83 protein-coding genes and 1 tRNA gene (1 of these 84 running past the window's edge) are annotated in these 115,343 nt (G+C 73.1%); 33 read left to right on the forward strand and 51 right to left on the reverse strand.

Annotated elements, in window-relative coordinates; all coding sequences use genetic code 11:
* Window positions 1-466: 466 nt before the first annotated feature.
* From ABZT47_RS00005 to ABZT47_RS00020, 4 genes are all read left to right on the forward strand, one after another.
* Complete coding sequence (locus ABZT47_RS00005; protein ID WP_354834058.1) at window positions 467-619, forward strand: hypothetical protein; 153 nt, start codon at window positions 467-469, stop codon at window positions 617-619.
* A 153-nt stretch (window positions 620-772) separates the two neighbouring features.
* Window positions 773-1,165, forward strand: a complete 393-nt coding sequence (locus ABZT47_RS00010; protein ID WP_354834060.1) for a GntR family transcriptional regulator — start codon at window positions 773-775, stop codon at window positions 1,163-1,165.
* Window positions 1,162-2,007: an ABC transporter ATP-binding protein gene (locus tag ABZT47_RS00015; RefSeq protein WP_354834063.1), complete on the forward strand. Its 846-nt coding sequence runs from the start codon at window positions 1,162-1,164 to the stop codon at window positions 2,005-2,007. Before ABZT47_RS00010 ends, ABZT47_RS00015 begins: the two co-directional genes overlap by 4 nt.
* Complete coding sequence (locus tag ABZT47_RS00020; protein ID WP_354834066.1) at window positions 2,004-2,963, forward strand: hypothetical protein; 960 nt, start codon at window positions 2,004-2,006, stop codon at window positions 2,961-2,963. The genes ABZT47_RS00015 and ABZT47_RS00020 overlap by 4 nt, the downstream gene beginning before the upstream one ends.
* Window positions 2,964-3,086: 123 nt before the next feature.
* Here the strand turns inward: ABZT47_RS00020 and ABZT47_RS00025 are convergent, their stop codons facing one another.
* The 3 genes from ABZT47_RS00025 to ABZT47_RS00035 form a co-directional block, all read right to left on the reverse strand.
* Window positions 3,087-4,340 (reverse strand): adenylate/guanylate cyclase domain-containing protein, encoded by a 1,254-nt coding sequence (locus tag ABZT47_RS00025; protein ID WP_354834069.1) that lies wholly within the window; start codon window positions 4,338-4,340, stop codon window positions 3,087-3,089.
* Window positions 4,341-4,508: 168 nt separating this feature from the next.
* A complete protein-coding gene (locus ABZT47_RS00030; RefSeq protein WP_354834071.1) occupies window positions 4,509-8,045 on the reverse strand; it encodes a S8 family serine peptidase in 3,537 nt (1,178 codons plus the stop codon).
* A gap of 7 nt (window positions 8,046-8,052) precedes the next feature.
* Window positions 8,053-10,695, reverse strand: a complete 2,643-nt coding sequence (locus ABZT47_RS00035; RefSeq protein ID WP_354834073.1) for a M4 family metallopeptidase — start codon at window positions 10,693-10,695, stop codon at window positions 8,053-8,055.
* A gap of 353 nt (window positions 10,696-11,048) precedes the next feature.
* Between ABZT47_RS00035 and ABZT47_RS00040 the strand changes: the two genes are divergently transcribed.
* Complete coding sequence (locus tag ABZT47_RS00040; RefSeq protein ID WP_354834075.1) at window positions 11,049-13,898, forward strand: choice-of-anchor L domain-containing protein; 2,850 nt, start codon at window positions 11,049-11,051, stop codon at window positions 13,896-13,898.
* A gap of 132 nt (window positions 13,899-14,030) precedes the next feature.
* Here ABZT47_RS00040 and ABZT47_RS00045 read toward each other — a convergent pair whose 3' ends face one another.
* Entirely contained in the window at window positions 14,031-15,038 is a 1,008-nt protein-coding gene (locus ABZT47_RS00045) for a polyprenyl synthetase family protein (protein WP_354834078.1), read from the reverse strand.
* Window positions 15,039-15,176: 138 nt separating this feature from the next.
* Here ABZT47_RS00045 and ABZT47_RS00050 point away from each other — a divergent pair, with 138 nt between their 5' ends.
* Window positions 15,177-16,511: a hypothetical protein gene (locus ABZT47_RS00050; protein ID WP_354834081.1), complete on the forward strand. Its 1,335-nt coding sequence runs from the start codon at window positions 15,177-15,179 to the stop codon at window positions 16,509-16,511.
* A gap of 114 nt (window positions 16,512-16,625) precedes the next feature.
* Here the strand turns inward: ABZT47_RS00050 and ABZT47_RS00055 are convergent, their stop codons facing one another.
* From ABZT47_RS00055 to ABZT47_RS00085, 7 genes are all read right to left on the reverse strand, one after another.
* Window positions 16,626-19,295 (reverse strand): fumarate reductase/succinate dehydrogenase flavoprotein subunit, encoded by a 2,670-nt coding sequence (locus ABZT47_RS00055; RefSeq protein ID WP_354834084.1) that lies wholly within the window; start codon window positions 19,293-19,295, stop codon window positions 16,626-16,628.
* Entirely contained in the window at window positions 19,296-20,051 is a 756-nt protein-coding gene (locus ABZT47_RS00060) for an ATP-binding cassette domain-containing protein (RefSeq protein WP_354834087.1), read from the reverse strand.
* Between the two features lie 40 nt (window positions 20,052-20,091).
* On the reverse strand, window positions 20,092-20,934 hold the full coding sequence (locus ABZT47_RS00065; RefSeq protein WP_354834090.1) for an ABC transporter permease: 843 nt from the start codon (window positions 20,932-20,934) through the stop codon (window positions 20,092-20,094).
* On the reverse strand, window positions 20,931-22,343 hold the full coding sequence (locus ABZT47_RS00070; RefSeq protein WP_354834093.1) for an ABC transporter substrate-binding protein: 1,413 nt from the start codon (window positions 22,341-22,343) through the stop codon (window positions 20,931-20,933). The genes ABZT47_RS00065 and ABZT47_RS00070 overlap by 4 nt, the downstream gene beginning before the upstream one ends.
* 11 nt (window positions 22,344-22,354) lie before the next feature.
* Window positions 22,355-22,582 (reverse strand): 4Fe-4S dicluster domain-containing protein, encoded by a 228-nt coding sequence (locus ABZT47_RS00075; RefSeq protein ID WP_148440852.1) that lies wholly within the window; start codon window positions 22,580-22,582, stop codon window positions 22,355-22,357.
* Entirely contained in the window at window positions 22,573-23,403 is an 831-nt protein-coding gene (locus tag ABZT47_RS00080; RefSeq protein WP_354834097.1) for a GntR family transcriptional regulator, read from the reverse strand. The genes ABZT47_RS00075 and ABZT47_RS00080 overlap by 10 nt, the downstream gene beginning before the upstream one ends.
* A gap of 196 nt (window positions 23,404-23,599) precedes the next feature.
* Entirely contained in the window at window positions 23,600-24,085 is a 486-nt protein-coding gene (locus ABZT47_RS00085) for a GNAT family N-acetyltransferase (protein WP_354834100.1), read from the reverse strand.
* A gap of 209 nt (window positions 24,086-24,294) precedes the next feature.
* Here ABZT47_RS00085 and ABZT47_RS00090 point away from each other — a divergent pair, with 209 nt between their 5' ends.
* Both ABZT47_RS00090 and ABZT47_RS00095 read left to right on the forward strand, forming a co-directional pair.
* Entirely contained in the window at window positions 24,295-25,068 is a 774-nt protein-coding gene (locus ABZT47_RS00090; protein WP_354834103.1) for an SDR family oxidoreductase, read from the forward strand.
* Window positions 25,069-25,162: 94 nt separating this feature from the next.
* A complete protein-coding gene (locus ABZT47_RS00095; RefSeq protein WP_354834106.1) occupies window positions 25,163-26,176 on the forward strand; it encodes a phosphotransferase in 1,014 nt (337 codons plus the stop codon).
* A gap of 95 nt (window positions 26,177-26,271) precedes the next feature.
* Here ABZT47_RS00095 and ABZT47_RS00100 read toward each other — a convergent pair whose 3' ends face one another.
* Window positions 26,272-29,421 (reverse strand): AAA family ATPase, encoded by a 3,150-nt coding sequence (locus ABZT47_RS00100; protein ID WP_354834109.1) that lies wholly within the window; start codon window positions 29,419-29,421, stop codon window positions 26,272-26,274.
* Between the two features lie 364 nt (window positions 29,422-29,785).
* Here ABZT47_RS00100 and ABZT47_RS00105 point away from each other — a divergent pair, with 364 nt between their 5' ends.
* Window positions 29,786-31,204: an amidase family protein gene (locus tag ABZT47_RS00105; RefSeq protein WP_354834112.1), complete on the forward strand. Its 1,419-nt coding sequence runs from the start codon at window positions 29,786-29,788 to the stop codon at window positions 31,202-31,204.
* Between the two features lie 88 nt (window positions 31,205-31,292).
* On the opposite strand, the gene ABZT47_RS00110 is transcribed toward ABZT47_RS00105, so the two are convergent.
* Entirely contained in the window at window positions 31,293-32,129 is an 837-nt protein-coding gene (locus tag ABZT47_RS00110) for an alpha/beta hydrolase (RefSeq protein ID WP_354835428.1), read from the reverse strand.
* Between the two features lie 354 nt (window positions 32,130-32,483).
* Window positions 32,484-35,540 (reverse strand): AAA family ATPase, encoded by a 3,057-nt coding sequence (locus ABZT47_RS00115; protein WP_354834115.1) that lies wholly within the window; start codon window positions 35,538-35,540, stop codon window positions 32,484-32,486.
* Window positions 35,541-36,024: 484 nt separating this feature from the next.
* Here ABZT47_RS00115 and ABZT47_RS00120 point away from each other — a divergent pair, with 484 nt between their 5' ends.
* Together ABZT47_RS00120 and ABZT47_RS00125 are read left to right on the forward strand one after the other, a co-directional pair.
* Window positions 36,025-39,612 carry a discoidin domain-containing protein gene (locus tag ABZT47_RS00120; protein ID WP_354834118.1) on the forward strand — a complete coding sequence of 1,196 codons (3,588 nt, stop codon included), beginning with the start codon at window positions 36,025-36,027 and terminating at the stop codon, window positions 39,610-39,612.
* Between the two features lie 186 nt (window positions 39,613-39,798).
* Window positions 39,799-40,950: an LLM class flavin-dependent oxidoreductase gene (locus tag ABZT47_RS00125; protein ID WP_354834121.1), complete on the forward strand. Its 1,152-nt coding sequence runs from the start codon at window positions 39,799-39,801 to the stop codon at window positions 40,948-40,950.
* A 96-nt stretch (window positions 40,951-41,046) separates the two neighbouring features.
* Here ABZT47_RS00125 and ABZT47_RS00130 read toward each other — a convergent pair whose 3' ends face one another.
* The 3 genes from ABZT47_RS00130 to ABZT47_RS00140 form a co-directional block, all read right to left on the reverse strand.
* Window positions 41,047-43,710 carry an exo 1,3/1,4-beta-D-glucan glucohydrolase gene (locus ABZT47_RS00130; RefSeq protein ID WP_354834124.1) on the reverse strand — a complete coding sequence of 888 codons (2,664 nt, stop codon included), beginning with the start codon at window positions 43,708-43,710 and terminating at the stop codon, window positions 41,047-41,049.
* A 452-nt stretch (window positions 43,711-44,162) separates the two neighbouring features.
* Entirely contained in the window at window positions 44,163-44,579 is a 417-nt protein-coding gene (locus ABZT47_RS00135; RefSeq protein ID WP_354834127.1) for a PH domain-containing protein, read from the reverse strand.
* A gap of 9 nt (window positions 44,580-44,588) precedes the next feature.
* A complete protein-coding gene (locus ABZT47_RS00140; protein ID WP_354834130.1) occupies window positions 44,589-45,758 on the reverse strand; it encodes a YhjD/YihY/BrkB family envelope integrity protein in 1,170 nt (389 codons plus the stop codon).
* Window positions 45,759-45,925: 167 nt separating this feature from the next.
* On the opposite strand from ABZT47_RS00140, the gene ABZT47_RS00145 reads away from it, so the two are divergent.
* Window positions 45,926-46,630, forward strand: coding sequence for a dienelactone hydrolase family protein (locus ABZT47_RS00145; protein ID WP_354834133.1), 705 nt, complete (start codon window positions 45,926-45,928; stop codon window positions 46,628-46,630).
* A gap of 19 nt (window positions 46,631-46,649) precedes the next feature.
* Here the strand turns inward: ABZT47_RS00145 and ABZT47_RS00150 are convergent, their stop codons facing one another.
* Both ABZT47_RS00150 and ABZT47_RS00155 read right to left on the reverse strand, forming a co-directional pair.
* A complete protein-coding gene (locus ABZT47_RS00150; protein ID WP_354834136.1) occupies window positions 46,650-48,302 on the reverse strand; it encodes a catalase in 1,653 nt (550 codons plus the stop codon).
* Between the two features lie 163 nt (window positions 48,303-48,465).
* Complete coding sequence (locus ABZT47_RS00155; protein WP_354834139.1) at window positions 48,466-49,008, reverse strand: isochorismatase family cysteine hydrolase; 543 nt, start codon at window positions 49,006-49,008, stop codon at window positions 48,466-48,468.
* Between the two features lie 217 nt (window positions 49,009-49,225).
* Here ABZT47_RS00155 and ABZT47_RS00160 point away from each other — a divergent pair, with 217 nt between their 5' ends.
* Together ABZT47_RS00160 and ABZT47_RS00165 are read left to right on the forward strand one after the other, a co-directional pair.
* On the forward strand, window positions 49,226-49,465 hold the full coding sequence (locus ABZT47_RS00160; RefSeq protein ID WP_354834142.1) for a helix-turn-helix transcriptional regulator: 240 nt from the start codon (window positions 49,226-49,228) through the stop codon (window positions 49,463-49,465).
* Complete coding sequence (locus ABZT47_RS00165) at window positions 49,465-50,010, forward strand: hypothetical protein (RefSeq protein WP_354834145.1); 546 nt, start codon at window positions 49,465-49,467, stop codon at window positions 50,008-50,010. The genes ABZT47_RS00160 and ABZT47_RS00165 overlap by 1 nt, the downstream gene beginning before the upstream one ends.
* A 9-nt stretch (window positions 50,011-50,019) precedes the next feature.
* Here the strand turns inward: ABZT47_RS00165 and ABZT47_RS00170 are convergent, their stop codons facing one another.
* The 3 genes from ABZT47_RS00170 to ABZT47_RS00180 all read right to left on the reverse strand — a co-directional run bounded on the left by ABZT47_RS00170 (window position 50,020) and on the right by ABZT47_RS00180 (window position 53,759).
* Window positions 50,020-50,820, reverse strand: coding sequence for a cytochrome c oxidase assembly protein (locus ABZT47_RS00170; protein WP_354834148.1), 801 nt, complete (start codon window positions 50,818-50,820; stop codon window positions 50,020-50,022).
* Between the two features lie 73 nt (window positions 50,821-50,893).
* Window positions 50,894-51,448: a DUF2243 domain-containing protein gene (locus ABZT47_RS00175; RefSeq protein WP_354834151.1), complete on the reverse strand. Its 555-nt coding sequence runs from the start codon at window positions 51,446-51,448 to the stop codon at window positions 50,894-50,896.
* Between the two features lie 136 nt (window positions 51,449-51,584).
* On the reverse strand, window positions 51,585-53,759 hold the full coding sequence (locus ABZT47_RS00180; RefSeq protein WP_354834154.1) for an AarF/UbiB family protein: 2,175 nt from the start codon (window positions 53,757-53,759) through the stop codon (window positions 51,585-51,587).
* A 234-nt stretch (window positions 53,760-53,993) separates the two neighbouring features.
* On the opposite strand from ABZT47_RS00180, the gene ABZT47_RS00185 reads away from it, so the two are divergent.
* Both ABZT47_RS00185 and ABZT47_RS00190 read left to right on the forward strand, forming a co-directional pair.
* Entirely contained in the window at window positions 53,994-55,052 is a 1,059-nt protein-coding gene (locus ABZT47_RS00185) for a zinc-dependent alcohol dehydrogenase family protein (protein WP_354834157.1), read from the forward strand.
* Between the two features lie 336 nt (window positions 55,053-55,388).
* A complete protein-coding gene (locus ABZT47_RS00190; protein ID WP_354834160.1) occupies window positions 55,389-55,997 on the forward strand; it encodes an STAS domain-containing protein in 609 nt (202 codons plus the stop codon).
* Between the two features lie 371 nt (window positions 55,998-56,368).
* Here the strand turns inward: ABZT47_RS00190 and ABZT47_RS00195 are convergent, their stop codons facing one another.
* Entirely contained in the window at window positions 56,369-56,779 is a 411-nt protein-coding gene (locus ABZT47_RS00195) for a hypothetical protein (RefSeq protein WP_354834162.1), read from the reverse strand.
* Between the two features lie 253 nt (window positions 56,780-57,032).
* Window positions 57,033-59,438, reverse strand: coding sequence for an NB-ARC domain-containing protein (locus ABZT47_RS00200; RefSeq protein ID WP_354834163.1), 2,406 nt, complete (start codon window positions 59,436-59,438; stop codon window positions 57,033-57,035).
* A 240-nt stretch (window positions 59,439-59,678) separates the two neighbouring features.
* On the opposite strand from ABZT47_RS00200, the gene ABZT47_RS00205 reads away from it, so the two are divergent.
* Entirely contained in the window at window positions 59,679-60,080 is a 402-nt protein-coding gene (locus tag ABZT47_RS00205) for a hypothetical protein (RefSeq protein WP_354834165.1), read from the forward strand.
* Window positions 60,081-60,245: 165 nt separating this feature from the next.
* Here ABZT47_RS00205 and ABZT47_RS00210 read toward each other — a convergent pair whose 3' ends face one another.
* A complete protein-coding gene (locus tag ABZT47_RS00210) occupies window positions 60,246-60,512 on the reverse strand; it encodes a hypothetical protein (protein ID WP_354835430.1) in 267 nt (88 codons plus the stop codon).
* A gap of 53 nt (window positions 60,513-60,565) precedes the next feature.
* Between ABZT47_RS00210 and ABZT47_RS00215 the strand changes: the two genes are divergently transcribed.
* The 3 genes from ABZT47_RS00215 (at window position 60,566) to ABZT47_RS00225 (ending at window position 69,127) form a co-directional block, all read left to right on the forward strand.
* The gene (locus tag ABZT47_RS00215; protein ID WP_354834167.1) at window positions 60,566-61,204 is read left to right on the forward strand and encodes a hypothetical protein; all 639 of its coding nucleotides are present in this window, start codon (window positions 60,566-60,568) and stop codon (window positions 61,202-61,204) included.
* A 342-nt stretch (window positions 61,205-61,546) separates the two neighbouring features.
* Entirely contained in the window at window positions 61,547-67,315 is a 5,769-nt protein-coding gene (gene pulA, locus ABZT47_RS00220) for a pullulanase-type alpha-1,6-glucosidase (protein WP_354834170.1), read from the forward strand.
* Between the two features lie 24 nt (window positions 67,316-67,339).
* On the forward strand, window positions 67,340-69,127 hold the full coding sequence (locus tag ABZT47_RS00225) for a carbohydrate-binding module family 20 domain-containing protein (protein WP_354834173.1): 1,788 nt from the start codon (window positions 67,340-67,342) through the stop codon (window positions 69,125-69,127).
* Between the two features lie 90 nt (window positions 69,128-69,217).
* On the opposite strand, the gene ABZT47_RS00230 is transcribed toward ABZT47_RS00225, so the two are convergent.
* Window positions 69,218-70,036, reverse strand: a complete 819-nt coding sequence (locus tag ABZT47_RS00230) for an alpha/beta hydrolase (protein WP_354834176.1) — start codon at window positions 70,034-70,036, stop codon at window positions 69,218-69,220.
* Between the two features lie 166 nt (window positions 70,037-70,202).
* Window positions 70,203-72,602, reverse strand: coding sequence for an ATP-binding protein (locus tag ABZT47_RS00235; RefSeq protein WP_354834179.1), 2,400 nt, complete (start codon window positions 72,600-72,602; stop codon window positions 70,203-70,205).
* A 208-nt stretch (window positions 72,603-72,810) separates the two neighbouring features.
* On the opposite strand from ABZT47_RS00235, the gene ABZT47_RS00240 reads away from it, so the two are divergent.
* Window positions 72,811-73,884, forward strand: a complete 1,074-nt coding sequence (locus ABZT47_RS00240; RefSeq protein ID WP_354834182.1) for a hypothetical protein — start codon at window positions 72,811-72,813, stop codon at window positions 73,882-73,884.
* 18 nt (window positions 73,885-73,902) lie between these two features.
* On the opposite strand, the gene ABZT47_RS00245 is transcribed toward ABZT47_RS00240, so the two are convergent.
* From ABZT47_RS00245 to ABZT47_RS00255, 3 genes are all read right to left on the reverse strand, one after another.
* On the reverse strand, window positions 73,903-74,784 hold the full coding sequence (locus tag ABZT47_RS00245) for a GNAT family N-acetyltransferase (RefSeq protein ID WP_354834185.1): 882 nt from the start codon (window positions 74,782-74,784) through the stop codon (window positions 73,903-73,905).
* Between the two features lie 107 nt (window positions 74,785-74,891).
* Window positions 74,892-75,662, reverse strand: coding sequence for a type 1 glutamine amidotransferase (locus ABZT47_RS00250; protein ID WP_354834188.1), 771 nt, complete (start codon window positions 75,660-75,662; stop codon window positions 74,892-74,894).
* Window positions 75,663-75,673: 11 nt separating this feature from the next.
* Window positions 75,674-76,261, reverse strand: coding sequence for a TetR/AcrR family transcriptional regulator (locus ABZT47_RS00255; RefSeq protein ID WP_354834191.1), 588 nt, complete (start codon window positions 76,259-76,261; stop codon window positions 75,674-75,676).
* 84 nt (window positions 76,262-76,345) lie between these two features.
* Here ABZT47_RS00255 and ABZT47_RS00260 point away from each other — a divergent pair, with 84 nt between their 5' ends.
* Window positions 76,346-77,215 (forward strand): aldo/keto reductase, encoded by an 870-nt coding sequence (locus ABZT47_RS00260; RefSeq protein WP_354834194.1) that lies wholly within the window; start codon window positions 76,346-76,348, stop codon window positions 77,213-77,215.
* 84 nt (window positions 77,216-77,299) lie between these two features.
* Here the strand turns inward: ABZT47_RS00260 and ABZT47_RS00265 are convergent, their stop codons facing one another.
* Both ABZT47_RS00265 and ABZT47_RS00270 read right to left on the reverse strand, forming a co-directional pair.
* Window positions 77,300-78,127, reverse strand: coding sequence for a M55 family metallopeptidase (locus tag ABZT47_RS00265; RefSeq protein ID WP_354834197.1), 828 nt, complete (start codon window positions 78,125-78,127; stop codon window positions 77,300-77,302).
* A 49-nt stretch (window positions 78,128-78,176) separates the two neighbouring features.
* Window positions 78,177-79,124: an endonuclease/exonuclease/phosphatase family protein gene (locus ABZT47_RS00270; RefSeq protein ID WP_354834201.1), complete on the reverse strand. Its 948-nt coding sequence runs from the start codon at window positions 79,122-79,124 to the stop codon at window positions 78,177-78,179.
* Window positions 79,125-79,385: 261 nt separating this feature from the next.
* On the opposite strand from ABZT47_RS00270, the gene ABZT47_RS00275 reads away from it, so the two are divergent.
* Window positions 79,386-79,673, forward strand: coding sequence for a Fe-S cluster assembly protein HesB (locus ABZT47_RS00275; RefSeq protein WP_354834204.1), 288 nt, complete (start codon window positions 79,386-79,388; stop codon window positions 79,671-79,673).
* 421 nt (window positions 79,674-80,094) lie between these two features.
* Here ABZT47_RS00275 and ABZT47_RS00280 read toward each other — a convergent pair whose 3' ends face one another.
* A complete protein-coding gene (locus ABZT47_RS00280; protein WP_354834207.1) occupies window positions 80,095-82,968 on the reverse strand; it encodes a discoidin domain-containing protein in 2,874 nt (957 codons plus the stop codon).
* 263 nt (window positions 82,969-83,231) lie between these two features.
* Between ABZT47_RS00280 and ABZT47_RS00285 the strand changes: the two genes are divergently transcribed.
* The 5 genes from ABZT47_RS00285 (at window position 83,232) to ABZT47_RS00305 (ending at window position 89,746) form a co-directional block, all read left to right on the forward strand.
* Window positions 83,232-84,419 carry a LacI family DNA-binding transcriptional regulator gene (locus ABZT47_RS00285; protein WP_354834210.1) on the forward strand — a complete coding sequence of 396 codons (1,188 nt, stop codon included), beginning with the start codon at window positions 83,232-83,234 and terminating at the stop codon, window positions 84,417-84,419.
* A gap of 236 nt (window positions 84,420-84,655) precedes the next feature.
* On the forward strand, window positions 84,656-86,029 hold the full coding sequence (locus ABZT47_RS00290) for an extracellular solute-binding protein (RefSeq protein ID WP_354834213.1): 1,374 nt from the start codon (window positions 84,656-84,658) through the stop codon (window positions 86,027-86,029).
* A gap of 70 nt (window positions 86,030-86,099) precedes the next feature.
* Entirely contained in the window at window positions 86,100-87,017 is a 918-nt protein-coding gene (locus tag ABZT47_RS00295; protein WP_354834216.1) for a sugar ABC transporter permease, read from the forward strand.
* A gap of 12 nt (window positions 87,018-87,029) precedes the next feature.
* Window positions 87,030-88,043, forward strand: coding sequence for a carbohydrate ABC transporter permease (locus ABZT47_RS00300; RefSeq protein ID WP_354834219.1), 1,014 nt, complete (start codon window positions 87,030-87,032; stop codon window positions 88,041-88,043).
* A gap of 140 nt (window positions 88,044-88,183) precedes the next feature.
* Window positions 88,184-89,746, forward strand: coding sequence for a glycoside hydrolase family 13 protein (locus ABZT47_RS00305; RefSeq protein ID WP_354834222.1), 1,563 nt, complete (start codon window positions 88,184-88,186; stop codon window positions 89,744-89,746).
* A gap of 66 nt (window positions 89,747-89,812) precedes the next feature.
* Here the strand turns inward: ABZT47_RS00305 and ABZT47_RS00310 are convergent, their stop codons facing one another.
* Window positions 89,813-90,970, reverse strand: a complete 1,158-nt coding sequence (locus ABZT47_RS00310) for a serine hydrolase domain-containing protein (RefSeq protein ID WP_354834225.1) — start codon at window positions 90,968-90,970, stop codon at window positions 89,813-89,815.
* 70 nt (window positions 90,971-91,040) lie between these two features.
* On the opposite strand from ABZT47_RS00310, the gene ABZT47_RS00315 reads away from it, so the two are divergent.
* Window positions 91,041-91,628 (forward strand): WHG domain-containing protein, encoded by a 588-nt coding sequence (locus tag ABZT47_RS00315; RefSeq protein WP_354834228.1) that lies wholly within the window; start codon window positions 91,041-91,043, stop codon window positions 91,626-91,628.
* Between the two features lie 184 nt (window positions 91,629-91,812).
* Here ABZT47_RS00315 and mshB read toward each other — a convergent pair whose 3' ends face one another.
* The 3 genes from mshB to ABZT47_RS00330 all read right to left on the reverse strand — a co-directional run bounded on the left by mshB (window position 91,813) and on the right by ABZT47_RS00330 (window position 94,868).
* Window positions 91,813-92,664 (reverse strand): N-acetyl-1-D-myo-inositol-2-amino-2-deoxy-alpha-D-glucopyranoside deacetylase, encoded by an 852-nt coding sequence (gene mshB / locus ABZT47_RS00320; RefSeq protein WP_354834231.1) that lies wholly within the window; start codon window positions 92,662-92,664, stop codon window positions 91,813-91,815.
* A 115-nt stretch (window positions 92,665-92,779) separates the two neighbouring features.
* Window positions 92,780-93,808 carry a LacI family DNA-binding transcriptional regulator gene (locus tag ABZT47_RS00325; RefSeq protein ID WP_354834234.1) on the reverse strand — a complete coding sequence of 343 codons (1,029 nt, stop codon included), beginning with the start codon at window positions 93,806-93,808 and terminating at the stop codon, window positions 92,780-92,782.
* Between the two features lie 142 nt (window positions 93,809-93,950).
* Complete coding sequence (locus ABZT47_RS00330) at window positions 93,951-94,868, reverse strand: pyridoxal-phosphate dependent enzyme (RefSeq protein ID WP_354834237.1); 918 nt, start codon at window positions 94,866-94,868, stop codon at window positions 93,951-93,953.
* 83 nt (window positions 94,869-94,951) lie between these two features.
* Here ABZT47_RS00330 and galK point away from each other — a divergent pair, with 83 nt between their 5' ends.
* Window positions 94,952-96,094: a galactokinase gene (galK, locus tag ABZT47_RS00335; protein ID WP_354834240.1), complete on the forward strand. Its 1,143-nt coding sequence runs from the start codon at window positions 94,952-94,954 to the stop codon at window positions 96,092-96,094.
* Between the two features lie 185 nt (window positions 96,095-96,279).
* Here galK and ABZT47_RS00340 read toward each other — a convergent pair whose 3' ends face one another.
* The 5 genes from ABZT47_RS00340 to ABZT47_RS00360 form a co-directional block, all read right to left on the reverse strand.
* Window positions 96,280-96,675: an STAS domain-containing protein gene (locus ABZT47_RS00340; protein ID WP_354834243.1), complete on the reverse strand. Its 396-nt coding sequence runs from the start codon at window positions 96,673-96,675 to the stop codon at window positions 96,280-96,282.
* A 113-nt stretch (window positions 96,676-96,788) separates the two neighbouring features.
* The gene (locus ABZT47_RS00345; RefSeq protein ID WP_354834246.1) at window positions 96,789-96,992 is read right to left on the reverse strand and encodes a cold-shock protein; all 204 of its coding nucleotides are present in this window, start codon (window positions 96,990-96,992) and stop codon (window positions 96,789-96,791) included.
* Between the two features lie 225 nt (window positions 96,993-97,217).
* The gene (locus ABZT47_RS00350; RefSeq protein WP_354834249.1) at window positions 97,218-97,997 is read right to left on the reverse strand and encodes an enoyl-CoA hydratase; all 780 of its coding nucleotides are present in this window, start codon (window positions 97,995-97,997) and stop codon (window positions 97,218-97,220) included.
* A 66-nt stretch (window positions 97,998-98,063) separates the two neighbouring features.
* Window positions 98,064-99,197 (reverse strand): nitric oxide synthase oxygenase, encoded by a 1,134-nt coding sequence (locus ABZT47_RS00355; protein WP_354834252.1) that lies wholly within the window; start codon window positions 99,195-99,197, stop codon window positions 98,064-98,066.
* Window positions 99,198-99,700: 503 nt separating this feature from the next.
* Window positions 99,701-99,776: transfer RNA gene (locus tag ABZT47_RS00360), tRNA-Asn, on the reverse strand.
* A 243-nt stretch (window positions 99,777-100,019) separates the two neighbouring features.
* On the opposite strand from ABZT47_RS00360, the gene ABZT47_RS00365 reads away from it, so the two are divergent.
* Window positions 100,020-100,322: a YtxH domain-containing protein gene (locus ABZT47_RS00365; RefSeq protein WP_354834255.1), complete on the forward strand. Its 303-nt coding sequence runs from the start codon at window positions 100,020-100,022 to the stop codon at window positions 100,320-100,322.
* Window positions 100,323-100,516: 194 nt separating this feature from the next.
* Here the strand turns inward: ABZT47_RS00365 and ABZT47_RS00370 are convergent, their stop codons facing one another.
* The 4 genes from ABZT47_RS00370 to dnaG form a co-directional block, all read right to left on the reverse strand.
* Entirely contained in the window at window positions 100,517-100,996 is a 480-nt protein-coding gene (locus tag ABZT47_RS00370) for a hypothetical protein (RefSeq protein WP_354834258.1), read from the reverse strand.
* A 54-nt stretch (window positions 100,997-101,050) separates the two neighbouring features.
* Window positions 101,051-102,325, reverse strand: coding sequence for a hypothetical protein (locus ABZT47_RS00375; protein WP_354834261.1), 1,275 nt, complete (start codon window positions 102,323-102,325; stop codon window positions 101,051-101,053).
* A gap of 126 nt (window positions 102,326-102,451) precedes the next feature.
* Complete coding sequence (rpoD, locus tag ABZT47_RS00380) at window positions 102,452-103,555, reverse strand: RNA polymerase sigma factor RpoD (RefSeq protein ID WP_354834264.1); 1,104 nt, start codon at window positions 103,553-103,555, stop codon at window positions 102,452-102,454.
* Between the two features lie 181 nt (window positions 103,556-103,736).
* Window positions 103,737-105,605 (reverse strand): DNA primase, encoded by a 1,869-nt coding sequence (gene dnaG, locus ABZT47_RS00385; protein WP_354834267.1) that lies wholly within the window; start codon window positions 105,603-105,605, stop codon window positions 103,737-103,739.
* Window positions 105,606-105,845: 240 nt separating this feature from the next.
* Here dnaG and ABZT47_RS00390 point away from each other — a divergent pair, with 240 nt between their 5' ends.
* On the forward strand, window positions 105,846-106,763 hold the full coding sequence (locus tag ABZT47_RS00390; protein ID WP_354835432.1) for a peptidoglycan DD-metalloendopeptidase family protein: 918 nt from the start codon (window positions 105,846-105,848) through the stop codon (window positions 106,761-106,763).
* Window positions 106,764-106,851: 88 nt separating this feature from the next.
* On the opposite strand, the gene ABZT47_RS00395 is transcribed toward ABZT47_RS00390, so the two are convergent.
* The 4 genes from ABZT47_RS00395 to ABZT47_RS00410 all read right to left on the reverse strand — a co-directional run bounded on the left by ABZT47_RS00395 (window position 106,852) and on the right by ABZT47_RS00410 (window position 113,935).
* Entirely contained in the window at window positions 106,852-107,877 is a 1,026-nt protein-coding gene (locus ABZT47_RS00395; protein ID WP_354834269.1) for a GDSL-type esterase/lipase family protein, read from the reverse strand.
* A 294-nt stretch (window positions 107,878-108,171) separates the two neighbouring features.
* Entirely contained in the window at window positions 108,172-109,407 is a 1,236-nt protein-coding gene (locus ABZT47_RS00400; protein WP_354834272.1) for a deoxyguanosinetriphosphate triphosphohydrolase, read from the reverse strand.
* Between the two features lie 264 nt (window positions 109,408-109,671).
* A complete protein-coding gene (gene ppdK / locus ABZT47_RS00405) occupies window positions 109,672-112,332 on the reverse strand; it encodes a pyruvate, phosphate dikinase (protein WP_354834275.1) in 2,661 nt (886 codons plus the stop codon).
* 316 nt (window positions 112,333-112,648) lie between these two features.
* Window positions 112,649-113,935 (reverse strand): MFS transporter, encoded by a 1,287-nt coding sequence (locus ABZT47_RS00410; protein WP_354834278.1) that lies wholly within the window; start codon window positions 113,933-113,935, stop codon window positions 112,649-112,651.
* Window positions 113,936-114,145: 210 nt separating this feature from the next.
* Here ABZT47_RS00410 and ABZT47_RS00415 point away from each other — a divergent pair, with 210 nt between their 5' ends.
* Window positions 114,146-114,934 (forward strand): aminotransferase class IV, encoded by a 789-nt coding sequence (locus ABZT47_RS00415; protein WP_354834281.1) that lies wholly within the window; start codon window positions 114,146-114,148, stop codon window positions 114,932-114,934.
* Window positions 114,935-114,955: 21 nt separating this feature from the next.
* Here ABZT47_RS00415 and ABZT47_RS00420 read toward each other — a convergent pair whose 3' ends face one another.
* Window positions 114,956-115,343, reverse strand: the end of a protein-coding gene (locus tag ABZT47_RS00420; RefSeq protein ID WP_354834284.1) for a PHP domain-containing protein. 467 nt of this gene lie beyond the right edge of the window; the window shows 388 of its 855 coding nt (coding positions 468-855); its start codon lies off the right edge, out of view — the gene reads right to left on this strand; its stop codon occupies window positions 114,956-114,958.

Genomic DNA, 115,343 nt, shown 5'->3' on the forward strand with positions numbered 1-115,343 from the left:
GCCTCCGTGGCCCCCACGACCGACGCCGCGGCCGCGATGACCGGCACGGCCCCGATCGTCGTCAGGACGCTCCTCCGGCTCAGCGCCTTCCGCTCGCCGCTCATGGGCTCGTTCTGATCCTGCGTCATGTCTTCTCCTTTGTGCTGTAGGCGCCGATCAGCACCTTCTCGGTCCCGTTGGCCCGGTCGGCGCCGGTCTCCGGCGTCGCCACCGGGCTGGACCTTGATCGTGTTATCGATCACTTTTTCGACCGTGATCTACTTCGGTTAAATTGTTAGCGTTAACATTTATTCGCGTGGACCGGCACGCGTGTGCGACGGGGATGCGGACCGCTCAACTGGTCGCGCGGGAGTGACACTCCAGCGGAGCGTGGTTCCGCCCTCGACGGAAGGTCAAGCAGAGGCGGGCCCGCGAGCATTCGAACTGTGTGTATGTCGCGCCGAGCCGTGAAAGTTACAGCTCAGGCGTGCCGGGTCCCGCGCCCGCCTTCCCTGGAGTACATGTCGAACCGTTCGGCCGGGTCACCTTCGGCTTCCTGGCCGTCGGCACCGACCACGGCCACGGCCGCGGCCACGGCGGCGGGCTGAGCGTCAACGGCGACCCCTTGCCGCCGTGCTGAACGTCGGAACGGCGTGACCGCGCCCTGCTGGACATGGCGTCGTGACCGAAGGCCGCCTCCGTCGAGCACGGCGTCGCCGGACAAGCATGGGTTGACGAGGAGCGGCCGGATCCACCACCCTTTCACTATTCGAATAGTGAAAGGGTGTTTCATGTGATCGAGTTCAACCTGGATCGCGGTTCGGGGGTCTCGACGTACCTGCAACTCGTTCACCAGGTCAAACAGGCGCTCCGGCTGGGTACGCTGCGGCCCGGCGACCAGTTGCCGACCGCCCGGGAGGTGGTCGAGAGCTTGGCCATCAATCCCAACACCGTGCTCAAGGCCTACCGGGAGCTGGAGCGCGAAGGGCTGGTCGAGGGGCGGCCAGGGATGGGGACGTTCGTCCGGCAGGGCATCGCGGGCGCGACCCTCGCCGAGCACACGCGGCTGCGGCGCGGTCTGCAGAAGTGGGTGCGCGACGCCCGCGCGGCCGGGCTCGACCAGGAGGACCTGCGGGCGCTGTTCGCCGTGGTCCTGGCCGACACCGCGAAGCAGGACGTGGCATGAGACCGGCGCTGGAGGTGACCGGGCTGGGGGTCCGCTACCGCCGTACGTGGGTGTTGCGCGACTGCTCGCTGTCCGTGCCCACCGGGCGCGTGGCGGCGCTGGTCGGGCCCAACGGCGCGGGCAAGACCACGCTCATGCACGCGGCCGTCGGCCTGCTGCGGCCCGCGCTGGGAAGCGTCCGCGTGGCGGGCGAGGCGGCGTTCGTGGCGCAGGACAAGCCGCTGTACGACGGCTTCACCGTCGCGGAGATGCTCGCCTTCGGCCGCCGGATGAACACCCGCTGGGACGCCGCCGCCGCTGCCGGCCGACTCGCCGGGCTGGGCATCCCGCTGGGCCGCAGGGTGAGCGGGCTGTCGGGCGGGCAGCAGGCGCAGGTGGCGGTCACCCTGGCGCTGGCCTGCCGGCCCGACCTGCTCGTGCTGGACGAACCGCTGGCCAACCTCGACCCCCTCGCCCGCCACGACGTGATGCGCTCGATCATGGCGGAAGTGTCCGGCCGGGAGCTGACCGTGCTGCTGTCCTCCCACGTCGTCTCCGACCTGGAGGACACGTGCGACTGGCTGGTCGTGCTGAACGAGGGTCGGCCGCAGGTCAGTGGCGACATCGACGAACTGCTCGACGGGCATCTCGTACTCACCGGGCCCGACGGGGCGTCGGCGGCGGGCACGCGCGTAGTGGGCGCGAGCCGTACCGGCAGGCAGGTCAGCATGCTGGTCAGGGGCGCGCCCCCGCTCGATCCTCGCTGGCAGGCACGGCGCCCGGGGCTGGAGGAACTCGTCATGGCCTACTTGCGCAGCCCCGAGTCGGCGGCGCTGCCGGGACTGACGGGGGTGGGCGTGTGATCTGGGTGACGTGGCGCCAGCACCGGGCACAGATCCTCGTGACGGCGGGCTTCCTGGCGCTGCTGGGGGCGCTGCTTCTGGGTTCGGCGGTGGAGGCGGGCCGGTACGTGGCCGAGCACGCCCCGCCCGGCTGCCCGGGGCCCGCCGTGGCGTGCGGAGACCTGGCGGTGGCGCTCGGGCGGCGCTACGACGCGGTCTACTCGGTGTTCGGCTGGATGCCACTGGTGCTGCCGGCGCTGATCGGGGCCTTCTGGGGCGCGCCGCTGCTCGGCCGCGAGTACGAGCGCGGCACCCACCGTCTGGCCTGGACCCAGTCCGTGCCCGTGTGGCGGTGGCTGGCGGTCAAGCTGTCGGTCCTGGGCGGGGCGGTCGTGGCGGGCGGGCTGCTGCTGTCGCTCATGGTGAGCCTGTGGCGGCCGGTGTTCAGGACGGGGGTCGACTCCACGTTCGGCAACATCGGTGTGTTCAACATGGTGGGCGTGGAGCCGGCGGCGTGGTGGCTGTACGCGTTCGCGCTCGGCACCGCGGCCGGCACCCTGTTCCGGCGTACGCTGCCCGCGATGGCGCTGGTCGTGGCCGGTGTGGCGGTGACGATGTTCACGCTGTTCCAACTGAGCGACCACTACGCCGAGCCGGCGCGTGCCGAGCTGTCCGGCACCGTGCTGGAGGATCCCGACGCCCGGCTGGTGAGCGCCGCCTGGGTGCGGCCGTCCGGGAGGGAGGTCGCCGAGCCGTCCGACAGCGGCTGCCCGCGCCGGGTGGACGCGGGGCACAGCAGCAAGAACGCCGAGGCGTGGCAGGCGTGTCTGTTCCGCAAGGGTTACCGGTATGCCGTGTACTACCATCCGGCGTCCAGGTTCTGGCGCTTCCAGTGGACCGAGGGCGGGATTCTGGCGCTCGCGTCGGCGGCCCTCGGCGGCCTGGCCGTGCGCCGAGCCCTCCGCCGCCCCGGCTGACGGGCCGGTTCGGTCGGAGCCGGCCAGAGACCCGGACCGGTGATCGCGGTCGCGGATCATTCGTCGCCGGCCGGGACCGGCCGGCGACCGGCCCGCGGGGGCGCCGGCGGCGAGCCTGTGCGGTCAGCCTTCGTAGCAGGTCATGCTCACCCCGGAGACGGTGTGCCGGACCGGGGTGTACGCCTTCCCCGAGGGGACGTGCTCGCCCATGGCCTCGCTCAGGTAGATGCGTCCCGGCGTGCCGAGGTCCTGGGCCATCTTGGAGGCCACGTTCACCGGGGCGCCGGCGACGTCCCAGCCGCCGGAGGGGGTCTCACCGGCCAGCACCGGCCCGGTGTCCACGCCGATGCGGCAGGAGATGCCGTGGTCGGCGAGGCCCGCGCGCATGCGCTCGGCGAAGCGGACCGCGGGCGCCGGATCGTCGAAGAGGTAGATGGCCAGCGGGCCGCTGACCTTGACCTCCATGGCGCCCGGGCGGGGGATGAGGCGCAGGCCCGTCCGGCTCATCACGCTGGAGAGCGCCAGCCCATTCAGCAGCGCCAGCTCGGGGGTCGCGGCGGGGACGGCGTCGCGCTCGACCAGCACCACCGTGCGCCGCCGCAGGTGCCGGGCGGCGAGCCGCGCGGCCAGGCCGGCGTCGTCGGGGCGGCCGTCCAGCCGCAGCAGGTCGGCGTAGAAGGCCGAGGAGTAGGGGATCGGGTAGGTGCCGGCCTCCGGGGGGCGCTCGGCGGGCGGCCGCGGGCCGTCCAGCAGGAGGTGCACGGCGCCGAGGCCGTCCGCCTCGCGGCCGCGGCGCAGGACGAAACCGTGGCCGTCCGGGAGCCGGTCGACCACCGCCTGCGTCACGGCGATCTCACCGCCCTCGACGTGGTTCTCGGCGAGGTCCTCGATGAGGTCGGCGTCGGGGCCGTACAGACCGCCGGCCAGGTCGTAGAAGTCGCCGAGGTGCACCCCGACGCCGACCCGGACCCGGCAGTGGCGCTCGATCTCGTCGCGCGCCCGCAGCAACGCCGACAGCAGGACCCGCGGATCGGTCGAGGCGGGGTGGAACATCTGAGCGTTGTCGGCGGCCCACACGCCCACCGCCCGGCCGCCGGCGGCGGCGCCGTGGCGGTGCAGGACGCGCTTGGGCCGGTCGATGAGCGCCAGCACCTCCAGCAGGCCGAGCCGCCCGCTGACCTTGGTCAGCCCGGAGGTGTCGGACACCACGCCATAGCCGCGGACCGTGTGGCCGCTCAGCAGGCGGCGCGCGTCCGCCGCGCCGCGGCCGGTGGCGAGCCACCGCTCGACCAGCGTCAGCGGCAGCCCGCCGGCCACATCACGCGCGAGATCGAAACCGCCCGGAGCGAGCCGGCCGGTGGGGGGTTCGGAGGTCACCCGGACATGGTAGACAACTCAAAGTAATTGCCCGAACCCGCTGAGCGACTGTGGTCGGCGAGGTCCAGGTCCAGGTCCGGTCCCGAGCCCGGGCCGGGGACCTCGGCCGTCCGGGGTGCCGGAGGCCCGAGGTCCCCCGGTCCGGCGGCGGCCGGGGGACCTCGGACGTCAGGGCTGCTGGGGCGCGGGGCGGATGGCGAAGGCGACGGCCGGGTCCAGCGGTCCCCTGATGAGGAGCAGGTCGGGGCCGTAGACGTTGCCGACCTGGGTGCGCCCGTCGCCGACGCGGACGCGCGGGTCGTCGGGCAGGTCGCCGTACTGGAACAGCATCCGTCCGTCGGGGTACAGCACCACCTCGAAGGTGACGCGCAGTCCGGTGCCCCTCAGCTCGACGTCGCGCCATTCGGTGACGAAGCGCTGGTCGGCGCCCTGCCCCAGCGTCGCCGTGCGCACCGAGGACCGCTCGTCGTAGTGCAGGTCATCGTTGAGCGGCGCGGCCCAGGACCACTTGGCGGACAGCGGATCGATGAACAGCAGCGTGCCGAGCGACGCGACGCCCACGGCCGCGTAGGTCTTGCCCGAAAGCGGGAAGGCGAACGGCAGCGGCACCATGACGCTGGTGTAGTCGTCCACGCCGATCGGGTCGACGCCGGGGAGGTAGGCCTTCGGGGTGCGCGCGCACGCGAAGCCGGAGTGCTCGATCGGCATGCCGACGGTCAGGTCGGCCTGGAGGTCACCGCCCACCGTGATGCGTTTCTGGATGACGATGTCGCAGGCCTGCCGGTACACCTGGATGAACTGCGGGCCGCCCATGACGCCGGTCAGCCGGTAGGCGCCCTGCGCGTCGGTCGTCGCCGGCGGCACCCGGTAGTCCTGCACGCCGACCAGGACGCCGGCCAGTGGCGCGCCCGTGCCGTCGCGCACGTGGCCGGTGACGGTGTTGTCCATCGGGTACACGGTGATGTCGAGGCCGATCACCTGTCCCTCGGTCGTGACGGTGATCTCGCTTCTGGAGTACTCCCAGTCCGGCGTGGAGATGACGACGATGTAGGAGCCCTGCGGCACGTACAGCCGGTAGAGGCCGGAGGCGTCCGAGACCGTGTCGGTGATGACGTCGCCGCCGACCGGGTCGACCAGCTCGACGGGGACGTCGGCGAGCCTGGCGCCCTGGTGGTCCTTGACGAAGCCCTGCACCACGCCGAGCCCGTAGAAGCGGATGCCCATGCCGGGGCGCAGGATGGGCTGGTCCACCGAGTAGTCGAAGCCGAGCAGGCCGGTGCCGTTCTCCAGTCCGACGCTGGCGGAGCCGCCCCGTGGCATCAACCCGGACGTCAGCGACTTGTACTGGAAGAGCACCTGGCCGTTCTCGTGCAGTTCGGCGGAGAAGGTGAGCCGCGCCGACGGCTGGGCCACCAGGGTGACGTTGCGCCATTCGACGAGGAACCGGCGGTTGGGCGCGGTGCCGAGTGTGGCGGTGAGCACGCTCGCGGAGGCGTCCACCATCAGGTCGTCCCAGAAGGCGTAGACGGCGGCGTTCGGCAGGCCCGGACTGGGGATGGGGCCGTTCTGCGCCAGGTTGGTGTTGCGCGCGAAGTTGATGAACCCGTTGGTCGAGACCCAGGCCTTGGTGTAGGGCTTGCCGTACAGCGGGAAGGTGAACGGCAGCGTGACGGCGGCTCCCGCGTCGTCGCCGGTGAGCGCGAGCGGCGTGGTTCCGTTCACCCAGGTGAGGGACGGCACCACGTCGCACTTGTTGCCGTAGGAGTCCTTGCGCAGCGGCGTGTCGATGGGCACGAACTCGTCGCCGTCGACCTGCACCGTGAGGGTGGTGGAGCCGCCGCAGCGGGCTCCCTTGACGTTGATCCGCCAGGTGCCGACCGGGACGCCGATCATGGCGAAGGTGCCGTCGGACTCGGTGGTCACCGGCGGGTAGGGGGTGTTCTCGATGGAGACCACGGCGCCGGGCAGCGGCTCCCCGCCGGTCTGGCGGACCTCGCCGTAGATGTCGTACCGGCGGACGGCGGACAGCGTGAGGTCGCGGACGGCGGTGCCGGTGGCCGGCACGGTCGCGGCGCCCGAGGCGGGGGCGAAGCCGAACGCCGTGGCGGTGACCGTGTAGGAGCCGGGCGGGAGCGACAGGGTGTAGACGCCGTCGGCGGCGCCGGTGAAGGTCCGCTTGGCGCCGGAGGCGGCGACGGTCACCGTGGGGTTCGGCACGGGGTCGCCGCCGGCGTCGCGCACGGTGCCCGTCAGGGTGCCCGCCTGGCCGCGCGGGGCGAAGACGGCCGCGGCGAAGACGTCCAGCCGGCCCTGCCCCCACACCCGGTTGTCGTCGCTCGCGCCGCCGCAGGAGTAGTCCACGACGTCCACGGCGGTCTCGTCCAGCAGCCGCCGGGTCGCGGCGACGTCGCCGCGCAGCGCGGGCGCGGCCGACCACAGCAGCGCGACGGCGCCCGCCACGTGCGGCGTGGCCATGGAGGTGCCGCTGAGGACCTCGTAGCCTCCGCCGGGGATCGAGGAGCGCACGGCGACCCCGGGGGCGCTGATGTTCGGCTTGATCCCCGGCGTCTCGGCGTCGCCCCGGCTGGAGAAGTCGGCGATCTTCAGGTCCGCGCCGTACGCGCCGACGGCGTAGGAGTTGTCGTACCCGCCGGGCGAGCCGACCGTGCCGCAGGCGGGGCCCTCGTTGCCCGCGGCGAACAGCGGGAAGATGCCCGAGTCGACCCAGGCGTCGACGATGCCCTGGTAGAACGGGTCGCCCGGGGAGCCGCCCCACGAGTTGCTCACGAGGTTCGGGGCCAGGTCGGGGCGCGGGTTGGCCCCGTTGAGGTCGGTCGGGGCGAGCATCCACTGGCCGGCGGCGAGCAGGTCGTCGTCGTAACAGGTGGAGGAGGCGCAGCCCTTGGCGCTGATCCAGGTGGCGCCGGGCGCCACGCCGATGCCGCCGTCGCCGACGATGGTGCCCATCGTGTGGGTGCCGTGGCCGTTGTTGTCGCACGGCTTCAGCGACGGGACGCCGCACACGAGCGTCGGGTCGTACCAGTTGTAGTTGTGGTCGTAGGTGCCGTCGGCCTTGCGCCCGCGGTAGCGGGCGGCCAGGGCGGGGTGGTCGAACTGGACGCCGGAGTCGATGGTCGCGACCACGACCCCCTGACCCCTCGCGCCCAGATCCGACCAGACGCGCGGGGCGCCGATCTGGTCGACGCCCCACTCGACGCCCGCCGCCGCCCGCTCCACGGCCTTGGCTGTGCGGTCGGGCTCGGGAATGGTGACCGAGCCGGCGGGGCGCACCCTTGCCACGTCGGACCGCGCGGCGAGCCGGTCGACCAGCTCGCGGCTCGCGCCGCGCACCAGCACGGCGTTGACCAGCCAGTACGGGGTGAACAGCGCCTTCTCGCCGTGCAGGAACGCGCGCAGGCCGCTCTGGCTTCGCTCGGCCGTCGCGGTGAGCGCCCGGTAGCCCTGCGCCGCCCTGGCCGCGTGGGTGCGCTGCGCGCGGGCGGCGGACAGGTCGGCCTTCTCCTTGAGCATGACGAAGACGTCGGCGCGCTTGTTCCGGGCGAGCTTCTCCACGACCGCGCGGTCGAGCCGGGCGGGCGAGGCCGCCGCCGCGGGCGAGGGCTCGGCGGCTGGGGCCGCCGCCGCGGCGGGCGCGGCGGCCAGCAGCAGGACCGGGACGAGTAAGGCCGTGAGCAGGCGGCGCATGGGCTTCCTATTCGAAGATCGTGTCGAGCTGGGCGAGCACCTGGTTGGCGGTCTTGCCGACCAGGGCCTGGCTGTCCACCAAGGAGCGGTCGGCGCGCAGGACCGCGGCCAGCTCGCCCCCGTTCCCCGAGGCGATGTCGGCCTGGATGTAGGCGTCGACGAGGGCGTTGATCTCGTTGATCAGCGTCTGGGTGATGATCACCCGGTCGCCGTCGCGGGTGCCGACGGTGCGGAAGGCGGGCTCCATGGACTGCATGAGGTGGGCGGTCCGCTGCCGCAGGCCGTCGTCGGCCGTCAGAAGTTCCATGGCCCGGCTGTTGGTGCGCGCGTACAGGTGGGCGTAGTGCAGGACCGAGCCCGACTCGGCGTTCTCGAACAGGTCGCGGGTGCGCAGCAGCGCGGCCACGGTGGCGTCGGTCGTCGAGCCGCCCGGGTCCATGCCCTTCAGACCGACGCCGGTCAGCGACTCGTCGGCGAAGCACATGCACACCTGGCGGGGCGACTCGTAGACGCCGTCGATGCCCACCGCGCCGAACGCCCGCCAGGTCTCCTGGCTCTCCGGCGAGTTCTTGCCGTACAGGTCGTAGGCCGCCTGGATGGCCCCGACGCGGGTGTCGGTGAACCGGGACCGCGGGCCGAGATAGACGGTCAGGTCGCGGTAGGCGATCTCCGCGGCCTTGGTGACGCCGATGCGGGTGGCCAGGATGTACCAGGCGTGGCTCGGGATCAGGCTGTTGAAGTGCACCCAGCCGCTGTCGGCGCAGCCCAGCCAGTACTCGCTGTAGTGCGCGGGGTGCGGTATGCCGTCATAGGTGATGCTGTGCGGGTTGGCCAGGTCGCGGATGACGCCGAGCGAGCTGCCCTCTCCGGCCTTCCACGAGGTGCTGCCCGTGACCTTGGCCTCGGTGAAGGCGGCGAACACGTCGGAGAAGCTCTCGTGCAGCGAGCCGCCCTGGAAGAGCTGGAACAGGTTGGCGGTGGAGAAGGTGACGCCGTGCTGCCACTCGTGGGAGACGATGGTCAGCGTCGCCGTGCCCTGCCCGAAGGCCGTCATGCCGCTTTCGGGCATGAAGAAGGCGTTCTTCTCGGGCGTGCCGTCGGCGCTGGAGGAGTACCGCGCGCCCGCGTCCATGCGGGCGCCCTCGCCGTCCCAGCTGTCGCGGCCGAAGGTGGACATCATGTAGTCGTAGAACTTGCCGCTGTGGTCGTAGATGGCGTTGACGTCGGGCTCGGAGACGGGGCTCTGGCCCTCGACCCTGGCCGGGTCATCGTCGGTCTCGTCGCTGTTGCGCAGGTCCCATACGCGGCGCTGCTTGAACTCAAGGCGGCCCGGCTCGAAGGTGACGACGCGGCCGGTGCTGAGCGCGTCCACGTAGTAGACCGTCGAGCGGCCGTCCGCCGCGGCGAGCCACACCCGCCAGACGAGCGTCACCGGCACCGGCCGCCCGGGGTCGGGGTCGCCGGGCAGCAGGTAGAGCACCGGCGGCTCGACGGTCCTGCCGTCCGGCATGGCGCGGGTGGCGGCGGCGACGGCGGCGTCCGCGCCGAGGGTGGGCCGGGTGGCGACCGGGGCGAGGTCGGGGATGAGGCCGTTGGTCAGCCCGCGCACCGTGGTGCCCTTGGCGTCGCGGTGCACGCCGACCCTGGCCCCGTACACCGGGACGCCGTCGATCTGCTGCTGGAACCAGTCGTGCCGCTGGCCGAGCGGGTCCTTGGCGCGGGCGGGCATCGGCCGTAGCTGCGCCACCGGGTCCTTGAGGGCGAACAGCGCGGCGTTGGACCGCAGCCAGCTCGTGACGTCCTTGCCGACCGGGCTGTCCAGGCTCGCCATCGTGGGGACGCCGAGCCACGGCTCCCTGGCCATGTTGACGCTGCCGGCGGTCATGTCGCGGGACGCCTTCTGGCGCGCGGTGTCCAGGCCCACCCGGGCCAGCGCCTGGGAGACGCCAGGGCGGTAGTAGCCGACGGGGGCGGGTTCGGGGGGCGCGGCGGCGATGCCGAGCGGCAGCGCGGCGGGCTGCTCGGCGGCGGGCGCGGCGGCGGCCGACCCGGACAGGGCGAGCTGGGCGGCCAGCAGGCCCGCGCCGGCCCCGGCCAGCAGCCTCACCCGGCGCGGAGCGACGAGCGCGCGCAGGGCCTGACCGGCCAGGCCGCCTGCGAGACACCAGGCGAGGCCCAGGCCGAAGGCGTACGGCGCGGGCGTGGACACCGAGGCGAGCTCGCCGGGCGCGAGGGCGGCGACGAGCGCGGCGACCGCGGTCAGGACCGCCGCGTACCCGGCGGAGGCGGCCAGCAGCCTGGCCCGGCCGCGGGTGAGCACGCCCGCCAGCACGCCGGCGGCCAGCGGCCCGAGCGCCACCAGCACCAGCGGGGAACCCTGCAGCAGGAACTGGACCGGCCAGATCCGGCCGCCGGTGGACAGCGTGGCCGACCACCAGTCGACCGGGCCGCCGGTCGCGGCCGCCGCGGTGGTGGTGACGCCGTTCGCGCTCCCGGACAGGAAGCCGCCGACCAGCCCTTCGGCGCCGGTGGTGAGCAGTGCGAGCACCGCCCAGGTGACCGCCGTACTGAGAGCCGCCGCGGCGGCGCCGATCCATGACGCCCGCGCCGCGGCGCGGACCGCGGGACGTGCCTTTCTCGCCGAACGCATGACAGGCCTCCACACGTGAGCCGTGCGCCATCGACAACGGGGGTCCGCCGGCATGCGGGCGCGCGTCGGCCACGGATGGCGTGCGCGGGATCCCTATGCGGAGGCGGGCGGAGATGCGGGGGGTCGATAAGGGGGAGATAAGGAAATACCTTGATCAACCGGAGTATCAGGCCACGGATACCGGTCCGTCAATCGCGACTTTTCGGTCTTGACCGGTGATCGGTCGATGTATATGTTGAGCCCAATTTTGATCATCGGCGTCGTTCCGAAATCTCGTCGTGGCCGGCCGGGCTCGCCGCGCCCACACCCCCTCACCAGCCCGTTCCCCCGGGCCTGACTCCGCCTGGAGGCACGTGGTGCGTCGCAGGTCGTTGTTCGTCATGCTCGCCGCCGTGGTGGCGTGCACCGGTCTGGCGATCCCCGCGTTCGCCGATCCCGCTCCACCGTCGCCGCCCGCACCGGAGCGGCACACGATCTCCGTCGGCGCGCCCGCCGACGCCAAGACCACCCGAGACCGGGCGGCCAAAGCCCGCAAGGCCGCCAAGCGGCGCACGGCGAAGCGGGACGGCGCCACCGCGCTGGACGTCGCGGCGGGCAGCGTCACGCCGGTCGGCACCGGCGCCGACGCCGCGGCCGCGCTGGCCGGCGCGCTCGTCGCCGACGGCAGCCTCGAAGGGGCCAGATACGTCACGACGCCGCCCACGTCCGGCACCAACGGCGTCGGCCACGGCATCGGCGGCGTGTCCGGCGAGGGCGCCCTGCTGACCACCGGCGACGCCACGCTGGCGCCCGAGCCGAACGACTTCCTGTCCTCCGGCCGCGACTCCGGCGGCGGCAAGGTGCGCGGCGAGAGCGCCTACGACGTCACCGTCCTGCAGGTCGACCTGGACGTCCCCGCGTGGGCGAGCTGCCTGACCTTCGAGATGAAGTTCTTCAGCGAGGAGTTCCCCGAGTTCGTGCGCAGCGCCTACAACGACGGGTTCGTGGCCGAGCTGGACAGGTCGACCTGGACGACCGACGACTCGACCATCCTGGCGCCGGACAACTTCGCCTTCGACCCCTCGGGCAACGTCATCTCCACCAACACGACGGGCCTGCTGGCGATGAGCGCCGCGGCGGCGTCCGGGACGACCTACGACGGCGCCACTCCCCTGATGAAGGCCGGCACCCCGGTCACCGGCGGCGCGCACAAGATCTACCTGTCGGTGTTCGACCAGCACGACGCGGTGTACGACTCGGCGGTGCTGCTGCGCGGCCTGAAGTACACCCAGGACACCGGCGCCGAGTGCGGGACGGGGGCCAAGCCGGTCACCAAGCCGGTCATCTTCGTGCCCGGCATCATGGGCACCAAGCTCGTGGACGAGTCGGGCACCGAGTGGTGGCCGGGCGGCACGAAGCTGCTGAACCCGACCGACTCCCACCTCGACAACATCATGCTGAACGACGACGGCCTGACCGACGCCAAGGGCAACGGCGTGTACGGCTCCGAGGTGATCATGAAGATCCTCGGGCTGAAGTCCATCTACCAGGACACCGTCACGCTGCTGAAGGACGCCGGGTACGTACTGGGCGACATCGAGGCGCCCCAGCCGGGCGAGAACCTGTTCCTGTCCCCCGTCGACTGGCGCAAGTCGGCCACCGTCAACAAGAACCAGCTCCTGGACCGCATCGAGCGCATCAGGGACGCCACCGGGTCGGACCGGGTGAACATCATCGCCCACTCGCAGGGCGGCCTGGTCGTCAACGCGGCGATGAGGGACGCCCGGTCGGCCGGCAAGGTCAACCGCATCTCCACCATCGCCACGCCCTACCTCGGCGCGGCCAAGGCCCTGGGCGTCCTGCACTACAAGACGCCCTGCGTCATCGACTTCGTCGGCGGCCGGTGCCTGCTGAACCGCAACGAGGCCGCGAAGATCACCCGTAACTTCCCCGGCTTCCTGGAACTGCTGCCCTCCGACAACTACCACCGGGTCGTCGAGCCGCCGGTCAACCGCGTCCCCGGCGGGCCGCTCACCCCCGACCAGGTGCGCAACCTGCTCAGCGACAAGAACCTGACGCTGATCGACCGCGCGCGGGCCTGGCACCAGCAGGCCGACGAATGGAAGCCCGCCGACGCGCGGGTCGGCCTGACCCGCCTGATCGGCGACGGGGTGACCACCGTCGTCAGCTTCGACGAGTTCGCCGAGGAGCACTGCGACGAGAAGTTCGGCTGGTGGCGCACGTGCGCCCCGGGCACCGGCGTGCTGGTCAACTGGAGCGACCACGGGGACGGCACCGTCCCGCTCGGGTCGGCGCGCCTGACCCCCGAACTGCGCGGCGACTCGGTTGTCCTGGAGCCGTACTCCGGCATCGGGCACGCCGACCTGCCCAACAAGTCGCAGGTCATCGCCAGCGCCGTCTATGCCATCCAGGGCGAGGGCCCGACGGCCGGGCGCCTGGCCGCGCTGCGCACCGCCGACGACGCCCAGCAGCTCGCCGGCGCGGGCGGGCTGACCGGCACGGAGGTGATGGTCAGAGGCCCGGTGAACCTGCTGCTCACCGACTCGGCGGGCCGCCGCACCGGCTTCGCCGACCCCTCGACCGAGATCGAGATGGAGGACATCCCGGGCAGCTCGTACGCCGCCGGCACCGGGCCGTACAAGCAGATCTCGGCGTTCCTCACCCAGGGCAAGGCCGCCGGCGAGATCACCACCACGGCCAACGGGTATGTGTACATCCGGCTGCGGACCTGGGTCAACGGCGTCGTCACCTCGACCATCGCCTACGAGCCCATCCTGACCGACCCCAACAACCGCATCACCTTCGCCGGCGCGGGCGTGACGGTGCCGGCCACCAGGGTCGCCGTCCTGCCCTGCGACATCTGCCCGGCGCAGAACCCGCTGCCCACCGTCACCGGCGGCGGCGCCGACGACGAGACCCCGCCCGACACCACCGTCAACCTCACCTACGACACCTTCGAGGGCAAGCGGCGGGTGCGCATCACCGCAGGCGGCACCGACGCGGGCGGGGCCGGGGTCGAGCGCATCGAGTGGGCCATCGAGTCGAGCGACCCCGGCGACCGGACCCAGTACGCCACCTACGCCCAGCCGTTCTACTGGATCAAACCGGCCGGCTCGACGGGCACCTGGACGCTGCACCTGCGCAGCATCGACGCCGCCGGCAACATCGACGGCTCCTACGTCAAGACCGCCCTCGACCTGTGACCGCGCACCTGGTGACCGTCCCGCCCAGGCGGGCGGCCGGTCACCAGGGCCGCGTGGCCGAGCCCCCCGCGCCGGGGCCGCCCTCAAGCCGGACCGCTCCGGCCGGACCGCTCAGGCAGAAAGGCGGTCTTCCTACGCCGAGCGGCCGGTCACCAGGTCGCAGAGGGATTCGAGGACGTCGCGGGCGGCGCGTTCCGGCAGCCGCCGCGCGGCCGTCCTGGCCTCGCCCGCGTACCGCGCCACCTCGGCGCGGGCCAGTTCCAGCGCGGGTGAGGCGCGCAGCAGGCGCAGCGCCTCGGCGTGCGGGCCGTCGTCCGGGACGGCGCCCGCGCCGAGGATCTCGCGCAGCCGCCCGGCCGCGCCGTCCCCGGCCTCGCGCAGGGCGAGCAGGACCGGGAGGGTGGGGACTCCGGCGCGCAGGTCGGCGCCCGGGGCCTTTCCCGCGCGGTCGGCCTCGGAGACGATGTCGATGATGTCGTCGGAGAGCTGGAAGGCGACGCCGAGCGCCTCGCCGTACTCCCCGAGAGCGCGCACCGCCGCCGCGTCCGCGCCCGCGCACATCCCGCCGAGCCGCACGGCCAGGGCGATCAGCGAGGCCGACTTGTCGCGGACCACCTCCAGGTGGTGATCGACGGGGTCCTCGCCGCGCCGGGGGCCCGCCACCTCCCTGACCTGCCCCCTGACCAGCCGTTCGAAGGCGTGGGCCTGCGCCCGCCTGGCGGCCTCGCCGAGCTCCAGGCTGACGGTCGCGCCGCGGGCGAACAAGTGGTCGCCGACCAGGATGGCGATCTTGTTGTTCCATCTGACCTGCGCGCTCGGCACGCCGTGGCGCAGCGGCGCGTCGTCCATCACGTCGTCGTGGTGGAGCGAGGCCGCGTGGATGAGCTCGACGGCCACCGCGGCGTCGGACACCTCGGCGGTCTCCGGGTCGCCGAACTCGGCGCCCAGCAGCACGAGCAGGGGACGCCAGCGCTTGCCGCCCGCGTCCAGCAGGTAACCGGCCGCCTGGACGATGAGCGGGTCGGGCGAGTCGGCGGCGGTGTCCCGCAGCCGGGCCTCCACCGCGGCCATGCTCTTGCGCAGCCGCCCGGCCAGTTCGCCGTCGGCCGGCGCGACCTGCTCCAGGGCCGATCCCGCCATTCCGCCCTCCAGCCGAAGAAGTCACATATTCACGACTTTGCGACTCTAGCGCTTCATGATCCCCGTGCCCCGGGTCACCATCGGAGAGTAAGACGTTCAGCGGATCGGACAGCGTGTGTCGTTCACCGGAGGGGACCGATGAACCGGTTGCTCGTCGTCATGGGCGCCGCCGCCGTGGTGGTGGCGGCGGGAGTGGTGGTCTTCCTCCTCCTCCAGCACGACCAGGGCGGCGGCGGGCCGGTCGCGGCGCGCTCGCCCGTGCCATCTCCCGCGGTGAGCTCCCCCGCGGCGGCGGCGAAGAGCGTGCTGACGGACGTCCATGGCGCGGTGATCGAGGAGCTCCCGGACGACTGCGCGGGCAGCAGGTACCCCTACGTCTGCCGGTACGTGCGCGACCAGCTCCTCGCCTACAACCAGGGACTGCTCTCGCGCGGCGGCCTGACCATCAGGACCACGATCGACCAGGGGATGCAGCAGGCCGCCCAGCGGGCGATCGACGCCCACGTCGGCCGGGACGACCCGCAGGTGGCCTCGCAGGCCCTCATCGTGCCCGGCGAGGGCGCCATCAGGGCGCTGGCCACCAGCAACGCTTCGGGACAAGTGCGGGGGCTCCAGCAGGGCACGACCGCGATGCCCTACACGCTGGCCGCCGCGCTGGCCAAGGGCATGCGCTACGACGACGGGATCCGCGCACGCGACACCTACCAGGCCACCGGGTACCCGGCGTTCAAGAACTGCAAGGGCGAGAACGTCGGCGACCCGATGCACGTCGCTCACAACCGCGAACCGGCCGGCGGGTTCACCACCCTGCGCTCGGGGACCCGAGGCCAGGTGAACACCTTCTTCCTCGGACTGCAGCAGATGGTGGGCCTGTGCGAGACGGTCCGGATGGCCGAGCGGCTCGGACTCCGGCGCGCCGACGGCAGGCCGCTGCTGGAGGTCGAGACGTTCACGCTGGGCGTCAACGAGGTGGACCCGGTCTCGCTCGCCGGCACCTACGCGACCCTCGCCGCCCGGGGCCTGCACTGCGAGCCGACGGCGATCGCGGAGATCCGCGAGCCCTCCGGGGCCGTTCGCGCGTTCCCGCCGCGCTGCGACCAGGCCCTGGAGCCGGCGGTCGCCGACGCGGTGACCGGCCTGCTGCGAGCCGACCACCGCACGCTGAACGGCGTCGGCCGAGACGCGGCGGGCATGCCCGGCACGGCCGACGGCTACATGACCGCCTGGTACGCCGGATACACGCCCGGCCTGGCCTCCGCCGTCAGCCTCGGCGTCCCTGAGCAGTCCTTCCTGCACCCGCTGAGAGACGTCACCATCCACGGCCGCCACTACGCGCGAGTGGACGGCACGATCATCGTCGCCCCCATCTGGAAAGCGACGATGACCGCGGCGGTGGACGGGACGGCGGACACGGCGTTCGCGGCGCCCGACACCGGGCGTTTCGGCGGGTGCCAGGACTTCTGCGGGCGCTGAGCGGGCCGGGCGGACGGCGCCTGGACGACGGAAGAGCCGTGGCGAGCCGGTCGCGCGGACGGCGCCTGGACGACGCAGGAGCCGTGGTGGGCCGCCCGCAGGACGGGCACCGGCTCAGGTGGGGGTCGCCTCCAGCGCGCGGCGGGCGTAGGCGCGGACGTCGGCGTCCGGGTCGCCCAGGGCGGCCGAGAGCGCCGCGGCGACCTCCGGGGCACCCGCCCAGCGGGTCAGCGCGAGCACGGCCGCCTTGCGCACGTCGAGATTGGCGTCCGAGAGCGCCCGGATCAGGGGCCCACGGGCGGCCTCACCGCCGGCGGCGCCCAGACAGCGGGCCGCCCCGACGCGCACCTGCCAGGCGGCGTCGGCCAGCCCGCGCAGCGCCTGGGCCTCCAGCGGGGCGCCGGTGGCGCCGGACGCCTCCAGCGCCGCCGCCCTGACCAGCGGGTCGGCGTCGGCCGCCAGCGCGCCGAGCGCGGCGGACGGCTTGCCGACCAGCCCGAGGCCCCTGGCCGCCCAGACCCTGACCTCCCTGGACGGGTCGTCCGCGGCCGCGGCCACCAGGTCGGCCTCGTCGAGGGAGACCAGCCCGCGGATCGCCTCGATGCGCACGCGTCGGTCCGGGTCGTCCATGCCGGCGCGGAACACCTCGCGGTCGCCGAGCCGCAACGCGCGCAGCATGTCCAGCGCCGTGGCCCTGACCACGGCGTCACCCCCGGTGAGCCGCCCGGCCAGGGCCGCGCCGAACTCGGGGGTCGCGGGGAGCACCTCGGCCAGCTCCCTGAGCCCGGTGGCGGCGGCGCGCCGCACCGCGCCGTGGTCGTCGCCGAGCGCGGCGACCAGCGCCGCGCCCGCACCGTCCGGGACGGTCTCGGTGAGCGTGGCGATGGCGGCCCGCCTGACCTTGGGGTCGGGGTCGGCGAGGTAGGGGGCGAGCCGGTCGGCGGTGGGCTGCTCCTCGGCCAGCCGGTGCAGTTCCAGGATGCGGGGCGATCGGCCGACGGCGGCCCGTCCGGCGCGCACGGACTCGACGCGCCGCACCGCCGTGGAGACGTGGGCGCCCAGCGGCACCGGCTCGCCCCCCGTGGGCGCGAACTCCGGCACCGGCACCAGGTAGGGCTCCACGGGACGCTTGAGGAACTCCATCGCCCCGTCCTGCCGCCTGCGGAGGTTGAGGTGGAACAGCCAGCGGCCGTCGTCACGCGCCGGCAGGTCGGCGCGCTCGTGGTACAGCCCCCAGCGGCTCTCGGTGCGGGTGAGCGAGGCGCGGGCGGCCATCTCGGCGCAGTCGCGGATGAAGTCCACCTCCGCGCAGCGCATCAGCTCGTGCGGGGTGCGCGCGCCCATCGAGGCGATCTCCTCGCGCATCCGCTCGAAGGACTCCAGCGCGATCTCCAGCTTGGCGGCGGTCTTGGGCGGGGCGACGTAGTCGTTGACGAAGCGGCGCAGCTTGTACTCCACCTGCTGCTGCGGCGGCCCGCCGGGGTGGCGCAGCGGACGGTAGACCAGCTCGTGCGCGGCGGCGACCTGGTCCTGCGGGAGCGCCGCCGGGGCGCCGCCGTGGTGCGCGGCGGCGTGCGCGCCGGCGAGGTCGCCGAAGACGAACGCGCCGATCATGTAGTTGTGCGGGACGCAGGCCAGGTCCCCGGCCGCGTACAGACCGGGCACCGTGGTGGCGCCGTTCTCGTCCACCCACACCCCCGACGCCGAGTGGCCGCCGCACAGGCCGATCTCGGAGATGTGCATCTCCACGTCGTGGGTGCGGTAGTCGTGGCCGCGCCCGGCGTGGAAGGTGCCGCGCGTGGGGCGCTCGGTGGAGTGCAGGATGGTCTCCAGCGCGCCGATGGTCTCGTCGGGCAGGTGGGTCAGTTTCAGGTAGATGGGCCCGCGCGCCGAGGAGATCTCGGCGGCGACCTCGGACATCATCTGGCCCGACCAGTAGTCGGAGTCGACGAACCGCTCGCCCCGGCTGTTGACCTGGTAGCCGCCGAAGGGGTTGGCCACGTACGCGCACGCGGGTCCGTTGTAGTCCTTGATCAGCGGGTTGATCTGGAAGCACTCGATGCCGCTGAGCTCCGCGCCCGCGTGGTAGGCCATGGCGTACCCGTCGCCGGCGTTGGTCGGGTTCTCGTAGGTGCCGTAGAGGTAGCCGCTCGCCGGCAGGCCGAGGCGGCCGCAGGCGCCGGTGGCCAGGATGACCGCCCCGGCCGCGACGGTGACGAAGCGGCCCGACCTGGTGTCGAACCCGGCGACGCCCACGGCCCTGCCGCCTTCGGTGAGCACCCTGACCGGCATGACGCGGTTCTCGATGCGCACCCTCTCGCGGATGTCGCGGCGGCGCAGCACCCGGTACAGCACCTTCTTGACGTCCTTGCCCTCGGGCATCGGCAGCACGTAGCTGCCCGAGCGGTGCACCCTGCGCACGGCGTAGTCGCCGTATTCGTCCTTCTCGAACTTCACGCCGTACCGCTCCAGCCGCCGGACCATCTCGTAGCCGCGGGTGGCGGTCTGGTAGATGGTCTTCTGCGCGACGACGCCGTCGTTGGCGCGGGTGATCTCGGCGACGTAGTCCTCGGGGGTGGCCTTGCCGGGGATGACGGCGTTGTTGACCCCGTCCATGCCCATGGCGAGCGCGCCGCTGTGCCGCACGTGCGCCTTCTCCAGCAGCAGCACGCGAGCTCCCTGCTCGGCCGCGGTGATCGCGGCCATCGTCCCGGCCGTGCCGCCGCCGACGACCAGCACGTCGCAGTCCAGGCTCAGGCGGTCCTCGATCGAGGGGATGTCCATCTACAGTTCCTCCAGGATCCTCGCGCGCGTCTCGCTCCGGTCGGCGGCGGGGTCGCGCGGTCCGTGCATCTCGATCACCGAGCGGACGCCGTGGCGGCCGAGCACCACCACCCGGTCGGCGAGCAGCAGCGCCTCGTCCACGTCGTGGGTGACGAACACCACCGTCGCCCGGGTGTCGGCCAGCACCTCCAGCAGCAGGCGCTGCATCTGGGCGCGGGTCTGGGCGTCCAGCGCGCCGAACGGCTCGTCCATGAGCACGGCGCGGGGCGCGCCGACCAGGGCGCGGGCGAGCTGCACCCGCTGCCGCATGCCGCCGGACAGCTCGCGCGGCAGCCGGTCCTCCGCGCCGGCCAGGCCCACCCGGGCGATCCACGCGCCGGCGGCCGCGGCGCGCTCGCGCCGGGGCGTCCCGCGGATGCGCAGCGGCAGCTCGACGTTCGCCCGGACGGTGCGCCACGGCAGCAGGCCGTCATCCTGGAAGACCATGGCCCGGTCGGCGGAGGTGGCCGCGACCTGCACCCCGTCGGCGAGGATCCGGCCGCCGTGCGGCACGTGCAGCCCGGCCATCGCGCGCAGCAGCGTGGACTTGCCCGAACCCGAGGCCCCGACGACGACCAGGACCTCGCCGGGGACGATGTCCAGGCCGACCTCGTGCAGCACCGGGCCGCGGCCGTAGCCGAGCGACAGCCCGTCCAGCGTGAACCCGAGCCCGGGCCGCGCCTCGCCGGTGCGCGCCGGTCGTGCGAGCGTCGTCACGTGGTGCTCCTCTCCGGGCGGGCCCGCCGTCGGCGCGCCGTCACGACTCCCGCCCCTCGGCGCGGGGCAGCCAGCGGGTCGCCCTGCGCCCGGCGAGCTCGACGGCGGCCGAGGTGGACCAGCCGAGCAGGCCGATGGTGGCCATCCCGACGATGACCGCCGGGTAGTCGACCAGCGTGTACGACTGCCAGGTGCGGTACCCGACGCCGAACTCGCCGGAGATCATCTCGGCGGAGATGACGCAGATCCACGCCACCCCCATGCCGACCGAAAGCCCGCCGAACACGCCGGGCAGGATGCCCGGCAGCACGACGTTCCACAGAACGTGCCGCCGCCCGCCGCCGAGGGTCCGGACGGCGTCCTCCCACAGGGTGGGCAGCGCCCGCACGGCGTGCCGGGTGCTCACCATGACCGGGAAGAAGGCGGCGACGAAGGTGATGAACACGATGCCCTGCTCGTCGGTGGGGAACAGCAGGATGGCGACCGGGACCAGCGCGATCGCCGGGATCGGGCGCACCGCCTCCAGCAGCGGCAGCAGCACGTGGCGAGTGCGTCGCGAGCGGGCGACGGCGACGCCGACGGCCACGCCCGCGACCGAGGCCAGCCCGAACCCGGTGAGGATGCGCAGCAGGCTCTGCAGCAGGTCCAGGTAGTAGACCGGGTCCGCCAGGCGGCGGGCGGCCTCGGCGGCGATGTCGCCGAGCGTCGGCAGCCGGTCGAACCGCAGCCACAGGCGCGCGTCGGTGACCGTGAGCGCCTGCCACACCCCGGCGGCGGCCGGCAGCGAGGCAGCCTTGGCGGCCCAGCCCCACCGGGCCCCGCGCGGCGCGGGCGTGGGAGCGGCGGCCGCCCGCGGTGGGGAGGTCCGGGCCGGCGCGGTCACCGCGCCTCGCCGCCCGCCTTGGCCGCCCGCAGCGCCTCCTCGTAGGAGAGCGGCCGCGTCTTCGGGTGCCGCTGACGGTAGGCGTCGGCGCCGTCCTGCGTGGTGAAGGGCAGGAACCTGTCGTCGGGCGCCGCCGCGGGGTCACGCAGCCAGACCGAGCCGTCGGCGAACCACCGGGTGCCGGTGACGGTGTCGGGGACGTAGGCGGCGCGCACGGGCGCGCCGGCGGCGGCGATCTGACGCAGCAGGCAGGTGGGCGTGGCGGCCGGCCGCGTCGTCGTCGCGCCGGCGAGCCACAGCTCCGAGGCGGTCACCGGGTCGCCGGCCGCCTTGCCGCACACCGGGTCGGGCCCGGTGATCCGCGCGGGGTTGGCCGTCGAGGCCAGGTCGGCGTCGTAGGTGGGGCCGTACGCCTTGCGCAGGTAGGAGTCGTCGACGAACGCGCGGACGTCGACTCCGGGGAAGCCGTCGCCGATGCGCTTGAGGAACGGCACGTCGTGCTCGTGGGCGGCCTGGAGCGGCGGCTTGAGCGTGGGGTCGAAGGTCGCGATGCCGCCGGGGCCGTTGTAGAGGTAGACGACCTCGGCGGGCAGCCCGGTGGCCGTGGCGACGGACTCGGCGGCCTCCAGCGGGTGCTCGTGCAGGTAGCGGGTGGCGTCGATCTGGGCCTTGAGGAAGGCGTCCACGACGTCGGGGTGCTCCTTGGCGTACGCCTGGCGCAGCACCACGCCGTGGAAGGTCGGCACGTCCAGCGCCGAGCCGTCGTACAGCAGCCGGGCCTTGTGCTGGAAGACCAGCAGGCCGGGCCAGGCGACGAACTGCGCGTACGCCTGCACTCCCCCGGACTCCAGCTGCGAGGCGCCCACCGCGGGCTGGTGGTTGACGACGCGCACGTCCCGGGCCGGGTCGAGGCCGGCCTTCTCCAGCGCCTGGACGAGCGTGCCGTGCCCGGCGGAGCCGGCGCTGGCGGAGATGGTGGCGCCCTTGAGGTCGGCGAGCGTCCTGGCCGTGGAGCCGGGCGGGACGACGACCATGTTGAGCCCACCGCGCAGGTTGTACCCGGTGATGGACACCAGCCGCGTGCGGGCCGCCGGGATGCCCTGGGTGCGGGCGGCGTTGATCAGCAGCGGGTAGTCGCCCATGGACCCGATGTCGATCTTCCCGGCGACCATCTTCGCCGTGATGGGCGCGCCGGTGTCGTAGTCCTGCCACTCGACCGTGTACCCCGGGCCGAGCCGCTTCTCCAGGTAGCCGAGGGACCGCAGCAGGGTTCCGGCGGTCACCGTGTTGATGGTCTTGGACTGGTAGCCGACGACCAGCGTCGTCTTCTCCCCGCCGCCCGCCGCGCCGGCGACCGAGCAGCCGGTCGCGGCGAGCATGACGGCGATCGACGCCAGGGCTGCGCGCATGGCGGCCTCCTTCATCGCAGCAGGTAGGGGATGTTGATGGTGACGGCGTCGACCGGGCACCTGGCGGCGCACGGGCCGCAGTACCAGCACTCGTCGACGTGCATGTACGCCTTGCCGGTCTCGTCGCTGATGGCGAGGGAGTCGAGCGGGCACGCCTCGACGCACAGCGTGCAGCCGTCGATGCACAGCGACTCGTCGATGGTCACGGGCACCTCGACCCGCTGTTCGATCAGGGCCATGGTCGTTCCTCCATGGTGGCGTCGTGGTCGCGGCGCGCGGGCGGCGCTGTGCCGGCCGGGCCGCCGCCGGGGGCGGGGGGTGTGCGGTCGAGATGGCCGCGCATGGTCAGCCGGTCGCCTCTGAAGCGGATGAACTCCAGGTCGACCGGCCGGCCGTCGGCCAGGTGGGTGAGCCGCTCGACCATGAGCAGCGCGGCGCCGCGCGGCGCGTCCAGGGCGGCGGCGGTGTGGGCGTCGGCGTTGACCGCCTCCAGGGTCAGCTCGGCCATGCCGAGAGGCTGGCCCGCGATGCGTTCGAGCAGCACGAAGATGTCGTTGTGCTCCAGGTCGGCGTCGAACAGCGGCTCGCCGACCTCGCGGACGAGGTAGGTCAGGTCGAGCGAGAGGGGCACGCCGTTGAGCCGGCGGAGCCGTTCGAGGTAGATGACCCGCTCGCCCGGCGGCACGCCGAGGCGGTGGCCGACCATGGCCGGCGGCTCGATCAGGGTCATGGTCCTGACCTGGTTGGTCACCTCGCCGTGCTCGTGCAGGGTCTCCGCCAGGCCGAGCAGCCGGTGCAGGCCGTGGGGGTACTTCTCCCCCGCCACCGTGGTGCCCACTCCCGGGCACCGCTCGACCAGCCCTTCCTCGCGCAGCAGGTGCAGCGCCTCGCGCACGGTGTTGCGCGAGGCGCCGAACTCGCGCGCCAGCGCGGCCTCCAGGGGGAGCTGCCCCGCCGGGAAGTGGCCGTGCACGATCTGCCTGCGCAGCAGGTCGGCGACCTGCCGGGCCCGATCGGCCCGGCGGCGCCGCGCGGTGGGCTCCGCCGTCACCCGTTCCACATCCGCCTCCCCGGCTGTTCGCCAGCTCCGACGGGATCAACCTAGCAATCCGGTAGGGAAATGGGGATAACGGGGAGATTGCGCCACTCAGCCGAGTCCGCGCACCACCGCCGAGCAGCCGACCGGCCGCCGGACCGGCGAGATCCGCCACCGGACGGCCGCGTCGTCAGGGGGCGGCCGTGTCGTCAGCGGGCGTTCAGGGCGCGAGCGCCTTCTCGAAGCAGAACGAGTAGTCGAGCGACTCGTAGGGCGGGAAGATCGGCACGCGGGTGTAGCCCTCGCGCTCGTACACCCGCACCGCGTCGGGCTGGCGGTCGCCGGTCTGCAGGATGATCCGCCGGGCCCCGAGGGCGCGGGCGGCCTCCTCCGCCGCCGCCAGCAGGGCCCGCGCCACCCCCGAGCCGCGATGGGACGGCGCGACGTACATGCGCTTGAGCTCGACCTCCTCGCCCAGGCGCCGAAGGGTGACATGGCCCACGGGCACACCCCCGTCGAAGGCGACCCCGGTGTACAGGACCGTCTCGGCCCGCACCTTCATGTCCGGGGGCAGGTGGCCCGGGTCGGCGAGCCGGTCGGCGTACCGCAGCCCCATCTCGGCCTCCATCGCCGTGCGCAGCTCCTCGGCGCCGGGATCGTCGTAAGGCACGGCCCGGACGGCGAACGTGGCCTGGTCGGTCGTCATCTGTCTCCTCACCGGGTTCACGGACGGGGCTGGCGCGCCCTGGGCTGCGGGCAGCCAACGGTACCCGCGACGGCGCGAGGCGCAGGCGGCCGGGATGCGAAGACCTACTGGTTCAGGTGGTTCTGCCGCCCCGTGCGACCGTCGCGCCCGGCGGGCCGCACGCGTGCGGTGCGCTTTTGGGTAGTTTGTGATCAGTCGAGGGGGTGGTCATGGGGCTTTCGTACGTGGTGACCGGCGGCGGTCAGGGCATCGGCCGGGCGATCGCCGAGCGGCTTCTCCAGCGGGACGGCCGGGTCGTCGTCATCGAGCGCGACCCCGCGGCGGTGGCGTGGACCCGCGGGCATCCCGCCGGGCCGCGGGTGGCCGCCGTGACCGGCGACGCCTCCGACGAGTCCGTCACCGAGCGGGCCGCCGACCTGGCGCAGGCCGCCGGTCCGCTGGCCGGCTGGGTCAACAACGCCGCGGTGTTCCGTGACGCCTCCCTGCACGAGGTCCCGGCGCGCGAGATCGTCGGCCTCGTCGACCTGAACCTCGGCCCCGCCGTCGCGGGCAGCGCCACGGCGGTCCGCCGCTTCCTGGCGGCCGGACGCGGCGGCGCGATCGTCAACGTGTCCTCGCACCAGGCGCAGCGGGCCGTCCGGGGCGCCCTGCCGTACGCCACCGCCAAGGCCGCCGTCGAAGGGCTCACCCGCGCGCTGGCCGTCGACTACGGCCCCTCGGGAGTGCGCGTGAACGCGGTCGCCCTCGGCTCGATCGCCACCGCCCGTTACCAGGAGTTCCTGCGCGGCCAGGAGCCGCGGGCCGCCGGACGCGTCGAGGACCAGATGCGCCGGCTCCACCCGCTGGGCCGGGTCGGACGACCCGAGGAGGTCGCCGCGGCGGTCGCCTACCTGCTGTCGGACGACGCGAGCTTCGTCAACGGCGCGATCGTCCCCATCGACGGCGGCCGCTCCGCCCTCGGCCTGGACCCCGAGGAGACCTGAGCGAACGCGCGCCTCGCCGTAGGCCGTGATCTCGCGCGCGCCGGGGCCGAAAACGGGTGGCCGGCGGCCCGGGGAGCGGATCTACGATGTGGCCGTGCTGACCCCTCCCCGCGACCTGCCGGACGGCGTTCTGGCATCGGCGCTGGCCCGCGAGTGGGGCCTTGCCGCCGTCTCGCTCACCTACCGGCCCGTCGGCTTCGGCAGCCACCACTGGGAGGCCCGCGACACCGGAGGCGCCCGGTGGTTCGTCACCGTCGACGAGCTCGACGGCAGGCGCCTGTCCGATGACGAACCGCTGGACGCCGCGTACGGCAGGGTGTGCGCCGGCCTCGCCACCGCTCGCGTCCTGCGCGACCACGGGCACGGGTACGCCGTGGCGCCCGTCCCCACGCGCGGCGGCGAGCCCGTGGCACGGTCGGGCGACCGCTTCTGCGTCGCGCTCTATCCGTTCGTCGAAGGGCGGAGCTTCTCCTGGGGCGACTACGCCCCCGGCCACCGGCGCGCCATCCTCGGCATGGTCATCGCCCTCCACACGGCGCCGCACGCGGCCCGCCGGCACGCCATGGCCGACGACTTCGCCATCCCCCACCGCGACGAACTCGAAGCGGCCCTGCGCGGCGCCCCCGGCCCGGGCGCCTCTCCCGGCGAGGATCTCGGGCCGTACGCGCGTCCGGCCGCGGCGCTGCTGGCCGAGCACGCGGCGCCGTTGCGGCGGCTGCTCGGGCGGTACGACGACCTGGTGGCCGCCGGTCGGAACGACCCGTCCCGCATGGTGCTCACCCACGGCGAGACGCACTCCGGCAACACCATGCTGGCCGCCTCCGGCGGCTGGATGCTCATCGACTGGGAGACCGCGCTCGTCGCGCCGCCCGAACGCGACCTGTGGAACCTCGACCCGGGCGACGGCTCCATCCTCGCCGCCTACACCGCCGCGACCGGCATCGCGCCGCTGCCGGCCATGCTGCGCCTCTACCGCATCCGCTGGGACCTCGCCGACATCGCCCTGGAGACCACCCGCTTCCGGCGGCCGCACCGAGGCGGCCCCGACGACGACAAAGGCTGGCGGATCCTGCACGACCAGGTCACCGGCGTCTCCGCCCTCGCCTGATCCCACCGGCCCGACGGCGCCCGCGACCCGGGACGATCGCGGCCCGCCGGAGGGCGCGCCCGCGTGGAGCACGGGCGAGACGGGCGAGGCCGCGTTCACGGGGCCGGGTGACGGCGGGGGGTGAGGAGGTGAGCGATCAGCTCGGTGCGGGTGGTCAGGCCGAGCTTGGCGAGGATGTTGCGCACGTGGCTCTCGACGGTGCGCTCGCTCACGGTCAGCCGTTCGGCGATCCGCCGGTTCGACAGCGCCTGCGCGACCAGGTCCGCCACCTCACGCTCCCGGGCGGTGAGCGGGTCGCCCGCACGGCGCCGGGCCGCCGCCTCGGCGAGCAGCCGGTCGGCGCGGGCGAGCGGACCGGGAAGGTCCAGCCGCCGCGCCTCGGCCGCGGCCCGCGCGGCCAGAGTCGCCGCCTCGTCGTGATCCCCGGGAGCCCCTCGGCGCAGCAGCACCTGCGCAAGGGCGAGCCAGGAATGGACGAGCCAGGGCCGGGCGCCCAGCCGCACGTTGACCTCGGCCGCCATGCGAAGGGCCCGCTCGGCGTCGTCCAGCCGGCCCATGACGGCCGCCATGCGCCCGGCGGCCCGCGCGGACGCCCCGCCGCAGAAGCTGTCGGCTCCCCCGGGCACGCCCGCGGCCCGCGACCACGGCAGCCAGTGCTCGTACGCCCACCGCGCCGCCTCGGCGTCGTCGAACACCTCGACCAGCTCGGTCACATGCTGGAGCACGCCCATCCCGTGAACCCCCGGCAGGGGGCCGCGCAGCAGCAGCCGCAGCCGCTCGTACCCGGCGAGCGCCTCCTCGCGCGCCCCGGTCAGGTGCAGACGCAGCGCGTGGGCGGCCTCGACCACCGGGATCGGCGCCGCGAACGCCTCGGGGTCGCCTTCCGGCACCTCGCTCGGGTCGCCCCGTACGAGCGCCACCAACGCGGCGAAGACGTCGGTCACCACGCACGCCAGCGAGTCACCCGTCCGGACCGCCACCGCCCCCGCCTCCGAGGACCGGGCGCGCGCCTCGTCCCAGCGCCCGGCCAGTGCGGCGCGGGCCGCCGCCACCCGCAGGTGGTACCAGCGGGCCACCGGCAGCCGCGTCGCCGCCGCCAGTTCGCCGAGCCGCGCGATGCCGTCGTCCACCGCGGCGAGGTCTCCGCTCTGGTAGTCGGCGTCCAGCCGCCAGATGTACCCGCGGACCGCCGGCATCGGCCGGCCCACGCGCAGGCCCACGCCGACGGACAGCTCACCGAGCCGCCGGCGTTCGGCGGCGTCGCCGGGCCGGTCGAGGATCCCGGCCCTGGCACGCGCGGCGTCGAGCAGGGCCGCGGGGTCGCCGCACCCCTCGGCGAGGCGCAACGCCTCGGCCGAGGTCCGCGCGGCCTCCTCCCACCGGTCGGCCTCCACCTCCCACGACGCCTTACGCGCCATCAGCCGCGACCGCGTGACGGCCTCACCCACCCCAGCCCCGACAAGGCCTTCGCTCCCTCGTTCCCCCGCGACGCCTCCGCCCTCCAGGTCCGCTGTGGCGGCTTCGCCCTGCCGCTCCCCCATGGCCGCCAGGGCGCGGTCGCAGAGGGCGGCCATGGCGACCACGACGCTCCGGTCCCCGGCCCCGCCGAGGACGAGGGCGGCGGACGCGAGCAGGTCCGGGCGTCCCGCGGCGCCGGCGGCCTCGGCGGCCTCGCGGCAGTGTTCCGCGCTCTGGCGGACGAACCCGGCGCAGCACTCGGCGGTGGCCGATTCGATGAGGATCTCCGCCCGCCGCGAGTGATCGACATCCAGGCGATCGAGCAGGCCGAGAGCCTGACGGCTGAGCCGGGCCGCGTCCTGCGGCGCGGAGGAGCGCAGCGCGTGCGCGGCGGCGGCGCGCGTCCACCGCAACGCCGCGCGCAGGGTCTCGGGGTCGTCGCCCGCGCGCTGCCAGTGGGCGGCGACGCGCGCGGCCTGCGCGGGATCGTCGCCTGCCCGGCGGGCCAGCGCGGCGGCCGCACGCCGGTGCAGCCCGGCCGCCTCCCGGGCCGCCGCGGCGGCCACGCCGTCCCGCACCAGGGCGTGGGCGAACCGGTACGCGGGCGGCCACGTGACGGACGTCGGCGTACCGCCGGTCGTGAGCACGCCGGCGGTAGCGAGCGCGTCGAGGTGGGCGGACACCACGGCGTGCGGCAGATCGCGGACCTCCGCCAGCAGACGCGCGTCGATGTCCTGCCCGAGGACCGCCGCGGCCCGCGCCGTCTCCCGCGCCTCCGGGCCGAGGCCGTCGAGCATTCCCAGAACGAGCTGCCGCAGATCCGCGGGCGGCACCAGCCCGTCAGCGCTCATATCGCCCTTGTGCGGGGCCCCGCCGGCGGGGTGAGGTGTGCGTCCGAGGGCCGCCGCCATCGCGGCGACCAATAAGGGGAGGCCCCCGGTGCGCTCGTGCACCGCCGGCGCGTGCGCGGCGCCCCCGGGGACGTCCGCGAGCACCCGCGCCACATCCCCCACGGTCAGCGGGGCCAGGGCCAGGGCGCGCACGGCCCGGCCGCGGGCGATGCCGGCAAGGGTGGCGGCCAGGGCGCCGTCGCGTCCGGGAGCCGGATCGCGGTGCGTCGCCAGGACGAGCAGCCGCGACCCCGGGGTCTCCGAAGCGACGTGGCGCAGCAGGGCCAGGGACGCCTCGTCGGCGTCGTGGACGTCCTCCAGGACGACGACGAGGCCCTTGGCGTCCTCGGCCGCCGCGAGCAGCGCGTCGGCGAGCGAGACGAGCCGCCGGAACCGCGCGGCGCCCGCCTCCGCGACATCCCCACCGGCCCAGATCGCATCAAGATCCACTCCGGCGGCGTTCCCACCGGCCTCCACCGCATCACCACCCGCCCCGACGGCGCCGGGGGCGCCTTTGGCGGTATCGAGGTCAGCCTCAGCGGCATCGGCACTCGACCCGACGGGATCGGCGCCCGCCTCGGCGGGGTCGGCGTCCGCTCGTGCCGCTGGTGAGCGGGTCGCGGGGCGGGGGGACGGATGAGGGGCGAGGCGGTGCAGCAGGCGCGTCCACGGCCACAGTGGGGGGACGCCCGGCTCGTCCGGACAGCGCGCCCAGACGACACCGGGTTCGCCGGCCAGGGCCTCCTCCACCAGGCGGGACTTGCCCATGCCTGGCGGACCCGAGACGAGGATCACCCCTCCACCGCCCTCCCGAGCGGCGGCGGCGGCCTCGCGCAGCACGGCGACCTCACGATCGCGCCCGGCGAAGGGACGCGAGGCGCTCGGTCCGGCATCCACCGGACCAGTCTGACAGCCACGGCCCCGATCCCATGGACGCCCGTCTCCGACGGCCTCCTGGACGGTCCACATTGACCTCGCGGGGGTCTGCGGGCCCGGGGTGGGTGGGGGTCGGCCGGCGTCCCGGCAGGACTCGGCGGTCGCAGCGTGTGGGCGCGGATGCGTGGGGGCTCGGGATGTGTGGGGGGCGGCCGGCGTCCCGGCAGGACTCGGCGGCCGCGGCGTGTGGGCCGGGTGCGTGGGGGCTCAGTGCCGTGGGTCAGTGGTAGCCCTCATGACCGGGGCGCAGCGACGGTTCACGCTGGTCACGACGCCGGAGCAGAGATGACCGGACGCAGCGGAACGGTGCGACGAGGGGGACGAAGTGGAGCTTCGTGAGTACGCGGGATACGACGCCGTCGGGTTGCGCGGGCTGATCGCGGCGGGTGAGATCTCCGCCGGCGAGGTGGAGGAGGTCGCGCGGCGGGCCCTGGAGGCGGCGGACGCCGAGTTGAACGGGCTGGCGCTGCCGCCGTTCACCCCGGCGCTGGACCACGACCCCGGCGGGGCGCTCGCCGGGGTGCCGTTCCTGATCAAGGACAACGGCCCGATGGCCGAGGGGACGCCGTTCTTCTGCGGCAGCCGGGCCGTCCGGGCCGTGGCCGGGCACGACACCGACCTGATGCGGCGCCTACGCTCGGCGGGCCTGGTCACGCTGGGCCTGACGACGGTGCCCGAGATGATGATCAGCTTCTCCACCGAGTCGGTGCTGTACGGGCCGACGCGCAACCCGTGGGACCTCGCCCGGGGCGTCGGCGGGTCCAGCGGGGGCTCGGCCGCCCTGGTGGCGGCCGGAGCCGTGCCCCTCGCCCATGGGAGCGACGGCGCCGGTTCCATCCGCATCCCCGCCTCCTGCTGCGGGCTGGTCGGGCTGAAGCCGAGCCGGGGACGGGTGCCGTGCGGGCCGGACGTGGGCGAGCCGCTGTTCGGCATCTCCATAGAGTCGGGGCTGAGCCGCACGGTGCGCGACACCGCCCACTACCTGGACGCGATCCAGGGCCCGGCGCCGGGCGACAAGTACACCGCCCCGCCGCCCGCGCGCCCCTACGCCGAGGAGGTCGGGGCGGATCCCGGCCGGTTGCGGGTGGCGGTGTCGACGCGGGGGTGGCCGGACGTGGCGGCGGACCCGGAGGTGGCGGCGGCGGCCGTCCAGACGGGTCTGGCGCTGGAGAAGCTCGGCCACGTGGTCGGCGAGGCCGGCCCGGAGGTCGGCGCGGAGACCATGATGAGCGCCATGGTGCCGTTCGCGATCGTCGCCGTCGCCGCGCCGCTGCTCACCGCCCTCAGGGCGCCGGACCCCGCCAAGGTGGAGGCGGTGACGCGGCGGGCGTTCGCCGAGGCGGGGGAACTGAGCGCCTACCGGCTGCTGGGCGCGTTCGACGCGCAGAACCGGGCGGGCAGGACGGTCGGGGCCTTCTTCGGCGAGTACGACCTGCTCGTCACGCCCACGCTGGCGCGCCCGCCCGCGCCGCACGGGACGCTGCGGTACGACGACCCCGGGCACACGGTGGCCACGTGGCTGGAGTCGCTGTTCGACTACGGCCCGTTCACGGCGCTGTTCAACCTCACCGGGGAGCCGGCGATCAGCCTGCCGCTGGGGTGGAGCGAGGACGGGCTGCCCATCGGGGTGCAGATCGTCGCCCCGTACGGCCGGGAGGACCTGCTGGTCCGCGTCGCGTCGCAGTTGGAGGAGGCCATGCCGTGGGCCGGCCGGACGCCCGCGGTCCATGTCGGGGGCCGGTGACCGCCCATGCCGATGGCGGCCGCGCCGGCGGCCGCCATCGGTGCGGGTGCGGCGCGCCGTCCCGCGGGACGGGCGCCGGGACCCGCGGCTAGGTGAGCGGACAGGTGTCGCGGTACTCCGAGATCGCGATGCTGCGCGGCGCCGGGCAGAGGAACTGGTCATAGCGGGTGTCGTCGTCGATGAAGCGCTTCATCCACGAGATCATGTACTTGGCCATCGTGGTGTTGGACGTCTGCGGGAAGAAGTGCGAGGCCCCGGTGAGCTCCATGTACGCCTTCTCGGTCGAGGAGGGAATGCTGGTGTAGAACGGCTGGGAGTGCGTGGCCACCGGGGCGATGGCGTCCGCCTGGCCGCCGATGATCATGGTGGGGACGCGCACGCCCGACCAGCTCTTGTCGAGGTTCCACGGGGCGATGGGGATGGCGGCCTGCAGCGACGGGCGCGCGTTCGCGGCCTCCAGGGTGCCGCCGCCGCCCATGGAGTGCCCGGCCACGGCGAGGCGCGTGGTGTCGATGCGGGCCCGCACCGTGCTGCTGCTGTTGCTGACCAGGTAGTCCAGCGCGGCGAGCAACTGCCTGCCCCGGCTGTCGGGCTGGTCGTACAGGGTGTTGGTCTCGATGCCGAACACGACGAACCCCTGCGAGGCGAGCCGGGGTCCGAGCCAGCTGAGGCTCGACCAAGTGGCGGTGTACCCCGGGGAGATGGCGATGGCGCCGAAGGTCCCCTGGCTGGTGTCGGTCGGATAGTAGATGGTGCCGCCGCCGAACCCGCTGACGCTCAGCGAGGACACCGAGGTCTGGGCGGTCGCGAACGGCCCGCGGGCCGCCTCGATGCTCGCGTTGGTGGGCGCCGGGCCGCGCTCGTAGGGGCCTGCCGCCGCGTGCGCGCCGGGGGCCGCGGCGAGGGCGCCACCGGTCAGGGCCAGGGCCAGGCACACCTTGGTGATGAGCCGCGCCCCGAACCGCCGCCGGGGGACGGCGGCCCGGTCTCGCAGGAGGGCGGCGGCGGGCAGGGGGGTGGGGGAGAGGATCTCGCGTGGCTGCACGTTCGTGTGCTCCCTGTCGGTGGGGGGACCAGCGGGCGAGGCGCCCGGCGACCCGGCGGCGGCCCGAAGCAGGCGGCCGGGGGGCCGGCCGGCACGGTTCGGACGGGGGACACCGCAGGTCAGCGGGACGCTTCTGCTGACTACTGACTGCCGCAATTGTGAGATCCCGAAGTCAGCCGCGCATCGGCGAAATCACCGGCCTTGACCGGGAGGCGCTCACCCGCCTGCTCGCCGTCAGGACAGGAGGCGGGCCAGGTCCACGCGGGAGCGGATGCCGAGTTGGGCGAAGATGTTCCGCAGGTGGTGGTCGACGGTGCGGGGGCTGATGACCAGCCGTGCCGCCACCTCGCGGTTGGTGGCGCCCTCCGCGACCATCCGCGCGATCTGCTCCTGCTGCGCCGTGAGCCGGGCGATCTGGGCCTGGCGGTCCGCCTGGCGCTCGCCCTCCGGCAGATGGGAGAACGGCCGGGACGCCGGCGTGGACGGGGGCGGGACGGCCTGCCCGGCGGCGCGCAGTTCGGCGCGAGCCTGGGCCGCCCACAGCCGGGCGCCGAACCGTTCGAAGGCGTCGAGCGCGCTGTGGAGGTGCTCCCGCGCCGCGCCGGGACGCCGGTCGCGGCGCAGCGCGCCGCCGAACAACAGCTCCGTCCTGGCCGTCTCGAACTCGCACGACCCGCGGTGGTGCAGGTCGAGAGCGTGGCGGAACAGCTCTTCCGACGCGCCCGGCTCGGCGAGCAACGCGTGGCATCGCGCCGCGAGCGCGAGCCGGTCGGGGTTGCGCGTGCTGCCCGCCCAGCGGTCGAGCACGTCCAGCGCGGCCATGGCGTCCTGCCGTTCGCCGGTGCGCGCCGCGGCCTCGATGAAGGTGGGGGTGGCCATCACCCGGACGACCACGTGGCCGTTCCGGAGCTCGGCGCGCAGCCGGCCGGCGGCGTCGGCGGCCCGGCCGCGGGACAGGTCGAGGTGGGCGAGGGCCCAGTTGCCGAGCGCCGCCGCCACGCCGAGCCCGTGGGCGTCGGCGACCTCCAGGGCGGCCGCGGCCCGGGTGCGGCAGGTCTCCTTGTCGCCCTGGACGGCCGCGGCCAGCGCGAGCCACGCAAGATGCTGGCCCGCGGTGTTGTGCTGGCCGGTCTCCTGGGCGAGCCGCAGCCCTTCGATGGCGTGGCGGGTGACCGATCCGTACCGGCCGAGCCATAGTTCGGCGTTGATGACGGCCGACAGCAGTTGCGGCAGCGCCGAGGCGCCTCCCCGTCCGCGCGCGCTCTCGACGGCCCGGGTGGCCAGGGCGAGCGCGTTGGCGTCGTCGCCGAGCAGCAGGCCGGCCGATCCGGCCCAGACCAGCATGGCCGTGCTGTGGACATGGGGCGCCAGGAGCAGGACGCGGCGCAGCGGCTCGGCGGCCTCGGCGTGCCGCCCGCGCAGGGTGGCCGCCATGCCTTCGAGGAACTCGAACATCAGCCGGGTGGCCGGGCGCTCGTCGGGACGGCGCAGGACGGCGGCGCGCCGGGCGATGGCGAGGAAGCGCTGATGGTCGCCGGCGAAGTAGCCGGCCTCGGCGGCGCGGACCAGGGCGCGGACGCCGAGGGAGCGGTCGCGGTCGAGCAGCCACCCGGCGGCGGCCAGGAACCTGTCGTGCGCGCTGCCGGTCTCGCCGCCGAGCAGCTCCAGGTTGCCGCGCAGCAGCTCGGCCTGGCCGCGCATCTCCGCGGGGACGGTGAGCGGCGACAGCCGGGCGAGCAGCGCCCTGGCCCGTTGCGGGTGGCCCGAGATGGACGCGTGGTGGGCGGCCGCCGCGAGCCGGGCGGCCTTGACCTCGCCGCGCTCGGTCAGCTCCGCGGCGCGTTCGAGGGCGAGATAGGGCTCGGGATGACCGGCGTGCGGGCCGGCGGCCTGCGCCGCCTCGGCGAGCTCGGCGGCCAGCTCGTCCACCGAGCCGTCGAGGGCGGCGGCGCGGTGCCAGGCCCGCCGCAGGCGCTGGTGGTCGTGGTGCAGCACGCCGGCGAGCAGGCGGTGCGCCGCACGCCGGGCGGCCGGGGAAGCGGCGGCGTAGACGACCGGACCCATCACGGGCTCGGCGAAGGCGTACCGGTCGCCCTCGGCGGTGAGGACCCCGGCGACCTCGGCCGGTTCGAGCAGGTCCAGCACGTGCCCGGGCGAGACGCCCCCGCCGTGACCTCGTCCGGCGTCGGGCGGGACGCCGCCGTACCGTTCTCCGGCTTCGGACGGTGCGGCGTCGCCGTGGCGTGGTGCGGCGGCGCGGACCAGGGTGGGGATGTCGAGGTCGGGGTCGGCGGCGACCAGCAGGAGCAGCGCCCGGGTGGCCTCGGGCAGCGCCGCGAGCCGGCGGGTGTGGGCGCGCCAGAGCCGGCCGCCCGGCGGTACGGAGACGGGAGGCGCGTGCGTGCCGGCGAGCCGGCCCGGCGTGAGCGATCCGGTCAGTTCGGCCAGGGCGAGGGGGACGCCGTGGGCGAGCCGTTCGAGCGACGCGCGCAGGTCCTCGCCGAGCCCGGCCGGGGCGAGGTCGTCGAGCATCTGCCTGGCGGCGGCCGGGTCGAGCGGGCCCAGCACCCGCACGGGCACCTCGTCGTCCAGCGCCGCCCCGTGGCCCGGCGGCCGGTCGGCGGTGAACAGGAAGGCGACCGGCTCGGCGGCCAGGCGGCGGGCGGCGAACAGCAGCAGGTCATGGCTGGCCGCGTCGAGGTGGTGCAGGTCGTCGACGCAGACCAGGACGGGCCCGCGGGCGGCCAGGGACGCCAGCCACTCCAGCACCGCCACCGCCGGCCCGAGCGCGTCCCCCGCCTCCTGCGTGGGGGCCACCGGGCTGAACGGGGCGGCGGCGGTCCGGGCCCGCCGGCGTGCCGCCGAAGGCCGGCCCCCTGCCGCCGCCGCCGGGGTGGGCCCGTCCGAGGCTGTGGCGCCTGGAGCACGCGGACCCGTGGCCGAGAGGGGCCGGGAGGCCGGCGGGAGGTGAAGGGTGGCGCGCAGGAGGGCGGCCTGCGGTTCGGGCAGGTGGGGGCCGGGGTCTCCGAGGGGGCGCAGGAGGCGGTGGAGGGCGGCGTGGGGCAGGCCGTGCTCGCTCTCGGCGCCGCGGGTGCGCAGGACCAGGAAGCCGCGCGCCTGCCCGGCGGCGTGGTCGAGCAGGGCCGTCTTGCCCATGCCGGGCCCGCCGGCGAAGAGCATGGCGCCGCCCGAGCCGGTGCGGGCTCGGTCCAGCAGCCGCCGGACCGCATCCTGCTCGGCGTCTCTGCCGCGCAGGACGGCCACCCGGGCGGGGAGTGACGCGGGAGACACGTCTTCCAGTGTTACGCCGAGTTCTCACCGATCGGAAGGGACATGTCCGGTCTGTTGCTTACAGGCCGTTGACTCGGCTGTAGCACGTATGTAACCTTTGGCCAACGCACTGCAAGAATCTTGCAAATCCCTGCTCGCTTTCGTTCCACAGCCTGCAACTTCCGGCTGGACCGCAACGCGTCCGTGCGTCCGCCCGGCTCCCATAAGGGAGGCCCCCGGTGATGTCGGTCTCGGCATCGCGCTGCCGGTCACCGCCGGCGTTACCAGCGCGGCCCCAATCCCCGATCCAGCGCAGCCCCTATCCCCTCCCGCGCTCCCGGCGCGGCGTCATCCTCCCTGCCGGCGCCCCCGGCGCGGAGCCCGCGCGGGCTCTTCCCCGCCCCCTGCCTCTGCCTCTGGCTCGAGATCACCACCCCCCGGCGACCACTGCCGGCGCCACGGCGCCGCCGCGATCCGTCGTCCCAGACGAGAGATAGAGAACGCGATGAGAAAGAAGCACCCCCCGGTATTACGGCTGGTCGCGGCGCTGCTCGCGGCCGGCCTGCTCGTCCTGGCGGGCCCGGTCCTGCCGGCGTCCGCGGTGTCCGGGCCGAACCTCGCCACGGGCAAGGCCGTCACCGCGAGCAGCTTCACCGACGTCTACACGGCCGGCAACGTCAACGACGGCAACCAGGGCACCTACTGGGAGAGCGCCAACAACGCCTTCCCGCAGTGGATCCAGGTGGACCTCGGATCCAGCAGGAGCGTCAACGGCGTCGTCCTGAAGCTCCCCACCTCGGGCTGGGGCGCGCGCACCCAGACCCTGACCGTCCAGGGCAGCACGACCGGGTCGAGCTTCTCCACCATCGTGGGCTCGGCCGGCTACACCTTCACCGGCGCCAACACGGTGACCATCGACTTCGCCACGACCACCACCCGGTACGTGCGGCTGACCATCACCGGCAACACCGGGTGGCCGGCGGGCCAGGTGTCGGAGTTCGAGGTGTACGGGCCGGTCACCGGTGACACCCAGGCGCCGAGCGCCCCGTCCAACCTGGCCTACACCCAGCCGGCCTCCGGGCAGATCAAGCTGACCTGGAACGCCTCCACCGACGACGTGGGCGTCACCGGCTACACCATCTACGCCAACAACGCCGTGCGCGGCACGGTGGCGGGCGGCGTGCTGACCTACACCGACTCCCAGCCCGACACCGCGACCGTGTCCTACCAGGTCACCGCCAAGGACGCCGCGGGCCATGAGTCGGCGGTCAGCAACACCGTCACCCGCACGGGCAGCGGCGGCGGCGGATCCAACCTGGCGAGCGGCAAGCCGATCACCGCGTCGTCGTTCGTGCACACCTTCGTGGCCACCAACGCCAACGACGGCGACCTCACGACGTACTGGGAGGGCGCGGGCGGCAGCTACCCCAACACGCTGACCGTGCAACTCGGCGCGAACGCGAGCGTCAACCAGGTCATGCTGAAGCTGAACCCCGACAGCGCGTGGGGCACCCGCACGCAGACCATCCAGGTGCTCGGCCGCGACCAGAACTCCACGACCTTCACCGGCCTCGCCTCGGCCGCGACCTACACCTTCAACCCGGCGTCGGGCAACACGGTGACGATCCCGGTGTCCGCCACGGTGGCCGACGTCCAGCTCCGGTTCACCGCCAACTCCGGCGCGCCGGCCGGGCAGGTGGCCGAGTTCCAGGTCATCGGCACCGCCGCCCCGAACCCCGACCTGACCGTCACCGGCATCACCTCCTCCCCCGCCTCGCCGGTGGAGACCGACGCCGTCACGCTGTCGGCGACCGTGCGCAACGGCGGCACGGCGGCCTCGGGCGCCACGAACGTCAACCTTTACCTGGGGAGCACCAAGGTCGGCACCGCGTCGGTCGGCGCGCTGGCCGCCGGGGCCTCCACCACCGTCTCGGCCAACATCGGGCCGCGCGACGCGGGCACCTACCCCATCACCGCCAAGGTGGACGAGTCCAACGGCGTCGTGGAGCTGAACGAGGCCAACAACTCCTACACCAGCCCCACCTCGCTCACGGTCCGGCCGGTGGACAGCTCCGACCTGGTGCCCGTGGCAAGCTGGACGCCGAGCAACCCGGCGGCGGGCAACACCGTCACCTTCACCGTGGCGATCAAGAACCAGGGCACCGTGGCCTCCGCGTCCGGCGCGCACGGCATCACGCTGACCGTCACCAACGACGGCGGGACGGTCGTGCGGACGCTGACCGGCTCCTACAGCGGCGCGATCGCGGCCGGCGCCACCACGGCGCCGATCAACCTGGGCACCTGGACGGCGGCCAACGGCAAGTACACCGTCAGGACGGTGCTGGCCGCCGACGCCAACGAACTGCCGGTCAAGCAGGCCAACAACACCACCGGCCAGTCGTTCTTCGTCGGCCGGGGCGCCAACATGCCCTACGACATGTACGAGGCCGAGGACGCGGTGGCCGGCGGCGGCGCGCAGGTCGTCGGGCCGAGCAGGGACATCGGCACCGTCGCGGGCGAGGCGTCCGGCCGCAGGGCCGTGACGCTGAACGGCAACGGCAGCTACGTCGAGTTCACCACCAAGGCGAGCACCAACACCCTGGTCACCCGCTTCTCCATCCCCGACTCCTCCGGCGGCGGCGGCATCGACTCGACGCTGAACATCTACGTCAACGGCTCCTTCCTCAAGCCGATCAACCTGACCTCGCGGTACACCTGGGTGTACGGCGCCGAGGCCGGCCCGTCGAACTCGCCGGGCGCGGGCCCGCCGCGGCACATCTACGACGAGGCCGGCGTCATGCTCGGGCAGACCGTCCCGGCCGGCAGCAAGATCAGGCTGCAGAAGGACCCGGCGAACGGCACGACGTACGCGATCGACTTCATCAACCTGGAGCAGGTGTCGCCGATCGCCAACCCCGACCCCGCCAGGTACGCGGTGCCGGCGGGCTTCACCCACCAAGACGTGCAGAACGCCCTGGACAAGGCGCGGATGGACACCACGGGCACGCTGGTGGGCGTCTACCTGCCGCCGGGCACCTACGACACCGCCTCGAAGTTCAACGTGTACGGCAAGGCGATCAAGGTGGTCGGCGCCGGGCCCTGGTACACCCAGTTCCGCGCGCCGCAGAACCAGGAGAACACCGACGTCGGCTTCGACGCCTCCTCCTCGGCGAACGGCTCCTCCTTCTCCGGGTTCGCCTACTTCGGCAACTACACCAACCGCATCGACGGCCCGGGCAAGGTGTTCAACTGGGCCAACGTCGCCGACATGACGATCGACAACGTGTGGAACGAGCACACGGTCTGCCTGTACTGGGGCCAGAACACCGACCGGATCACGATCAAGAACTCGCGGATCCGCGACCTGTGGGCCGACGGCGTCAACATGACCAACGGCAGCACCGACAACCACGTCACCAACATCGAGGCCCGCACGACCGGTGACGACAGCTTCGCGCTGTTCTCGGCCATCGACGCCGGCGGGGCCGACGAGAAGAACAACCTCTACGAGAACCTGACCGCCCTGACGCCGTGGCGCGCCGCCGGCGTGGCCGTCTACGGCGGGTACGCCAACACCTTCCGGAACATCTACATCGCCGACACGCTGGTGTACTCGGGCATCACGATCAGCTCGCTGGACTTCGGGTACGCGATGAACGGGTTCGGCGCCGACCCGCCCACCCAGTTCCAGAACATCTCGATCGTCCGCGCGGGCGGCCACTTCTGGGGCCAGCAGACCTTCCCGGCCATCTGGCTCTTCTCGGCCTCGAAGGTGTTCCAGGGCATCCGCATCAGCGACGTGGACATCGTGGACCCGACCTACAGCGGGATCATGTTCCAGACGCAGTACATCGGCGGCCAGCCGGTGAACCCGATCAAGGACACCATCCTGACCAACGTCACGATCTCCGGCGCCCGTAAGAGCGGCGACGCGTTCGACGCCAAGTCCGGGTTCGGCGTCTGGGCGAACGAGCTGCCCGAACCGGGCCAGGGCCCGGCGGTCGGCTCGGCGACGTTCAACAACCTGGTGCTGAGGGACAACGCCGTGGACATCAGGAACACGACCTCGACCTTCACCATCGTCCGCAACTGACCTGAGAACGACCCGCGACCGAACCGCGCGGCCGGCCCACGACCGAACCGAGACCGACCCGCGGCCGGCCCGCGAATGCTCCCGGGGCACCATCGCCCCGGGAGCATTCGCGTCTTCCACGACCGGTATTGCCTACCTGCAATATGGGGATTACGGTTGACCGTGCCATATCGAGGGGAAGACGCGATGACCTTGACGTTCCACTGGTTCCTGCCCACCTACGGCGACAGCCGGGACGTGGTGGGCGGCGGTCACGGCCTGCCCGCCGGCGCGGCCGGCGGCGCCCGGCCCGCCACGCTGGCCTACCTCCGGCAGATCGTGCAGGCGGCCGAGCAGCTCGGCTTCGTCGGGGCGCTCACGCCCACCGGCGCCTGGTGCGAGGACGCGTGGCTGACCACGGCCATGCTGGCCGCCACCACCGAGCGCCTGAAGTTCCTGGTCGCCTTCCGGCCCGGCTTCGTCTCCCCCACCCTGGCCGCGCAGATGACCGCCACCTTCCAGCGGCACTCCCAGGGACGGCTGCTGCTCAACGTGGTGACCGGCGGCGAGAGCCACGAGCAGCGCGCGTACGGCGACTTCCTGGACAAGGACGCCCGCTACGCGCGGACCGACGAGTTCCTGCACATCGTCAGGTCGCTGTGGCGGGGCCAGAGCGTCGACTTCACCGGCGACCACCTGCGCGTGGAGGGCGCGCGCCTGGACCGGCTGCCCGACCCTGTGCCCGAGGTCTACTTCGGCGGCTCCTCCCCCGCCGCGGGGCGGGTGGCGGCCCGGCACGTGGACGCCTACCTCACCTGGGGCGAGCCGCCGGCGGCCGTCGCCGAGAAGATCGCCTGGGTGAACGGCCTGGCCGCGGCCGAGGGGCGCACGCTCAAGCACGGCATCAGGCTGCACGTCATCACCCGGGACACCGGCGAGCAGGCCTGGGCGCAGGCCCGCAGGCTGCTGGACGGCATCGACCCTGCCACCGTCGAGAAGGTGCAGGCGGGCCTGGCGCGCAGCGAGTCCGAGGGGCAGAAGCGCATGCTCGCCCTGCACGGCGGCAGGCGGGACGAGCTGGAGATTTATCCCAACCTGTGGGCGGGCGTCGGCCTGGTTCGCGGCGGCGCGGGAACGGCCCTGGTCGGCAGCCACACCGAGGTGGCCGACCGCATCGAGGAGTACCACCGCCTGGGCATCACCGAGTTCGTCATGTCCGGCCACCCGCACGTCGAGGAGGCGTACTGGTTCGGCGAAGGCGTCCTGCCGATCCTGCGCGAGCGCGGCCTGTGGCGCCACCCCGCCGCCACCGACGAGACCGCCGCCGCCATCCCCTTCGCCGCCACCGGCTCCGGCTGACCTCCGAGCACGGAACGCGCGAGGGCCGCGGGAAAGGTGCTCCCGCGGCCCTCGCGGCCGTTCACGGCCCGGTGGCGGCCCCGCGCGGGGCCGGCCTCAGGTCAGATCCGAGCATTTACGGGCGTCGGGGTCCTTGCCGGCGCCCGGCACCCAGCGGACGTTGGCGAAGGACACCGAGAAGGCGGCCTCGGTGTAGACCAGGAACGGCGTGTTGACGTTCTCGAAGTCCAGGTTCGGCGAGAAGCACGACACCGGGATCTTGACGGTGGCCTTGCTCCCCACCGGCAGGTTCTGGAACAGCGAGGTCGCCACCACCTCGGCCAGGCACGGGTACACGCAGTGCGAGCTGATCACCGTCCGGCCGGCCGGCGGCTGGTGGACGATGGTGTCGAACTCCAGGGCGGCGTCGGCGTTGAGGTAGCCGCGCAGGTCGGTGCCGCCGGCCGGGTTCTGCATGTAGAGCTGCGCGGGGCCGCCGGTCCAGGTGGCCTTGAGGCCGTCCTGCTGGAGGTTCACGTCGGAGGGCACGACGTTGATCTCGGTGTGGGCGGCCTCGCCGTCCGGGCCGATCTCGGTGCCGCCCCAGTTCTCCGCCGAGCCGATGTAGCTCTTGTACGGGGCGACGTCGGTGCGGTTGAACACCTCCAGGTCCTCGGTGGCGGTGCCTCCTCCGCCGCTGGTCGAGCCGCACGCGCCGGTCTGCGCGGTCTCGTCGAGGGTCCCCACCGAGCCGGTCTGCCCGTAGCGCAGGCCGTAGCCGATCGGGAAGAGCGGGTCGTATCCCTGGTCGCCCACGTTGAGCGGGGTCTGGCAGGCGTCCTTGGGCCAGGAGTAGGACAGCTTGCCGGTGTAGCCCTGCCCCGTGCGCGGGCCGCGCACCAGCAGGTCGGCGACGCCGCCGCCCTCGGTGCCGGGCAGCCAGGCCGCGACGAACGCCTCGGAGCGGTTGAGCTCCTTGTTGACCTGCAGCGGGCGGCCGGAGAGGTACACGGTGACGACCGGGGCGCCCTTGCCGTGGACCTTGTCCAGGACGGCCAGGTCGCCGGGGTAGAGCGCGGCGGCCTGCAGCGAGCGGCGCCCGAGGTCGCCGACGCCCTCGGCGTACGGGGTCTCGCCGATCACCGCGACGACCGCGTCGTACTGCGAGGGGTCGACGCCGTCGGCCGTCTCGCTGAAGGTGACGTTGGCGGCGCCGAGCGCCTCGCGCAGGCCGGCGAGGATGCTCGTGCCGTGGGGGAAGTCGGCGTTGGTGTTGCCGGTGCCCTGCCAGCTGAGGCTCCAGCCGCCGGTCTGGTTCTGCAGGCTGTCGGCGCTCTTGCCGACGACCAGCACCTTGGACCTGGGGGACAGCGGCAGCACCCTGCCGTTGTTCTTGAGCAGCACCTGCGACTCGCGGACGGCCTTGCGCGCCAGCGCCTTGGCCTGAAGGGCGTCGGCCGAGCCGGCGAAGGCGCGCGCCGAGGGCTTGGGCGCGGTGAACACCCCGGCGCGCAGCTTCACGCGCAGGATGCGGGTGACCGCGTCGTCGATGCGCGCCATCGGGATCTCGCCGCTCTGCACCTGGGCGATGGTGTTGGCGATGAACGCCTTCCAGTCGTTGGGCACCATGATGACGTCGACGCCGGCGTTGATCGCTCGCGCGCAGCTGGAGTTGGTGCAGCCGGTGACCTGCCCGTGGGCGTTCCAGTCGCCGACGACCAGGCCGTCGAAGCCCATCTTGCCCTTGAGGATGTCGGTGAGGGCGTGCTTGCTGCCGTGGATCTTGCCCTCGTCGATGCCGAGGTCGGCGTTGGTCCAGCTGTTGAACGACGCCATGACGGTCTGTGCGCCCGCCGCGAGCGCGCCGTAGTAGCCCTGGCCGTGGAGATTGATCATCTCGGCTTCGGACGAGGGGTTCACTCCCTGGTCGGTGCCCTTGATCGTGCCGCCGTCGCCGATGTAGTGCTTGGCGGTGGCGATCACGCCCTTGTCATCGACGCCGCGGGGGTGCATGCCCTGCAGGCCGCGGACCGCCTCGTAGCCGTAGGCCCGGGTGATGCGCGGGTCCTCGGAGAAGCCCTCGTAGGTGCGGCCCCACCGGTCGTCGCGCACGACGGCGAGCGTCGGGGCGAACGCCCAGTCCTGGCCGGTGGCGCGGACCTGCTTCGCCGTCGCCTCGCCGATGTCGCGGACCAGGCACGGGTCGTGCGCGGCGCCGAGCGCGATGTTGTGCGGGAAGAGCGTCGCGCCGTACACGTTGCTGTTGCCGTGGACGGCGTCGATGCCCCAGATGACGGGGATCTTGGTCCTGGTGGCGAGGGACGCCTGCCAGAAGGCGTCGGCGACGTCGAGCCACGCCTTCTGCGGCGCGTGCTTGTCGCGGCCGGGCCAGGAGCCGCCGCCGTTGAGGATCGTGCCGATGGAGTACTGCGTGACCTCGGCCGGGGTGATCGCGTTGATCTCCGGCTGGGTCATCTGGCCGACCTTCTCGGCGACGGTCATACCCGAGACGATCTTGGCGATGCGCCGCTCGTCGGCCGGGTTCTTCTTGACCCGGCTGTCGACCTTGGGCCAGTCGGACAGCTTGGGAAGGCTCTTCTCGATGCGGGCGCAGCCGTGCTCGTCCATGGCGGGCTTGCCGACCACCGGTTGCCTGTGGCCCTTCGCGCTGTCGGCGCCCGCGGTGGGCGTGCCCACGGCGCCGCCCGCGAGGAGCGCGAGGCCCGCCACCAGCGCCGTGGCGCCCCGGCGGGCTCTTGATCGGACAGGAGGTCTGGTCATGGAGCATCCGTTCTCGTTTGGACTGCGCGGATCGTCCGCGGCTCCCCCCGCAGCCGCACTGTTCGGATACTGACCATGTGACAGCGCCGAGTCAAGTGATGATAGAGCGCTCTCCGAGCCCCATGGGGCACCCGGTACGACCCTGCGGGCGGCCCGCCACCCGGCGAACACGGGGCTGAGCAGGCGTTCGCGTACCGCGTCCGCGGACCGGGACGACGCGGGTGAGAGAGCGCTTTCACCCCCGGCCCGCGACCCGGCGGGCGGCCGAGGATGAAAGATGCCGCCGAGCACGCCGGCGCGGCAGGGTCGCTCGGTGCGGTCGGGGCCGGTCGATGCGGTCGGGGCCGGTCGATGCGGTCAGCCGATGCGGTCAGCCGGTCGATGCGGTCGGCCGGCGCGGTCGGTCGATGCGGTCGGCCGGCGCGGTCAGCCGGTGCGGTCTGCCGGTGCGGTCAGGCCGGTCGCAGCCGGAACAGCTCTTCGGCCGCCTCGACGCAGGAGGTGCCGAGCTCGTGCGCGGAGAAAAGGTGCAGCCCGTCGGCGGTCTCGATCTCCAGCATGTCCCAGCGCAGTCCGTACCGGGCGTTGGCGGCCACCCGGATGTGCTCGACCAGCGGCCAGGGCACCCGCTCGCGCCGCGCCATCCCGGTCACCACGGTGAGGCCCCCCTCGTCCGCGGCCAGCCGCACCGGGGCCAGCACGTCACGCAGGGCGAACCCGGCCAGCAGCACGGCGGCGGCCGCGCACAGCAGCATGCCGCGCGTGTCCCCCGACACGGCGAAGGCGATGACGGCGAAGGCGGCCGCGGCGGCTCCCTTGAGGAGGGTGTACTCGCGCCGGACCCGCCACTGCCGGGAGAGGGCGGTCATACCCGAACGCTACCGTCCGCCCCGCGCGGCCCGGCCGTCTCCCGCCGTCCCGCCGTCCGCGGCCGTCTCGCCGTCCGCTTCGGGCCGTCCGCCCTCCGGCCGGCGTTCGCCCTGCCCCGGGCCCTGGCTCTCGGCCTCGCTCCCGGGCCGGGCCTCCCGGGGCTCGGCGCCGATCTCCCCCGGCATTCCGGCCTGCTCCTCGGCGTCCATCTTCCTGATGTCGCGGGGCTCCACGTACGGCTCCCGGTCGGCGGGGTGGCCGGAGGCGATGGCGCGTCCCCGGGCCAGCTCGGCGTCGAACTCCACCCCCAGCAGCACGGCGATGTTGGTGATCCACAGCCAGACCAGGAAGACGATGACCCCGGCCAGCGCCGCGTAGGTCTTGCTGTAGGAGGAGAAGTTCGCCACGTAGAACCCGAAGACCAGCGAGGCGAGGATCCACAGGACCACGGCCAGCACGCTGCCGGGCGTCACCCAGCGGAAACCGGGCTGCTCGACGTTGGGCGCCACCCAGTACAGCAGGGCCAGGACTCCCATCACCGCCACGACCAGCACCGGCCACTTGGCGATGCCCCATACGGCGAGCCCGGTGTCGCCGACGCCGAGCACCTTGCCGGCCTGGTCGGCGAGCCCGCCGGTGAACACCACCGCCACGGCGCCGGCGGCCATGAGCACGACGAGGACCGCGGTGATGCCCACCCGCAGCGGCAGCGTCTTCCAGATGGGCCGCCCCTCCGGCATCTCGTACATCACGTTCGCCGCCCGCATGAACGCCCCGACGTACCCCGAGGCCGACCACAGCGCGACCGCGATGCCGATGGCGGTGGTGACGCCGGCGGCGCGCGGGCTGCCCTGCAGCGCGTTCAGCACCTGGCCGAGGATGTCGCGGGCGGGCCCGGGGGCGACGGCGCCGAGGTTGTCGACCAGCGGCTGGATCGCGGGCCTGCCGAACAGCCCGAGCAGCGACACCGCGGCCAGCAGCGCGGGGAACAGCGACAGCACGGCGTAGTAGGTGAGCGCGGCGGCCCAGTCGGTGACCTTGTCCTGCTGGAACTCCTTGACGGTGCGCTTGAGCACCCCCCACCACGACCGTCCCGACAACTGCAGGGGGCCCTCGGGCGCCGTCCCCGCGTCCCCGGACCGCTGGAGGTCTCGACGCTGGATGTCGTGGTAGGTCATCTCCCGCACCATCTCCACACCGGCGCGTCGTGCGCGCCTTCTTCCCGCCCTGCCTGTGCTCCGGCGGCTGCCCAGGCGCCCGCGCGGCAAACCCGCACGGGCCGGACGCCTCAGGGCCGGGGTCACTAAGGTCGGGGAGGAGATCTCCACCAGTGCCGGGAGGAAGCATGCGCGAGCGCCGCGAGACCGTCACCGTCGCCGACGGCGGGTTCGACATGGACGTCTGGGTGCCGGAGGCGGGCCGCGGGCCCGGCCTGCTGCTGATCCAGGAGATCTTCGGCGTCGGCTCCTACATCCGCAAGGTCGCCGAGGACCTGGCTGGGCGCGGGTACGTGGTGGGCGCGCCCGACCTGTTCTGGCGGCTGCAGCGCAACTGGGAAGCCGAGCACGACCAGGAGGGGCTGGCCGGCTCGCTTCAGCTCGTCGGCCGGTTCGATTTCGAGACCGGCGTGGATGACGCCGAGGCGGCGCTCGGCGTGCTGTCCGGCCTGCCGGAGGTCGCCGGCGGCGCCGGGCTCCTCGGTTTCTGTCTCGGCGGGTCGCTGGCGTACACGCTGGCGGCGCGCACCCGTCCCGCGGCCGTCGTGTCGTTCTACGGATCCTCGGTCCACGACACCCTGCACCTGATCGACCGCATCGAGGCCCCCGTCCAGTTCCACTACGGCGGCAAGGACCCCTACATCCCGCGGGACAAGGCGGCCGAGGTCGAGCGGGCGGCGGCGGGGCGCGACCACCTGGAGGTGCACGTGCAGGAGGACGCGGGCCACGCCTTCCACAACTTCGAGGCGCCGATGTTCCACCACCCCGAGGCGGCGGAGGCGGGCTGGCGGCTGGCCATGGACTTCCTGGCCCGCCACCTGCCCGTCCGCTGAGTCCCCGCCGGGGCGCCGGCTAGGGGATGAACCGCTCGTCGGGGACGCAGTGGGTCATCTTCAGGCCGGTGACGTCCCGGGGGCCGTTCTTGCCCAGGTTGGACAGCCGTTCGCGGTCCTCGTCGGTGAGGTCCTGGCTCGCGAGCGGCTCCAGGTGCGCCACGTCCTCCGGCCCGATGCCGAGGCCGGAGCCGACGCGCAGGCCGAGGTCGTCCTCGACCAGGAGCAGGTGCCAGACCATCCGCTCCTGGACGGCCCGGTCGCACTGGGCCAGCATGGTGGTGAGGTTCAGCACCAGGTCGTCGCGCTCCCACTGCTCCAGGAGCAGGTAGCGCTGCCCCGCCTGCGTGTAGTCGTTGGTCCGCGGGATGCGCTTGCGGGTCACCCGTCCGCTGATGACCGGGCCCTGCTCGTCGTGCGAGGGATACTCCGCCTCCCGGAGCCCGCCGGTGATCGAGGGCTCGTAGTTGACGTGCGGGTTCTCGCCCTGGCCGTCGACGTGGTAGGTCATGAGGCCGTCGCGCTGGTTGGTGCGCACCTGGGCGTTCTTCGCCTGGTTCACCGGGAGCTGCAGGTAGTTCGGCCCCACCCTGTACCGCTGGGTGTCGCTGTAGGAGAAGGTCCGGCCGATCAGCATCTTGTCGTCGGAGAAGTCCAGCCCGTCGATCAGCACTCCGGTGCCGAAGGAGATCTGCTCGTTCTCGGCGAAGAAGTTGGCGACGTTGCTGTTGAGCACCATCCGCCCGACCGGCAGCGCGGGGAACCGGTCCTCCGGCCACACCTTGGTGTCGTCCAGCGGGTCGAAGTCCAGCTCAGGGTGCTCGTCGTCGCTCATGATCTGCACCAGCAGCTCCCACTCGGGGTGGTCGCCGCGGTCGATGGCGTCCTGCAGGTCCTTGGTGGCGTGGCCGAGGTCGCGGCTCTGGACGACCGCCGCGTCCGCCGCCGTCATGCTCCTGACGCCCTGCTTGGGCATCCAGTGGTACTTGACCAGGTGGGTCTCGCCGCGCGCGTTCACCCACTTGTAGGTGTTCACGCCGAATCCCTGCATGTGCCGGTAGTCGGCGGGGATGCCGCGCGGGCTGAACAGGTTGACCAGCATGTGCATGCTTTCGGGCGTCTGCGACATGAAGTCGAAGATGCGCCTGGGCTCCTGCCGGAACGTCACCGGGTCCGGCTTGAGGGCGTGGATCACGTCGGGGAACTTGATCGCGTCTCTGATGAAGAAGACGGCCAGGTTGTTGCCCACCAGATCCCAGTTGCCGTCTTCTGTGTAGAACTTCACCGCGAAGCCGCGCGGGTCGCGGGCCGACTCCGAGGAGTCCCGGCCGCCGATCACGGTGGAGAACCGCACGGCGACGTCCGTGCGCTTGCCCGGCTCGCTGAACGGGACGGCGCGGGTGTACCGGCTGATGGGCTCCTCTCCCAGGTAGCCGGTGGCCTCGAAGTAGCCGTAGGTCGTGATGCCGCGCGCGTGGACGACGCGCTCGGGGATGCGTTCCCGGTCGAAGTGGCTGATCTTCTCCAGGAACTGGTAGTTCTCCAGCGTGGCCGGTCCGCGCGCGCCCACCGTCCGCTGGTTCTGGTTGTCGTAGACCGGGTGGCCTTGCCGGTTGGTCAGCACCGGGCGCTCGTCACCCGGCTGGGGACCCTTGCTCGACACGTCCGTCATGACGACGGCTCCCTCCGTTGGCGGTCGGTCGTCCACCCCTATCCGCGTCACGGCAAACTAAGCCCCTTGCCGGGTCAAATGTCCGCCGTGCGAAGATCAGCGGGTCGAACGGCTTCCGGCGGGGCGGGCAGGTTTCCCCGACGACGCGCTGCGGCGAGTGCGCTCACCCGCCCAGACAGGCGCCGGCGCGGGTGATCTCGGCCCGCATGTTGCGCTCCATCATCCGCACGGCCGCGTCGGCGAGATCGCCGTGGATGTCGGCGACGCAGTCGCGGGGGATCTCGATCGCGTAGTGGCGCACGTAGGCGTCCAGCGCGGTGTACAGAATGCACTGCTCGGTGACCTGCCCGGTCAGGATGACCTTCTCGACGCCCTGGTGCTGGAGCAGGTACTCCAGGGACGTGCCGAAGAAGGCGCTGTGCCGCACCTTGGGGAGGAACGCGCAGTCGTGCGGGGGCAGCAGCGGCTCGACCAGGTCGGGCCGCCTGCCCTTGCGGGCGCGGTCCTCGATCTCCTCCCGGGAGGCGGTGAAGTCCCCGTGGTTGTCGTTGACGTAGACCAGTTCGACGTCCTCGCGCCCATGGGCCCGCCGCACCAGCCCGGCCAGCGGCGGCACCACCCGCTCGGCGCCGGCCTCCAGCAGTTCGACGTCCTCGTGCGCGTACGGGCTGAGCATGTCGATCACAAGGAGCGCGGTAGTCGCCATGTCTCCCTGCATGCCCAGCCAACCCACCAGAACACCCGTGACGCCGTGCATAGATGACGTAGATCCTCGACGATCGATCACACTGTCTAGACGAGATGTAGTAGATGTACTACATTTAATGCCATGAGTACTGCAGTCGAGGACCCGCGCGAAACGGGTCGCCAGCGCGGCCTCCAGGCGCCGTCCCGGAGGACCGCAGCGCGAGGAGAGCGCCGCGATGTCCGGTGAAGACGTCTACAACCGCATCTCCATGCTGCGCGCGGAGCGCGGGGTCTCGCGCAAAGATCTGGCCGCCGCGCTCGGCGTCCACTACCAGACCATCGGCTACCTGGAGCGGGGCGAGTACAGCCCCAGCCTTCACCTGGCGCTGCGCATCGCGGAGTACTTCGACGTACCGGTGGAGATCGTCTTCTCGCTCACGCCGTTCCCCCGGCTGGGCAGTGAGGTGGTGAAGTGATGAAGCGAACCGAAGAAGAGCGCTTCGAGGCCGCCCGGCGCGGCGTGCCGCTCTTCTGGTACGGCACCCGCAGGAGCCGGCGGCTCACCGTCCTGCTCGGCGCCGCCGCGCTCGGGCTGCTGTACGTCAGCGCGGTCGTCTGCTGGTTCCTCGGGCCGGGCGACCCGGCGATGTGGACGACGTTCGCCCTCGCGGCCCTGTGCATGGCGATCGGCGCGTGGGTGTTCTGCGTCCTGTACGTCGCCTCCGGCGGCGCGATCGGCGTGGCGCGGCACAAGCTGGACGAACGCCAGCTCACCGAACGGCGGCTCGCCCACGCGGCCGCCCATCGCGGCACGGCCTACCTGCTCGGGATCACCGTGTTCCTGGCCCTCCAGATGGACGGCGACGCCGACCATTTCCTCCGCCTGCCGACTCCGACGGTGTTCCTGTGGCTGTACGCACTGTTCTGCACCCACCTGCTGCTCCCCCAGCTGACGGCCGGCTGGCGGCTGCCCGACCCGCTGACCGAGGAGGACGAGGCCGGGGCGGGGGCCCTGGCCTGACCGGCGGCCTCAGTGGACGGCCGGGGCGTAGGCGGGGGCCGGGCGGGGGCGGCGGGATGGGCGCCAGGTGGTCAGCATCGCCAGGGCGAGCAGCAGTTCGGCGATGTCGCCGCCGTAGTACATGATCTCGGCCGCGCCCTGCCGCTCGGCGGCGGGCGCGTCCAGGCCGGGCAGCAGCCCGGCGTACATGAGCTGCGAGAGGGCGGCGTGCGCGGCGATCGCCACGCCGAGGACGACCAGCCGACGCGGCACCGGCGGACGGCGCGGAGCCGGGTCCGGCCCGGCGATCACCCAGGCGAACAGGCAGCCGGCCGCCACCACGTGCGCGTGCACCAGCACGTGCAGCGCGGGGCTGCCGCTCGCCGCCCGGTACAGCGGCGTGGCGTACAGGACGGCCAGGCCGCCCAGGTTGAGCGCCGCCGCCGTCCACGGGCCGGCCACCGCGTGCAGGTACCGGCTCCTCAGCACGGCGGCCACCGCCCGCCGGCCGCGGGGCGCCGCCGAGCGCAGGACGAGCGTCACCGGGGCGCCGAGGACCAGCCCGAGCGGCGCCAGCATGCCGGCGAGAAGGTGCTGGATCATGTGCCCGCGCAGGTCGTGCGCGGCGAGCGTGGCCACCGGCGGCAGGAACGCGGCGGCCAGCAGGACGGTCCCGGCGAGGAAGGCGGCCGTCCGGCGATGGCTCCAGCCCCGGGCCTCCCGGCGCCGCCGCGCGGCGGCCAGGGCGTAGCACCCGGCCGCCAGGACGGCCACCATCACCGGCAGCAGCGCCGCCACACCCCCGTGCGCCCCGGCGCCGTGACCGTGCATGTCGTGCGGGGACACCCTCACGCCCCCGCGTCCGGGCCCGCCGACCCACGGCGGATCCGGAGCCGGACGAGGCTCATGCCCTCTCCTCCTGGCCGGCCGGTTCCCGGCACAGGTCCACCGTGGTCGCGCCACGGGCGAGAAGCCACCCCCCTGCCATCAGGACGGCGCCGAGGGCGAGGAACCACAGGTCCCACCAGGTCTGGTACGGGCCGGCGCGCACGTGGTGGATGCCGAGGATGTGGTGGTCGACGATGCCCTCGACCAGGTTGAACAGTCCCCACCCGACCAGTCCCCAGCCCCACAGCTCGCGCGACCTCCACACCCTGCCGCGCGAGCGGGTGACCCGCGAGTACAGCAACCCGAGGCCCGCGAGCACGGCGACCCAGGTGAACACGTGGAACAGCCCGTCCCACAGCGTGTTCATCCGCAGTCCGGGGACGGTCTGCGGCGAGTAGTACCGGATCCCGATGTTGTCGGTGTCGGTGCTGCTGAGCATGTGGTGCCACTGGAGGACCTGGTGCAGCAGGATGCCGTCGACGAAGCCGCCCAGGCCCACGCCCAGCACCACGCCCGGCAGGGCGAGGCGCCGCCTGCCGCCGGCCGCGCGGGCCGGCCCGCTCGTCGTCATGGCTCCCCTGTCCGTCGGCCGCCGGAGACCTCAGGGGCCGGCCTCGCCGGACCCTCCACCGGGCTCCCTGCCCCGAGGCGGTCCGGGTAAGCGGGACTTGATCATGTGCTTGCCCGGGCGCATCCCCCGGCGCCGGTCACAGGTCGCGGCGGAAGATGACGACCAGCACGCGCAGCGCCAGGATCGAGGCGACCACCAGCAGGTTGTAGGCGAACAACTGGTAGAGGCCCACCTGGGCGGTCACCTTGGGCCCGCCGTCGACTCCGAGCAGGAGCACCGCCATGATCCCGGCGGTGGCGGCCAGCACGGTCAGCAGCACCTGGTGCAGCATGCCCGTGACGTGCGTGCGGTCGCGTTCGTCGGCGAACAGCCGCACGTTCACCGACAGGCGGCCGTTCTCCGCCGCGCCGGCGATGCGCTCGAGGCGGCGCGGCAGGCGGCGCAGCATGGGCAGCAGGGCGGTGGCCTCGTCGGTGACGGCCCGGCGGATGGTCGCCGGGTCGCGCGACTCGGCGAAGTGGCGGGCGCCGAACGCGCGCGCCTCGGCCACCAGGTCGAAGCCGGGCGCGAGCGCGGTGAGCGTCCCCTCGACGGTGGCGAGAGTACGGAACACCGCCGCCACCTCGGGCGGGACGGACAGGCCGTGCCCGGAGACGATGCCGAACAGGTCGGTGAACATCCGGGCGCCGGGCGTGGCACCCGCGCCGTTCATGTGGCGGGCCATGAAGCGGCCGAGCTCGCGCTCCAGCCGGGCCTCGTCGATCTCGTCGGGCCGCGGCACGACCTCCAGCAGCGCGTCGGCCACCCCGAGCGGGTCGCCGCGGTCCATCGCCAGCAGCAGCCGCTGGAGCGAGGCGCGCAGCGAGCCGTCCAGCCGCCCCACCGAGCCGAAGTCCAGCAGGCCAAGGCGCCCGTCGGCGAGCAGCAGGATGTTGCCGGGGTGCGGATCGGCGTGGAAGACCCCGTCCACCATGATCTGCCGCAGCAGGGTCCCGAGCAGCGTGCGCGCCAGCGCGCCCGCGTCCGGCGCCCCGCCCGCGTGACCGTCCCCGGCCTCCCGCGCGCCGCCCGCGTGACCGCCCCCGGTCTCCCCCGCCCGGCCCGCGTGACCGTCTCCGGCCTCCCCTGCTCCGCCCACGTGACCGTCCCTGGCGTCCCGCGCCGTGCCGGTGGCCGCACCGTCGTGCCCCGCGCCACCTGCGGCCTCCGCGCCCGCCGTCCCCCAGGCGTCAGCGTCAGCGGCGTCGCCGCGCCGCGACGCCGGGGCGGCGGTGTCGAGCGGCGTGCCGTCCAGGCGCTCCATCACCAGGACCCGCCGGCCGGACAGCGGCAGGTGGGGGGCCGGGACGTGCACCTCCGCGTCGCGGGAGGTCGCGGCGACGGCGGCCATGTTGGCGGCCTCCACGCGGAAGTCCAGCTCCTCGCGCAGCGCCTCGGCGAACCCCCGCGCGAGGTCGCGGACGCCGATCGCGCGCCCCCACCGCGTGCGCGCGGAAAGGGTGAGGGCCAGCCGCGCGACGATGTCCAGGTCGCGTTCGACCACCTCGGTGATGCCGGGGCGCCGCACCTTCACCACCACCCTGTCACCCGAGCGCAGCCGCGCCGCGTACACCTGGGCGATGGACGCCGAGGCGAGGGGCCGCCGCTCGAACTCGGCGAACACCTCCTCCACCGGGCCGGGCAGCTCCTCGGCCAGTACGCGCTCGACCTGCTCCCACGACGCGGGCGCCGCCCGGTCGCGCAGCAGCGCCAGCTCGTCGATGAACTCGGCGGGCAGCAGGTCGGGGCGGGTGGACATGATCTGGCCGAGCTTGACGAACGTGACGCCGGCCTCGTCCAGAGCCAGGCGCAGGGACCGCGCCACCCGCGCCCGCCCTCCGGCCCCGTCGTCGGGGCGGCGTCCGCGCAGGTACGGACCGAGCCCGTGGCGGGCCAGGATGCGGACGATGGCGAAGTACCGGCGCGATCTGGCGGCCCTGCCGCGCAGCGACCGCGCCAGCTCGACCGGACCGGGCAGCGACCCCGCGGGCACGAGAGCCTCGGCCACCGCGAGGAAGACCATCGCCGCGAGCAGCGCGCACGCCACGGCCAGGATCAGGAACCACAGCGGGGTGAGGCTGGAGTCCTGCGGGGAGACCGACCCCGCCAGCGCCTGCATGATCGGACCGGCCAGCAGGAACGCCAGCGCGCCGGCGAGCAGGCCGCGGACCACTCCGAACCGCAGGTTCAGCAGCCGCCGCGCCGCCACGGCGAACGCGCCGATCATCACCAGCACGGTGACGGCGATGACGATCGTGATCCCCACGTCCACAGGCGGCCTCCGCGCGGTCTGTCCACCGGCCCGTGGCGACGCCCACGACGGCCGGGCCGACACTATCGCGGGCTTAGGCGGCATTTCCTCGGATATACGCGGAAGATCCACCCGACCGGCAGAAGGTCCCGGCCCGGCCGGCAGGGCAGAATCGGTCGTGCCCGGGATGTCGGCCGTGGGGTGTCCCGACCGGATTTGGGAGTCGCCCGGGCGGTGAGCGAAGGAGGCCGGCCGGTGCGCGCGGTGCAGTATGACGGGTTCGGCGAGCGGCCCGAGGTGCGGGAGGTGGCCGATCCGGCGCCGGGGCCCGCGGGGGCGGTGATCCGGGTCGAGGCGACCGGACTGTGCCGGAGCGACTGGCACGGGTGGATGGGTCACGACCCCGATATCCAGGAATTTCCGCATGTGCCTGGGCACGAGCTGGCCGGGGTGGTCGAGGCGGTCGGCCACGACGTACGGGCGTGGCGTCCCGGCGACCGGGTCACCACCCCGTTCGTCTGCGCGTGCGGGCGCTGCCCCGCCTGCGCGGCCGGAGACCACCAGGTCTGCGAGAACCAGACACAGCCCGGGTTCACCCACTGGGGGTCCTTCGCCGGCTACGTCGCCATCGGCGACGCCGACGTCAACCTCGTCCGCCTGCCCGACTCCATGTCCTATCCGACCGCCGCGAGCCTCGGCTGCCGCTTCGCCACCGCCTTCCGCGCCGTCGTCGCGCAGGGGCGGGCCGCGCCGGGCGAGTCGGTGGCGGTGTACGGCTGCGGGGGCGTCGGGCTGTCGGCCGTGATGATCGCCGCCGCGGCCGGGGCCCGCGTCGTCGCCGTCGACGTCTCTCCCGCCGCCCTGGAACTGGCCACCCGCTTCGGCGCCGCGCACACCGTCCTCGTCCCGCCCACGCCCGCCGAGGGGCAGGACGGGTCCGCCCAGGTACGCGAGATCACCGGCGGCGGCGCGCACCTGACGATCGACGCCCTGGGCAGCCCCGCGACCCTCGCCGCGGCCGTGGAGAGCCTGCGGCGCCGGGGACGGCACGTCCAGGTCGGCCTGCTCCCGCGGGCCGCCGGGCACCCGGCCGTTCCGATGGACCGCGTGATCGGGCTGGAGCTGTCGATCCTCGGCAGCCACGGCATGGCCGCGCACGCCTACCCGCCCATGCTGGCGATGATCGCCGACGGCCGGCTCAGCCCCGACGCGCTCGTCACCCGCACGATCACCCTGGAGGAGACCCCCGAGGCCCTGGCCACCATGGCCACCGGCCCGGCCGGAATCACCATGATCGTCCCTGCCCGCCCATGACCCCAGCACGGCCATCCCCGCCCGCACACGACCCCGGCACGGCGGTCCCGGCGCTCCCCGGACACCGGTGACAACCCCTGGGACGACGGCGCCCCTCGCGCGGCGCGGGCGGCCGCGCGGGCGTGCGGGCGGGGGGCGGGCGGAATCGGCGGCGCTCGATTTCCCGTCTTCGGCCCCGCGGATCGAAGACGCGCAGCCCCTGCTCCACCCCACGTGTAGGCCGAACCGGGCCTCTGGGCGTCCACATCCGTGCGGTCGCGTGGCGGTGGCGGTCGTCCGAACCTGGTAGGAAGGTATCCACGCCTGCCCTGAAACCTGCAGGCCGAGGGAGTGATCATGCAGTTTGGTGCCGATCCGCAAGCAGGATTGGTCGTGTTCTCCAGGGGTGGCAACAGCGCGATCGTCGTCGAGGCGCAAGGTGAGCTCGACTACCGTTCCGCGGTCATCCTGCGCGACGAACTCGGCCGTGCCTGGAGCATGCCTGGAGTGACGGCCGTCATCCTCGATGTCGCCGGGGTCACGTTCTGTGACTCGGTGGGGTTGAGCGAGCTCATCGCCGCCCTGCACCACAGCCAGGCGGCCGGGCAGGGCTTCATGCTCAGCGGTGTCCAGGGCACGCTGCTCCGGGTGCTGACCATCACCGGGCTGCGCGCGGCGTTCGACACCTACGAGAGCGTTGACGACGCCATGCTCCGCGTCTCCCCCTCCGGGGGTGGAGCGACGGAAACCCTTGATCCCCTCGGCCTGGCGGGCGCCACCGGCCCGCACCTCGGCGGCGCGGTCCCCATGGACACCATCGGCCCAGGTCAGGCGGACGACGTCCTCACGAGCGTGAGCGGAGCAGGTCAGGGGGACGACGCGTCCACGGTCGCGGGCGTGCTCCAGCAGGCCGACGACCTGCCGCCTCCCGACTCGGCCTCCCCCATCCCCCCTCCCCAAACCTGACCAGCCGCCTCCCACCCGGCCTCCAGCGACACACACCAGGCCGCAGGGCGCACCCCGTGTCCAGACAGAACCCAGAGGACACCCCCCAGCCCGAGCGCGTTGCCCTTCAGTCCTGGGTGGACCTTCCCCCGGACGGCACGCCGCCAGCCCGGGAAAGGCCACCTTCCTCAGCCAGGAGCGTCACACCCCCGCCAGGAAAGACCCTCCCCCGCAGGGCACGCCGTCGACCGGAGGAGCCCCACCTTCTCCGGGCGGACGCGTCACTCTTCCCGCTTGGATGGATCTTTCCCCCGGCGCCGGGGCGGCGGGATGGTGGGCGGTGGATCCGGCGCCGTCGTACGGCGGGCGACCGGTGCACCTTCGCGGTCGTCCTAGAGGCGCACCTCGTACTCGGGGGAGCGGCGCCGGCCGGGCTGGCCGGCGGTGACGGTGGGCTCGATCTTGCGGATGTAGCCGGCCGCCTCCAGCAGGTCCAGCGCGGGCACCATGGCCGCGACGCGCTTGAACCGGCGGGCGAGGCGGCGGAAGATGTCGCGCCGCCGGAACCGCTGGGCGCCGGTCCTGCGGATGCATTCGAGCACCGCGCGCGCGTCGTCCGGTAGGGCGTCATCGGATCGGGCGGGCGGGGTGACCGAGATGATCTGCATCCGGGAGGCGCTCTCGTTGCGGATGCGCGAGATCTCCAGGATCAGATCGTCCAGGTCCACCAGCATCCGGGTGGCGGCGCGGAAGCGCTCGAAGTCATCCTGGATCAGCAGCAGCCGCTCGGCTTCGTCACGCATGGCTGAATAATGTCATTTGTGGCATTAATGTCAACACATTCGCGAAGCCCTACTTAACCGGATTTTCGCGGCCCTCCTCAAGGTTGTCCCAGCATGCGGCGTAGCACGCCCGTAAGCTGCCGCGACTCCTTTTCGGAGAACCCGTCCAGCAGCCGCGTGACCGCCTGCCCGAAGATCGGGAGCGAGCCGCGGCGCGAGCGCCCTCCCCGAGGCGGTCACCTCGATCACGATCAAGGGACGGTTCCGGAAGCGGTCAGGTGCGGGTGCCGGTGGAGGCGTCGGCGAGCGCGTAGGCCAGGGCGCTGTCCAGGTCCAGCTCGCGGCCAAGGGCGAAGGCCGTGTCGAAGTCGCGGTCGCCGAGAACGGCCCTGGCCCGCGACTCGGCCTGCTCACGCAGGCCGTCGGCGCGCGGCAGGCACAGCCGCAGCCCGTAGCTGCGCTCGACCAGTTCGCCGCTGCCGAGCAGTCGCGCCGCGCGGTCCATGTCGCCGAGGCCGGCGGCCGTGCGGGCCAGGCTCGCCAGCACCATCGCCATGCCGTGGCTGTCGTGGACCAGCCATTTGTGGCGCAGCGACGCGCGCGCGTACCGGTCGGCCGCCGCGTAGTCACCGCGGTCGGCCTCGATGAGACCGCGGACCCACTCCCCCGACGAGCGCACCCAGATGTCGCCCCGGGAATCGCACAAGGACGCCTGCAGGCGCAGGCAGCCGAGGGCCCGGTCCGACCTGCCGAGCCGCATGAGCGCGTACGCCTGCCCGGTGAGCGCCATCGCCAGGCCGGCCCCGCGGTCGCCGCCCTGCTCGTGGGTCCCACGCGCTCGCTCGTACATCGACAGTGCCTCTGTGACGTACCCCCAGCGCAGGCCGGTGTTGGCGCAGCAGAGGATGCCCCAGCCCGCCGCGGCCAGGTCGTCGTGGGAGAACGCCTGCGCCATGCACTCGGTGGCCAGGTCGTTGGCCTCGTCCAGGTCGCCCTGCAGGTCGGCGAGCCACGCGCACGCCCACAGCGCGCGCGACAGCGCCCGCCCCGAGGGCTGGACCAGCTCCAGCGCCCGCCGCAGGTGGCCACGGCCCTCCTCGACCAAGCCGCAGGCCAGCCACAGGTAGGTCAGCCGTCCCGCGAGGTCGAGGCCGGCGGTGTGCTCGGCCGGCTCGGCCAGGCAGAAGCCGAGCGCCTCCCGCAGGTTGGGCAGCTCGCGGCGCATCCGGGTGTACCAGGACACCTGCTCGGCGCCGAACCACTCGGCGTCGAACCGCCGGGCCAGGTCGAGGTAGTGGTCGCGGTGGCGGCGCCGGACCCCGGCCGTCTGCCCCAGCTCGCGCAGCCACCCGGCGCCGTACTCGCGGATGGTGTCGAGCATGCGGAAGCGGACGGCCGCGCCGGCGTCGACGCGTGACACCACCGACGCGTCCACCAGGGCGAGCAGCACGTCCTCGACGTGCTCGCGGCCCAGGCCGGCGCCGACCTCGTCCTCGGCGTCCGCACACACCTCCTGCGCGGCCGCGAGGTCGAAGTCGGCCGGGAACACCGACAGCCGGGCCCACAGCAGGCGCTCCAGCGGCTCGCACAGCTCGTGGCTCCAGCCGATCGCCGTGCGCAGCGTCCGGTGACGCGCCGGGCCGGGACGGCGGGTGTCGGACAGCAGGGCGAAACGATCGCCCGCACCGGCCGCGACCTGCTCGAACGACAGTGACCGCAGCCGCACGGCGGCCAGCTCGATCGCCAGCGGGATGCCGTCCAGCCGCCGGCACAGCCGCGCCACCTCCGGGGTGGCCGCGAACCCGGGCACCAGCGAGGCGGCCCGGTCGGTGAACAACGCCACCGCCCCCCTCGGCCCGCCCCCGGACGACGCCGCGCCCCCGCTCGACCCACTCCCGGACGAACCCACGCCCCCGCTCGACCCGCTCCCGGACGACGCCGCGGCCCCACTCAGGTCGCCCTCGCCGTCCGCGTCCGTGACCAGAGCGCCCGCGTCATCGGACGGACCGCCGCCCCGCCCCGCGTCCCCGTCCTGACCGGACCCGCCGTCTCGCGCGCCGCCGGCCCCGGTCGGACCGGACGCGCCGTCTCGCACGCCGCCGGACGCGGTCAGGCCGGACGCTCCGTCTCGCGCGTCGTCGGCCCGTAACGGGCCGGGCCGGCCGTCCGGTGCGCCGCCGGCCGGCGCCGTGTCTTCGCCGTCCTCGCCCGGGCCTGGCTCGCCCTCCACCGGCAGCGGTTCGACCTCGAAACGGGCCTCACCGAGGACGCCGAGCACGCGACGGCTGGTGGCAAGGACCCGGACTCCGGGCGCGGCGGCCAGAATCGCGCGCACGGTCGCGGCGCAGGCGTCCGTCAGGTGCTCGCAGGTGTCCAGGACGAGCAGCGTGCGCCGCCCCGCCAGGAACTCGCCGAGAACGGCGACCGCCGTGTCGCCGGGCCGGGCGCCCACGCGCAGCGCCGCGCGGATCGCGTCGCCGACCATCTCGGGGGCCCGCAGCGAGGACAGCTCCACGAACCACGCGCCGCCGGGGAAGCGGCCCGCCACCTCGCGCGCCACCCGCGTCGCCAGCCGCGTCTTGCCGACCCCGCCCACGCCTGTGAGCGTGACCAGCCGCGACTCCCCCAGCATGCGCGCGATCGCGGCCACCTCACGACGCCGCCCCACGAAAGTGGTCATCTCGACCGGTACGTTGCTCGTGTATGCCTCGGCGGGCACATCCATGGCCAGCCCCACGTCGCCTCGGCTCCAGATGCCCCGCAATCGTAAATCAGTCCGTCCCGAATGCACAGATCGACTTTCTCGGTTCACTGCGCCGGAGGCGAAATACTTCACCCGGCGGCCGTCCCCGTACCCTCGGGTTCAGGTCGTTTCTCCCGCCCCTATACGCGGGCCTATCCGAGAGGTGAGAATCACCGGATGAGGCGTTCGCGGGCTCGGATATTCACCCGGCTGGCGGTGATCGCGACCGGTCTGGTCATGGTGGCGCTCGGAGTGGCGCTCCCCATGGCCGGTCTGGACGACGCCGACAAGTACGCCAGCGTGCTCGGCGCGTTCACCGGAGTCGCCGGGCTCGCCCTGTCGGCCTACGGGGTCGTCCTCGCCCGGCGTGCCCCCGCGGAGGCCCCCGCCCAGGAAGGGACGTCACCGCCTCCGGAGCCGGACTCCGGCGCGGGCCGGGTGCGCAACAGCGTCAGCGGCACGGTGCACGGCCCCGTCCTGCAGGCCGACACCTTCACCGGCCCTATCACCATCGGCACTCCGCGGCCCTCCCCGCCCAGCGACGAGGCGGCCGACGAGCGGGAGGGCCCTGCCCGGTAGGCGGCCCCGGTCTTTGGACGGATCGGTGCTTCGCTCGCCATGGAATACCATCCGCCCGCGCTTTCCGGTCGCCGGTTTCTCATGAATGCGGTCTGGCCGTCCCGCGCAATTCCCGGATCTCCGCGAGCCGTCCCTTGTACGGACGCACATGCCGCGGTCGCCGAATCAGGGAAACCGCCGCCCGGTGATCTTCCGGAACTCCTCACGCGCGCGCCCGGAGAACCGAGTTGTGGCCGACCGGAGGCCGGCGACCGTCCAGGGGCGAGGGTCGGGCGCCGGGACGGAATTCCCGAGCGGCGGGGCGGCGGCGGACGCCTCGGCGAGGCGGCCGCGGAGGCGGTCGCGGATCTCTTCGGGGGTGTAGGCGCGGCGGCGGCGCTCGGCGCGGACGATGACGGCTCCGGAGGCGGCGACGCCCGCGAAGGCGGCCAGGCCCAGTATCTTCCACCAACGCATGTCCACAGGCTAATGGGAAGAGGAGTGGAATGTCCGGCGTGAGCATCGGCCTCGACGAGGCGCTCGACCTGACCCGCACCGGCGACGTCTGGCTGTTCCGCGGCCGGTCGGCGCCCGACCGGGCCATCCAGGTGACGACCAACAGCCCGGTGAACCACGTCGGCATGTCCGTGGTCATCGATGATCTGCCGCCGCTGATGTGGCACGCCGAGCTCGGGCGGTCGCTGCCCGACCTGTGGTCGGGCACGAACCAGCGCGGTGTCCAGCTCCACGACCTGCGCGACGCCGTCACGGTGTGGGCGACGAGGTACGGGCAGCGCGCGTGGCTGCGCCAGCTCGACCGCCCGGTCACGCGGGACATGGAGGACGCCCTGCTGCGCACCATCGCGCGCCTGGACGGCACGCCGTTCCCTTCGACGGCGCGGCTGGCGGGCCGCTGGCTGCGCGGGCGGCTGCCGGCCGTCCGTCGCGTCCGGGAGGCGGCGCTGGAGACCGCCTACTGCGCGGAAGTGGTCGCGGCGACGTACCAGGACATGGGTCTACTCCCGGCCGGTCGCCGCCTCAACTGGTACGACCCGGGACGTTTCTGGAGCGGCGACGATCTCGAGCTGGCCTCCGGCGCCCGGCTGGGCGGCGAGATCCCGGTCCGCGTCCCACCCGCCGCCTGACCAGGACGGCCTGGGAACGCCACCTCGGAACACCTCCTGTCATCGCCGAGGCCACTCATGCCCGGCGAGTTAGCAATTTTCAGGAAATTTCTGAAAGGCATTGCATAGATCTGAGCGACTGAGTAACTTCCGGGCAACAACCCTGAAATACGACACGCGGAGGCCCTTGTGGTCCGGCCACTCCCCCCACGGCCCGCGAGAAGGTCGCCCGTCCGCGGGCCGGCCCGCTTACCGGTGGCCGCGGTCCTCACAGCGCTCCTCTGCACGGCACCCCTGGCCGTCGTTCCCCCCGCCGCCGCGGGCTCCGCAGGCTCCGCCGCCACCGCGGCCTCCTCCGCCGCCGTGGCGTCCGCGGGTTCGCCCGGCGTTCCGGCCGCCGCGAAGGCGCTGGTGTCGCCGCTCAGCCGGACGGCGGAGCCCTCCGACAAGGACCTCGCGCGCGACGCGCCGCGCACCCGGCTGACGCGCGAGCGGTTCTACTTCGTGATGACCGACCGGTTCGCCAACGGCGACCCGGGCAACGACAGGGGCGGCCTGACCGGCGACCGGCTCGCCACCGGGTTCGACCCGGCCGACAAGGGCTTCTACCAGGGCGGGGACCTGGCCGGGCTGCTCGGCAAGCTCGACTACATCAAGGGCCTGGGCAGCACCGCGATCTGGCTGACCCCCGCGTTCAAGAACCGCCCCGTGCAGGGCACGGGCGCCGACGCCTCGGCCGGGTACCACGGCTACTGGATCACCGACTTCACCTCGATCGACCCGCACCTGGGCACCAACGCCCAGATGAAGCGCCTCGTCCGCGAGGCCCACGAACGCGGCATGAAGGTGTTCTTCGACATCATCACCAACCACACGGCCGATGTCGTCGACCACAAGGAGAAGACCTCCACCTACCGGTCCAAGGCCGCCTATCCCTACGTCGACACCTCCGGCCGGCCCTTCGACGACCGCGACTACGCGGGTGGGACCACCTTCCCCAAGGTCGACGCCGGCTCCTTCCCCTACACGCCGGTCGCGGCCAAGGGCGTGAAGACCCCGGCCTGGCTGAATGACCCGACGATGTACCACAACCGGGGCGACTCGACGTTCAGCGGCGGCGAGACCGACGAGTACGGCGACTTCTCCGGCCTGGACGACCTGTGGACCGAGCGTCCCGAGGTCGTCAAGGGCATGACCGACATCTACCGGACGTGGGTCCGCGAGACCGGCATCGACGGCTTCCGCATCGACACCGCCAAGCACGTCAACATGGAGTTCTGGCAGCGGTTCTCCCCCGCCCTGCACGAGTACGCCGCGAAGCGCGGCCAGGACCGCTTCTTCATGTTCGGCGAGGTGTACTCCGGCGACCCGGCGGTGACCAGCCGTTACTCGACGCAGGGCGGCATGGACGCGACTCTGGACTTCCCGTTCCAGGAGGCCGCGCGGTCCTACGGCGGCGGCACGGCGGACGCCTCCCGGCTGGCCCGCCTCTACGCGGGCGACGACTACCACACGACCGCCGACCGCGACGCCGCCTCGCTGCCGACCTTCCTCGGCAACCACGACATGGGACGCATCGGCCGGTTCGTCGCCCAGGACGCCCCGGGCGCGACCGACGGCGAGCTGCTGCGGCGCGACCTGCTCGCCCACGAGCTGATGTACCTGACGCGGGGCCAGCCGGTGGTGTACTACGGCGACGAGCAGGGCTTCACCGGCAAGGGCGGCGACAAGGATGCACGGCAGTCCATGTTCGCCTCGAAGACGCCGAGCTACCTGACCGACGACCTGATCGGCACGACCGCGACGCACGCGCAGGACAACTTCGTCCCCGCCCATCCGCTGTACCAGGGGATCGCGGCGCTGGCGAAGCTGCGGGACGCCCACCCCGCGCTGGCCGACGGCGCGCAGATCGAGCGCCTTGCCACCGGCGGCCTGTACGCCTTCAGCCGCATCGGCGCCAAGGAGCAGGCCGAGTACGTCGTCGCGGTGAACAACGCCGAGACGCCCGCCTCGGCCGCCGTGCCGACCTACTCGGCGGGCATGGGCTTCACCCGCGTGTACGGTGAGGGCCCCGCGACGGCGGCCACCGGCGCCGACCGCGCTCTCCGGGTCACCGTCCCCGCCCTTTCTGCGGTGGTCTACCGCGCCTCCGGCAGGCTCGCCGCCCCGGCCACCGGGCCCGCGGTGTCGATCACGCTGCCGGGCTCCGAGATCGGCGGCACGGCGGCCGACGGGCGCGTCCCGGTGACGGCGACCGTGCCGGGCGACGGGTTCGACCAGGTGACCTTCGCCGCCCGGGCCGGCGCGGGCCCCTGGAAGGTGCTCGGCACCGACGACGCCCCCGCCGTGTCCGGCGCGGGCCGCACGTTCCGGGTGTTCCACGACCTCACCGGGCTGGCCGCGGGCACGAAGGTCGCCTACAAGGCGGTGGTGAAGGACTCGGCCGGCCGGTTCGCCGCCGCCTCCGCGACCGCCACCGTGGCGGCGCCGCCCACCCCGGAGGAGCCCGGGACGCTCACCCGCGACTGGCTCATCGTCCACTACCGGCGCGCGGACTACGACGGCTGGGGACTGCACGTGTGGGGCGATGTGGAACAGCCCACCGAGTGGGGGACGCCGCTGGCGCTGGCCGGCGAGGACTCCTTCGGCCGCTTCGCCTGGATCAGGCTGAAGCCCGGCGCGGCGAGCGTCGGCCTCATCACCCACAAGGGCGATGCGAAGGACGGCGGCGACCGTGCCGTCGACCCGCGCAAGACGGGCGAGGTGTGGCTGACCGAGGGCAGGCCGGAGGTCTCTTCCTCCCGTGCCGCCGCCCAGGGGTACGCGACCGTGCACTACCACCGCCCCGACGGACGGTACGACGGCTGGGGGCTGCACCTGTGGGGCGACGCGGTCGCCGACGGGGCGGGCACCGACTGGGCGAGCCCCCGCGCGCCGGACGGCGCCGACTCCTACGGCCCGTACTGGAAGGTCCCGCTGAAGGACCCGTCGGCCCCGTTGAACTACATCGTGCACAACGGCGACGCCAAGGACCCCGGCCCCGACCAGTCGTTCGTCCCGGCACTGCGGCCCGAGGCGTACGTGAACTCCGGCGAGGCCACCCTCCACCCGACGCGCGCCGCCGCGGAGAACGTGGCGATCCTGCATTACCGGCGCGCGGACGGGAACTACGACGGCTGGGGACTCCACGTGTGGAACGGGGCCGCCCAGCCGACGGAGTGGGCGGCCCCGCTCCCGCCGGCGGGCGAGGACGACTTCGGCGTGTACTACCGCGTACCGCTGGCCGAGGGGGCGACGAGCCTGAGCTACATCATCCACAAGGGCGACGACAAGGACCTGCCGTCCGACCAGTCGCTCGACCTGAGCGCCACCGGCCACGAGGTGTGGCGGCTGGCCGCCGTCGAGGGCCACCTGCTGCCGCAGCCGCCGGCCCGGGGCGCGGACGCCGACCTGTCCAAGGCCGCGGCGCACTGGATCGACCGCGACACCATCGCCTGGGACCTCCCGCCGTCCACCGCCTCGCACTACTCGCTGGCGTTCTCCGCCGAGGGCGACATCGCCTACGACAAGGGCGACCTGACCGGCGACCTGCGGCTGATCCGCCTGTCCGGCGGGGTCGCACTCACCGACGCGCAGAAGGCGAAGTGGCCGCACCTGGCCTCCTACGCGGCGCTGAAGGTCGACCCCCGCGACGCCCACCTGGTCGGGCAGGCGCTGCGCGGGCAGGTCGTCGCCGTCGAACGCGACGCGGCCGGGGTGCTGCGCACGGCGACCGGCGTGCAGATCCCCGGCGTGCTGGACGACCTGTACGCCGCGGCGGCGTCCGCCGAGCTCGGGCCGGTGTGGCCCGCCTCGGCATCCTCCGCATCCTCGGCGTCGTCGGCGTCGTCGGCGTCCCAGCTGAACGCGGCCTCGGCCTCGCCGTCGGTGTCGGTGTGGGCGCCCACCGCGCGCAAGGTCGAACTGGCGCTCTACCAGGGCCCCTCCGGCGGCGGGCGCACCGTCCACCCGATGCGCCGCGACGACGCCACCGGGGTCTGGTCGGTGCGCGGCCTGCCCACCTGGAAGGGGCTCTACTACACCTTCCTGGTCACCGTGTACGCCCCGGCGGCCGGCACGGTGGTCACCAACGAGGTGACCGACCCCTACAGCGTGTCGCTCGCGGCAGACTCGGCGCGCAGCCAGCTCGTCGACCTGTCCGACCGCGCGCTGCGGCCCGGCGGCTGGACGACGCTGCGCAAGCCGAAGGCCGTGCCCCAGGAGAGGGCGTCCATCTACGAGCTGCACGTGCGCGACTTCTCCGCCTCCGACGCCACCGTCCCGGCGCCGGAGAGGGGGACCTTCGCCGCGTTCGCCCGCGACTCGGCGGGCATGAAGGAGTTGCGCGCGCTCGCCGCGGACGGGCTCACGCACGTGCACCTGCTGCCCGCGTTCGACATCGGCAGCGTCCCCGAACGCCGGGCCGACCGCACCGAGCCCGAGTGCGACCTGGCCGCGATGCCCGCCGACTCCGAGGGGCAGCAGGAGTGCGTGGCGAAGACCGCCGCCACCGACTCCTTCAACTGGGGATACGACCCGGTCCACTACACGGTGCCCGAAGGTTCTTACTCGACCGACCCGGACGGGCCGCGCCGCGTCGAGGAGTTCCGTTCCATGGTCGCCGGGCTGAACGGGGCCGGGCTGCGGGTCGTCATGGACGTCGTCTACAACCACACCTTCGCCGCCGGGCAGGACCCGAGGTCGGTGCTGGACCGCGTCGTGCCCGGCTACTACCACCGGCTGCTCCCGGACGGCACGGTGGCCACCTCCACCTGCTGCGCGAACACCGCGCCCGAGCACGCCATGATGGGCAAGCTCGTCGTGGACTCCGTCGTCACCTGGGCCAGGCAGTACAAGGTCGACGGCTTCCGGTTCGACCTGATGGGCCACCACCCGAAGGCGAACATCCTGGCCGTGCGGGCGGCGCTGGACAGGCTGACGCTCGCCCGCGACGGCGTGGACGGCAGGTCGGTCATCCTGTACGGCGAGGGATGGAACTTCGGGGAGGTCGCCAACGACGCGCGGTTCGTCCAGGCCACCCAGGCGAACATGGCCGGCACGGGCGTCGGCACGTTCAACGACCGGCTGCGCGACGCCGTGCGCGGCGGCGGGCCGTTCGACGCCGACCCGCGCGTCCAGGGCTTCGGCTCCGGGCTGGCCGGAGCGCCGAACGGGTCGCCGGCCAACGGCGACGCCGGGCAGCAGCGGGCCCGCCTCCTGCACTACCAGGACCTGATCAAGGTCGGGCTGTCGGGCAACCTGCGCGACTACCGGTTCACCGCCTCCACCGGGGCGCAGGTCACCGGCGCCCAGGTCGACTACAACGGCTCGCCCGCCGGGTACACCGCCGCGCCCGGCGAGGCGGTGAGCTACGTCGACGCCCACGACAACGAGACGCTGTTCGACGCGCTCGCCTACAAGCTCCCGCAGTCGACCTCGATGGACGACCGGGTGCGCATGCAGGCGGTGGCGCTCGCCTCGGCGCTGCTGTCGCAGGGCACGGCCTTCGTGCACGCCGGCAGCGAGCGGCTGCGCTCCAAGTCGCTCGACCGCAACTCCTACGACTCCGGCGACTGGTTCAACCGGCTGCTGTGGGACTGCTCGGCGGGCAACGGCTTCGGCGCCGGCCTGCCACCGAAGGCCGACAACGAGTCCAAGTGGCCCTACGCCCGGCCGCTGCTTGCCGACCCGGCGCTGCGGCCCGGCTGCGCGGCGATCGGCGCGGCGCGGGCGCGGTTCGGCGAGCTGCTGAAGATCCGCTCCTCCTCCCCCGCGTTCTCGCTCGGCTCGCTCGCCGAGGTGCAGCGGCGGCTGTCCTTCCCGGTGAGCGGCGCCGGCGAGACGCCGGGCGTGGTCACCATGCACCTGGACTCCTCCGGCGCCGACCCGCGCTGGAAGTCGGTCACGGTGGTGTTCAACGCGACGCCGGACACCCAGGCGCAGATCGTCCCCGCGCTGAAGGGCGCGCGGGTCGCCCTGCACCCCGTCCAGGCCGCCTCGGACGACCCCGTCGTCAGGCGGTCGGCCTTCGACCCCTCGACCGGCACCCTGACCGTCCCGGCCCGCACGGTCGCGGTCTTCGTCCGGTCGTGAACCCCTCCCCCCTGGAGGCCCCACGTGAGATCGTGCGATCCCCCCGCTCCCGCCCGCTCCGTCCGCGCTCCTCGCCCCCGCCGCGCCGGGCTCGGTTCCCTCGCCCTGTCCGCCGTCCTGACCCTGCTGACGGCGTCGGCCGTCGTCCCGCTGACCGGCGGCCCCGCGCAGGCGGCCCCCTCCGGCGCCAAGGACGTCACCGCCAACCTGTTCGCCTGGAACTGGCCCTCGGTCTCCGCCGAGTGCACCAACGTGCTCGGCCCGGCCGGGTACGGAGCGGTGCAGGTGTCGCCGCCGCAGGACTCCCTCAAGCGGGCGGGCGCCCACTCGTGGTGGGAGCTGTACCAGCCGGCCGCCTACGACCTGACCGGCAGGCTCGGCAGCCGTGCCCAGTTCTCGGCGATGGTGCAGGCCTGCCACGCGGCCGGGGTCAAGGTCTACGCCGACGCCGTCATCAACCACATGACCGGCCAGGGCTCGGCCTCCTACGGCGGGAGGACCTTCTCCAAGTACAACTACCCGGGCACCTACTCCTCGGCCGACTTCCACTACTACCCGGGCGCCTGCGGCAACTCCGACGGCACCATCCACGACGGCGACTACGCCGGCAGCGCGCGCAACGTGCAGCAGTGCGAGCTGTCCGGCCTCGCCGACCTGGACACCGGCGCCGGCTACGTGCGCTCCCGCATCGCCGCCTACCTCAACGACCTGGTCGGCCTCGGCGTGGACGGCTTCCGCGTGGACGCGGTCAAGCACATGAGCCCCACCGACCTGGCCGCCATCTACGGGCAGGTCACCGGCTCGCCGTACATCGTCCAGGAGGTCATCTACGGCGCCGGCGAGGCCGTCCAGCCCGGCCGGTACACCGGCCTCGGCGACGTGCTGGACTTCCAGTACGGGCGCTACCTCAAGCAGAAGTTCGAGGGGAACATCTCCGAACTGCAGACCTTCGGCGCCACGTGGGGCGGCATGCAGCCCGGCGACAAGGCCGTCACCTTCGTCGCCAACCACGACACCGAGCGCAACGGCTCCACCCTCACCTACAAGAGCGGCGCCGCCTACACCCTGGCCACCATCTTCCAGCTCGCCTGGACGCACGGCGCGCCGCAGATCTACGACGGGTTCACCTTCAGCGACAACGACGCCTCCCCGCCCTCGGACGGCAACGGCTACGTGACCGCGGCGAACTGCTCCAGCGGGTGGACGTGCCTGCACCGCGACGGCGCCGTCAACGGCATGGTCGGGTTCCGCAACGCCGTCCGGGGCACCTCGGTGGCCAACTGGAGCGCCCCGTCCGCGAGCGTCATCGCCTTCAGCCGCGGCGACAAGGGCTGGGTCGCGATCAACAACGGTTCCTCGTCCTACTCGGGCGCCTTCGCCACCGGCCTGCCCGCCGGCACCTACGCCAACCTGACCGGCGGCGGCTCGGTGACCGTCGGCTCCGGCGGCACGGCCGCCGTCACCGTCCCCGCCAAGAGCGCGGTCGCCATCCGGACCGGGGCCACCACCACGCCGCCGGCGACCGTCGCGACGTCGTTCAACGCGAACGTGACCACCACCTGGGGGCAGAACGTCTTCGTGGTCGGCGACCTCGCCGAGCTGGGCGCGTGGAACCCCGCCGGCGCGGTGGCGCTGTCGTCGGCGTCCTACCCGGTGTGGCGCGCCACGGTGGCCCTGCCGGCGGGCACGGCCGTCCAGTACAAGTACATCAAGAAGAACCCCGACGGCTCGGTGACCTGGGAGAGCGATCCGAACCGCTCCTTCACCACCCCGGGGAGCGGCACCGCCACCCGCGACGACACCTGGCGCTGACCCCGCCCGGGGCGCGCGGCCGGGTCAGGCGGGCGGACGTACGAGGGACCCGGCCGGTCGCGCCAGGCGGCCCAGGTGCGCGCGGCCGGGTCAGGCGGGCGGATGTACGAGGGACCCGGCCGGTCGCGCCAGGATCGCGGCCAGCTCGGCCGGCCGGGCCAGGTGCGGGAAGTGGCCGCCGCCCGGCAGGACGGTGACGGCGGCGCCCGGCAGCGCCGCCTCCAGCCAGCGCCGGTACGCCTCACCGGGTTCGCCGCCGCTCACATGGTGATAGGCGACGCCGCGCGCGCGAATCGCGTCCAGGTCGCGCGCGCGGCGGTCACCGAGGTCACCGGCCGGCGTGACCAGGATCTCCTCCCAGTACCCGAGGAGCAGGTCCTGCCGGGGGGTGGTGGCCGTCCGCAGCAGCTCCCGCGCGGACGGCGGCAGCAGGTCGATCCCCATCCCGGCGAGCAGCGACTCCCACACCTGCCCGTACCCGGGGCCGCGCAGTACGGGCTCGGCCTCGCGCAGCACCGCGGCGAACCCGTCGACGAGCAGCGGCTGGTCGACGTTGACCACGCCCCTGGTGGGATACGCGGCGGCGTAGACGGTCGCGAGCGCGCCGCCCAGCGAATGCCCGGCCACCACCGGGTCCTCGATCCTGGCCTCGGTCACCGCTGCGTGCACCACGGCGGCCACCTCGTCCAGGCGGTAGGAGGCGCGCCGGGGCGACTCGCCGTGGCCGGGCAGGTCGAAGGCCACCACCTGCCGATCGGGGTCGCGGAGCGCGAGTTCACGCAGGACCGGCCCCCACTGGCGCCGGTCATAGGTGAGGCCGTGCAGCAGGACCAGCGGCGGCCGGTCGCCGGCAATTCCCCGGCTGCCCGCGGCGAGCGCGCCGAAGTACCGTGGTCGCATATGTGACATGTCGTTCTCCCGCCCTGAGGGTGCTTTCATCTGGCAGGCGTAACTCCGGCACGAACGATTCGTTCGTCCGCGACGAACACGCCCCGGCACACCGGTGAGGCCTCCTGGCTCGGACGCTCCGCCGGGCCGACCGGCAGGCGGTGGCGGCGAGGCGATCCCTCTTCGGTCAGACCCTCCAGCGTGCGGGGCCGCCGGGGGCGGGCTGGTAGCGGAACAGGCGGCCGGTGCGCAGGGACGCCCGCAGGTGGGCGCCGGCCAGCGGCGCGACCGACTCCACCCGCTCGACGGCCGCCCACAGCGTCCGGGTCGCGTTGACGCGGGCGCGTTCGGCCTCGCCCGCCTGGGCCCGCGGCCGGCCGCCCAGGCCGGTGGCCCGGCGCAACTCGCCCACCAGGGCCGTCCGCTCCTGCTGGAGGGCCGCCGCCCGTTCGGAGTCGCCCACCCGGTCGGCCTCGTCGAGCCGCCGGTCGAGCGTCTCCAGCCGCCGCCGGTAGGCCGCACGGGCGGCGTCGTCGAGCACCGGGTCACCGCCGGGCGCCCGCAGGCCGGCGCCTCCCGCGACGAGGTCCAGCGCGGGGATCTCCCGGCCGGGCGCGGCCAGCAGCGCCCGCAGGTAATGCATGCCGCGACCGTCGCGCAGCCGGGCCGTCTCGGCGCCCGCCTCCAGGCTCCAGCCGTCGCCGTCCCGGCGCAGCCGCCACTCGTCGGCCGGGGGCTCCAGCGTGGCGAGCAGCCCGTTCATGCCGAGACGCCCGGCGATCGAGCGGGCGCGGGCCAGGTCGTCCGCCGCCCGGTCGTGGTCGCCTTCGCCGCCGCGCGCGGTCATGGCCTGCGCGCGGGCGACCAGTGTGCGGGCCAGCCAGGGCAGCGCTCCGACGCGCCGCTCCAGCGCGGCGGCGGCGTCCAGGTGGCCGACCGCCTGGTCCGGCCGGCCGAGCCGGGCGGCGAGCCGGCCCAGGTAGTCGTCCACCGGTCCGGTGATGGTGTTGGCGCCGCCCCAGACGACCAGCCGTCCCTGGTAGGGCAGCAGCGCCTCGTACAGCGCCTCGGCGGGCGCGGGCTCCCCGGCCAGCGACGCCACCACGGCGAGGTCGGCCGCGACGCCCAGCCAGCGCGGCCCCGATCCGGCGAGCACGGCGGGCAGCAGCCGCTCCAGCTCCAGCTCCGCCTCGACGCCGCGACCGGACTCGGCCAGGGTGCGGGCGGCGGCGGCCTCGAAGAAGTGCCCGGGCAGCCGCCGGGCAAGCGCCTGCCACGGTTCCACGAGGTCGGCGGCCTGCCCGCGCAACGCGGCGAGGCTCGCGCGCAGCGATCCGGCCAGGCGGCCGGTGTCGTTCAGCCCCGCCCGGCCGCCGCGGACGACCACCTCCCGCGCCAGAGCCTCCGCCGCGTCGAACCGGCCGCGGATCGTGGCCAGCATCGACTGGCGGGCGAGCACCACCACCGCTGCCTCGGCGTCCCCGGCCAGCTCGCCGGCCCTGGCGTACGCCGTGAGCGCCGCCTCGGCGGACGCGAGGTCCCCCAGCTCGCACAGGGCGGTGAACCGCCAGAACAGCCCGCGTCCCTCGACCACCGCGTCACCCGCCCGCCGCGCCCGCTCGATGATCTCCGAGGCGGCGGCCAGTCGCTCATCGGCGGCGGCCGGGTCCCACAGGGCGTGCAACCGGCAGTCGAGGACCTCGGCGAGCGTGCCGGGGTCGCCGGCCGTCCTGGCCAGCGCCACCGCCTCGCCGATCAGCTCCCGCCGGCGGACCGCGGCCGAGGCGTCGCCCAGCAGTTCGCGGGCGAGCCGCGCCAGCACCCGGGTCCGGGTCGCGGGCGGGAGCGGACGCCCCGCCGCGTCCTCCAGGACGCGGATCAGGCCGACGTCCAGGTCGAGGAACGACGCCCCCGACGGCGCGGCCAGTGCCACCTGGGCCACCGGGTCGTCGACGGCCGGCGAGCCCGCGAGTCCGGCGGCGAGGGCGAGGGCGGGACCGGGGAGGCCGCCCGAGGCCAGCCACACCGCGTGGACCGCCTCGGCGGGCAGGTCCGCCACCAGCTCGGCGAGCTCCGGTTCCGCGAGGCCGCCCAGGCGCAGCTCCGGCGTCAGCCCGAGAGGGTCTCGCGCGGTCACGACCAGCGCGGTCGCGCCGGCCCCGAGCCGGGCGGCGAGCAGGTTCAGCAACGCCACGGCCGGCGCGCCGTCCCGGTCGGCGTCCTCCACCAGGACCAGGCGCGGTCCGCCGCGAGCGATCAGCCGCGCCACCTGGTCGAGCTCCGCCAGCCCATCCCCCGACGACGTCCCGCCCCCGTCCGGACCGCCCCCGGAGCCGGGAGCGTCGTGCGTGCCGAGGTCGTCCAGCAGACGGGTCCAGAAAGGCGGGGCGGAGGCCGGGTCCGTCGCCGCGGCCCGGATGACCGGGATGCCGCGGGCGCGGGCCAGGCGCGCGGCGGCGCCGGTCAGCGCCGTCTTGCCCGAGCCGGGCGGCCCGCTGACGACCAGGTGCCCGCCGGTGCCGGCCGCGGCCCGGTCGAGCAGCCGCTCCACCGCGGCCAGCTCTCCGCGGCGTCCGATCAGGGTCACCTCCGCAGCGTACCGACCGTCCCGGGCCCGATGACCTGCGCTTCCCCTCCGCGCCGATGCCGAGGGCCCCCTGGCGAACGACGGCGGGCCGTGGCCGGGATGAGCGATCACCCATGAGAGGTCCGGACCGGTCGGACCGGCGAGCGCCTGGTGAGGAAATACGCGAAAGGGAGTGATGTGGCGAAGTACCGCAAGTAGCATCGCGGGCGTGCGAATGAGCCATGTCAGCCACGTTGCTGTCAGCGTCGTCATGGCCGGAGCGGTTCTGGCCGTCCCGGGAAGCGCCCAGGGGGCCGCCGGGCCGGGCAACCCCGCGGGCCGGGCCGTGGTGCCCGCGGACGGGAAGGCGATCGACACCTCGCGTCCCGACCGGGTGGTGGGAAACGGGACGCCCGCGAGTTGCACGTCGGCCGCGGTGGTGGCGGCGGTGGCCAAGGGAGGGCTGATCCGGTTCGCCTGCGGGCCGAAGGCCGTCACCATCGTGATGCGGGCCACGGCGAAGGTGCGCAACACCAGCAGGCGCGTGGTGCTGGACGGCGGCGGAAAGGTGACGCTGAGCGGTGGCGGAACGCGGCGGATCCTGTACATGAACACCTGCGACAAGGCGCAGGTGTGGACGACGCCGCACTGCGACGACCAGCAGTGGCCGCAGCTCACCGTGCAGAACATCCGGTTCGCCGACGGGAACGCCACCGGGGAGCGGGCCGAGGGCGGCGGCGGAGGCGCCGTGTTCGTGCGGGGCGGCCGGTTCAAGGCCGTGAACTCCACCTTCGTGCGCAACCGCTGCGATCCCACCGGGCCGGACGTCGGCGGCGCCGCGATCCGGGCGCTGGACCAGTGGCGCGACCTGCCGGTGTACATCGTGAACAGCACCTTCGGCGGGGCCGCCGGGCAGGGCGGCGTGTGCTCCAACGGCGGGGCGCTGAGCGGCATCGGGGTGTCGTGGGAGGTGCTGAACAGCGTGTTCACCCACAACACGGCGATCGGGCGGGGCGCCAACCCGGCGCGGGGCGGCACCCCGGGCGGCGGCAGCGGCGGTGCGATCTACGCCGACGGCAACCGGTTCACCGTGCGCGTCGCGGGCTCGATCGTCAGCGACAACACCGCGCGGGAGGGCGGCGGGGCCGTTTTCTTCGTCAGCAACGACCGGACCGGGACGCTGCGCATCGAGCGGTCGATCTTCCGCCGCAACCGCAGCGCCGGCTTCGAGACCAAGGGCTTCCCGGGCATCTTCTTCCTCGGCGCGGGCCGTCCGCGGGTCGTCTCCTCCACGCTGAGATGAGACCTCCGGCCCGGCCGGTCAGAGGTCGAGCTGGTATTTGACGGTGCGGTGGGTGGGCGCGTACCCGAGGGCGTCGTTGACGGCCCTCATGGGGGCGTTGCCGTCGGCGGTGTCGGTGAGCAGGCCGGCGAGGCCGGGGTGGCGCTCGCGCGCGCCGCGGATCGCCTCGGTCTTCATCCAGCGGGCCAGCCCGCGGCCCCGGTGCTCGGGCAGCACCCCGGTGCCGTAGTGCTGGGCGTCCCCCCTGCCGTCCCCGGGGACCACCAGCTCGGTGAACCCGACGACGGAGCCGTCGGACTCCCGCACGGCGGCGACGGTGTGCAGCAGTTCGCCGCGCTCCTCGATGGCCCGCGCCGCGGACAGCACCCGGTCGGCGTCCCAGACGTCCACCCCGAAGTCGGCCTCACCCATCGGCATGTCGGCCATCGCCCGGCGCGAGGCGGTGAAGGTGTCCAGCAGCTCGCCTGGGACGGCGCCGTCCCAGGACACCAGGCGGTATCCGGGGTGCGGCTTCTCGACCGCCGCGGCCAGGGCCGCCGGGTCGACCCGCTCCAGCGGCAGCCGCGCGAACGTGAGCGTCAGGACGGGGCGGAAGCCGTGCGCGGCCAGGAAGCCCTCGCCGGGCGCACCCTCGGGGACGTCGGCGCTGACCCGGCGGCGCAGGTTCTCCCGGGCCGCGCCGACGGCCGCCTCCAGCAGCAGGCGGCCGACGCCGGCCCGCCGCTCGGCGGGGTGGACGTTGATCTCCAGCTCGGTGAGGTGCCGCACCTCCGGCCGGGCGAACAGCCGCAGGAAGGCCGAACCCACCGGGTTCTGGGCGTCATCGGAGGCGAGCCAGACCAGGCGGCGGCCGGAGGGGCCACGTTCGGGGTCGGCCAGCGGGGTGATGCGAATCGACACGGGGTCTCCGTCGTGGGAAGGGCGTACGAGAGGGGTTCAGGTCGGCCCATGAGTGATCATGCGCGGTTCGCAGAACGTATCCGGGCCCTCCCACCGCCGCAAAGCATTTACCCGTGGTCTTCTCCCCGCGGTGCGACGGCGGACGCCCGGGGCCGGACGGTACCCCGATGCCGGTCGCGCACGATGGAGGCGAAGCGCCGCGCCACCGCGTGCCAGGCCGCGGCGGAGGCCGGCTCGTCGGCGACGGCCGCCGCGTACAGCTCCTCCCGGTCGAACCCCTGGTCGCGCAGCTCCTCGCCGTTCCACTGGCGGATGCGCCGGGGGGTGACCTCGGGGTGGAACTGCACGCCCCAGGCGCGCGGGCCCACCCGGAACGCCTGGTAGGGGCATCTGGCGGTTTCGGCCAGCCATACGGCGCCCGGCGGCAGGCCGGTGATCGCGTCGACGTGGTGCTCGATCGCGGGGACGACATCGGGCAGGCCGTGGAACAGCGGGTCGTCCGCGGCCTCGGGCCTGATGGTGACGGCGGTGCTGCCGTGCTCGGGCGCCCCCGCGTCGGCCTGGACCTTGCCCCCGGCCACCGCGGCGAGCATCTGGCCGCCGAGGCAGACGCCGAACATCGGCACCGACCCGCACAGGGCCTGCTCGACCAGGGAGCGGGTGGCGGGCAGCCAGGGCGCCTTCTCGTCGTCGTCGGGCATGTAGCCGCCGCCGAGCACGATCAGCCCGTCGTGGGCGAGCCGCCCGGGGACGGCGGAGCCGTCGAACGCGGTGACGACCTGCACCGCGACGCCGGCCTCCGCCAGCCACTCACCGAAGCGGCCGGGGCCGCCGTTCTCACCGTGCTGCACGACCAGCACATTTGGCACCTGCGACATGGGCACCGATGCTACCGCCGCCTCCCCACCCCACCGGCCGGGGCGGAGCGGATGCCGTCGAGGATCATCTCGACGGCGCGACCGCGTTGGGCGTCGTCGCGGTACACCCCCGCGGTGACGGCGAAGACGACGCGCAGCACGTCGTCCGCGTCGACGTCCGCGCGCACGCTGCCCGCGCGCTGGGCGCGCTGGAACAGCGGCTCGGCGAAGGCGTAGAGCGCCTTCCTGCTCGACAGGTACACCACCGACTCCAGCGGGAGGACGGTGCTGAGCACCTGCTTGGTGGCCAGGTCTTCGACGAACCGGCGCAGCCAGACGACCAGCGCGGCCCACGGGTCGGGTTCGTCGATCGACTCGCCGAAGCGCACCAGCTCGTCGACCAGCCTGAGGTAGACGCACTCCATGAGGTCGACCCGGGTGGGGAAGTTCCGGTAGAGCGTCGCGACGCCGACGCCGGCCCGCCGGGCGATCTCCTCCATCGGGACGTCCGGACCGTCCTGTGTGTACGCCGCCGAGGCGGCGGCCAGCAGCGCGTCGAAGTTGCGGCGTGCGTCCGCGCGCCGTGGCCGGCGCCGCTCGAGCAGCTCCGCCAGGTCCACGTTGAGGCTCCTCTTGAAGTGATAATCAGCTTCCGGTAATTTGATAGTTGACCTATCAGTAATCTTAGAGCAGCGAGGAACTCCATGCCCGCGAACACGATCACCATCGGCGGCGACCTGCGAGTCGGGCGCGTCGGCTACGGCGCGATGCAGCTGACCGGGAAGCAGGTGTGGGGCGAGTACCCCGACCGCGAGGGCGGCATCGCGCTGCTGCGCCACGCCGTCGACGCCGGGGTGACCTTCATCGACACCGCGGACGTGTACGGCCCGCACACGAACGAGCTTCTCATCCGTGAAGCGCTCCACCCCTATCCCGAGAACCTGGTCATCGCCACCAAGGGCGGGTTCGTGCGCGGCGGCTTCGACTACTCGACGCTCGGCGCCGTCGGCAACCCGGCCTACCTGCGCCAGGCCGCGCACCTCAGCGCCCGCCGGCTCGGGGTCGAGCGGATCGACCTGTACTACCTGCACAGCGGCACGGCCACCGACGCCCCGTTCGAGGACCAGATCGCCACCCTCGCCGCCCTGCGCGACGAGGGGGTGATCCACCACATCGGACTGTCCAACGTGACGCTGGAGCAGTTCCACGCCGCCCAGGCCATCACCCCCATCGCCGCGATCACGGCGCGCTACAACGTCAGCGCCCGGCTCGGCGAGGATCTGCTGCGCGCCGCCGAGCAGAGCGGCGCGGTCTTCTCGCCCTGGCACCCGATGCAGTTCGACCAGGGAGACGACCCGGAGCACGTGCGCGCGGTACTGGAGTCGATCGCCCGCCGGCACGACGCCACCCCGAAGCAGATCGCGCTGGCCTGGCACCTGCACCGTTCGCCGGTCACCCTGCCGATCCCCGGCACGACCACCCCGGCCCACCTCGACCAGAACCTGGCCGCGGCCCGGATCGAACTGTCCGCCGACGACGTGACCGCCATCACCGCACTGGCCCAAGGAGCATGAGGAACAGACCAAGCCGACCTACTTGGTCCACGTGTCCGACGATGCCACCGCCACCGCGACCGGCCTACGGTCTGGGCGGGCGGTCTAGGCGGGCTTGATGGTGGCGAGCTGCACGAGCAGCAGGACCAATCGGTAGGCGCCGGCGAAGTCCGCGGCGGTGAAGGTCACCGTACGGCCGCCCGCGGCGCGGGAGACGCCCGGCACGAGCGTCGCCAGGTCGACCGTGATCGGGCTGTAGAGGTCGACCTCGACGTCGATCGGTCCGGCGATGCTCAGGGGCGCGACCCGCGCACGCCCGGTGATCGCCTCGGCGGCGGCCCGGCGCAGCCGCTCCCGGGCCTCCCCAGGGTGCAGGGCGATGGCGGCGGCCTGACCGAGAGCCTGTTTGACCGCGACGGTGACGGCCGAGGGGACCAGCTCGCCGAGCTCGGCGCAGGCGGTGTCGTCGCCGCTGAGCATCACGACGGGCACGCCGAGATGCCCGGCCATGGCGGCGTTGAGCCCGATCTCCCCCATGGAGCGCCCGTTCACGCGCACGTCGAGGATGTCGCCGCTCATGGTGTGCGCCAGCACGGCCGGGCCACCACCGGCGCGGGCGTGGTAGCCGATGAACAGGGCGGCGTCGGTGTGCTCGTCGAGCGCGCCGAGCATGCCCTGCGGACGCGGCTTGCCGCGGACCAGGCGGGCCCGCCGGTCGAGTTTCTCAGGAAGGATGTTGCGGAACGGCCCGTGGGCGTCGGCGACCCACACCACGGCGTCCGATTCGGCGTCCAGGACTCCGGCGATCACGGCGTTCGCCTCGGAGGTCATCAGGGCCCTGCCGCGCTCGTAGTCGTAGCGGTCCGGGTTGGTCTCGGCGGGATGCACGACCCCCGAGATGCCCTCCATGTCGACGGAGATCAGCACCTTCATGAACCAGGGAGCCTACAGCGGCACCGTGGCCACCGCCGCGGCCCGCCGATCAGAGGTCGAAGTGGGCGACGATGGGGGCGTGGTCGGAGTCGGCGGCGTCGCGGCGTGGGGTGGGGTCCTCGGTGACCGAGGGCAGGCCGTGGCCGACCACGGAGCGGATCTCGGCGACCCGTTCGATGAGGGCCCGGCTGGCCAGGATGTGGTCGATGAGCTCTCCGCGGCCGTTGTGGACGCGGGAGAAGCGCTCGGCCTCGGGGATCAGCGTCGCGAGGTTCCACAGCCGCCAGGCGTCGCCCTTGTCCGGGCGCAGCGTCCCGGCCGTGCCGAGCTCGGACCCGGGCGGGCCGAGGACGATCTGCGTGGTGGCCGCCTGCGGCTCGTCGTTGAAATCGCCCAGAACGACCACCGGCCGGTCCTGCCCGTGGCCGCCGACGAGCCGGTCGGCCAGGCCGCGCAGGGTGGTGGCCTCGGCGGCCCGCCGGTACAGGGCGTAGGCGCCGTACCGGGCGCGCTCGCCCTCGTCGCGGGCCGCGAACCGGCCGCCGGGGAAGCTCAGCAGCTTGGACTTCAGGTGGCAGACCGCGACGGCGAGCGTCGTCCCCGGGCCGGGCTCGACCCGCACGGCGAGCATGCCACGGCTGGTCTGGGCGGTCGCGGGCCCGGTGTCGGCGCTCTGCACGGCGGCCAGCGGCGAGGTGAACGCGGCGACGTCCTCCACGACGGTGAGCGGAAGGCGGCTGAGCACGCCGACGCGGATGCCGCGGACGTCCGGGTGCTGGGACAGGACGGTGTGCCACTCGCCGCCGAGCGCCTCCGCCAGGTCGGCCAGCGCCGCGGGGTCGCCGACCTCCTGGACGCCGAGCACGTCGGGGGCGATGCCGCCGAGGGTGGCGGCCAGCGCCGCGATCTTCGCCTTGTACGCGGCCTCGTCGCGGGGGCCGAACTCCCCGCCGGGCCGGTAGAGGTTCTCCAGGTTCCACGTGCCGACGACGACCATGACCGCTCCCGTTGTGAACGCGGACGGGAGCGCTCCCGTGGCGCGCTCACCCCCCGTGGCGCAGGCGGGAACCGGACCCCTCCCCCAGTGATCGCGGGCTCCGGCGACCGCCGCCCGCCGCTCCACTATGACCGCTGTCGCACCGCTTGGCCATCGGTTCGCGTGACAAGGATTCGACCCAAGGAATCCGGCCATACGGTTCATATCACGCAAATCGGGCATGGGGCGGGTAACCCAACTCGGCCCTCTCGAGGAGGCCCAATGCTCACGCTGACAGAGACCGCCGCCAAGGTGATCCGCGACCTCAACACCCAGTCGGGCGAGGCGACCGACAAGGGTATCCGCATCTCCTCGCAGGGCGAGGACGCCGGCTCGCTGATGCTGTCGGTCGCCGACGGGCCCGAGAGCTCCGACAAGGTCGTCGAGAGCGAAGGGGCCAAGGTCTACCTCGACCCGGTGGCCGCCACCGTGCTCGACGACAAGGCGCTGGACGCCAACATCGACGACCAGGGCGGCATCTCCTTCCACGTCGAGGACCAGCCCGCCTGACCGTTCGGCGCCCTGGCCGACCCCGAAACTTTCACCCGCGGGCCGGACGGTCACGTGCGGTGTCCGGACCTACCACCCTTTCCGACCTGTGCGTTCGCATGAACGGCCGGGTTGTGTCCTATCGGCTCCAGTCCGCTCCCCGAACCATGGGCTTGTCCCTTTCGGTGATGCTCCGTAACTTTCGATAGGAGTCGCGTCCCCGTCCGGGCGGAGCACGGTCACCGGGCCCGCCGGGCGGCCGGCGATCGTCCCGGCCCTCTGACGGGCCGGGCGCCGAGAGAAGACCTCCGGCTGATCATCGGGAGCCGTCGCCGGATGGTGGGGCCTCGGTGGCAGGTGCGTCCCCCTGCCACCGAGGCCCCGGTCTCGGGCCGGCGCGGGGGGCGCCGCTCGGGGGCGCCCCCCGTACCGGGTTCCGCTCCTAGGAGGAGTAGACCTCGAACTCCGACAGTTGCCCGGCCGGCCAGCCGGTGTTCCCGGTGAAGGTCAGCCGCAGGTGGCGCCGGTCGGCGGCCGGGAAGGTGATCGTCACGGTGTTGCCGGTGGCCGGGTTGAAGGTGTAGGCGGCCGGGCCGGCGAGGGTGCCGTACGTGGACCCGTCGGTGGAGCCGAGCACCGCCACGGTCTGGCTGCGGGTCGCCCAGGACGCCGACGGGGGCAGCTTCAGCACCACCCTTCCGACGCTGTAGGCGGCGCCGAGGTCGACGGTGACCGACTGCGGCCAGGCGTTGTTCACGCTCTCCCAGTAGGTGCCGGTGTTGCCGTCCACCACGTTGGCCGAGCCGTACACGTCCGCGTGCCCGCTCTCGCTGGTGGCCTTCCCTCGGGCGAGGTTGCCCGCCGGCGGGGTCGGGGTGGGAGTGGGTGTCGGGGTCGGCGTGGCGGCGGGCCCGCCGTACACCTCGAAGGAGGACAGCTGGGCCGCCGGCCAGCCGGTGTTGCCGGTGAAGGTCAGACGGAGGTACCGGAGGTTCGCCGGGGTGAAGGACACCGTCGCCGTGTTGCCCGACGCCGGGTCGAACGCGCGGCCCGCCGCCGCCGACAGGGTGGTGAAGGTGCCGCCGTCCGCCGAGCCCTGCACCGCGACCGTCTGCGTGCGGGCGGCCCAGGCCGCCGCCGGGGGCAGCTTGAGCGTCACGCGGTTGACCGAGGCGACAGCGCACAGGTCGACGGTGATGGACTGCGGCCACGCGTTGCCCGGGCTCTCCCAGTAGGTGTCGGCGTTGCCGTCGACGGTGTTGGCGGGAGCGTAATTCTGCACCTGCCCGGTGGCGGTGACCGCCTTGCCCCGCGCCAGGTCGCCGGTGCCGGGCGCGCACGGGGTGGGCGTCGGCGTCGGGGTGGGCGTCGGGGTCGGGGTGGGAGTGGGCGTCGGGGTGGGGCCGGTCGGGGTCGGGCTGGGCGTGGTGTTGCCACCGCCGCCCGGGTAGATGTAATTCGGGGCCGGCCAGCCGCCGCAGAACGTCGAGGTGGGGCTCCACCCGGTGTTGCCGCCGCCCTGGGTGATGGAGAAGCCGCTGCCGACGCAGTTGTGGACGCTGACCCCGGCCCCGATGTGCGCGGCGCTGACGTTGGTGAACGTCGTCCTGGCCGCCGCCTGCGCCTGGATCATGTAGGTGCCCGTGCCGTCCACCCGGACGCCCGAGAAGTTGACGGTCTGCGTGCTGCCCTCGATGAAGTGGATCGCCGCGTACGAGCTGTCGAGGATGTCGGTGTCGGTGACGTTGATCGTCGCGTTGACCGGTTCGTTGAGCGCGTCGAACCAGATGGCGCCGACGCCGAAGTTCCAGTTGTAGTCGGAGTTGCCCGCCCGCAGCAGGGTGTTGCGCGCCACGGTGTGCGTGCCCGCCACCGCCGTGCCCGACCCGGAGTTGACCCCCGGGTAGCGGTTGGCGACGTGGATGCCGCCGCCGTTGGTCACGGTGTCGGTCACCACGTTGTCGGTGATCTTGATGTCCCGCCCGCCGTAGGTGACGATGTTGTTGGCGAGCACCGGCGCGACCACGGTGTTGTGGGTGAAGCTGTCGTTCACGTTGGCCACCCGGTCCGGCCACATCGCGAGCCCGTCGTCGCCGGTGTTGCGGACGAAGGTGTTGGTCACCGTCGAGTTCGTGACCCCGGTGTGGAAGTTCACCCCGTCGGCGGTCTGGTCGAGGATGCGGCTGTTCCTGATGGCGAAGCCGTCCATCGGGCCGTCCATCCAGGCGCCGACCTTGGTGTGCTGCATCCACACGTTGTCCACGACCGAGTTGGTCATGGCGCCTCCGAGGGCGTTGACCTGGTCGTCGTCGACGCGTTCGGTGATCTCGCCGATGATGGCGAAGTCCCGCAGCGTGACGTCGCGGCTGGGCCCGCCGGCCTCGTGCGCGCGCACCGGGCCGGTGTACCCCCCTCCGGCGACGTACTTGCCGTAGACGCCCACCGCGCGGTTGCGCTGGGTGGGATGTCTGCCGGTCAGCACGCTGTACCAGGGCCCGGCCCCGGCCAGGGTGACGCCGTCGACGACCACGTGGTCCCACAGGGTGTAGGTCCCCTCGGGAATGTAGACCACCTTGCCCTGGGCCTTGCCCGCGTCCACGGCGGCCTGGAAGGCGGCGGTGGAGTCGGTCGCCGAGTTGCGCGCGGCGCCGAAGTCGTCCACCGACAACGACCCCGCCGGGCGGCCGATGGCCGCCGGGACGGCCTCGAAGTCGGCCAGGTCCACGGTGATCGGGATGCCGCCGGTGTGCTGGACGCGCACCTTGGTCCCGGCGGCCAGCGTCGAGCCGAACCTGGTGCGGGCCTCGTCGTAGAAGTGGTGCGGGTTGCCCGCGCCGGGGTTGTTGCCGAAGGGGTAGCCGCCGTAGTACCAGCCGTACCGGGAGGTGAGCGGCAGGTCCTTCAGATGGGCGCCGTTGACCCGCACGTCGGCCGTGGTGTCCTGCCCGGTCCCGGCCGCGTTGTCCGGGACGCTGTAGCGCACCACCATCGCGTTGGCGGGCTTGGTGAGGGTGAACTCCACGTACTCGCCGGAGGCGTCGAGGGTCACGGCGCGGCGGCCCGACGCCTCGGACGGCAGGTGGGTGTAGACCCGGTCGGGCCCGATCACCTGGCCGTTGGTGGCGGCGTGCGCGGAGTCCTCGGCCTCGAACTCGGTGAAAGGAACGGTGGCGCCGCGCCCGGCGAAGTCCCAGGGGGTGTCCACCGCCGTGGCGGCCACGGCACCGGGTGACAACAGCGGGACCGACAACGTCCCCGCCGCCAGTGCCACGGTGGTGGCGATCGTCCAGGCGCGCAGCCTGCCCGTTTTCTTCATCGACGGACCCTTCTGCGGAAGCGAAGAGCCGGGACGTTTCGCGGTCAGGGACGCGCGGACCGTCGCTTGCCCGGCGGAACTGCCCACACCATAAGATGACAGACAGATAACCGCAATGTTCTGACTAAAGCCTGCAATGTTACGACTGTGTCACGGCATTCGCCGGGAGAGTCGGCCCCAGGAAGGACACCAGGGACCCTCCGGGATGCTCTTCCCCCACCCGCCGCAAACCGTTTGCAGATGACTGCCGTATATTTGCGACCGTGACAAGCGACAATGCGGCATCCCGTCCGAAGGGCGGCCTCGCCGCCCGCCCCACCGACGGGGGAAAGCCCGTCCCGCTCGACGGCGCCGCCGCTCGTCCGGGCGGCGCCGCGGCGGCGCGGCGGTCCGACGGCGCGGGGTCGCGCTCGGCCGACGGCGCGGGCTCCCGCGCGACGACGCGCCGCCTCGCCGAGGTCGCCCGCAAGGTGGGGGTGAGCGAGGCGACGGTGAGCCGCGTGCTCAACGGCAAGCCCGGCGTCTCCGACACCACCCGGGCCGCGGTGCTGACCGCGCTCGACGTGCTCGGGTACGAGCGGCCGACGCAGTTGCGCGGTGAGCGGGCCCGCTTGGTGGGCCTGGTGCTGCCCGAGCTGGGCAACCCGATCTTTCCCGCGCTGGCCGAGGTGGTCGGCGGCGCGCTCGCCCAGCGCGGCTTCACGCCCGTGCTGTGCACCCGGACGGCGGGCGGGCTGTCGGAGGCCGACTACGTCGAGATGCTGCTGGAGCAGCAGGTCTCGGGCATGGTCTTCGCCGGCGGGCACTACATGGAGGCCGACGCGCCCCACGAGCACTACCTGCGCCTGCTCGACCGCCGCCTGCCGGCCGTGCTGGTCAACGCGGCGATCGGCGAGCTGAGCTTCCCGTGCCTGGCGACCGACGACGTGGTCGCGGTGGAGCAGGCCTTCGGCCACCTGACCTCGCTCGGGCACACGCGCATCGGCATGGTCCTCGGGCCGCGCGACCACGTCCCCTCGCGCAGGAAACTCGCCGCGTTCCAGGCCGAGGCGCGCCGGGCCGGGCTGGAGGCGGGCCGCGACACCATAGAGCACAGCCTGTTCTCCCTGGAGGGCGGCCAGGCCGTGGCGACCCGGCTGGTCAAGAACGGCATCACCGGCATCATCTGCGCCAGCGACGTGCTCGCGCTCGGCGTGCTGCGCGCGGTGCGCCGGCTCGGCATGTCCGTGCCCGAGGACGTCTCGGTGGTCGGCTACGACGACTCGGCCTTCATGAACTGCACCAACCCGCCGCTGACCACCGTGCGCCAGCCCATCGAGGCAATCGGCAGGACGGCGGTCACGCTGCTGGTCAACCAGATCGACGGCGGCTCGGTGACCGCCGAGGAGCTGCTGTTCGAGCCCGAGCTGGTCGTGCGCGGCTCCACCGGCCCCGCCAAGACGCGCAACTGACCCCGCCGACCCGCCGACCCGGCGCGCCCGTCCTCGGCGTCCACGTCCACGCACCGAACGCGTGTGACGTCAAGGTGACAAGAGTGTTGCCGCAGGCGGCACTGTCACTTTTTTGCATCGGGCTCGTATGACTCTTGCTGGGATATGTCCGCCTCTATATGTTGCTCCCAACCGGTTCACGAAGCTGTACCAGAACTTGGGCCTCGTAGTCGGGGGCAGTCCAGGAGGGAACATCCATGAAACCCCGCAACCTCGCGATCCTGCTGAGCGCAGGGATCGCGCTCGCCGCCGCCGGATGCGGCAGCGACGCCGGCACAACCCCTGACGCGAAGTCGTCGCAGGGCTCAGCGGCCGCCAACGCCCCCGTGACGATCACGGTCGGCTGCAAGCCCCCGAAGAACAACCCGAAGGAAGCGGCCCAGTGGGACGCGGACGTCGCGGCGTTCCAGAAGCTGCACCCGAACATCACGGTGGAGGGCAAGGACGCCTTCCCGTGCATCGTCCCCGAGACCTTCCAGGCCAAGCTGGCCGGCGGGGAGATGGAGGACCTCTTCTACGTCTACTACACCGACGTCCAGAAGATCATCGCCGCCGGTCAGGCCGCGGACATCACGCCCTACCTCGACAGCGTCCCCGCGCTGAAGAACATCCGCCCCGACGTCATCAGCGTCTTCAAGAGCGGCGAGAAGATCTTCGGCCTCCCGAGGGTCAACTACTCGACGGGCCTGGTCTACAACCGCAAGCTGTTCACCCAGGCCGGGCTGGACCCCGACCAGCCGCCCAAGACCTGGACCGACGTGCAGGCCGCGGCCAAGAAGATCGCGGCGCTCGGGCCCGGCTACGTCGGGTACGGCGAGTACAGCGCGGGCAACACCGGCGGCTGGCACTTCACCTCCTCCATCTACGGCCGCGGCGGCGACGTCGTCACCCCCGACGGCAAGAAGGCCGCCTTCAACAGCCTGCAGGGCAAGGCGGTGCTGGAGAACCTCAAGCAGATGCGCTGGACCGACGACAGCATGGGCACCAAGCAGCTGCTGCGCTGGGAGGACCTCATGCGCATGATGGGCAGCGGCAAGCTGGGCATGATGATCGGCGCCCCGGACGTGGTCAAGGAGGTCAACAACACCTTCAAGGGCAAGTTCGACGACTACGGCGTGGCGGGCATGCCGGAGGCCACCACCTCCCTCAGCGGCGGCGACGGCTACATGTTCAACCCCAAGGCCACCCCCGACCAGATCAAGGCCGGTCTCCAGTGGCTGGAGTACAAGTTCCTGACCCCCGGCCAGGGCCAGTTCAACTTCGAGCGCGCCAAGGCCGACGGGCTGCCGGTCGGACTCCCCGACATCGACCTGTTCGGCGACACCGAGCCCGGTAAGAAGATCCTGGAGCTGCGCAAGCAGTTCGCGACGATCCCCGTCGAGCACTTCCAGCCCTACATCGACGCCAACTCCGCGGTCCAGTTCAAGTTGGAGCCGCCGAAGGCCCAGGAGATCTACGCGGTGCTGGACACGGCGATGTCGGCGGTGCTGACCAGGCAGGACGCCAACGTCGACCAGCTTCTGTCCGACGCGGAGAAGAAGGTCAACAACATCCTGGCCAAGTCGAGCTGACCTTGGCCCGCCGGGGCGCCGGCCCACCGGCCGGCGCCCCGCCCACGCACTATCGCGATCGGGAGTACAGATGACCACGACGGCCGTGGCAGGATCACGGCGCCGCCCCCCGGGGGCGGTGCGGCGAGGCGTCCGCCGCAACCTGACGGCGTACGGGTTCCTCTGCGGGGCGCTGATCTGCTTCGCGTTCTTCTCCTGGTACCCGATGGTGCGGGAGATCCTGCTCAGCTTCCAGAAGACGAACTTCGTCGGGCCGCCCGACTGGGTCGGCCTGGACAACTTCCGCACCGTGACCGAGGACTCGGCGTTCGTGCCGGCCTGGCTCAACACGGCCGCCTTCACCGGGCTCGCGCTGGTCGTCGGGTACGCCGTGCCGTTCGTGGCGGCGATCGTCCTGAACGAGCTGCGGCACGCCAAGGCCTACCTCAGGTTCGTGGTCTACCTGCCGGTGATGCTCCCGCCGGCCGTCGCGGTGCTGCTGTTCAAGTGGTTCTACGACCCGGGCCCCGGCCTGTTCAACCAGATCCTGGCTTTGGCGCACCTGCCCGGGCTGAGCTGGCTGGACTCCACCAGCACCGCGCTGCTCTCGCTGGTGCTCGTCTCGACGTGGATGAACCTCGGCACCGGCACGCTGATCTACCTGGCGGCGCTGCAGAGCATCCCGGGCGAGCTGTACGAGGCGGCCGAGCTGGACGGCGCGGGCCTGTTCAAGCGGGTGTGGCACGTCACCATCCCGCAGACCAAGCTGATCCTGCTGGTGATGCTGCTGCTGCAGATCGTCGCCACCATGCAGGTGTTCATCGAGCCGTACCTGCTGACCGGCGGCGGCCCGGAGAACGCGACGGTCACGATCGCCTACCTGATGTACCAGTACGCCTTCAGCTTCGGCAACTTCGGCGGCGGCGGCGCGCTGGGACTCATGCTCATGATCGTGCTGATGGTGTTCTCGGCCATCTACCTGCGCGTCTCGCGGGACAACCAGATCTAGGAGGTGGCGACGATGTCGAGCAGCACAGTGCGTTCGGGCGGCGAGGTGCGCCCGCCGCGCCCCGTCCCGCCACCCGCGCCGGGCGGCGGCGGCGCCGTCACGGCGTCCCCGCCGTCGCGCGGGCGCAGGAAGAAGAAGAAGGAGGCCGCCCGCCAGTTCCGGGGCCTGGTGTCCCCCCAGACCCTCAGCACGACCCACGGGAAGATCATCTACTGGATCGTGCTGGTCACGGTGGTCGTCGCCTTCACCGCGATCTTCGTGTTCCCGTTGTACTGGATGGTCACCGGGGCGCTGAAGTCGCCCGACGAGCTCGCCCAGATCCCGCCGTCGTTCTTCCCGCACTCCCTGGACTTCGGCGTGTACGCCGAAGCGTGGGACCAGCTCGACCTCGGGACGTTCCTGCGCAACACGGTGATCTACGCGGCGGGGGCCTGGCTGTTCACCCTGGCGATCGACGTCACCGCCGCCTACGCCCTGTCCAAGCTGCGGCCCGTGCTCGGCAAACTCGTGCTGGCCGGGATGCTCGCCACGCTGATGATCCCGCCGATGGTGATCCTGCTGCCGGCCTACCTGACGGTGAAGGACCTGCCGATCCTCGGCCTCAACCTGCTGAACACCCCGTGGGCGATCTGGCTGCCCGCGGCCGCCAACGGCTTCTTCATCTTCCTGCTCAAACGCTTCTTCGACTCCATCCCGCGGGAGCTGCTCGAGGCCGCCGAGATCGACGGCGCGGGCCCGGCCCGCATCCTGTGGTCGATCGTGCTGCCGGTGTCGCGGCCGATCATCGGCGTGGTGTCGATCCTGTCGGTGGTCAGCGTCTGGAAGGACTTCGTCTGGCCGCTGCTCGTGCTGCCCGACAGCGACAAGATGTCGATCAGCGTGGGCATCTCCTCGCTGTCGGCGCAGATGCCGCAGAACGTGCTCATGGCGGCCCTGGTCATCGCCAGCATCCCGGCCATCGTGATCTTCTTCGTCTTCCAGCGCAGCATCATGGCCGGACTCACCGCCGGAAGCCTCAAGGGATGACCCGGCGCGCGCCCCACCCGGCCGCGCCCCCTGCCGCGCCCAGAGCACCCACCGCCCGGGCCGTACCCGCCGCGACCGGCGCCCTCCGTCACCGCGGACCGCGCCGGCCGCACACCGAATCTGTAAGGAGAGACTCCAGCATGTCCGAAACGTGGTGGCGGGGAGCCGCGATCTACCAGGTCTACCTGCGAAGCTTCGCCGACGGCAACGGCGACGGCGTCGGGGACCTGGCCGGCCTGCGGTCCCGCCTTCCCTACCTCGCGGAGCTCGGTGTCGACGCGATCTGGCTCAACCCCTGGTACCCCTCCCCCATGGCCGACGGCGGCTACGACGTGGCGGACTACCGCGACATCGACCCCTCGTTCGGCACCCTGCCGGAGGCGGAGAAGTTCATCCAGGAGGCGCACGCGCTGGGCATCAGGACGATCATCGACATCGTGCCCAACCACGGCTCCGACCAGCAGGAGTGGTTCCGCCAGGCGCTCGCCGCCGGGCCGGGGTCCCCCGAGCGGGCGCGCTTCTGGTTCGCCGAGGGCCGGGGCGAGCTGCCCCCGAACGACTGGCGGTCGATCTTCGGCGGTCCCGCGTGGACCCGGGTGCCGGACGGGCAGTGGTACCTCCATCTGTTCGCCCCCGAGCAGCCCGACTTCAACTGGACCAACCCCGAGGTGGTGGAGGAGTTCCACGACATCCTGCGGTTCTGGTTCGACCGCGGGGTGGACGGCATCCGCATCGACTCGGCCGCCGTGCTGTTCAAGGACTTCGACAGCGTCGAGGAGTCCTACACCGACCACGACGCCGTGCACGAGGTGTACCGGGGCTGGCGCAGGATCGCCGACGAGTACGGCGAGCGCATCCTGATCGGCGAGGTGTGGCTGCCCGACCAGGAGCGGTTCGCCCTCTACCTGCGTCCCGACGAGATGCACACCGCCTTCAACTTCGACTTCATGGCCCGCTCGTGGGAGGCGGCGGAGCTGCGCGCGTCGATCGACCTGACGCTGGCCACGCACGCGACGATCGGTGCCCCGCCGACCTGGGTGCTGTCCAACCACGACGTGCCCCGGCCGGTGACCAAGTACGGCAGGGCGATCACCTCCTTCAGCCACGCCGACCGCAGGGACGGCATGGCCTCGGACCTGGCGCTCGGCGAGCGCAGGGCCAGGGCCGCGGCGCTGCTCGCCATGGCGCTGCCCGGCGGCGTGTACGTCTACCAGGGCGAGGAGCTGGGCCTGCCGGAGGTGGAGGACATCCCCGCCGAGCTTCGCCAGGACCCGATGTGGACCCGCTCCAAGAACACCGTCCCCGGCCGGGACGGCTGCCGGGTGCCGTTGCCGTGGTCGGGCGCCACGCCCCCGTTCGGCTACAGCACCGGCGAACCGTGGCTGCCGCAGCCGGCCACGTGGAAGGACCTGACGGCCGAGGCGCAGAACACCGACCCCGACTCCATGCTGTGCCTGTACCGCACGGCCCTGCACATCCGGCGGGCCGAACTCGGCGACGGCGCGCTGCGCTGGCTGGAGGCGCCGGAGGGCGTGCTGGCCTTCGCCCGGGAGTCCGGGCTGGCCTGCGTCGTCAACCTGAACGCCGGGCCGGTGCCGCTGCCCGCGCACGAGAGCGTCCTGCTGGCCAGCGGCCCGCTGGACGGCGAAGTGCTGCCCTCCGACACCGCCGTCTGGCTGCGGCTGGCCGAGACCGCCGGGTAGGCCCTGGCCGGCGGGTCGGCCTTGCCTGGCCGGCGGGTAGGTCCTGGCCGGCGGCGGGCCCCGGGCTCAGCCGCCGGCCAGGCAGTCGCGCAGCGCGGAGACGAGCCCGCGCGCCCGCGCGTCGCCGTGGCCGATCATCCGGTTGGCGACGTAGGCGAACCCGACCCCGTACTCGTCGTCCCCGAAGGAGAACTGGCCGCCCGCGCCGTCGTTGCCGAAGCTGCGCGGGCCCAGCATGGGGCGAAACCGCGGCGCGTCGAGCAGGAATCCCGACCCCCACCGGGCTCCGACGTCGGGGAACCCCGACCAGGAGGCTCCGGCCGCCTGCTCGCGCAGGGCGCCGGTGAGGGTGTCGCGTGTGAGCAGCCGGGGCGAGCCGTCCAGGCCGGTCGCGGCGGCGGCGTACACGCCGGCCAGGCCGCTCGCCGACGCGACGGCCCCGGCCCCGGGGATCTCGGCGGCCAGCAGCGCGGGATCGTTCCACCCGTGCGGCTGCTCGAGGCCGGGGAAGGGGATCGCCCCGTTCATCGTCACGATGCGCACCGGCAGCGACTCCGGGCCGGGCATCGCCGGCCTGCCCTCGGCCTCGGCGAGCCGGGCGATCGTGGGCAGTTCCTCCTGGGGCAGGCCGATCCACGCCCGCAGGCCGAGTTCGTCGCCGACGGCCTTGCGGAAGTACGCGCCGGGGGTGAGCCCGGTGATCCGCCGGATCAGCTCGCCGATGAGGAACCCGAAGACGTGGCCGTGGTACTCGTGCGCGGTGCCCGGCTCCCACAGCGGCCGCTGCTCCTCGATGGCGTGGATCACCGGCGTCCAGGCGAGGATCTCCTCGAAGCTCAGCACGCGATCGAGGACGGGCAGCCCGGCGCGGTGCCCGAGCACCATGCGCGGCGTGATGGACTCCTTGCCGCCGCGGGCGAACTCCGGCCAGTGCCGGCTCACCGGGGCGTCGAGGTCTAGCCGCCCCTCCTGCGCCAGCAGATGGGCGCAGAGGGCGACGACGCCCTTGGTGCAGGAGAACACCGGGACGATCGTCTCCCGCTCCCAGGGCCGGCCGTCGCGCTGGTCGGCGACGCCGCCCCACAGCTCGACGACCTTGCGCCCTCCAGCGAAGACGGTGACCGCCGCGCCGAGTTCGCCGTGGCCGGCGAAGTTGCGGAAGAAGGCGTCGGCGACCGCTCCGAAGCGTTCGTCGGCCGCTCCGCCATGCTTCATGGTTGTCATGGCGGGGAACGCTACATTCCCTTGGTAGATTAGGCAACCACCTAGAGGGTCTAGGAGAGTGAGGTGGCGGATGGCACGTGCCGGACTGACGGCAGAGCGCGTGACGCGGGCGGCGGCCGACCTGGCGGACGCCGTCGGCTTCGACAACATGTCGGTCTCCGCGCTCGCGCGGAGCTTCGGCGTCAAGGACGCGAGCCTGTATTCGCACGTCAAGAACCTCAAGGACCTGCGGGAGCGGGTCGCGCTGCTGGCCGCGGGCGAGATGGTCGACCGCATCGCCGCGGCGGTCGCGGGGCGGGCCGGGCAGGACGCCCTGGCCGCCTTCGCCAACGCCTACCGTCAGTACGCTCTGGCCCATCCCGGACGCTACGCCGCGACACAGGTCTCCATCGACCCCGCCGTCCTGGCCGGTTCGGCGGCCTTCGCCCGCAACGTGGAGCTGACCTACGCCATCCTGCGCGCGTACCGGCTGTCAGAGCCGGACCTGACCGACGCGGGCCGCCTGCTGCGCAGCACCTTCCACGGGTACATCACCCTGGAGGCCAACGGCGGGTTCACCCACGTGCGCGACGTCAACGCCTCCTGGGACCGGGCCATCACCGCCCTGCACTTCCTCCTCCAGAACTGGCCCGCCACCCACCCCCACACCGAACCCTGACCCACCGACCACCCGCCTCCCGAACAGCCGGCCCTTCGGGGGTGACGGCCCGGCTTCGCCGGGTGCGATGGCTCTCTCCGCCCTCACTGGACCCTCCCCCGGCGCCGGGTCGGCGGGAAGGGGGACGGCGAATCCGGCGCCGTGGTGCGGCGGGAAAACCGGTCAACGTCCCCCGGTCAGGGGGTCAGGCGAACAGGCCGGTCTCGTGGCCGTCGTCTCCGGTGGTGCCCGGCTCGCCGGCGAGGCGGGTGTAGTGCTCCACGGCCGACACCGGCTGCCCGACGCCGTTGGACAGCGCGAAGTAGCCGCCGTCCACGCTGATCTGCGTGCGGTGGGCGCGCAGCGCCGCGGTCTTGGCCGGGAGGTGGGCGACCGCGTCCACCCGCGTGGTCACCTGCTCGTCGGGCACGCCGAACCCGAAGTCCTCCACCGCCTTCAGCCGTTCGAACGGCCCGGCGTCCACCGCCTGCTCCAGCACCGACAGCGGCGTCGCGGTGGCGTAGAACCGCGACGGCGTCCACGGCTCGCCCTCGCCGAAGCAGGGGTCGGCGGCCTTCTCGAAGGCCCGCCACGCCACCCGGTGGGCCTGGATGTGGTCGGGGTGGCCGTAGAAGCCGTCGGCGTCGTAGGTCACGATCACCTGCGGCCGCACCTCGCGGACGATGCCGACCAGCTCGGCCGCGGCCAGGTCCACGTCGGCCTGCCAGAAGCAGGCCGGGTCGTCGTTGGTGGGCGCGCCCATCATGCCCGAGTCGCGCCAGCGGCCCGCGCCGCCGAGGAAGCGGTGGTCGCGCACTCCCAGCGCCGCGCAGGCCCGGGCGAGCTCGCCCACCCGGTGCTCGCCGAGACGGTCGTCGCGGTCGGCGGCGAGGTGGCGCAGCTCGGCCGGGATCACCTCGCCCTCCTCGCCGAGCGTGCAGGTGACCAGGCAGACGTGGGCGCCCTCGGCCGCGTACTTGGCCATCGTGGCGCCGGTGCCGATCGACTCGTCGTCGGGATGGGCGTGGACGAACAGAATCCGACGATCGGGCGACATGACCGACCTGCCTTTCCTTTCGTGGCTCCCAGCCGGGTCCGCCGAGGGTTCCCGCGTGCTCCGGGGTGGCGCCTCCCCGTCCGCGGAACGGCACGAGGGGCCCGAATCCGGGACCTTACTCCACGAAGGCGCCGGAACGAACCTTGACCGGCCCCGTGGAGCCCCGCACGACCAGCTCCGGCTCGTACAGCAGCTCCTCGGCGGTGACCGTCGCGCCTTCGATCTGGCTGACCAGCAGGGTGACGGCGGTCCTGCCCATGGCCTCGATCGGCTGGCGGACCGTCGTCAGCGGCGGGTTGGTGCAGTTCATGAACGCCGAGTCGTCGAAGCCGACGACCGAGACGTCCTCGGGCACGGACATGCCGACCCGCCGGACGGCCCGGATGGCGCCCAGGGCCAGCGGGTCGCTGGCGCAGATCAGGCCGGTGACCCCTCGCTTGAGCAGCCGGGTGACCACCGCCTGACCCCCCTCGGGGGAGAACAGGGTGTGCTCCACCGTGTCGAGGCCGGCCTCGAACCCGGCCTTGCGCGCCGAGGCGGTGAACGCCTCCAGCTTGCGCCGGGAGGGGATGTGGTCCTCGGGACCGAGCACCAGGCCGATGCGCTCGTGCCCGAGCGAGGCCAGGTGGCCGTAGGCCTGCTCAACGGCGACGGCGTCGTCGGTGGAGACGCGCGGGAAGTCCAGGCTGTCGGTGGCCGCGTTGACCAGCACGACGGGCAGCCGCAGCTCCAGCAGCCGGTGGTAGTGCTCGTGGGGCGCGTCGGCCTCGGCGTAGTGGCCGCCCGCGAACACCACGCCGGAGACCTGCTGCTCCAGCAGCATCTCGACGTAGTCGGCCTCCGACAGCCCGCCCGCCGTCCGGGTGCACAGCACGGGCGTGAAGCCCTGCTGGGCGAGCGCGCCGCCGACCACCTCGGCCAGCGCGGGAAAGATCGGGTTGCCCAGCTCGGGCAGCACCAGGCCCACCAAGCGCGCCCGCTCACCGCGCAACTGCGTCGGCCGCTCGTACCCGAGCACGTCGAGCGCGGTCAGCACCGCCGCGCGGGTCGCCTCGGCCACCCCCGGCTTGCCGTTGAGGACCCGGCTGACCGTGGCCTCGCTGACGCCGACCTTCTTCGCCACTTCCGCAAGTCGCCGTGTCACGGCGCAATCATAGGTCGAAATCCTGCAAGTCGCTTGCGTTCGCCTGGTCGCTCAACGACATGCGTCCCAATTGGAACGTCAGCAACTTGCACCCTCTTACAACGGCTTGCAAATTCGGTCGAAGCGCCCTGTCAGCGGAAGATCACGAAGGGCCCGCTCCGCCGGTGACCACGGCGACGACGCGGGCGCCCGGGGCGAAGGCCCCCCGGGCCGCCAGGGCGAAGATCCCGTACATCATCTTGGCGATGTAGACGCGGTCGAGCCGCAGGCCGTGCCGCTCGTGGAAGTCCCCGGCGAACGCGTCGAGCTCGGGGGTGCGCCTGGCGTACCCGCCGAAGTGGAAGCCGCATTCGAGGCTCCAGTTCGACGTGGGCGCGCCGAACGCCTCGCGCTGCAGCCGCTCCACCTCCCCGGCCAGGTACTCCCCGCCCTTCAGCACCGGGAAGCCGACGGCCCGGCGCCCCGGCGGCAGCCCACCGGCGATGCCGGCCAGCGTCCCGCCCGTGCCGCACGCGCAGCACACCGCGTCGAACCCCCCGGCGGCGGCGAGCTGGGCGTCGATCTCGGCGGGCAACTCGGCGCAGCCCCGGGCGGCGAGGGCGTTGCTGCCGCCCTCGGGGAGCAGGTAGAACTCGCCCCACTCGGCCCGCAGCCGGGCGATGGTCTCAGGGGTGTGCTTGGCGCGGTAGGCGGTGCGGTCGAGGTAGGTCAGCCGCATCCCGCGGGCGGCGGCGCCGGCCAGTGCCGGGTTGAGCGGCAGGTGCTCCTCGCCGCGGATCACCCCGATGGTCGCGAACCCGAACCGGCGGCCGGCCGCGGCGGTGGCCCGGATGTGGTTGGAGTAGGCCCCGCCGAAGGTCAGCAGCGTGCCGTGCCGCAGGCGGGCGGCCTCGGCCAGGTTGTACTTGAGCTTGCGCCATTTGTTGCCGGGCAGCTCGGGGTCGAGCAGGTCGTCCCGCTTGAGGAACAGGCGCACGCCGCCGAGCCGGTCGTCGCGGAGCTCCGCGATCGGGCTCGGCGACCGCGGCGCCCCGTCACCCCGCCCGGCGTCGTCGTCCACAGGCCCAGCTTGGCACGCGACGAGCGATGAGAGGGGGTCGGTAGGCTACCGACGGCCCTTCGAAACCTGAGGAGATGCGCGTCATGCGTGCTGTCGATGCCTTCCGCGCGGCCTACGGCCGCGAGCCCGAGCGTGTCTGGCACGCCCCGGGGCGGGTCAACCTGATCGGCGAGCACACCGACTACAACGATGGGTTCGTGCTGCCGTTCGCGGTGCCCTGGGGCGTCACCGCCGCCGTCGCCCTCCGCGATGACGACACCATCCGGCTGCTGTCCCTTCAGGCTTCAGGCGGCGACGAGGCCCGGGTGCCCGAGCCGCTGGTGATCACCGAGTTCGAGCAGGCCGAGGGGTGGGCGCGGTACGTCGTCGGCGTCTTCTGGGCGCTGCGGCAGGCAGGGCACGATGTGCGCGGCGCCGACGTGGTGATCGACGGCGACGTGCCGCGGGGGGCCGGGCTGTCCTCCAGCGCCGCGCTGGAGGTCTCGGTGGCCATGGCCTTGGACGACCTGCACGGGCTCGGCCTGTCCCGGCTCGACCTCGCGCTGCTGTCGCAGAAGGCCGAGAACGACTTCGTCGGCATGCCCTGCGGCATCATGGACCAGGCCGCCTCCGCCCTCAGCCAGGAAGGCCACGTCCTGTTCATGGACTGCCGCAGCCTGGCGACGCGGGCCGTCCCGCTCGATCTGGCCTCCGAGGGGCTGCAGATCCTCATCATCGACACCGGCGTGCACCACGAGCTGGCCGACGGCCAGTACGCCCGCCGCCGCCGCGACTGCGAGAGCGCCGCCGCCCGTCTCGGGGTCAAGGCACTGCGCGACGTCACCGACCTGGCCGCCGCCCTGTCGCGCCTTTCGGGCGACGAGCGCAAGCGCGTACAGCACGTCGTCACCGAGGACCACCGGGTTGAGGCGCTGGTCGGGTTGCTGCGGGCCGGCGCCGTGCGCGAGATCGGCGCCCTGCTCAACGCCTCGCACCTGTCGCTGCGCGACCAGTACGAGGTGTCCTGCCCCGAGCTGGACGTGGCGGTCGAGGCGGCCGTGCGCGGCGGCGCGCGCGGCGCGCGCATGACCGGCGGCGGGTTCGGCGGGTCGGCGATCGCCCTGGTCGCCGACGACCGTGCCGATCAGGTGCGCGAGGAGGTCACCAGGGCCTATCAGGAGCGGGGCTGGGCCGCTCCGCGGTTCTTCCCGGCCAGCCTCGCCCCGGGGGCGCACCGCCTCGCTTAGCGATCGCCCTCAGCGAGCGGAGGCCGGCGGACGCCCCCAGTGCAAGAGGGGACCAGGGACCCCAGTGCGAGAGGGGACCAGGGGACGTCCCCAGCGGGAAGTGAGGCCGGCGGACGCCTCCGGTGCGAAACGAGGCCGGCGGGAGCCGTCAGCGGGTGGCGGGGCCGGTCAGGTCGCGGGAGCCGTCAGCGGGAGGCGGGGCCGGTCAGGTCGCGGGACGCTCTGGCGCTCCCGCGGCCGGCGGGAAGGGTCTGCGGCCCGCGCCCGCGGCGCGGCCGGGTCTCGACGAGGAAGCGTGTGGTGAGGCCGCTGGCCTCAAGGACGCGCCGCACGGGCGAGGAGGGCTCCGCGAGCCGTAGTTCGCCACCCAGCACCACCGAGCGCCGCCGGGCGGCCAGCAGGGCGCCGAGCCCGCTGGCGTCCATGAAAGTGACCTTGGAAAGGTCGACGATGAGCCGCGGGTGCGGCAACTGGAGCAGGCCGATCAGGCGCTCTTTGAGCTCGGGGGAACAGGCGATGTCGATGTCCCCGCTGACGCGGCACACCACCGCGTCGGCCAGGACGTTCACGGACAGGTCCATCACAGGACCTCCAATCGGACGCCGGGCGGTTCGCGGTCGAGCGGACCGCCCTTCTTGCGTCCTTCGAATGACGGCGGCGTCGCCGCCGTCACGTGAGCCTTGCGGCTGCGTGATCAGAGCGGGCGAACCTGCTCCGCCTGGGGGCCCTTCGGGCCGCGAGTCGTCTGGTAGTCCACACGCTGGTTCTCCTCGAGGCTGCGGTAGCCCGCGGCGTCGATCGCGGAGTAGTGCACGAAGACGTCGGCGCTGCCGTCATCGGGAGCGATGAACCCGAAGCCCTTTTCGGCGTTGAACCACTTGACGGTTCCCTGAGCCATGAAACTGATCTCCTCTGAGACGATCTACGAGGTCCACAACGTGACACCCCGAGTTGTTCAGCGACCGACCGCCCCTTGAAACACGTGACTTCGCACGGTGGAACGCCCGCTGTAAGAACTCCGCAGGCGCTGCTAAACGTTAACGAACCTCTACTACAACCGATCCCCATTCAACACCATGCGGCCCGAGAAGGCGAACGGTGACCCCGGGAATTTTCGGGCCTTCTACGCGCCGAGCGGAGGGAAGGCGGGGGTGCGGCGTTCCAGGAAACTCGCGACGCCCTCGGCGAAGTCGGGCCGGGTGAAGGACTCCAGCATCAGGCGCACGGCCTCGGACTCCGACTCCGCGAGGGACCGCCCCCAGTCGCCCCAGACCTGCCGTTTGATCACGGCCATCGAGGCCGGCGAGCTGTGGGCGGCCAGCTCCCGGGCGTAGGCCAGGGTCTCCTCCAGCAGCCGCTCCCCCGGCACGACCCGGTTGGCCAAGCCTAGGTCGCCGGCCTCGGCGCCCGTGAACGTGCGGCCGGACAGCAGCAGGTCCATCGCCCTGGGCTGGCCGATCAGCCGGGGCAGGATCCACGCCAGGCCGTACTCGGCGATCAGGCCGCGCCGGGCGAAGGCGGTGGTCCACTTGGCCTCGGCGGCGGTGAAGACCAGGTCGCACACCAGCGCGTGCACCATGCCGAGCCCGGCGCAGGCGCCGTTCACGGCCGCGATGACGGGCTTGCGGATGGTCGTCGGGTGGGTGGTGGGCCGCTTGTCCGGCTCGACGTCGTAGGAGCCGTCCTGGACGGCGGCGAGGGTCTGGAAGTCCGCCCCGGCGCAGAAGCCCTTCCCCGCGCCGGTGACCACGACGACCCGTACCCCGGGGTCGCGCTCGGCCTGCTCCAGCAGGTCGAAGTAGCGCCTGCCCATGGCGTCGGTCCACGCGTTCAGCCGGTCGGGCCGGTTGAAGGTGAGCGTCAGCACGCCCTCGTCCAGGGACGACAGCACCAGATCGGACATGGAACCTCCAGCGGGGCCGGTACAGAACAACGTTCTACACCAGTCTGCCCGACCGGGGCGGCCCGGTCATCCCTCGTAGTCGCTCTTGCGGGGATGGTGGACGAACGCCGGGGAGAGCTGCACGTCGTCGTAGTACCGGTGGAAGACCGGCGTGAGCGAGCCGGACAGGGGCGGGACGATCCACGACCAGTCGGCCGGGCAGATGCGTCCCGAGCGCTCCTCACGCTCGAGGTGGGACATGAACCGGCGCGACTCGGTGTGGTGGTCGGTGATCGTCACCTGCGCCCGCTCGAAGGAGTGCAGCACGGCGACGTTCAGCTCGACCAGCGCCCGGTCCTTCCAGAGCGTGCGCTCGTTGGAGGTGTCCAGGCCGAGCCGGCGGCCCACGACCTCCAGCATGTCGTACCGGTCGGTGTCGGCCAGGTTGCGCGCGCCGATCTCGGTGCCCATGTACCAGCCGTTGAACGGCGCGCACGGGTAGCAGACACCGCCGATCTCCAGGCACATGCCGGAGATCGCCGGGACGGCGTGCCAGCGGAGCCCGAGCTCGGCGAACCAGGGGAACACCGGGTGGACCAGCGGCACCTCCAAGATCGCGTCCGCGGGGACGGTGGCCAGCAGCGGCGGACGGCCGCCCGCCTCGATGACCAGCGGCAGCACGTCGAAGTCCGTCCCTGGCCCGCCGGACCACCCCAGGCGGCGGGCCATGGCGGTGAGGTCGGCGTTGCGCGCGTCGCCCGCCAGGATGCTCCCGTCCAGCGCGCGGTACCCCGCGTACCGGATGAGCTGCTCGTTCAGGATGCGCGGCCCGGGACGGCCCGGCCGGTCGGGGGCGAAGACGGTGATGGTGGGGCGGATGCGCCCTTCGTTGGTCGCCTCGCGCAGGTGGGCGACCGACTCCACCGCCACCCCCTCGGCGGTGTCGACGTGGCGGCGGTCGCGCACCCGCAGCGAGTGCCAGTACAGCCGGCCGATGCACCGGTTGCTGTTGCGCCAGGCGACGCGCGCCCCGTAGGCCAGTTCCTCGGCGGTGTGGGTGTAGGTGCCCCAGGCGTCGATCTCGGCCAGCACCTGGTGCAGGCGGGGCCAGAACGGGCCGGCCGAGGGGTTCTCGGCGTGGAACAGCCGCAGGAACTTCTCCGCCTCCTGCGGGTCGGCCAGGCCGTCGCCGCCGCCGGGGCGATGGAGGGGCAGCGCCACAGGAGCGCGAGAGGCCGGCGGGCAGGCTCGGTCCCGCTCATGGATCGACACGGGAACTGCGCTCCGTCCGGGGGGAGACAGTGGGACATCCTCCTGCGAGGGTGAGGGCGCCTGGGCGCCCTCTGCCTCAGGGGACGGCGCGGGAGTCGAACGACCCCGACGCAGCGCCGCGACAGCTGACTTTACCGGAAGTCGGACCCTCAGAAACCCCAACACTGGACAACCGCCACATCGGTCACATGGGTATCAGAACGCTTCCGGGAGCTCTGACGCCCTGGAGGCGGCGGCCTTTCCCGCCGCCGTCGGCACGGATCCGCGGCAGCCGCACGTCGTGTTCCGGGTGAGCTCGGTGACTCTCAGCGTCGATGCGCCTGCAGAGTGACACGAAGCACGGCAAGACCACATCTTGGGCCATCGAGTGGGATTTGTCCTGCCAAATCGCAGACGGGTCGGTGTCCAAGAACGGCGACAGCCCCAGGGGGACTCCCCCTGGGGCTGCGTGGTGGCTCCCGCGATAGGACTCGAACCTATAACCTGCCGGTTAACAGCCGGCTGCTCTGCCGATTGAGCTACACGGGATCGTTCGTTTTGCGCCTTGCGGGAAGGGCGTTGGCCCTTCCTTGCGGCGCGGAACTAGATTAGCGCATTCCGAGGGGTGCGTGTCGCACCCAGATCGTCCCCGGCCGCGGGGAGGCGCCGCCCCGGGCCGGAGCCTGCGGTGTCGCTCCCCCGCAAGCTTCCGCGCGCCGGGAAGATAACCGCCCGCAGCCGGGGTAGGGGAAGCCCAGAGCGGGGGAGCCAGCGGCACGCGGGAGGTAGAAGATGCGATATCGATTCACGTTCGCCGTAGGCCTGGCCATCGGGTACGTCCTCGGCAGCAAGGCCGGACGAGAGCGGTACGAACAGATCAGGCGGCTGGCGCAGCGCGTCGCCGACAATCCCATGGTCCAGCAGGCCGCGGGCGTGGCGGGGGCCCAGGCGTCCAAGGCGGCCGAGGTGACCAAGCACAAGCTGGGCGACGTGCTCGGCGACCGGGTGCCGTTCCTGCACAGGAACGGCTGGAGCGTCGTCAAGGACGACACCGGCACCGGCTGGCCGGACAGCGAGATGGACCGCGTCACCTGACCGGCGCACCCCGGAGACGGCCCGCGTGAAACCCCGCGCACGGGCCGTCTCCGCATGTCGCGGGTCCCCGCGCACAGGTTGGTCTCCGCAGGCCCCGGGCACGGGTCGGTCTCCACATGCCGCAGGCCCCCGGGGCGAGGCCGTTCGCGGTACGTGCGCGGACGGGCCGTCGCTGCGGCCGTGCGGACGGCGGGTCAGACGCCGAGCGTGCGGCGCAGCCGCTCCAGGGCCTGCTCCGCCGCGGCCCGCAGGCCGGGGTCGGACGGGTCCAGGCCGGGGTCGAACACGAACTCCCACTCGGCGGTGTCCTGACCGGGCACCCGGCGGGCGACCAGGCGCACTCCCCCGCGCTCGCCGAGGCGGACGTGCCGGTTGACCAGGATGGAGGAGGTCACCCGCTCGCGCACGGCCTCGGGCAGCCGGCCGGGGTCGGGCAGCTCCACCCGCCGGCGGGCGCCGTCGGTGCCGACGACCAGCAGGCCCTCCTCGTCCCACTGCGCCCGGTCGACCCGGTACCAGGGCAGCGTCTCGCCGGCCGGCAGGCGCAGCGCGCGGTCGGTGGCGACGACGTACCCGCCGTCCGGCGTCCGCGCGTGGACCAGCACCCGCTCGCCGGGCTCCAGCCGCACGCCGGCCTCCGGGGGGAGGCCTTTGGTGCCCCAGGGAAATCGCATGGGTGAAAGCTACCCGGCCCGCCGGTGCGGGGCCGCACGCGGGCGGCCCGGCGCTCATCCGGCGAGAAGGTCCAAGGTGAGGGCGGCCGACCAGGAGAAGTCGCGGCACCCCCGTCCCATGCCGTCGAAGGGGTCGAAGCACTCACGGAACCCCGCCTGGCGCACCAGGCGAAGGGTGGCGGTCGCGAGCAGCCTCTCCAGCGCCCCGAGGCCGTGCCCGGCCGCGGCCTGCCGCAGCAGCCAGTTGGTGTTCACCCACGACGGCCCGCGCCAGTACGTCTCCCGGTCGAACTGCAGCGCCCGCACCTCGCAACTCGGCACCGGGTAGCCGCTCGGGCCGAGGAAGGACGACTCCAGCAGCTCGACCAGCGGCCCGACGATCGTCGCGGGCATGCCCGGGTCCAGCAGCGGGCCGAATCCGCCGATCGTGCGGATCGGGATGAGCGACCCGGCGCGCAGATCGCGCGCGTAGAACGCGCCCTCCCACAGGCGGGCCAGCAGTCCGCCGCGGATCCGCTCGGCGGCCTCCTCGAACGGCCGGCCGTCGGCCCCGATGACCCCGGCCAGGTCGGCCAGCGCCAGGCAGGAGGCCAGCCAGATGCCGTTGAACATCGGGTCCTCGACGGCGAAGGGGTGCTCGTCGCGCAGGTAGCCCGAGCCGTACCCGGCGTCGCGGTAGCGCAGGGCCAGCCAGACCCAGCGGTCGTGGTGGCTGTCGGAGCGCCAGTCCTCCAGCCCGCAGGCGTAGCCGACCATGGGCAGCGCGGCCAGCGGGGCGTCCCAGGCGGGGCTGTCGTCCAGGCCGGACTCCCAGGGATGGACGATCGCCGCCAGGCCCTCGCCGCCGAGGTCGCGGGCGGAGGCCAGGTACCGGTGCTGGGCCACCAGGCACGGCCAGGTCCTGCGGACGAACGCGAGCGCCGCGTCGCGGTCACGGGCGTAACGCCAGATCCACCACACGGCGCAGGCGTGGAGCGGCGGCTGGGTGAGGCCGGAGGTGGGCACCCCGCGCGGCGCGGCGGCGCACTCCCCCGAACGCCAGATCGACGGCCCCGGGTAGTAGGAGTCCCTGGCGGCCGGGTCGAAGACGATGTGCGGCACCATGCCGGTGCTCCACTGCCCGGCGAACAGGCTCAGCAGCTCCTCGCAGGCGCGCGACCACCGGCGCCGCGCCAGGCCGATCGCCACGAACGCCGAATCCCAGCTCCACTGGTGGGGGTAGCGCCCCACCGAGGGGACGGTGGCCGTTCCCGTCCAGTTCGCGTCAAGCACGTCGAGTGCGGCCTGCTCGAGCGCGGTGTCCTCGTCGAGCGCGGACCGCGCGTCCATCGGCTCGTCGGCAGGAGGGGCGTCCCTGCCGTCCCTCCTCCCTGGTCCCCGCGGGCCCCCGTGCTGATGGGCCCGCGCCCGTCCGGGGCCTATGGCCTTGACGGCCCTGGACGGGCGCGGGAGGTCTCAGTCGAGGTAGTCGCGCAGCATCTGCGCCCGCGTCGGGTGACGTAACTTGGCCAGCGTCTTGGACTCGATCTGGCGGATGCGCTCGCGAGTGACCCCGAACTCCCTGCCGACCTCCTCCAGCGTCCTCGGGTGCCCGTCGGACAGCCCGAAGCGGAGCTGGATGATGCGCTGCTCGCGGTCGGAGAGAGTGGCGAGGATGTCGTCGAGCTGGTCCTGCAACATGATGAACGCCGCCGCCTCGATGGGCACCACGGCGTCGGCGTCCTCGATGAAGTCGCCGAGGTCGGAGTCCTCCTCGCCGATCGGCGACTGCAGGGACACCGGCTCCTGCGCGATGCGCTGGATCTCCACCACGCGGTCCACGGGGAGGTCCATCTCCATCGCGATCTCCTCGGGAGCGGGCTCCCGGCCGAGATCCTGGTGGAGCTGGCGCTGCACGCGGACCAGCTTGTTGATCGTCTCGACCATGTGCACGGGAATTCGAATCGTCCGCGCCTGGTCGGCGATCGCCCGGGTGATGGCCTGGCGAATCCACCACGTGGCGTAGGTGGAGAACTTATATCCCTTGGTGTAGTCGAATTTCTCCACCGCGCGGATCAGCCCGAGGTTGCCCTCCTGGATGAGATCGAGGAAGAGCATTCCGCGGCCCACATAGCGTTTGGCGATGGACACCACGAGCCGCAGGTTGGCCTCGATGAGCCGCTGCTTGGCCCGGACGCCCTCCCAGACGAGCTCCTCGAACTCGGGCTTGACCAGCCGTATGCCGATGTCGCACAGTTTGTCCTCGGCGAACAGGCCGGCTTCGATCGCCTTCGCCAGCTCCACCTCCTCCTCCGCCGTCAGGAGCGGCACGCGGCCGATCTCCCGCAGGTAGATGCGGACGAGGTCGCTGGTCGGCGCCCGCTTGCCGACATCCTCCTCATCGGGCCGGACGGTGTCGTCGTCGCCTTGCGGCTCGAGCACCTCCACACCCTTTTCGGCGAGCATCCGCACGACACGCTCCAGCGCGTCGGCCGGCAACTCGGAGCGGTCGAGCGCGGCGGCGACGTCGTCGACGGTGACGCTGCCGCGCTCCTTTCCTCTCGCGACGAGATCCGCCACCTGGTCTACTACCGACGGCGGTCCACTTGGCAGCACCGATGCACCCACGGTGCATAGTCTGCGGTATAGGGGCGGTAAAAGGGCAGGCCTATTTTTGTCACCCGAGGTAAGGCCGGAGCCATTACCGAATTGAGATCGGACAAAGAGTTTGGCTGCTCTGAGAAGCGGAAAGTAAGGTTAATTACGCTCCGACGGCGCGTTCTCTTAAGACCCGGCGTTGTTGTTCGAGCGCCACCAGTTCGCCGAAGAGGCGGTTGTAGTCCTGCTGCTGCTCAACAGGGTTGAGGCGCTCCATCTTGGCCTTGATCTGCACCAGCGCCCTGGTGACGGCGATCTCGGCGAGCCGGGCCAGCACGGCCTGGCCGTAGCGCTCTTCGCCGGCCAGGTCGGCCCGCACCGGATCGACCGCGAACCTGGTCGCCAGGGCGCGCAGGCCGTCGTCCTCGGTGGCGGCGAGCAGCATGTCGACCCACTCGCGCCCGCCGGGGCCGCCCGCGACCGTGCCGCCCGCCGCCGTGACCAGGCCGTACAGGGCGACGTGCTCGGGCACGGTGAACGCCTCGGCCCCGAGGGCGTCGAACTCGGGCCCCATGAGCGCGGGACGCTGCACCGCGAGCTTCAGCGCCTCCGCCTCGATGCGGACCACCGGGTCGGCGGAGTCGGCCGGCGGGGGCGCGCTCGCCCGCCGTGCGGGCCGTTCGGACGCCGCCCTGCCCCCCGCGCGGCCCGCGACCTCCTGGATGCGCCGCAGCACCAGCCGCTCGTCCATGAAGCCGAGCCAGCGGTCGAGGTCGACGGCGTACCTGGAGCGCAGCGCGGAATCCTTGATGCCGGCCACCAGCGGGGCGGCGGCGTCCAGGGCGGCCAGGCGGCCCTCGTTGGTGGTCAGCTCGTAGCGCGAGATGACGCTGCGGATGGCGAACGCGAACAACGGCTCGCGGGCGGCGACCAGATCGCGGACGGCGGCGTCGCCGTGCTTGACCCGCAGGTCGCACGGGTCGAGGCCGTCGGGCTGCACGGCCACGAAGGTCTGGGTGACGAACTTCTGCTCGTCGGCGAAGGCGCGCAGGGCGGCCTTCTGACCGGCGGAGTCGCCGTCGAAGGTGAACACCACCTCGCCGCGGAACTCGGCCTGGTCGAGCAGCAGGCGGCGCAGCACCTTGATGTGCTCCTCGCCGAACGAGGTGCCGCAGGTGGCGACCGCCGTCGGCACGCCGGCCAGGTGGCAGGCCATGACGTCGGTGTAGCCCTCGACGACGACGGCCTGGGAGCGCTTGGAGATCTCGCGCTTGGCCAGGTCGATGCCGTACAGGACCGTGCTCTTCTTGTAGATCGGGCTCTCGGGGGTGTTGAGGTACTTGGGCCCGTCGTCGCCGTCGAGCAGTTTGCGCGCGCCGAAGCCGATCACGTCGCCGGTGATGTCGCGGATGGGCCAGACGAGCCGGCCGCGGAAGCGGTCGACCGGGCCGCGGCGCCCGTCGCGGGCCAGGCCGCCCTTGATCAGCTCGTTGGCGGTGAACCCCCGGCCCAGCAGGTGGCGGGCGAGGCGATCCCACTCGGACGGGGCGAAGCCGACCCCGAAGTGCTCGGCGTCGACGCGTTCGAAGCCCCGCTCGGACAGGAAACGGCGGCCGGGCGCCGCCTCGGGGGTCTCCAGCTGGGCGGCGTAGAACTCGGCGGCGGCCCGGTGGGCCTCGATGAGCCGGCTGCGCTCGCCCTGCTCGCGCCCGGGGACGTAACCGCCCTGCTCGTAGCGGAGCTGGATGCCCGCGCGCTGCGCCAGCCGCTCGATCGCGTCGGCGAACGACAGCAGCTCCAGCTTGCGGACGAAGGTGATGACGTCGCCGCCCTCGCCGCAGCCGAAGCAGTACCAGTAGCCGCGGGAGGGGGTGACGTTGAACGAGGGGGACTTCTCCTCGTGGAAGGGGCACAGGCCTTTGAGATTGCCGCCGCCGGCGTTGCGAAGCTGGATGTGCTCCCCCACGACGTCGGCGATCGATGAGCGCTCTCGCACGAGCGCGATGTCCTCGTCACTGATCCGCCCTGCCACGCCGCGAGTCTACGACTCGGCGCCGACACTCCGCTCCGGCGGCCGTCCCGGCCCGGCGGGACCCGCCGGGGCCGGACACCGCGCGCCCCGGAGCGTCAGGGGTCGCCGCGCCAGCGTGACCGGCCGGTTACCGTCGGTTCCATCCCAAGATGGGGGATTTTCGGCGAATAAGCGGTGATGGTGGCGAAGGTCGGTTACAAAGGGAACGCTCATATCGGTAACGTCTGGCGGGTGGAGATCATGCGATCGGGGCGACTGGCCGCCATCGGAGCGGCCGTGCTGGTCAGCGCCGCCTGTGCGGCCCCCGGCGGGGTGGCCGGCATCAGCACGCTGCCGCCCGCGCCACCCATGCAGGACGTGGCGGCGACCGGGGCCGCGACCGGCACGCCGGACCCGCTTCCCAGCCCCGACGTCTCGCCCACCGGCGAGGGCGGCACGGAGATCGACGCCGCCACCCTGAAGCCGACCCCGTCGGCCTCCCCCGGCTCCCCCGGCGACGTCAGGCCGCCGCGCGGCGACGACCCGGTCCGCGTGCCCCCGCCGAGGCTGTCGCGGTTCACCTACGTCTTCCCGGTCCGCGGGTGCCGGGTCAGCTACGCCCGCAAGCAACTCGTGCTGCCCAAGACCACCATCTGGGCGGGCAAGGGCTGCTCGTACGTCTCCCCGGTCGGCGGCGTCGTGCACGAGGTGAGCACGACCGACCGCTGGAGGCCGGCCACCGACCACGGGACCGACCGCGAGGGCCGGTTCGTGTCCGTCCTCGGCGACGACGGGGTGCGCTACTTCGGCGGGCACCTCGACACCGTCGAGGCGGGCGTCCGGCCGGGGACGCGCGTCGCCGCGGGCCAGGTGCTCGGGCGCGTCGGCGACTCGGGCGACGCGCGGGGCCAGGGGGCCAACCTGTACTTCTCGGTGTCCTGGGCGACCGCCTCGCGCTACTGGTGGGTGCGCCGCGGGATGGTCGATCCGTGGACCTACCTGGACGCGTGGTTGCACGGCAATCCGACCATGTCCCCCGCCGAGCAGGTGGCGGCGGTGCGCGCCCGGGTCGGCGCCACGCCCGCCTGCCGCACGCTGTGCGCCTCCAAGCCGGTCAAGAAGAAGCCCACGCCGGTCCCCACCCAGACCGCCGACCCCGACTCCGTCACCACCGGCTGAGGCCACACGTGGACCGGCCGGCGGAGGCCACCGCCCCTGCCGGCCGCTCCGGGTCGCCATGCGTCCGCGCGTGCGGCGCCGGCCCTCGTCAGGGAGCGCCGATCCTCGCCGCGATGATCGGGGCCAGGCGGTCAGCGATCTTGACGTGCCCCGCGTCGTTCGGGTGCACGGAGTCGCTGAGGTCGGCGCTGGTCAGCCAGCCCTCGGTGTTGACGTAGAAGACGTTGGGGTCGCCGCCGTCGTTGAGCGCCTTGACCGCGGCCTGGGTCTGGGCGACGAACTTCGCGCGGAAGGTCTCCATCGCGAAGATCGTCGCGTACGGGTACTTCGCCCGCACCTCGCGCAGCAGGTTGGTGTAGGAGGCCTGGAACTCCGGGGTGTGCACGCCGTGGCCGGAGTCGTTGGTGCCGAGGTTGATGACCACCACGTTGGCCTGGTAGCGGGAGAAGTCCCAGTCCGGGGTCGCCGCGTTGGGGTTCAGCTTGAGGAACTGCCGCTCCAGCCCCACGCATCCGTCGGCCGTGGCGACCAGGCAGGCGCCGCCCTGGGCGATCTGCGTGTGCCGCACGTGGAGCCGCTCGCCGACCAGCCACCCGTACGCCGTCAGCGCGTTCTTGGAGGTGGTGGTCCCCACGGTGATCGAGTCGCCGACGAACTCCAGCAGCGTCGAAGGCACGTTCGCGCGGAAGGTGCTCGCGCCCGCGTCCAGGACCAGTCCCTGGAACACCGCGTCGCCGTGGTAGGACCCGGCGACGACGCGGTAGGAGACGCGCAGCGTGTGGTCGCCCGCCCGCAGCGGCGTCGAGGTGAGGTTCACCGTGCCGCTGACGTTGGTGCGGTAGACGAACGGGGCGCCGTCGATGCTGTAGTACAGGTCGATGGCGCCGCGCTGCTTGAGCTTGACCGTCGTCCCGGTGAAGCCGGTGGTGAAGTAGGCGCCCGCCCAGTACGGCGTGTAGGCCGCCGGGTTGCGGGTGTCCCAGCGGCCGGTGAAGGAGATGTTGGCGTCCGTCGGCGAGCCGTCGCCGGTCGCCGCCGTCGCCGGGAGCGGCGCGACGCCGCCGATGACCAGGGCCGTCACCGCCCCCATGATGAGAGCTCTGAACCTCGGCATGTGATAGTCCTCGCTCGTGGCGGAGCCCGCCGCGTCCGGCCGCGGCACGGCGCCGGGTGGGGGAAGGATCAGGACGTGATGATCGGTCTTCGACGCTAGGTCGGCTCGCGCGGCGCGGCAACGGCCGCGGGGCCGCCCGCACCCGCCGCCCCGGCTCTTCCCCAGCTCACCCGGCGGCCCGCCGCCGCGCGGCCGTGTAACTTACAGCCGGGGCGGCGGTCGCCAGGCGAGCGGAACATCAGGACGACGGACGCCGGCGTGGCCGGGCCGGCGCGCCTGGCGGGGCGGCGGGGGTCAGGCGCGGGAGCTGAGTGAGCGGTGCAGGGCGACGGCGCTGACGTCGGTGAGCGAGGCGATCTGGTCGACCACCACCCGCAGCCGGGCGGCGTCGTCGGCCGCTCCGGCGAAGGCCGGGCGCAGGGCGGGCTCCAGCGTCCCGGGCGCGCCCAGCATGATCATGGACGCCAGCTCCGCGATGAGGTCGCGCTGGCGCGCCTGGTTGGCGTGGTGGTCCTCCCGGGACATCACGTAGTGCGCCGTGACCCCCTTGAGCAGCGCGCACTCCAGCCGGGTGACCCGGGGCACGATCAGGTCGGCGCCGTACCGGGTGCGGCCCCGGCCGTAGGCGCTGGTCGTCGCCTCCTGCGCCGACAGGCAGAACCGGCCGATCAGGGCGCTGGTGAAGGACTTCAGCGCCACCAGGTCGGCCATGGTCTCCTCGAACCGCGCCGGCCACAACGGCGCGGCCACCAGGTGGGCCAGCGTCTCCTCCAGCTCGGTGAGGCAGGAGTCGCCCGCGTACCACTTCAGCGTGCGCTCGCACACCTCGCGCCGCTCCCCCGCGTCGAACAGCAGTTCCGGGGTGAGGTGCCCGGAGTGCAGCGCGTCCTCCAGGTCGTGCACGGAGTAGGCGACGTCGTCGGACCAGTCCATGACCTGCGCCTCGAAGCTGACCCTCCCCTCGGGCGCGCCCTGCCTCGCCCAGTCGAAGACGGGCAGGTCGTCGGGGTAGACGCCGAACTTCGGGCCGTGCGCGGAGGTCCAGGGGTACTTCAGGGACGAGTCGAGCGTCGCGCGGGTGAGGTTCAGCCCGGCGCTGCGGCCGTCGCCGGTGAGGACCTTGGCCTCCAGGCGGGTCAGCAGGCGCAGGCTCTGGGCGTTGCCCTCGAAGCCGCCGCACCGGGCCGCCAGCTCGTTGAGCGCCGTCTCGCCGTTGTGCCCGAACGGCGGATGGCCCAGGTCGTGGGCGAGACAGGCGGTCTCGACCAGGTCGGGGTCGCAGCCGAGCGCCTTGCCCAGCTCCCGGCCGATCTGCGCGCACTCCAGCGAGTGGGTCAGGCGGGTGCGCGGGATGTGGCGGCCATGGTCGGGGATCTCACCCGGGCCGACGACCTGCGTCTTCGCGGCGAGCCGCCGCAGCGCGGAGCTGTGCAGCACCCGCGCCCGGTCGCGCTCGAACGCGCTGCGCTCAGGGTTGCCGGGAGGTTCCGGCACCCATCTGGCCTGGTCGAAGTCGTCGTATCCTGTCATCGGTAGCGGGGATGCTACCCCCGCTATGGGTCGCGCATGACAAACATGCAGGAAACTCACGATGTCCGGACGCATTTCGTCTTCCCCCGCAGGTCAGGCGGCCCGTGAGTAACCCCTGCCCCGGCCGTCGCCACCCCTGTCCGGCCGGAGGAGGCCCCTTCGGCCGGACAGGGCCTGGATGGACGGAAGCCGGGCCGTCGCGCGAAGCGGACGAGCGACGGCCGGCGGGATCCGGGCTCCGCGCACAACTTGGGCGGGGCGCGGTCAGCGGGAGTCGGACTCCTCGCGGGGCGGCGCCGCGCGTCCGGCCTCCAGCCGGGCGACCGGGACGCGGAACGGCGAGCAGGACACGTAGTCCAGGCCGATGTCGTGGCAGAAGCGCACCGACTCGGGGTCGCCGCCGTGCTCGCCGCAGATGCCGATCTTGAGGTCGGGACGGGCGGCGCGGCCCTCCTCGACGGCGATGGACATCAGTCGCCCGACGCCGCCGCGGTCGATGCTCTCGAACGGGGAAACCCCGAAGACGCCCAGCTCCAGATAGCGCGAGAAGAACGCGGCCTCGACGTCGTCCCGGGAGAACCCCCAGGTCATCTGGGTGAGGTCGTTGGTGCCGAAGGAGAAGAAGTGCGCGGCCTCGGCGATCTGGCCGGCGGTCAGCGCCGCGCGCGGCACCTCGATCATCGTGCCGATCTCGGCCTCGACGCCGCTCGAAGCCAGGATGCCCCGCGCCTCGTCCCGGACGTGCTCCAGCTCCTGCACGGCCCCGACCAGCGGGATCATGATCTCGGCCCGGGGGTCGCCGCCCGCGGCGCGGCGCTCGGCCACCGCCTCGGCGATCGCGCGCACCTGCATGGCGAACAGCCCGGGGATCACCAGCCCGAGCCGCACGCCGCGCAGGCCGAGCATCGGGTTCTCCTCGTGCAGCCGCTTGACCGCCGCGAGCAGCCTGCGGTCGCGGGCCGTGGCCTGCTCACCGGCCAGCGCGACCTTCACCGACAGGGCGGTGAGGTCGGGCAGGAACTCGTGCAGGGGCGGGTCGATCAGGCGGACCGTCACCGGCAGGCCGTCCATCGCCGCGAGGATGCCCGCGAAGTCGGACCTCTGCAGCGGTTCCAGCGCGTCGAGCGCCGCCTGGCGCTCCTCCCCCGAGACGGCCAGGATGAGGTCCTCGACGAGCCGGCGGCGCTCGCCGAGGAACATGTGCTCGGTGCGGCACAGGCCGATGCCCTCCGCGCCGAACCCGCGCGCCCGCGCGGCGTCCTCGGGGGTGTCGGCATTGGCCCGCACCGCGAGGCGGCGCCGCTCGTCGGCGTGGACCATGACACGGTGCACGGCCTGGATCAGGTCGTCGGAGGTGTCGCCGGCGCCCTCGAAGTACTGGACGACGGGCGAGGCCATGACGGGCACCTCCCCGCGGTACACCTCGCCGGTGGAGCCGTCGATGGAGATCACCTCGCCCTCCTCGACCACCACGCCGCCGGGGGCGGTGAAGCGCCGGCCCGCGGGGTCCACCTCGATCTGCTCGGCGCCGCACACGCAGGTCTTCCCCATGCCGCGGGCGACGACGGCGGCGTGCGAGGTCTTGCCGCCCCTGCTGGTCAGCACGCCACGGGCGGCGATCATGCCCGCCAGGTCGTCCGGGGTCGTCTCGCGGCGCACCAGGATGACCTCCTCACCCCGCGCGGTCAGCTCCTCGGCGCGTTCGGAGGAGAACACCGCCCTGCCCACGGCCGCGCCCGGCGAGGCGTTCATGCCCTTGGCGATGGGGATGAGGCGGCCGTGCCCGGCGAACCTCGGGAACATGAGCTGGGCGAGCTGGTCGCCGGAGACGCGTTCGAGCGCCTCGTCCATGTCGATCAGGCCCTGGTCGACGAGCTGGGTCGCGATGCGGAACGCCGCCTCGGCGGTGCGCTTGCCGACACGGGTCTGCAGCATCCACAGCTTGCCGCGTTCGATGGTGAACTCGATGTCGCACAGGTCGCGGTAGTGGTTCTCCAGCGTCCGCATGATGCCCAGCAGCTCGCGGTAGGAGCTCGCGTCGATCTTCTCCAGCTCCTGCAGCGGGATGGTGTTGCGGATGCCCGCGACGACGTCCTCGCCCTGGGCGTTCTGCAGGTAGTCGCCGTACACGCCCTGGTTGCCCGTGCCGGGGTCGCGGGTGAAGGCGACGCCGGTGCCGGAGTCCATGCCGAGGTTGCCGAAGACCATCGCGACGATGTTGACCGCCGTGCCGAGGTCGGCGGGGATGCGCTCCTGGCGGCGGTAGACGATCGCGCGGGGGGCGTTCCAGGAGTCGAAGACCGCCTCGACGGCCATGCGCATCTGCACGCGGGGGCCTTCGGGGAACTCCCGGCCGGTCTCGTCCTTGACGATGTCCTTGAAGGTCCGCACCAGGCGCCGGAGGTCCTCGGCGGTGAGCTCCAGGTCGCTGGTCACCCCGCCGTGCCGCTTGGCCCGCTCGATGGCGTCCTCGAACCGGTCGCCCTCGATGCCGAGGACGGTGCGGCCGAACATCTGGATGAGCCTGCGGTAGGAGTCCCAGGCGAAGCGCTCGTCGCCGGCCTGCGCGGCCAGGCCGCGCACCGACTCGTCGTTGAGGCCGATGTTGAGGACCGTCTCCATCATGCCGGGCATGGAGAACTTCGCCCCGGAGCGGACGCTGACCAGCAGGGGGTCCCCGGGGGCGCCGAGGCGCTTGCCCATGCCGTCCTCCATCGCGTGGAGGTGCTTGTCCACCTCGTCCCACAGCCCGTCGGGCACCCCGCCGCCGGCCAGGAACCGGCGGCACGCCTCCGTCGTGATCGTGAACCCGGGTGGCACCGGAAGACCCAGGTTCGTCATCTCGGCGAGATTGGCGCCTTTGCCACCGAGGAGCTCCTTGAGATCCTTGTTGCCCTCGGTGAACCCGTATACGTATTTGGGCACTGGGACCCCTCCAACGACTCCTCGGCGTACGGTTCCGCCTCTTTCCGGGGGACTCTACCTACGATTAACGGAAGGAAACGTCACCGGCCTATCAGAGGGACGTTCGCCCTGCTAGACCAAATATAGCGGTCTAATCCAATCAACCCCGGGGGCGGGACGGCCAGAAAAGGAGCCGGCCACCGGGCAATGGTACAGACCAATTGTGCGGGCGGTTCACGGCGATTAGGCCGGGGCCCACCGGAGCACAATTGGTTTAGACCAGTAAAAGCGACGGCATGGTTCCGGCCAACATATTCCGCAGAACGGAAAACCCGCCTTACCGGACGGGCGCGTCCGCCGCCGCGACGGGCGCCCCGCGAAGGCCCGCCGCGTGGTCGCGTTCGGCCCGGTGGACGGCCGGCCCCATGGCGGAACCGGCCACCAGGAACAGCCCGCCCAGCAGCAGCCACCCCGCCGTCCCCCACCCGAGGACGACCGTGGTCAGCAGCAACGGGCCCGCCATCCGGGCCACCGCCGTGCCACTGCCGAAGAACCCCTGGTACTGGCCCTGCCTGTCCGGCGGCGCCAGGTCGAAGGCGATCTCCCAGGCCCCCGCGGCCAGCATCATCTCCCCGAGCACCTGCAGACCGGCCGCGGCGAGCAGAACGGCGGCGGCCGCCCACGCCGAGGTCCCTGCCTGCGACAGCGCGAACGCCGCGCACGAGGCGGACATGGCGACGCCCGCGAGCCGCACCAGCCGGGACGCGCTGCGCAGGCCCGTGACGCGCCGGGCGACCCGCACCTGGAACAGCATCACGGTCAGCGTGTTGAGGACGAGCAGCGCGGCGACCGTCCAGCCCGGCGCCTGCGTCCGCCCCGCGATCCACAAAGGGACGATCAGGCTGAGCAGCGGCATGTAGAGCATCATCACCATGTTGAGCAGCGCCACCACCACGTACCGCCGGTCGCGCACCACCTCCGGCACCCATCGCTCCCGGCGCCCGCGGCGCCGGCCGGCACCGGCGCTCCCGGCCACCGGAACGGCCCGGGCCGCCGAGGGCGGCACGGCGGGCAGCCGGAGCAGCACCAGCGCCGAGAGCACGAAGCTCGCCGCGTCCATGGCCAGGACCGCCAGGTACGCCTCGCGGGTGTCGAAGTGCAGCGCCACTCCGCCGACGGCCGCGCCGACGGCCAGCCCGGCGTTGACCGCCGCCTGGAGGCGGGCGCGCACCCGCGTGCGCATGGTCCTTTCCACCAGCCCGGCGAGCAGCGCCTGCCGCCCGGCGGCCAGCCCGCTCTGACAGCACGCGTAGAGGCACGCCGCCAGCAGGAAGGCCGCGTACGAGGTGACGAACAGGTACGCCGCCACGGCCGTGCCGGTGGCCAGGGCGAGCAGCGCGGCCGTGCCCCGGGGACCCCTGCGGTCGGCGAGGTGCCCGAGCGGGGCGCCGGCGAGGGCCCCGGCCGCCCAGCCGAGCGTCAGGCCGAGCCCGACCTGCGCCGGGGACAGGCCCACGACGCGGGTGAAGTACAGGGCCGAGCAGACCAGGTAGGCGCCGTCGCCGACGGCGTTGGCCAGATGGGCGAGGGCGAGGACCCGCGACGGGCCGGAAGGGCTGATCACGACACCACGCTAGATGCGATGCGGACCACTCTGAAGAGCCGCTCCCCATTCGCTTTCTTGGGCCACTTCGCCGTTCCCGGCCCCTCGCCGTCCGCCGCACCGTCCGGTCGCGCGGGATGGGGCGGCGCCCGGAGGCGTCGCCGTCACGCCAGGGGCGAACAGCGCCGGGAGGGGGACCACCGACCCGGCGGAAGCTGCCAGGATGGCCGCATGATGGAGCTGAACGGACGTCCGGTGACCCCTGGCGAGCTCGGCTCGCTCGCGCTCTACAACTACGGGCACTTCACCACCATGCGGGTGGAGGACCTCCACGTCCGCGGCCTGTCCCTGCATCTCGACCGGCTCCTCGGCGACTGCCGCGTCGTCCACGGCGTCGAGCTCGACCTCGACCGCGTGCGCCACCTGGCCCGCCGCGCGGCGTCCGCGGCCCCCTCGCCGGTGATCGTCCGGGTCACCGTCTTCGACCCCGAACTCGACCTCGCGCACCCGGCGGCCAAGGCCCGGCCGGAGATTTTGGTCACCACGCGCCCGGCGCCCCCCGACCGGCAGCCGCCCTCGCTCGGCGTGGCCGAGTACGAGCGCGACCTGCCGCAGGTCAAGCACTCCGGCATGTTCGGCCCGCTCTTGCAGCGGCGCTTCGCCCAGGCCGGCGGCCACGACGACGTCCTGTTCACCGACGCCCGATCCCGGGTCAGCGAGGGGCCCACCTGGAACATCGGGTTCGTCAAGGACGGCGGCGTCGTCTGGCCGGGGGCCGACCGCCTCAACGGCGTCACCATGCGCCTGCTGGACCAGGCGCTGCGCCGCGCCGGCGTCCCGTCCGCCACCGCCGAGGTCGACACCGGCGACCTGGCCTCGATGGACGCCGCCTTCATCACCGACGCCGCCGCCGGCCCCCGCCCGGTGCGCTCCATCGAGGGCGCCGAGCTGTCCCTGGACCACCCCCTCCTCACGACCCTGCGCAGGGAGTACGCCGCCCTCCCCGCCGACCCCCTCTGACCTGCGCGAAGGGCACGGCTCTCAGGAGGGCCGGACGGGGGTGGCGCCGGTGGCGGTGGACACCAGGTCCTCGTAGACCTCGCGGCCGGTGGTGAAGGCGCCGAGGGCGATGGTCTTGTTCGTGCCGTGGTAGTCGCTCGACCCGGTGACCCGCAGGCCGAGATCGCCGGCCAGGGCGCGCACGTGCTCGCGGTCGCCGGGGGTGTGGTCGGGATGGTCGGCCTCCACGCCCCACATGCCCGCCTCGGCGAGTCGGGCGATCAAGGCGTCGGGGACGATGTGGCCGCGCCTGCCCGCCCGCGGATGCGCGAGCACCGACACCCCGCCGGCCTCGCCGACCAGGCGCACGGCGGTGAACACGTCGATGTCGGCCTTCGGCAGCCGGTAACGGCGGCCCAGCCATTCGGGG

It is taken from the genome of Sphaerisporangium sp. NPDC005289 (assembly GCF_040607455.1).
Classification (GTDB): domain Bacteria; phylum Actinomycetota; class Actinomycetes; order Streptosporangiales; family Streptosporangiaceae; genus Sphaerisporangium; species Sphaerisporangium rhizosphaerae.

Excerpts from the sequence above, each read along its gene's own strand:
- ABZT47_RS00015 (WP_354834063.1), top strand. The coding sequence starts at position 1,162 with ATGAGACCGGCGCTGGAGGTGACCGGGCTGGGGGTCCGCTACCGCCGT.
- ABZT47_RS00030 (WP_354834071.1), bottom strand. The coding sequence starts at position 8,045 with ATGCGCCGCCTGCTCACGGCCTTACTCGTCCCGGTCCTGCTGCTGGCC.
- ABZT47_RS00035 (WP_354834073.1), bottom strand. The coding sequence starts at position 10,695 with ATGCGTTCGGCGAGAAAGGCACGTCCCGCGGTCCGCGCCGCGGCGCGG.
- ABZT47_RS00045 (WP_354834078.1), bottom strand. The coding sequence starts at position 15,038 with ATGGCGGGATCGGCCCTGGAGCAGGTCGCGCCGGCCGACGGCGAACTG.
- ABZT47_RS00050 (WP_354834081.1), top strand. The coding sequence starts at position 15,177 with ATGAACCGGTTGCTCGTCGTCATGGGCGCCGCCGCCGTGGTGGTGGCG.
- ABZT47_RS00055 (WP_354834084.1), bottom strand. The coding sequence starts at position 19,295 with ATGGACATCCCCTCGATCGAGGACCGCCTGAGCCTGGACTGCGACGTG.
- ABZT47_RS00070 (WP_354834093.1), bottom strand. The coding sequence starts at position 22,343 with ATGCGCGCAGCCCTGGCGTCGATCGCCGTCATGCTCGCCGCGACCGGC.
- ABZT47_RS00075 (WP_148440852.1), bottom strand. The coding sequence starts at position 22,582 with ATGGCCCTGATCGAACAGCGGGTCGAGGTGCCCGTGACCATCGACGAG.
- ABZT47_RS00085 (WP_354834100.1), bottom strand. The coding sequence starts at position 24,085 with ATGACGACCGACCAGGCCACGTTCGCCGTCCGGGCCGTGCCTTACGAC.
- ABZT47_RS00090 (WP_354834103.1), top strand. The coding sequence starts at position 24,295 with ATGGGGCTTTCGTACGTGGTGACCGGCGGCGGTCAGGGCATCGGCCGG.
- ABZT47_RS00120 (WP_354834118.1), top strand. The coding sequence starts at position 36,025 with ATGAGAAAGAAGCACCCCCCGGTATTACGGCTGGTCGCGGCGCTGCTC.
- ABZT47_RS00125 (WP_354834121.1), top strand. The coding sequence starts at position 39,799 with ATGACCTTGACGTTCCACTGGTTCCTGCCCACCTACGGCGACAGCCGG.
- ABZT47_RS00130 (WP_354834124.1), bottom strand. The coding sequence starts at position 43,710 with ATGACCAGACCTCCTGTCCGATCAAGAGCCCGCCGGGGCGCCACGGCG.
- ABZT47_RS00135 (WP_354834127.1), bottom strand. The coding sequence starts at position 44,579 with ATGACCGCCCTCTCCCGGCAGTGGCGGGTCCGGCGCGAGTACACCCTC.
- ABZT47_RS00140 (WP_354834130.1), bottom strand. The coding sequence starts at position 45,758 with ATGACCTACCACGACATCCAGCGTCGAGACCTCCAGCGGTCCGGGGAC.
- ABZT47_RS00145 (WP_354834133.1), top strand. The coding sequence starts at position 45,926 with ATGCGCGAGCGCCGCGAGACCGTCACCGTCGCCGACGGCGGGTTCGAC.
- ABZT47_RS00150 (WP_354834136.1), bottom strand. The coding sequence starts at position 48,302 with ATGACGGACGTGTCGAGCAAGGGTCCCCAGCCGGGTGACGAGCGCCCG.
- ABZT47_RS00155 (WP_354834139.1), bottom strand. The coding sequence starts at position 49,008 with ATGGCGACTACCGCGCTCCTTGTGATCGACATGCTCAGCCCGTACGCG.
- ABZT47_RS00160 (WP_354834142.1), top strand. The coding sequence starts at position 49,226 with ATGTCCGGTGAAGACGTCTACAACCGCATCTCCATGCTGCGCGCGGAG.
- ABZT47_RS00165 (WP_354834145.1), top strand. The coding sequence starts at position 49,465 with ATGAAGCGAACCGAAGAAGAGCGCTTCGAGGCCGCCCGGCGCGGCGTG.
- ABZT47_RS00170 (WP_354834148.1), bottom strand. The coding sequence starts at position 50,820 with ATGCACGGTCACGGCGCCGGGGCGCACGGGGGTGTGGCGGCGCTGCTG.
- ABZT47_RS00175 (WP_354834151.1), bottom strand. The coding sequence starts at position 51,448 with ATGACGACGAGCGGGCCGGCCCGCGCGGCCGGCGGCAGGCGGCGCCTC.
- ABZT47_RS00190 (WP_354834160.1), top strand. The coding sequence starts at position 55,389 with ATGCAGTTTGGTGCCGATCCGCAAGCAGGATTGGTCGTGTTCTCCAGG.
- ABZT47_RS00195 (WP_354834162.1), bottom strand. The coding sequence starts at position 56,779 with ATGCGTGACGAAGCCGAGCGGCTGCTGCTGATCCAGGATGACTTCGAG.
- ABZT47_RS00200 (WP_354834163.1), bottom strand. The coding sequence starts at position 59,438 with ATGACCACTTTCGTGGGGCGGCGTCGTGAGGTGGCCGCGATCGCGCGC.
- ABZT47_RS00205 (WP_354834165.1), top strand. The coding sequence starts at position 59,679 with ATGAGGCGTTCGCGGGCTCGGATATTCACCCGGCTGGCGGTGATCGCG.
- ABZT47_RS00215 (WP_354834167.1), top strand. The coding sequence starts at position 60,566 with ATGTCCGGCGTGAGCATCGGCCTCGACGAGGCGCTCGACCTGACCCGC.
- ABZT47_RS00230 (WP_354834176.1), bottom strand. The coding sequence starts at position 70,036 with ATGTCACATATGCGACCACGGTACTTCGGCGCGCTCGCCGCGGGCAGC.
- ABZT47_RS00250 (WP_354834188.1), bottom strand. The coding sequence starts at position 75,662 with ATGTCGCAGGTGCCAAATGTGCTGGTCGTGCAGCACGGTGAGAACGGC.
- ABZT47_RS00260 (WP_354834194.1), top strand. The coding sequence starts at position 76,346 with ATGCCCGCGAACACGATCACCATCGGCGGCGACCTGCGAGTCGGGCGC.
- ABZT47_RS00265 (WP_354834197.1), bottom strand. The coding sequence starts at position 78,127 with ATGAAGGTGCTGATCTCCGTCGACATGGAGGGCATCTCGGGGGTCGTG.
- ABZT47_RS00270 (WP_354834201.1), bottom strand. The coding sequence starts at position 79,124 with ATGGTCGTCGTCGGCACGTGGAACCTGGAGAACCTCTACCGGCCCGGC.
- ABZT47_RS00275 (WP_354834204.1), top strand. The coding sequence starts at position 79,386 with ATGCTCACGCTGACAGAGACCGCCGCCAAGGTGATCCGCGACCTCAAC.
- ABZT47_RS00280 (WP_354834207.1), bottom strand. The coding sequence starts at position 82,968 with ATGAAGAAAACGGGCAGGCTGCGCGCCTGGACGATCGCCACCACCGTG.
- ABZT47_RS00290 (WP_354834213.1), top strand. The coding sequence starts at position 84,656 with ATGAAACCCCGCAACCTCGCGATCCTGCTGAGCGCAGGGATCGCGCTC.
- ABZT47_RS00295 (WP_354834216.1), top strand. The coding sequence starts at position 86,100 with ATGACCACGACGGCCGTGGCAGGATCACGGCGCCGCCCCCCGGGGGCG.
- ABZT47_RS00300 (WP_354834219.1), top strand. The coding sequence starts at position 87,030 with ATGTCGAGCAGCACAGTGCGTTCGGGCGGCGAGGTGCGCCCGCCGCGC.
- ABZT47_RS00305 (WP_354834222.1), top strand. The coding sequence starts at position 88,184 with ATGTCCGAAACGTGGTGGCGGGGAGCCGCGATCTACCAGGTCTACCTG.
- ABZT47_RS00310 (WP_354834225.1), bottom strand. The coding sequence starts at position 90,970 with ATGACAACCATGAAGCATGGCGGAGCGGCCGACGAACGCTTCGGAGCG.
- ABZT47_RS00315 (WP_354834228.1), top strand. The coding sequence starts at position 91,041 with ATGGCACGTGCCGGACTGACGGCAGAGCGCGTGACGCGGGCGGCGGCC.
- mshB (WP_354834231.1), bottom strand. The coding sequence starts at position 92,664 with ATGTCGCCCGATCGTCGGATTCTGTTCGTCCACGCCCATCCCGACGAC.
- galK (WP_354834240.1), top strand. The coding sequence starts at position 94,952 with ATGCGTGCTGTCGATGCCTTCCGCGCGGCCTACGGCCGCGAGCCCGAG.
- ABZT47_RS00340 (WP_354834243.1), bottom strand. The coding sequence starts at position 96,675 with ATGGACCTGTCCGTGAACGTCCTGGCCGACGCGGTGGTGTGCCGCGTC.
- ABZT47_RS00345 (WP_354834246.1), bottom strand. The coding sequence starts at position 96,992 with ATGGCTCAGGGAACCGTCAAGTGGTTCAACGCCGAAAAGGGCTTCGGG.
- ABZT47_RS00350 (WP_354834249.1), bottom strand. The coding sequence starts at position 97,997 with ATGTCCGATCTGGTGCTGTCGTCCCTGGACGAGGGCGTGCTGACGCTC.
- ABZT47_RS00365 (WP_354834255.1), top strand. The coding sequence starts at position 100,020 with ATGCGATATCGATTCACGTTCGCCGTAGGCCTGGCCATCGGGTACGTC.
- ABZT47_RS00370 (WP_354834258.1), bottom strand. The coding sequence starts at position 100,996 with ATGCGATTTCCCTGGGGCACCAAAGGCCTCCCCCCGGAGGCCGGCGTG.
- ABZT47_RS00375 (WP_354834261.1), bottom strand. The coding sequence starts at position 102,325 with ATGGACGCGCGGTCCGCGCTCGACGAGGACACCGCGCTCGAGCAGGCC.
- ABZT47_RS00390 (WP_354835432.1), top strand. The coding sequence starts at position 105,846 with ATGCGATCGGGGCGACTGGCCGCCATCGGAGCGGCCGTGCTGGTCAGC.
- ABZT47_RS00395 (WP_354834269.1), bottom strand. The coding sequence starts at position 107,877 with ATGCCGAGGTTCAGAGCTCTCATCATGGGGGCGGTGACGGCCCTGGTC.
- ABZT47_RS00400 (WP_354834272.1), bottom strand. The coding sequence starts at position 109,407 with ATGACAGGATACGACGACTTCGACCAGGCCAGATGGGTGCCGGAACCT.
- ABZT47_RS00415 (WP_354834281.1), top strand. The coding sequence starts at position 114,146 with ATGATGGAGCTGAACGGACGTCCGGTGACCCCTGGCGAGCTCGGCTCG.